This window comes from Deltaproteobacteria bacterium GWC2_55_46, assembly GCA_001595385.3.
Classification (GTDB): Bacteria; Desulfobacterota; GWC2-55-46; order GWC2-55-46; family GWC2-55-46; genus UBA5799.
Genome location: LVEI03000001.1, coordinates 1,241,086 through 1,356,428 on the forward strand (window position 1 = coordinate 1,241,086; position 115,343 = coordinate 1,356,428).

Genomic DNA, 115,343 nt, shown 5'->3' on the forward strand with positions numbered 1-115,343 from the left:
GGCTCGAACTTGCAAAAAAAATCCTCTCCCATAGTGGAGAGGATCTAAGTGGAAATATTATTACTGCGGCGAGTCTGCGGGCGGGAGGAGCCACCAATCGTTTTAATCTGGCCCCGGAAGTCCTCACACAGGCTTCCGGGGCCTGCAGCGGCGGTCAGGAGGTAACCGCGCCGTAAAAACCTGATGAAAGATCGTCCTTTTAATTGTCCTGGGGCTATTCTTCTCTGATCTGTTCGCTCAAATAATTCTGGAGACCTACCTGGTCGATGGTCTGGAGCTGGGTCTCAAGCCAGTGTATCTGCTCCTCTGCCTCTTCGAGCATCTCCTCTAACTTGTGCCTGGTATTGTTATCGCCAACCGATACGCATCTGGCGATTGTCTCGTTGAGCATCGCGACCGCTTCCTGCTCTTTTTTAAGGTTGAGCTTCAATTGCTCAGGGACCGTCTCGCCCACGAGCACGTCCCCGAGCTTCTGCATATTGGGGACGCCCTCCAGGTGCAGGATGTGCTCGATCAATTTTTCGGCATGGACCATCTCACGCATCGATTCGGCCCTCATCTTCTTATAGAGCCTTTCATACCCCCAGTTGTCGCACATCTCGCCGTGGATGAAATACTGGTTTACCTTTGTGAGCTCGCCTGTAAGGATATTATTGAGGATCTCCAGAATACCTTCTTTTGCCTTCACGCCGACCTCCCTTTTATTAAAAAAACAAATTTTGTTCAGGCTGCTGAAAATACACGTATGCGAGGCGATTCTCGCCGCTGGATGAATGAGGCGTACTTCTTTGGTACGCCTCTGCTACGAGCTTCTGAAGCCAACGACGCAGATGGACTTATTTCATGCCTGATGCCCGAAATATAGCAGAGTCCTGCACCCTGTCAAGCCGACCAGGGTACAGGACTTTTTTAAAAGCCAGTCAAATTGAAGCGGAAGCGCCTGAGGCCAACGCGACGAGAGACTCGATATTCCTGAGGCATTTGCCGCAACAGCTTTCCTTGTCGATGCCGAGCCTGCATGCCAGCTCTTCCGGGCCCAGATTCTGCTGCTCAAGGCCCTTGACCGCCTTGTCCGTAACACCCTTACACAGGCAAATATACATGGACACCTCGCTGGAATTAACCAACTCACGTCATTGATGAAAATGATAATCGTTTTCAATTGAGTTGTCAAGCACAATAAAGGCACTGACCGACATCTGGAACAACGATCGGTCGGCTTGCCATTACACGTCCCAAGAATTTCTTAATAAAAACGTGCGGGTAGCCAGGCAGGATGGGCAGAGCCCATTTTTATTTCTATTATGCCCCTACGCCCTGAACGTAGACGGTCTTTGTGCCGACGCCGTCGGGAAGGGTCCAGGCCTTTGTTGTGGAGTAGGATTCCCACGCGGTCCATGTGCTATTGTCATGGCTGAAGCGCATCTCGGTTACAGCGCCGCCGAAGTCAGAGGCCGAGAGCGTGAGAGAGACGGAGGTGGAAACCGTTCCCGAGCCACCGCCGTTGATGATAATGGAGCCGGTCGGCGGGGTCAGATCGCTCGCGATGACAGTAGTCGATGTCAGATTGCCGTTGGCGTCATAGGTGTAATTGATTACAGTGCCGTTGCCGTGGTCGATTGAGATAAGGCGGTTTGCGTTGTCATAGGTATACGTGGCCGAAAAAGCCTGGGGGCAGGCAAGAAGAGTTATAAAAAATATAAGGTAGGCAAATTTTTGAAAATTCATAAAACAGCCTTTAGCATTTTAATATGCAATCTTATTTTATGCACAGCGCAACTTGAAACTACTTTGCTGATTTTAATTCGCGCAACGCCTTTTTTGCAAAATTCTTAATCATAGTACATTCAGAAAATGCTGATTCAGGGCACTGTTCGTTACTGTTAATGATTATGTTTTCAATTGAAGACTCAGCAGCTGTCGAATCAATGTGACTAAGCACAAATTCAAAAAAATCTTTGTCTATATTAGAAAGATCAATTAATTCATTGATTTGATCCCAATTAAACGCGATTTGTCTTACAATTACGTCTGAAAACGCTTCCGCAATAGCACCATCATCACAGTGCTTGTATTTTTTATATGAAGCATGAATATCATTCCAACTATTAAGGTACGGAATGGATTTTTCTGCTTCTATGGCTTCAGCTCTAAGACAGGCTCTTTCTTGAGCTACCCCATTTACACAGGCAATAAATATTGACAAAAATGCAATTAATATTATCTTCATCGCACTGTAATTATTGTAAGTGGGTCGATAGCATGCAAATCGCGAATAGCTCTTGTTGCATCATCAGTTGTTCGAATGCATCCTTGTGTGCGCGATTGGGGACCATTACGCCCTGAATGCACACCCATTCCTGTTCTTCCGGGCACATCGAACACAAAATTACCATAAGATCCAAATGGCCCAGCCTTGTAGGTTGGGTTAGCGAAGCGTAACCCAACAATCATTCATTCCCTACGCACCCTTCAAATTCAAACTTCTCGCCGGCACCCCAATCGTCGTCATAAAAGCCGTTTCTTACATATTCATGAAAGCCTTGTAGGTTGGGTTAGCCCTGTAGGGTGCGCTGTGCGCACCATTTTTTACTCTGCCCCTATGCCCTTGAGCTCGATAACGTCTCCGCCCCAATCTGGCGGATATACGCCGTCAACGACATATTTTCGAAATGATGAATGTTCCCATTCTATGGGCGAACCAACAATCCCGTGTCTCACCGGGTTGTAATGTATATATTCGACATGCGCTCGAAAATCGGCCTCGTCTCTTATCTTGTGCTCCCAAAAACGCCTTTGCCAGATCGTATCTTCCCTTCGCGTCACCCGTGACATGTTCGGCGCCGGGGTATCGATGCGCCCTTTCACCCTTTTTGTGAACCCCTTTTTGACCAAAGCCCATCTGATCGAAAAATCCGTGTCGCCTTCCGGAAGCTCCCATATCGCATGAATATGGTCGGGGAGGATGGCCCATGCCTTGATCGCAAAGGGCCTGCTTTGCTGAACCTCCAAGATCGATTCTTCCAGAGCCTTTATCGAATCACCAAGGCACAGGATGGGTTGCCGCATGTAAGTCACAACAGTAAAGAAATAAGTTCTTCCATCCCGCGGCCTTCTATAATTGGACATTGCTCAATTAAGATGTTTATGTTTTTTAATGGTGCGCACAGCGCACCCTACGAGGCTACCAAGCTACAAGGCTTTTTAAGCCCTTTAGGGTGCATTGCTTAATTTTTACAAAGAATACTCTTTCCATTTCTGTTTTTCAACTTAAAATTTAAAAGACAAGATGGGAGGGAAGCAGACATTATGCCGGGCCTTATGCCCAAAAAAAGCCCTACAGGGCGCTAAAGGCCCTGTGTAAAAAATCTTTTCATCCTCCCCTCATTCCCATACCGTCAAGGGGAGGGGAGGTTGACTGTGGATCCGTTGCTCCGCTCAGAATGACCGCGTTCTGGTACGCACAATAAAAAACGGGGGCTGCATACGCAGCCCCCGTTCCATTTTCATTCCGTACAGCGCGAAGCGGGATTACATCATGTCCATTCCGCCCATGCCGCCCATTCCGCCCATGCCGGCCGGCATGCCGCCGCCCTTTTCTTCCCTGGGCTTCTCGGCCACCATGCACTCGGTGGTGAGCATGAGGGATGAGATGGATGAGGCGTTCTGGAGGGCTATCCTCGACACCTTTGTCGGGTCGATGACGCCTGCCTTCACGAGATCCTCATAGACCTCGGTCGCGGCGTTGAAGCCGAAGGCGCCGTTGCCACACTTTACCTTCTCAACTACTATTGAACCTTCGAGGCCCGCGTTCGCCGATATCTGGCGGATGGGCTCCTCGAGGGCGCGGAGCACGAGCTTCACGCCGAACTGCTGGTCGCCTTCAAGATTGAGCTTGGAGACCGCGTTAAGGGTCCTCAAGTAAGCGACTCCGCCGCCGGGGACTACGCCCTCTTCAACGGCAGCCCTGGTAGCGTGGAGCGCGTCCTCGACCCTGGCCTTCTTCTCCTTCATCTCGGTCTCGGTGGCCGCGCCGACATTGATGACGGCGACGCCTCCGGCGAGCTTCGCGAGCCTCTCCTGGAGCTTTTCCCTGTCATAGTCGGAGGTGGTCTCCTCAACCTGGGCCCTTATCTGCTTGATGCGCCCTTCGATGTCGCCCTTCTTGCCGGCGCCGTCGATGATGGTGGTGTTCTCCTTGTCGATGACCACCCTCTTGGCCCTGCCGAGGTCCTTTACGTCAACGGACTCGAGCTTTACGCCAAGCTCTTCGGCGATGAGCTTTCCGCCGGTCAATACAGCGATGTCGTCGAGCATCGCCTTTCTCCTGTCGCCGAAGCCGGGGGCCTTGACGGCGGTAGCCTGGAGAGTGCCACGGAGCTTGTTGACAACGAGGGTAGCAAGGGCCTCGCCCTCAACGTCCTCGGCGATGATAAGGAGGGGTCTCCCGAGCTTGGCGATCTTCTCGAGTATAGGGAGAAGCTCCCTCATGTTCGATATCTTCTTCTCATGGATGAGTATGAAGGCGTCCTCTATTACGCACTCCATCCTCTCGGGGTCGGTCACGAAGTAGGGGGAGAGATAGCCCCTGTCGAACTGCATGCCCTCGACCACTTCGAGCTGGGTCTCCATGCCCTTGGCTTCCTCGACGGTGATGACGCCTTCCTTGCCGACCTTCTCCATGGCCTCGGCGATTATCTCGCCGATGGTGCTGTCGCCGTTGGCTGAAATGGTGCCGACCTGGGCGATCTCCTTCTTCTCCTTCACGTTCTTCGAGAGCTTCTTGAGCTCGCCGATGGCGACCTCAACGGCCTTCTCGATGCCCCTCTTGAGGTCCATGGGGTTGTGCCCGGCGGCAACGAGCTTGCTGCCTTCCCTGAAGATGGCCTGCGCGAGGACGGTGGCTGTGGTGGTGCCGTCGCCGGCGACGTCAGAGGTCTTGCTGGCGACCTCCTTGACCATCTGGGCGCCCATGTTCTCGAACCTGTTCTCAAGCTCTATTTCCTTGGCGACGGTGACGCCGTCCTTGGTGATGAGAGGAGAGCCGAAGCTCTTCTCGATGACGACGTTCCTGCCCCTGGGCCCGAGGGTGACCTTCACCGCGTCGGCCAGCGTGTTTACGCCCTTAAGTATCGCGCTTCTCGCGTGATGGCTGAAAGCAAGTTCTTTGGGTGCCATTTTTTAAATTCCTCCTTGCGATTAAATGTTGTATTGAGGACCGATAAATTCTGGCCCGGCTTATTTCTCCACTACCCCTAAAATATCCTCCTCCCTCATGATAAGGAGGTCCTCGCCTTCCACCTTAATCTCGGTGCCGGCGTACTTGCTGAATATTATGGTGTCGTTCACCTTTACGCCGAGCGGCTCTATCTTGCCGTCCTCTTTCTTGCCGGGGCCTACGGCCACGACCTTGCCTTCAGCGGGGGTCTCCTTGGCGCTCTCCGGGATGATGATGCCTCCCTTTGTCTTCTCCTGCTCTTCGAGCCTTCTTACAATGACTCGATCATGAAGCGGCCTGATCTTCATTCTTTGCTCCTCCTTCTTAGGTTATATTTTTATTTTGTATATCGGTTGTTGACAGGAAACCAGCCGTTTTGTGTTCTAAATATATGGCCCCATCCTGGCTTTGTCAAGCCGTTTTTTAGCACTCACCTAAAAAGAGTGCTAACCTACCGTGATTCCATCGTTTTTACCATTTTGAGGCCCTGAAAAGCACCCGCTTCAGCGTGGACTCGCGTTCTCAGATGTAAAAAATATGTAAAACTCTATTGACAATCTTGAGCGAATCATATACTATGTGATAGATAAGTTGGTTGCAGGTATTGTTCTGAAGGAAGCTTTGTCTTTTTGCAGTGCAGGACCTCAAAGACTTATGACTCTTAGAAAGGAGGTCTTCTCAAATGGCAAAAGGCAAAGTGAAATGGTTCAACGAATCCAAGGGTTTCGGGTTCATTGAAAGGGAGTCCGGCGAGGACGTTTTCGTCCACTACACTTCCATCCAGGGCGACGGTTTCAAGACCCTGAAGGAAGGTCAGGAAGTCGAATTCGACATAGCCAAGGACGCAAAGGGTTCCAAAGCGGTGAACGTAGTTCCCCAATAAGGACCAAAAAGCAAAAAGCCCCCACGCAAGTGGGGGCTTTTTTTATTTCCGGGCCTGCCAGAATTATCGCCTATCTTAAAACTCCTTGAAAAACAAATTGTTATTCTACAACTGCCCGCCTTCCAGGCAACGAGCGTATCTGCTTGATTTCCCTCCCTTAACGGAAGTGGGTCGACTGGTGGTCTTTTTTTCGCCTGGAATGAGCAGGTCCAACAACTTTCCTCTTGTCAAAGGAACCCTGCCTTAGTATAATTAATGTAACAATTATAACCCTGCTATAATCAAAAAAGGCAGGCTCTCCAAAGTCAGATACGGACGGTCAAGGAGGTGTGGGCTATGGTAACAGCGATAAATCCCATAGAGCACTTCAAAGAGCTGGTCGCCCTCGCCATCAAGCGCCAGAAGGTAAAGACCGATGAGCTGGCCGAGTTCTACCTCTCAAGGCTTCTGGCAAGCTTCATAACCTGCGAAAAACTCCTCAATGAACCGCTTGCCATTACCTACCTGAAGGCGATGGGCGCAACCAGGGACGTCCAGCTCCAGCAGATGAAACAGCTCGGGGACATCTCTCTTTTCACATCCGGTTTTTTCTCAGACAGCCTCAAAAGAAAGATCGTTGACATAGACTACTATATGGCGATGGGCTCCGCCTCATACGGTTTTGTGGCCTCGATGCACAGGGGCGGAAAAAACGAGCACGTCTCAAAGCTCTTTAATGAGCTTGCCCGCAAGTTCGCGGCCTTTGTGGACGTACTTACAGAGGTAAGCGAGCGGAGCAGGCTCACGTCGTCAAAGGACGTGCTGCGCATCTATGAAAGGTGGCTCCGCACACGGAGCAGGCTTGCCGAAAAGGTCTTGCGCGAGATGGGCATTGAGCCGCAGATGGTGAGCACGAAGCCGGCCCATTAAATCAGCCATCTCATTTTATATACAAGGCCGACCCATCGGAATCCTCTCGTGCATAGAATAATAAGATCAATCGACGAGGACGGATCGCCAAATTGCGAGACTTGAAAAGTCGAGCAATTTGTAAGATTTGAACTGATTCACTCAGGCCAAATCGTAGTTGAAAAAGTCCATCCAGGACTTTTTCAACATCCTGCTATTGACACCAGGGTAAACAAATTGACTTAATAAATAGCCTATGCTACTCATCACTAATGCTAACAGGGTACCCTCGCGAGGCGAGAAAGCTTCACATCCCGCTGATCCTCCTCCTGACGTTCCTCCTCTATTCGAACGCGATAAACGCCCCTTTCTATCTGGATGACTATTACAACATAATCAGGAATATGGAGATCAGGGAGCTAAAGAACTTCTGGCCCCCGCTGGGGACGAGATTCCTAAGCTACCTCTCGTTCGCGCTCAACTACCGTGTGAACGGCCTTGATGCCGCCGGATACCATCTGGTTAATATCTCCATACACGCCGCCAACGCCGTTCTCGTATATTTTCTCGTACTCAACTGCTTCAGGACGCCGTTGCTTAAGGCTTCCCAAGGCGTTCAGCCCCCGCTCATCGCGCTCTTCTCAGCTCTTGTTTTTGCCTCTCACCCTGTACAAACCGAGGCCATCACCTACATAACCCAGCGGACCACTTCGCTTGCCGCGCTGTTTTATCTCCTCTCGTTAGTACTGTTCCTGCGCTGGAGGTCGTCAGATAAAGGCATCGTAAGCGCCGGCTATTTTTCGTCGGTCCTTTTCGCCGCCGCGGCCCAGATGACAAAGGAGATAAGTTTCACTCTGCCGTTCCTCATCATCCTCCTTGATACGGTTTTTTTCAGCTCCCGGACAAGGGGCAGGCGGCATCTTCTGCCTTTTATCCTCACGCTTCTCATCATCCCTTTCATGCTCTTCGCGCCAGACCTCAGCGGGGGCTTGAACGAGCGCCTGAGAAGCTCGCAGATAAACGACCTCATGACGCTTTCCAGGCACGATTATCTGGTGACGCAGTTCAAGGTGCTCGTCCATTATCTGAAACTGTTCATCCTTCCCCTGGGGCAGAACCTTGATTACGACTGGCAGCCCTCAAGGTCGTTTTTCGACCCCGGCGTACTCGCCTCTTTCGTTTTCCTGCTGGCTTTTTTCATCTCTGCCCTCTTTATCTTCATCCGTTCCATCAAAAGGGGGAACGGCCCCATGGCCTTCGCCTCTTTCGGTGTCATCTGGTTCTTCGTCACGATATCGATAGAATCGTCCATAATCCCTATCAAGGACGTGATATTCGAGCACAGGCTCTATCTGCCGTCGATAGGCCTTTCCTTCGGCCTTACTACGCTTGTTTTCCATGCCGGAGCCAGGCTCAACGCCGGAAGCTGGCGGACGGCGCTCATCCTGACGCTTGCCGTTGCCGCGCTCGGGGCAGTTACTCTTCTCCGTAACGACCTGTGGGCGGACAATATAAGGCTATGGAAGGACGTAGCCGAAAAGAGCCCGAACAAGGCCAGGGCCCATATAAACCTCGGGCATGCGTACAGGGAAGCCGGGCTGCTTGACGAAGCGCTAAAGGAATACGCGGTCGCCATCAAAATAGAACCGCGAAACCACGTCCTCCTGAACAACATGGGTGTCGCCTATCTCATGCTCGGCCAGCCTGATATGGCGATGCCCCGCATAAAGGGCTCACTTGCGCTTAACCCCGGTTACGAAGACGCCCACAACAGCCTCGGATACGCCTACTTCCTCATGGACAGGAATGACGAGGCGATAGCTGAGTTTAAAAAGGCTTTGAGGCTGAGACCAGGCTTTCCCGAGGCCCAAAGGAACCTCGCGAACGCCTTGAAGAAATCAAAAAATACTTCGGGAAGATGATTTATGGCTAAACAGGTACGCCCCCGCGCTTTGAAGGGTGCGGGCGGAATCGCACTCTTGCGACTCCGCCCAAAGACGGAACTCGCGCTCGGTATTCGACTCCCATGTTTTTCTGTCATTCTGAGGAGCCGTGCGACGAAGAATCTCGCATTTAGACCGGCGTGCCTCCGAAGATTTTTATACCGCCTCTTGAGAGGCGCTTAACCTGCCTGTCCCAGAACTCTATATTCTCGCGGATCACCTGTGCGTCCGCGCGGGTGTAGGTCTTACCGCTTATGGAGAAGGACTGCCCCTTGGCCACGGCCTTGTCGGCATCGAGCCAGGTTGAAAGATGCGTCTCTGCTTCAACGAGCGTTATTCCCGCCATGAAAGCCCCAAAAAAGAAAAAACCCGCAACCGCCGTCCGGACGGTTACGGGCCTTGAAGATACTCCTCCGGTTCATGAGGCCGGGGAAGGTTTAAGTTGTTTTATTTTACCTGAGAATTATGTTACTTCATAGGGACGGATGTCCACAGATGTCCACGAATGTCCAGCAATATTGTCACCCAAATCTTCTGCCACGCCCTTTATCAAAGATTAGAGGGAATATGGATTCAGAATTTCTCGTCTTATCTCAAGAGCAGTCATGACGAATGCGCTGCTCTCTTTTGGAGTCTTCCTTACAGCCATATTTTTGACCTCGTCCACGATTGCTGACACGACCTATCGAGTCTTCGATAACGAGGGAAAGGTTGTTGAGATATGGAAGGAGAAAGATGGGCTGATTGAAATCTATAATCCCAACATGTCCAGAAAGGGCTATATCAGGAAAGAAGGAGACCGACTTGAGCGATACGACCGGAACTGGAATCGTGAGGGGAGCATAAGAGATAAAGAGGTTCCTGTTTTTAAAAAGGAGACTCAACCCTGATTCGGTTTTTACCAAAGCGAGTTTTACAAAGCCATGAATAGTTGCACTGCCTGGAAGTTAAACTTACTGGTAATTATTGCTGCCATTTTGCTATTAGGCTGTGGGGAAGAAAAAACTTGGACTCACGATTGCAGTTTAGTTGCGACTTACGATGAATCAGAGTGGACTTATGAAGAGCGATCTCATAATAAATTTTTTTTTGAAAGTATAAGATGGGTTGAATTTGGTGAAATAAGAAGACCTAATGAAGATTATTGGATAAGCGATAAGTACTATGAATTTAAAAATAAAGGACCAAGAATTAGAACAGGCGTTCTCGGAGGCGCTCACGGCTATAGCATTGATGATATTAATAGAGTACTAAAATTTCTAAATCTTCAACCGGTAACGCATTTGTATATAATATCAAGATCGGGATATGTCACAAAGTATAGTGAGGGTTTTCTTCATATCTCTATTCACGACTGGGATAGACATCCCATGACCGGTGCTCAAATGTCTCAATATGAAAAAGGATGCTCATCTGTCATGCAAATCCATATAGAGCAGTTTGTGAAGAAATGGAGTGAATAGTATGTATGTAAAATTACAATTGTGCATAGAGACTGTTCAGCCGACTGTGTCAACCACTGATGTTGGATATTAAGGATTTGATTTTGCTGAAGTCAATCATAAAGCAGAAAAAGCTCGTCTTAAAAAGATTCCTAGTATTGGGCATTATTATCATATCGTTTGTCCCCTTAAATCTATATGGTGCAGACAAAAAGTCCATAAAAAAGACGTCTCAAACGCCCAAAGCCATTCAGCATATCGAGGGGTCTTTTGATGTCAATACGGAGAAGCTTCCTCCCGATTTTAGAGGTCACAATATAAAAAAGGTGATTGAAAAATGGAGCAAAATTGACAAAGATGAATTTGAAACTACTGCACAATATGAAGAAAAACTTGAAAAAATCGGGATAAATAATGTCCTTGTTTTCAGAGAGGATGCTATCGTTCGTTATGATGCCGATAATCAAAGATTATTGATTAAGGCGCCTTGGGGAAGGATAATAGAGGAGGTCACGAATCTTGGCTCCTATATGGGGCAAAACGCTTTTGGAGTAAAGAAAAAAATCAATCGCATTGATTATGTGTTCTATGCGCTCAAAACAAGGATAGCGTTAGACTTTGATGAGCACTTTGAATGGATAGAAGATAAAAATGATTCCTATCGTTATGAAATTATGAGTATTCTGCCGGAAGAAGGGAAAAGAATAAAAGACGATTTAAAATGGCTGATAATCTGCAAAATAAAACCTGCTGATCTCGAGAGGTATAACTCAACAAATTCTATAACGGGATTATCCAGGAGCCATTATAAAGCCACTATAGATGATCCTCTGGAATCTAAGCGAACTGTCTATTTTTTGAGCGTTGAAGTTAATGAGGTCTGGTTATTCAACTTCAAAACCGGGGAGATTCTCAAAAAGAAAACGATAACGACTAACTGAGAAGTATCCAATAGGTGCATTTCGTTTTATCGTTTATCGTCTATAACAAGCAATCCAAAATTATAAAGTATGCAATTATACACGTGGAATTATAATGGTGAGGAATCCCTGGCGACACTTAAGGTATCACAAATAAGTGCAGCTAAGCTTTATTACTGCTTTACAGGACGAAATGCATGGTGGTCTATATGGGTACAAAAATACTATGAGGGCTGTATGCATTCATCTTTAGAAAGCGCGAAAAAATATGCCGAAAAGAAGCGCGTGCAAGGTACCGTTTTTTACATTGAAGAAATACCAGCCTTGATTTTTGAAGCTGAAAATAATTGTCTTGCTGTCACGCAAATTAATTGCAAAGAACCCATGGCTGAGTATTCCTCGGATGCTATTTCGGAAAAAGTTTCTTTGTCAAAATTTAAAATAAAAAATGCTATGAACAATTATTTGAAGTGTGGAGCATCACTTGAAGGAGTATGTCTGTCCTTTGATTACGATAGCCGCTTCTGGAAACGATTGCAACCATCTGAAAATTCAATAGTTCGTGTCATGTGTAAGAAAGCCAAATCGGATCAATTTGTATCTCTTAAGCCCAAGGAAGCACTTTTTCGTTTCGAGTCGTACTCCGTAGGTAGTAATTATTATCTTGAGTGGCGCAAAAGCGAGAGCCGTTTTTCCCCTGACTCTGTATTATCATTACTGTCTTAGTAGGGTGTCAGCTTCGTATTTTCCTCAATCACCATCAAAACCTCCCTTTCGGGAATCAAATACCCGTCCTTCACCTGGATGACCTCGCGGAATATCCCTTCCTCCCTCCAGCGGTAGATGGTCTTTTTGAAGCGTTTGAAAATCTCGGCCACTTCGGCATAGGACAGGAATAAAAATGGTGGGCAGATAGACTTTTAGAGCAGCCTGCCCTTCCCCCTCTTTTATCTGGTCTTCAACCCCGCCCATAAGTTATAATCTATCGTTAATCTATATACTAAGCACGGCACTATCTATATATGGCCAGAAAAAAGACAAGCAGGGCGGAAGTCCTGCCATTCGAGGTGCCAGCCCCCTCTGACAAAGACGAGCTGGTAATCGAGGGGCTCAGGCAGAACAACCTCAAGAACATCTCGGTCCGCATACCCCACAACGTCATCACCACCATCGTGGGTTTGAGCGGCTCTGGCAAATCCTCGCTCGCCTTCGACACCCTCTTCGCCGAAGGCAGATGGAGGTTCATCGAGTCCCTTTCCACATACACCAGGCTATTCCTCGAACGAATGGACAGGCCCGATGTCGACACCATCAGGAATATCCGCCCGGCCATCGCCGTAGAGCAGAAAAACCCGGTGCGCGGCAGCCGCTCTACCGTCGGCACCACCACCGAACTGAACGACTACCTGCGCCTCCTTTTCAGCCGCGTTGGAAGGCTCCACTGCCCGGAGTGCGGCTCGCCTGTATATAAAAGCGGCCCCGAGCCTGCCGCAGAGAGCATCCTGGCCGGCCGCCCCGGCGAGCCTGTCTATATCGGATTTAACATCAACCTTAACGGAAAACAGCCTGAAGAGGCCGCCGCGGAGCTGCTTGGCAAGGGCTTCATACGGGTAAAGGCCGGCGCCGATATCATAGACATCTCGGAAGGCTTTACAGAACTGCCCCGCTCCTTCGGGGTGGTGACCGACAGGCTCATCGTAAAGGAATCCGAGCGGCAGAGGCTCACCGAGGCGCTTGAAACAGCCTTCAGCGCCGGCAACGGCGCGGCCTGGGCATATACGCCGGGCAAGGGCGAAGAGGCCTTCTCTACAGAGCTTATCTGCCGGGAGTGCGGCACAAGGACAGAGAGGCCCACTTCGATCTCCCTTTCATTCAACCACCCTGTCGGCGCATGCCCGGAATGCAAGGGCTTCGGCAACCTGCTCAAATATGACGAGGCGAAGGTATTGCCAGACAAAACACTCAGCCTCCGCGAAGGTGCGATAGAGCCATGGACAAAGCCCGCCTACAGATGGTGGTATGAAGAGCTTGAAAAACACGCTCACAACTACGGGATAGACCTCAATAAGCCATTCGAGAAGCTATCCGCAAGGGAACGGCGGCTCGTATTCGAGGGCACCTCGGACTTCGAAGGCATAAACGACTTCTTCGACTACCTTGAGAGCAAGAAATACAAGCTCCACATAAAGGTCTTCAGCTCACGCTACAAGGGGCAGGTCGCATGCCCGTCGTGCAAAGGGACGAGGCTTAAAAAGCAGGCGCTCTCCGCGAAGGTCGGCGGCCTCAACATCGCCGAGGCAAGCGCCCTTTCGATAAAAGAGGCCCGCGAGTTCTTCTCAACGATAGAGCTTACAAGCTTTGAAGAGGCCATTTCAGAGGAGGTATTGAAGCAGATACGGGCGAAGCTCGAATTCCTGAGCCACACCGGCCTCGGCTACATAACGCTCGACAGGCTCACCAAGACCCTTTCCGGGGGCGAGGCCCAGAGGGTCACCATAGCGACCCAGCTCGCCTCGTCCCTTTGCGGGGTTCTCTACATACTCGACGAGCCGTCCATCGGCCTCCATCCTGTAGATATAGACATGCTCACCAGCCAGCTTGAGAGGCTTTCATCCATGGGCAACACGGTCGTGACCGTCGAGCACGACCCTGGCATGATAAGGAGGTCGAGCCATGTAATCGAGCTTGGCCCCGGCTCAGGCGAAAAGGGTGGCCACGTGGTATGGGCAGGCCCTACGAAAGAGTTCCTGAAGGGCGCGCGCACCCTTACAGCCGACTACCTTGCCGGGCGGGAAGAGATCCACGTGCCCAGGTGGAGGAGAAAGGGGAGCGGCAGATACATTCAAATCCGGGGCGCCTCCGGGAATAACCTCAAGTCGGCAGACCTCTCGGTCCCCCTTAAGACCATGACCTGCGTAACAGGTGTATCAGGCTCAGGCAAAAGCACCCTCGTTGTCGATACCCTCTACAACGTCCTCGCCTCGCACTTCGGCGAGAAGTCCGAGCCTGCCATGCCCTACTCGTCTGTCCACGGCCTCGACAACTTGAGCGGGGTAAAGCTCATAGACCAGAGCCCAATAGGGAGGACGCCACGTTCAAACCCGCTCACATACATCGGCGGCTTCGACGAGATAAGAAAGCTCTTCTCCGGCCTGTCTTCGGCCAGGGCCATGGGGCTGGCCCCGGGGGACTTCTCATTTAACGTCCCCGGCGGCAGATGCGAATCATGCAAGGGCGAAGGGGTCGAAAAGCTCGAGATGTACTTCCTCCCGGACGTCTACGTGAAATGCGCGGTCTGCGGCGGCAAGAGGTACAAGGGGCACGTCCTCGACGTCAAATACAGGGGCAGGTCGATCTATGACGTCCTTGAGACCACCTTCGAGGACGCCATCCTCCTTTTTCCGAACGAACCCGGCCTCCAGAGGCGTTTCTCGGTCCTTAAATCCGTCGGCCTTGGCTACCTCAAGCTCGGCCAGCCTGCCACGACCCTCTCCGGTGGAGAGGCCCAGAGGCTCAAGATAGCGAGGGAGCTTGTGGAGGAATCATCAGGGGACGTCCTTTACATACTCGATGAGCCCACAACAGGCCTTCACATGGATGACGTCAAAAAGCTCCTCTCGGTGCTTGGCGCCCTGGTCGATTCAGGGAGCACCGTCTTAATGATAGAGCACAACCTCGACTGCATAAAGTCGGCTGACCACGTCATAGACCTGGGCCCCCGGGGCGGCGGCGAAGGCGGAGCCATAGTCGCCAGCGGCACCCCGGAGGAGATATCAAGATCCCCCCGCAGCCTCACCGGAAAATACCTAAAGAAAGTCCTTCACTAAGCCGAAAAAGACCATGGGCCACAGATCCGCCTTTGTCTCCGGCGTGCCATAGCTCACATACACCTTTGCTCATTGCATATACAATGGGACCCGTAACGGAAGGCCCCCGCCAGTCCCAGGCGGCGGAAGAAAAAAGCGGGATTTTCCTTGAAAAATCCTGTATTAGGGTCTTCCAGGGAGGTGAGCCGGGCAGGTATTTTCCTTGACACTGGTATGGCTGGCGGTTAAGATGTACGGCATTCCAGTGTAAAAGGATGATTGATGAAAAAAATCGTTTTTATAGAGCCAAATCCCCCGGATTTTCATATCTTTTCAAAAGTACCGCTGCCCAGGCTCGGCACCGCGATACTCGGATCGAGGCTAAAGCAGGAAGGTTACGAGGTCAAAAGCTATGTGGAGTCCATCTCGGAGCTCGACCTTAAGGATGTCCTGAGCGCTGACGCGGTCGGCATCTCCACCATCACTTCGACCTCATGCCGTTCTTTTGAGATAGCGAAACTTGTAAAGAAGGCCGGCATACCGGTCTTCATGGGCGGCCCCCACGTAACGTTTATGCCTGATGAGGCCCTCCAGTACTGTGATTACGTGGTGCGAGGCGAGGCCGATGACATCATAGTCGACTTTGTAAAGGCCATGGAGACTGGCGAAGGGCTGGATCAGATACCGGGCCTGTCGTACATGAAAGATGGCGTAGCGAAGCACAACTCGACCGCCCCTTTCTGCAAGGACATGGACAAGATCCCGGCCCCGGACTTCAGCATAATAAGCGGTCTCGATACCGCAGGCGCGAAAAAGCTGCCCATAGCGCCGGTCATGACATCAAGAGGATGCCCGTATGACTGCAGCTTCTGCTCCGTTACCGGCATGTTCGGCCAGAAATACAGGTTCAGGAGCAAGGAGCGCGTAATAGAAGAGCTTATGAACCACAGGGAACACGGCGGAAACTGGGTCTTCTTCTACGACGACAACTTCTGCGCCCACAAGAGGAGGACCAAAGAGCTCCTCTCCACCATGATAGAGCAGAAGATCACGCCGGCGTGGACGGCGCAGGTAAGGGTCGAGATCGCGAGGGACCAGGAGCTTCTTGACCTGATGAAACGGTCGAAATGCCATACCGTCTACATAGGGCTTGAATCGATAAACCCCAAGACGCTCGAGATCTACAACAAGAAGCAGTCCCTGGAGGACATAACAAGCTGCATAAGAATACTTAAAAAGAACGGCATCAGGATACACGGCATGTTCGTCTTCGGCTCAGACCATGACACCACCGACACCATAGCCGAGACCGTAAGGTTCGCCAAGAAAAACGACCTGGACTCGGTGCAGTTCCTTATCCTTACGCCCCTTCCGGGGACCAAGTGCTACAGGGACCTCGACAGGGAGGGCAGGATAATCACCAAGGACTGGAGCCTTTATGACGCCCATCACGTGGTCTACGAGCCAAAGCTCATGAGCTACTACGAGCTTCAGTCAGAGACCATGAGGGCCACGAAAGAGTTCTACTCGCCCTGGCAGATAGCCAAGAGGGCGGCCCGCTTCGACCTCTTTAACGTAACTATAAAGGTTTGGGGGCACACCCTCACCAAGCAATGGATAAAGAAGAACCAGTACTTCCTGGACTACACCAGGGCCCTCGGGGAAGCCGGCAAAAAGATCGAGCTTGCCGCCAAGAAGACCGCCGAGGACGTAAAAGAGAAGTTCCAGCAGATAGAGCTCTCCGGCGGTATTCCGCATAAGTACTCCGGGGCCTCGTAGGCATCACAAGCTAAGGAGGAAATGATGAATAGGAAACTCGCGGCTCTGGGTTTATGCGCCTCGCTCCTGGGCACACCCGCGTTCGCTTCCGACGCTGCCACCGGGATACTCATGCCCGAGATGGAGCCGATACAGTCAGCCCTCCTCCAGACAGGAAGCGCGGAGCGCCAGGCTGCGCCCATTAAGGCGAAGGGCGTGGCAGCAGCAAGCGATGGCAGCCCCTTCAGCCCCGTGAAGCTCTCGTCAGCTCCCTCCATATGCGCGGGAGAGGCGAAGGCCCTATTCTATTACTACTCGAATTCGGCGCCGGAGGCCGCCCTGCCTTCATGCTCATCCGACGCCCCGGTTGTCGCCAGCCAGGCGCTGCCCGAGTTCACCATGGCCGACGCCTCGCTTACCGAGGCCGCAGCAGTTGAAGAGCCGGGCATCGCCGACGTGCCGATAGTAGTCAACAAGAGTGTCGAGTCGTTCATAAGGTACTTCCAGACGAGCGGGCGCAAGTACTTTGAGAAGTGGCTCGGCAGGAGCTCGGATTATATGGCCATGCTCCAGACGATACTTCGCGAAAACGGCCTGCCAGAGGACCTCTCATATATCGCCTTTATCGAGAGCGGCCTCAACCCGACCGTCAGGTCGAGGGCCAACGCGGTCGGGATGTGGCAGTTCATAAAGGGCACGGCTCAGAGATACGGCCTCAGGGTCGACTGGTGGATAGACGAGAGGATGGACCCTGAAAAGGCTACATACGCAGCCGCCAAATACTTCAAGAACCTCTACGGCATGTTCGGCTCCTGGTATCTCGCCGCCGCGAGCTACAACGCTGGCGAAGGCAGGGTATCAAGGGCCATAAAGAAGCACGGCACCGAGGACTTCTGGGAGCTTGCCAGCCAACGCAAGCCGCTGCACAGGGAGACCAGGGAATACGTGCCAAAGTACCTTGCCGCCGTGACCATAGCCAGAGACCCTGAGCTCTACGGCTTCACTTCCGTTGAATTAAACGATGGGCTCCGCTATGAGAAGGTAAAGGTCTCGCAAGCGACAGACCTCCGTGTCATAGCCGAAGCGGCTGGCACAAGCGTCGACGAGATAAAGAGGCTCAACCCGGAGCTGCTGCGCTGGTTCACGCCGCCGAACTACCCCGGCTATGAGGTAAAGATACCCGCCGGCAGGGGCGAGATATACAGGTCTAACATGAGCAACGTCCCGCCCGCCAAGAGGATAGCCTTCCTCCAGCACAAGGTGAAGCGCGGAGAGACGCTCAACAAGATAGCGAAACGGTACGGCATCGCGGTAAGCCCGATACTCTATCTCAACAACACCATAGTCTCAAACCCGAAGAAGAAATTGAAACCTGGCATGCTACTCATGATACCCGTGAAGGCCGGAAATTACGCGAGCAGGAAAAAGAGCGTAGCCGTAGCGGAGATAGTCACCAGGATGGAGCTTCAGAGCTGAACATATAACGGGCGCTTCAAAGGGCGGCATCGAAAGATGGCCGCCCTTTTTTATTTCCCCTTTTTTATTTCATCGGCCAGCCAGAGCTTTTCTATTCCCCATTTACAACGGCAGCCCCATAATGATATCTTTAACATTATCAAACTAAAGCAAGGGTGGCTTAATGATATCGGTAGAGTCAGCGCTTGAGACGATCCTCAAGGAAATAAAGCCCCTTGGCCTTGAGAGCGTCAATATAAATTCCGCCCTTGGCCGTGTGCTCGGTGAAGATACTACCGCGGCGCGCGGCAACCCGCCCTGGGACAACTCCGCCATGGACGGATACGCGCTTAAATACGCGGATACAGACGGGGCATCGAATGAAAGCCCTGTGAGCCTCCGGGTGCTCTACGACCTCCCGGCCGGACAGACACCCAAGGGGCCATTGGGCAACGGAGAAGCGGTGCGCATAATGACCGGCGCGCCAGTGCCTCAGGGCGCCGACGCGGTAGTGATGGTCGAGAGGACCGAGGCCGGAGAAGGCTTTGTGCTCGTCAAGGCCGGGGCGAAGCTCGGAGAAAACATCAGGAGAGCTGGCGAGGACTTTAAGGCCGGAGAGGTCGTCATCAGCAAGGGAAGCGTCGTCCGAGCGGCCGAAGTGAGCATGCTCGCCACAGTAGGCGTGCCCTTCGTCTTCGTGCACAAACGGCCCAGGGTGGCGGTCATCTCCACCGGGGACGAGCTCTGCGACATAGACGAGGCGCCTCCTGCCGGGAAGATAACCAACAGCAACGGCTACGCCCTCGCGGCCCTTGTGGCCGCGTGCGGGGCAGAGCCCTTGCAGCTCGGCATAGCCAGGGACAACAAGGAGAGCCTCAAGGAAAAGCTCGCCCTCGCCATGAAAGCGGACTGCATAATATCATCGGGCGGTGTCTCGGTCGGCGATTACGACTTTGTGAAAGACGTCCTGAAGGAGATGGGCTCATCGATGATATTCTGGAAGGTCGCGATGAAGCCAGGCAAGCCCCTGGCCTTCGGCGTAATAGGCGGAAAGCCCGCCTTTGGCCTTCCAGGCAACCCTGTATCCTCGATGGTGGCCTTTGAGCAGTTCGTAAGGCCGGCTCTCCAAAAGATGTCCGGGAGAAAAAATATCTTCCGCCGGGGCTTCAGAGCGAGGCTCACAAAGGATATCCGCATAAAGCCGGGCAGGATGAACTTCATACGCGCCGAGCTGACCGCGGACGATTCGGGCTTCTCCGCGACACCGCTTGACGGACAGGGCTCCGGCATGATCTCTACCATGGTAAGGGCCAACTCGTTCATCATAGTCCCACCGGGGTCCGAGGGCTTCAAGGCGGGAGAGACGGTAAAGGCCCAGCCATTCGATGAGACCGTTTTTCTGAGCCCCACCCCGGCCTATTGACATCCGTCATATCTGATGAGGGCCATTTATCATATTGTTTTGTTCAGGCTGCTCTAAAAACCATATGCGAGGCCCCAATTAAACGGGGAGCGAGGAATGAAGGCGTACCTGGAGTGTACGCCGCTTCTGCCGCTTCTGAAGCCAACGAAGCAGATGGACTTATTTCATGCCTGTTAAGGCTAAAATCCCACATACGGAGATGGAAATGTTCAAGACCGTTGAATGGAAGAACAATTCAGTCGTCATGATAGACCAGCGGCTTCTGCCTGAAAAGGAGGTCTACAGGAGGTACAAGTCCTATCAGGAGGTCGCGAGGGCGATAAAGGATATGGTGGTAAGGGGCGCTCCGGCCATCGGGGTGGCCGCGGCGATGGGAGTAGCCCTCGGGGCCTTGAAGATAAAGGCCCGCGACATGAAGGGTTTCAAAAAAGAATTCGGCCGTATAGCAGCCACGATCGCCTCTACCAGGCCGACCGCCGTGAACCTCTTCTGGGCAATAGAGCGGATGCAGGGTATAGCGGATTCCGGCGAGGCCCTCGGGGTCGCCGGGCTCAAGAAGAAGCTCGTTGACGAGGCGCTTAGGATCCACAAGGAAGACATAGAGATAAACCGCTTTATCGGCAAACACGGCGGCAAGCTCCTTAAAAGCGGCTCTACCGTACTTACACACTGTAACGCCGGGGCTCTTGCGACCGCTGGCTACGGCACGGCCCTCGGCGTCATAAGGGGCGCCATCGAGCAGAAAAAGAAGATACGGGTCTACGCCGATGAGACGAGGCCGTTTCTCCAGGGGGCGCGGCTCACCGCGTGGGAGCTTCAGAAGGACAAGATAGACGTAACGCTCATAACCGACAGTATGGCCGGGTATATGATGAAAAAGGGGCTCATCGACGCCGTAGTCGTGGGGGCGGACAGGATCGCGGCTAACGGCGACGTCGCCAACAAGATCGGGACCTACTCGGTGGCAGTCCTCGCCAGAGAGCACGGCATACCCTTCTATGTGGCAGCGCCGCTTTCTACCATCGACCTCAAGATAAAGCACGGGGACTTCATCCCCATCGAGGAGAGGGATATAACTGAAGTCACCCACATGAAAGGCAGGAGGATAGCCCCCAAGGGGATAAAGGTCAAGAACCCGGCCTTTGACGTGACCCCCTCAAGGCTTGTGGCCGGGATAGTCACCGAGAAAGGCGTGGTGAGGGCCCCTTACGGCAAGGGGCTCAAGGCGCTTTTCAAAAAATAAGAAAAGAGGGCTGATGTCTTTCATAGATTTCGCTATAGTAGTCGGCATAGTCGTCGCCATGATAATCGTCTACAAGTACGCAGACAGGTGGGTTAAAAAGATGGACCCGGCCACGGTCAAGAAATTGAACTGGGCCGGGTTCATAATCGGGGTCGTAGGCGGCATACTCTGGTATTTGTTCGCCATCGGCATCTTCATGATCATAACCCTTGTCGGCGTAGTCGTCTACTTCATCTTCTACGGTTACGACAAGGTGGAAGAGGAGCAAAAAGACGACAGGACATAGCCTCTTCTTGACGCCCCCCAATGCTGGTATATACTTTTCTGTATACGCTTAAAAAAAACAGCAATCTCAAAAGGGGGGCGTAAAATGAGGAACAGCAAGTTTTTCCAGTTGGCTCTCGCCTTTGGTCTAGCTATGGCTGTGGCGGCTCCTTCCGCCTACGCAGCCGGAGAAAAAGCCGCAAAGACATCTGACATAAGCAAGTTCAAGGAACAGATACAGAAGGATACCAACCTCTCCCAGTCCGATATCAATGCCATAGAGCCGCAGCTGAGCGAGTTCGCCCAGCGCAACGCCGACCCTGACAAGGTCTCCGCGCTTGCCAAGACGGCTGTGGACAGCAACTGCACCGGCTCGTGCCTGAGGGACGTCCTCCTAAGCATGAACAACGCCATGTCAAAGGGTCTTTCCGACAACGACGCGCAGGACATGGTATCGCAGGCGCTCCGCGACCAGGTCCAGGCCCGCGGCGGCCAGATATCAGACCCGGCAGAGCTCGGCAGCCAGGTCCGCGCAAGCGTTGAAGCCCAGCTCGCGAGCAGGCCCGGGGCACAGGCTCCCGGAACCACCGGCGGCATGTCAGGGACTGAAAGCGAGAGCACCCGCGGCATGTCACCCGGCGGGACAACAGGCGGCGGATACTAAAGGCAAAGCCCGATTGCTACTTTGCCCCGCTTTTTATGGCGGGGCTTTATTTTTTTGTTCTGAAGGGCTTAAGTTGTCATTGTGAGGAGCGTAATGCGCGACGAAGAATCTCGTAACTTCTGGACACCACTACCCGCGGATTCTTCGCTACGCTCGGAATGACAATAAAAAGTTTTCAGCAGCCTGGAATCAGGCGAGGAGTTTCTCAAGCTCAGGGATGGCCTGGCGCATATTGGGCACGAGCGTGCCGTTGCCGCAAAGCCCCTTTATCTCATCTATCGAATACCAGCCAAACGTCGGGATCTTCTCCGGCTCCATCACCCTCGGCTCGCCGGAGATCATTTCGCAATAATACATCCTTACCAAAAACAAGCCCTCAGGGGAATGGGTCCTGTACTCGCCGAAGAGTCCTGTAACGCGGACCTCTATCCCAAGCTCCTCCCTTATCTCACGCATGACAGATTCCTCCCACCCCTCATCCACGTCTTTCTTGCCCCCGGGAGGCTCGACCCTCAGTCCATGCTTCACGTTATGGACAAGGAGTAGCTTCTTGTCCCTTATGATCATCCCTGCTGACATCTCGCGCATGAAAGCCATTATGCTTTCACCGGCATGACAAAAACAAGATTATTGTTGCCTGCTCAACTTATCCTCCTGTTTTTCCATTGCCTTTATCATGGAGTACTGTTACCATGCCTAATATTTAGGCAGACCATGGGACAAGCAAAAAACCAGCTTTCATTTGAGGATATCCTCGAAAGCCTCGCCGAGGGGGTAATAGCCGTCGATACGGAGATGCGGGTCTGCGTCTTCAACCAGTCGGCGGAGAAGATGGCCGAGGTCTCCCGCTCCCTTGTGCTGGGCAAACCCATCGAGGGATATCTGGGGCGCAATCCGCGGATAATCGAGATGCTCAGGAAGACCCTCACCGAAGGGCGCCTCTTTGCCGAATACGAGGAGAAGCTTTTCAGGAGGATAACCGGAGACACCATACCCATAGGCATAACCACAAGCCAGGTGCTTGACCCGGCGGGCAACCTCGCCGGGGCGGCGGCGCTTATAAAAGACCTCTCCGGCATAAAGTCCCTTGAGGCCGGCTCCCTCCGTAAAGAAAGGCTCGCCTACATAGGGACCTTCGCCGCGAACCTCGCGCACGAGATCAAAAACCCTCTGAGCGGCATGAGAGGCGCGGCCCAGCTCCTCGCAAGGAAGATAAAAGAGCCGGCCCTCTCCGAATACACGGAAGTCATAATGAAGGAGGCCGACCGCCTCAACATCATCCTCAACGACATGCTCGATTTCACGAGGCCCGCCAGGCTCAACAAGAAACCGGTCAACATACACAAGGTGCTCGATTCCGTACTGATGCTCCTTCAGGAAGGGGGCGAACAAGCGCCCTTCGTAAGAGGCTATGATCCGAGCATCCCGCCTGTGTCAGGGGACGAGGGGCAGCTTAAGCAGGTCTTCCTCAACCTGGTCAAGAACGCGAAAGAGGCCATTACAGTGGACGGGACCATACATATCAACACAAGGGCCGCCACCGAGTTCCACCTTGTCGAGGGCGGCTGTCCGGGCAGAATGGTATCGGTAGAGGTAAAGGACAACGGCTGCGGGATAGCCCCGGAGGACCTGGAGAAGATATTCACTCCGTTTTTTACGACCAAGCCCAGGGGCAGCGGCCTCGGCATGGCGATAACCCTTAAGATTATAAAGGAGCATGGGGGCCTTTTGAAGATCGACTCCGAGCCCGGGAAGGGCACTTCCGTGATAGTCTATCTCCCGGTCGCCGACAGGGGGCAATCATGAGCGATACAAGTGTACTTATAGCCGACGATGACGAGAGCATACTCTGGGTCCTTGAGAAACTCCTTAAGGGAAAGGGGCTTGACGTGGTAAAGGCCTCTGACGGAGAAGAGGCCTGGAAGGCCCTCTCCGCTCAACCCGTAAGCCTTGCCATACTCGACATAAACATGCCGGGCAGGGACGGGCTTAAGCTCCTCACCGACGCCAGGGAGGCCGCCAACCCGGCCACGTTCATCATAATGACCGCTGAATCGAGCATGAAGAACACCCTCGAAGCTATGAAGCTCGGGGCCTTCGATTATGTCACAAAGCCCTTCGATGTAAGCGAGCTTGAGATAATAATCGAGCGCGCCATAGAGAACCTCAAGCTCAAGGGCAAGGTCTCGGCCTTGAAGGAGCGCATGAAGGAACGCCTTGAGCACGATACTACCTTCATCGGCAAGAGCAAGGCCGTTGAAGAGGTCTTCAAAAAGGCCGGGAAGGTGGCTGCAAAGGACGTGACCGTCCTTGTGCTCGGAGAGAGCGGCACAGGGAAGGAACTCCTCTCCAGGCTCATCCACATGAACAGCTCAAGGGCCGATGGCCCCTTTGTCGCCGTGAACTCGGCCGCCGTCCCGAAAGACCTGATGGAGAGCGAGCTCTTCGGCTTTGAGAAGGGGGCCTTCACGGGCGCTGTAGAGGGCAAGAAAGGCAAGTTCGAGCTTGCGGACGGCGGGACCCTCTTCCTTGACGAGGTGGGCGACATGAGCCTCGACCTGCAATCGAGGTTGCTCCGCGCCATACAGGAAAAGGAGTTCTACAGGGTTGGCGGAAGGGAGCCCATAAAGGTCGACGTCCGCATAGTCGCCGCGACAAACCAGGACCTCGACAAGGCGGTCGCGGAGAAGAGGTTCAGGGATGACCTCCTCTTCAGGCTGAACGGCATTACCCTCACCCTCCCGCCGTTAAGGGACAGGAAGGGGGACGTCGGGGTCCTTGCCGAATTTTTCCTCGACAGGTTCAGAACAGAGTTCAACTCAGGGCCAAAATCCTTTTCACCCGCTGCAACAGAGGCGCTCGAAGCCTATCAGTGGCCCGGCAACGTAAGGGAGCTTGAGAATACCGTAAGGCGCTCGGTGCTCATGTCGCCGAACGTCACGATAACGCCGCAGGACCTCAACCTGCCGCTCTCAGTGGGCAAGCGCGAGTCCCTTGAGGAGATCATAGCGGCAAGGCTCAAGCCATTCATAGACAAGACAGACCACCGCTCAAGGCAGGAGCTCTACGACTTCATAATGCCTTTCATGGAAAGGCCGCTTATAAAGCTCGTGCTCGAGAAGACCAGGGGCAACCAGGTGCAGGCCGCCGATATGCTCGGGATCAACAGAAATACGCTCAGGAAAAAGATAAGGGATTTGAACATAAACATCGGGAAGCTCAAGGATTGAGGGACAAAACACCCTTTATAAAAGGCCTCTACGCCATAATAGATTCCACGTACGCGCCCCTGGAGCTGGCCGGGGAGTACGCCGGGTCGCTAGCCGAGGGCGGGGCGAAGATAATACAGCTTAGGGCTAAGGGCACGCCAGGCGCCATACTCCTCAAGGCGGCGCAGGAGGCCAGGAAGGCGCTTCCTGAAAACGCTCTGTTCATCGTAAACGACCGGATAGATATAGCCATGCTGTCAGGGGCTCAAGGAGTACACCTCGGGCAGGACGACATCCCGTTGAAAGAAGCGCGCAGGCTCCTGCCGTCCTCAATAATAGGCGTATCGACACACAATATGGAAGAAGCGAAGAGGGCCGCGGCGGAAGGGGCGGATTACATCTCATTCGGCCCTATATTCCCGACCAGGACCAAAGGTGACGCGGACACCCCCAAGGGGCTTGAAGCGCTCCACAAGATCGCCTCAAGCATAGGGGTCCCGGTGGTCGCCATCGGCGGCATTACCGAGGCCACGGCCCTTTCGGTCCTCAGGGCCGGGGCCTCGTCAATAGCCATCATCTCGGATATACTCCTCGCCACGGATATAAGAGAGAAGACCTCAGCCATAGCCGCTATTATTGAGAAGGGCTGACAGGGCCTGAAAGGTACGCCGTAGTAGCCGGCTTCTGAAGCCAACAAGGCAGATGGACTTATTCCATGCCTGCTATACAGCCCCCTGGGCCATTTTTCTGAGGGGCATCCTCCCCTCGCCATTCCACGGGTCCGTGACCGCGCCTGCCGCTTCATCCAGCCTGGCGCAAAGCTCCTTTATTCTCTCCGGGTCGTCGAGGGCCTCTTTCCTTATATTCTCGATGCCCCTGCGGGCTATCCACTTGAAGGTCCTCTCGCCGTAACTGGCGTCTTCCCTGTAATGCTGCAGCAGGGCCGATAGCGCCTCTATCGCCTCTTCTCCTGTCTTATAAGCCCCGAGCTTATCGGCAGCCCTCAGCTCTATGCCTCCGCATCCGCCCGCGTATACCTCCCAGCCGCTGGCCACGCCAACGACGCCGATGTCCTTGACGCCGCTCTCCGCGCAGTTCCTCGGGCAGCCGCTCACGCCGAGCTTCACCTTCGCGGGCATCGGTATGCCTGCTATCCTCTTCTCGATCTCGACTCCAAGGCCCATCGAGTCCTGTGTGCCATACCTGCAAAAACTCTCGCCCACGCATGTCTTGACGGTCCTTACGGCCTTAGCATAGGCGTGTCCTGAAGGCATGTCGAGCTCGCTCCATATTTCCTTCAATTCCTCCCTGGGGACCCCGAAGAGGGCGATCCTCTGCCCTCCGGTGAGCTTGACGAGCGGAACCCTGTGCCTCTCTGCCACCTCCGCGATCTTTTTAAGGTCCGCTGGCGTTGTTACCCCGCCGTACATCCTCGGCACAACGGAGAAGGTGCCGTCCTTCTGGATGTTGGCGTGGGCCCGCTCGTTTATAAGCCTTGAGGTAAGGTCGTCAGCCGCCTTCCCCGGCCACGCTAGCAGGACATAGTAGTTGAGCGCCGGCCTGCACTTCTCGCACCCGACCCCCTCCCATCCGAGCGTTTCCATGACTTCGCTGACCGACCTGAGCCCCTTCTCCCTGATGTTTCGGATGACGTCGTCCCTTGTATATCTCGTGCATGCGCACATGGCTGCGGAGGCCGCTGACTGAAAATCCGCCCCAAGGGTCTCTTCGAGCACCCTGTCCACCAGCGGGGCGCACCCGCCGCACGAAGACGAGGCCCCCGTCTCCCTCTTCACGTCCTCTCTCGTGAAGAGCCCCTTGGACCTTATCGCCGCCACTATCATGCCCTTTGTTATGCCCTTGCATCCGCAAACCGGCGCGTCGTCAGAGAGCACCTCTACCGCCTTGCCCTCTTTGCGCTCCCCTTCCAGAAGCTCACCCCTCCTGTGAGTCACATCAGCGCCCGAGGTGAGAAAACCGAAGAGCGACGGGCCGCGGGAGCTGTCCCCGAAAAGGACGATCCCCTTCACCCTGCCGTCTTCCATGACCACTTTCTTGTAGACCCTGGACTTCCTGTCGAAGTACTCGATGGAATCGTCCCCACCGCAGGCGTCCCCCGCCGAGTAAAGGTCTATGCCATGCACCTTGAGCCTTGCAGAGACGGGGGAGTTCTTGAAGGACCTCCTGCCGTCCCCGGCGAGCTGGTTTGCCGCCACCCTCGCCTGCTCGAATATGGGGGCCGCCAGTCCGAAGGTCAGCCCCCTGTGCTGTACGCATTCGCCTATCGAGTATACGCTCGGGTCGAAAGTCTGCATGGTGTCGCTCACCACTACGCCCCTCTCGCAATAAAGCCCCGAAGCCCTGGCAAGCTCCGTGTTGGGGCGTATGCCTATGGATATGACGACGAGGCCCGCGTCTATCTCGGAGCCGTCCTTGAACCTTATCTTCTCGACCCTCCCGGAGCCCTCAAAGGCGGCAGCCTCTTTTTTAAGGAGCACGCCTATGCCCATCTCTTCGATTGATTCCTTCAAGAGCATGGCGGCCCGCTCGTCAAGCTGCCTCTCCATGAGCCTGTCCATTATATGTACGACCGTGACCTCCATGCCGAGGGTCTTAAGCGCCCATGCCGCCTCAAGCCCCAGGAGACCGCCGCCCACGACCACGGCCCTGCCGCCGGAGGCAGCGAGGGCGGTTATCCTGTCGCAGTCGGCGAGGTCCCTGAACGTGACCACGCCTTCAAGGCCGCTTCCTTCCATATCCGGCCTGATCGGAAGAGAGCCCGCGGCAAGGACGAGCTTGTCGTAGCCTGCCTCAAGGCCGCAGCCTGTCACGACCTTGCGGCTCCCCCTGTTTATCGCGACTACCTCTTTTGAAGCGTGCACCTCTATCCCGCGCTCCTTGTACCATTCAGGGGGGTGCATGACGAGGTCGCCGGGCTTTTTTTCACCGGTAAGCACCTGGGAGAGCAATACCCTGTTGTAGCCCGTATGGGCCTCTTTCCCGAATACCGTAAGGCTGTACTTCTCGGGGCCGGCCTTGATGAGCTCTTCTACAAAGGCGTTCGCGGCCATCCCGTTGCCTACAACGACGATGCGCTGTCTCCCTTTTCTTTCCATTTGCATGCCTCCTGAAAACGCAAAAGGCGCCGCGGTAGCGGCGCCTTTGCCTTGGAACCCGTTTACCGGCTTTTTGTCAGGCCGCTTTTAGAGCGGCCTGACGGTCAAAGAGAATATCCGCTCTCGCTATGCTGTGTGATATCAAGACCCTGCACCTCATCTTCGCTTGAGACCCTCAGACCAACGGTCCAGTCGATGAGCTTTAAGAGCACAAAGGTAGCCACGAACGCGTATCCGACGCTCGCGCCTACGGCTATCAGCTGCTTTACGAGGAGAGTCCCGCCGTAGAAGAGCCCGTCGGCGCCCGCGGAGTTTATAGCGGTGGATGCGAAAAGTCCGGTCGCTATAGCGCCCCAGATGCCGCCTACGCCGTGTATGCCGAAGGCGTCGAGCGAGTCGTCATAGCCAAGGAGCGGCTTTATGTATGTTACCGCTATATAGCAGATAACGCCTGCAGCCGCTCCGAGGAATATGGACGGCATCGGCCCGACAAAACCCGCGGCAGGCGTTATCGCCACCAGCCCGGCTACAATCCCTGAGGCAAGGCCAAGGAGCGTCGGCTTGCCCCTGTGAAGCCACTCAGCCGCCATCCAGGCCAGCGCCGCGGCGGCGGCAGCGGTGTTTGTCACCAGGAATGCCGAGGCCGCAAGGCCGTTCGCCCCGAGGGCGCTCCCGGCGTTGAAGCCGAACCACCCGAACCAGAGAAGCCCTGCACCGATCAAGGTGAGCGGCAGGTTGTGCGGCATCATAAGCTCTGTCTTGTACCCCTTCCTCTTCCCCATCGCAAGCGCGGCAGCCAGGGCCGCGACACCGGAGCTTATGTGGACGACTGTTCCGCCAGCGAAGTCGAGGGCGCCGAGAGCGCGGAGCCATCCGCCAACGCCCCATACCCAGTGGGCGAGCGGGTCGTAGACCAGGGTTGTCCACAGGAGGGTGAATATGATGAAGGCCGAGAACTTCATCCTCTCGGCAAAGGCGCCGGCGATGAGCGCAGGCGTTATTACCGCGAACATCATCTGGAATATCATGAAGGCCTGGTGCGGTATGGTCGCTGCGTAGTCGGTGTTCGGATCAGCGCCTACACCTGCGAGGCCGGCCCAGTCGAGCGAGCCTATGAGCCCGCCGATATCGGGGCCGAAGGCGAGGCTATAGCCCCAGAGCACCCACTGTATGCTTATGATGCAAAGGACCGCGAAGGACTGCATTATGGTACCGAGCACGTTTTTTCTCCTCACCATGCCGGAGTAGAAAAGGGCGAGGCCCGGCGCGGTCATAAGGAGCACGAACGCGGTGGAGATGAGCACCCATGAGGTATCCCCCGTGTCAATTGGCGGCGGCCCGTCGGCCAGGGCCGTAAGCGGCATTAAAAAGAGCATTACAAGAGCCCAGATCATCGTCTTCATTTCCTTCCTCCTCAATCCTGTTTGTGATTACAGGGCGTCGCTTCCGTGCTCGCCAGTCCTTATCCTGATGCCGTCCTCTATATTCGATATGAATATCTTGCCGTCGCCTATCTTGCCGGTCTTCGCGGCGGCCATGATCGCCTCGACCACCTTTGGCGTAAGCTCATCGGCGGTGACTATCTCCACCTTTATCTTGGGGAGGAAGTCGAGGGTGTACTCGGCGCCCCTGTAGAACTCTGAATGCCCCTTCTGCCTCCCGAAGCCCTTGACCTCGGATACCGTCATACCCTGGACGTTGAGATCGCCGAGCGCCTTTTTAACGTCGTCCAGCTTGTGTGGCTTGATTATCGCCTCGACCTTCTTCATAGCTTGACCTCCCGCGTTATTAAAAAACGAAAAGGCGCCCCGCAGACTGCTGCTGCCGTCCGCAAAGGCGCCTTTGCCTTTTCATCCCGGCACAGCCTTGTGCCGGTTTAATTGATTTTAGAAGTTGTAGCCGCTCTCTTCGTGCTGAGTGAGATCAAGCCCCTGTATCTCCTCCTCGTTCGATACCCTGAGGCCCACGACGAGGTCGACCACCTTTAGTATGACCAGCGTCCCCACGACCGAGACAAGGACCGTTACGCCCGCGCCGATAACCTGGCTCATGAGGAGCGCCGGGTTCCCGTGGATAAGCCCTGTTGCGCCGACCGAGGCGAGAAGGCCTGTTGCCAGAGTCCCCCATGTGCCTGCAACGCCGTGGATGCCGAAGACGTCGAGGGTGTCGTCATACTTGAGCCTGATCTTCATGATAGTCACGGCTATGTAGCAGAGGCCCGCCGCGACTACCCCTATCAGAATAGCCGCCTGGGGCGTTACGAAACCGGCTGCCGGAGTTATCGAACCAAGCCCGGCGACCGTACCCGACATGGCCCCAAGCATCGTGGGCTTGCCCCTGTGCGCCCATTCTATGAAAGCCCAGACGAGCGTGCCTACCGCCGCGGCGGTATTCGTGGTGACGAAAGCGTTTACCGCCACTCCGTCTGCCGCGAGGGCGCTCCCGGCGTTGAAGCCGAACCAGCCGAACCAGAGTATGCCCATGCCTATGACAGTAAGCGTCAGGTTATGCGGCGGCATCAGCTCCCTCGGCCAACCCTTACGTCTGCCGACATATATCGCGGCAACGAGGGCGGAGATGCCGGAGCTCATGTGGACTACCATGCCGCCCGCGAAGTCAAGGACGCCGAGCGACTGAAGCCACCCCCCGCCCCAGACCCAGTGGGCGAGCGGGTCGTATACAAGAAACGCCCAGAGGATGCTAAAGAGGACTACCGCCGAGAACTTGATCCTCTCCGCCACGGCCCCTGTTATGAGCGCGACCGTTATGGCCGCGAACATGCCCTGGAAGACCATGAAGAGGAGGTGCGGTATCGTCCCCTTCGGCTCTATGCCTACGCCAGACAGGGCCGTAAAGTCAAGTCCGCCTATGAACCCGCCAGTATCCGGGCCGAAAGAGAGCGTATATCCCAGGAGGACCCATTGGACGGTTATGAGGCAGAGTATGAAGAAGCTCTGCATGATGGTCGAGAGCACGTTCTTCTTTCTCGCCATGCCGGCGTAGAATATCGCGAGCCCCGGTATCATGAACATTACCATAGCCGTTGAGACCATCAGCCAGGCGGTGTCCGCCTTGTCTATCTCAGCGGCATCCGCCGCAAGAGAGCTCCCCTCAAACCCCAGGAACGCCAGAAAAAGCGCCCCCGCGTACAGAAACGTCCTCATAAACATCGTCCTCCTGATCTCCTTTGATCTTTTAAGGCCCCCTCGCGGGCAGCGGGCGTCTTTGCCGGCCTCAGCGTATTTAATTGTATTTACTGCGTCTACTTATTGAAGACGTCGAAGTCTATGTCCACCTGCACGGTGACAGAGTCCTGGAACGCGCTGTCGTTCTGGTCGACGTAGGCGAAGATGACGCTGGTGTTCGGCGCGAACTTCCAGGAGAAGCCGTAGGAGAGAGCGCCAAACGAGCTATCGCCGCTCATGTAGTCGACGCAAAGCCACAGGTTCTCGGATATCTCGCTCATGACCCTTTCCCACGCGAGCATAACGCCCTGTTCATCCGCCTCGCCGTTCCCGTTGAGCAGGACCTCGTCGTTGCCGGTATAGGCCCCGGCAGATACCCTGCCGAAGTTGCCTAAGGTCTTCGCCGCCTTCGCGTAGATTATGTTCTGGTCGGTTACGCCTGATTTCGTGCCGAAGCCGTACCCGCCAACTGCAAGCGCGGGGAAGAACTCGCCGAAGGCCCCCTCCGGTATGCCGGCCTTGGCGTTAAAGAAGAGGGGATTGTTGCCCTCGATGTGGTCGAATCCGACCTCAAGGCCAAGCTTTTCCGTTGGAAGTATCCCTGTAGTGAGCCCCAGGTTCGTGATAGTCGGAGTGTCGTTGCCATTCGTTGCCACATAGATATCGCTTGTCAGGTGGAATACCCCGTAGGCCTGCACATCTGTCGAAGGCGCCCAGATGTGCGTTGAAGGTGTAGCGAGGGCCCCTCCAGCGCTCAGCAGCACAGCTGCCGCTGCCGCGTAAAAACCTTTGATAAGTTGCTTTTTCATAGCTTTTTTTCCCTCCTGCTTTTTATGAAGTTTCTCTGGAACGCTTCTTTTCACCAGGGGGAATAAGGCGCCCCCTTGCGGATAGGCGCCATTGCCTACAGTTTTTTTGGATTTACGGCTACGTCGTTGTAACCACCTGAATAGTTATCTTGAATTAAGCAACTTCGGTGCCAAAGCCGAGGCGCCCTGAATTCCTTGCTTTTTATCGATTTGCGGCCGGTCCTGAACCCGCCCCTGCAAAAACAATAATCACCGCTGCCCTATTTTTCAGCCATTCTCAGGAACCTCGCCACAAACGGGCTTGCCAGCCTGTGGAGCCCCTCGATATTCTCCGGGACCTTCTTGAGTATCTCTTGAGGGTCTATCTTGCCTTTAAGTCCGGAGAGCTCTTCGCCGTTGACGCCTATCCAGTCCCTTATCATCTCTTCTGTGACCTCGAGATGGAACTGGACGCCATAGGCCGCGGGGCCGACCTTTATGACCTGGTTCGGGAAAAACTCTGATGACGCGAGCCTTACCGCCCCAGGGGGCACGTCGAAGGTGTCGCCATGCCACTGGAAGACCGTGAACTCTTCAGGGAAGCCGATAAAGAGCCTGTCGCCTATCCCTTCATCTTCGAGGGCGACCTTGTACCAGCCTATCTCCTTCGCCTTGCCCTTGTAAACATCAGCGCCAGCCGCCTTTGCCAGAAGCTGAGAGCCCAGGCAGATGCCGAGGGTCGGCACCCTCTCCTTCAAGGCAGACTCGATGAGCCGCAGCTCGTCTTTTATGAACGGATATTTGTCTTCCTCGTAGACCCCCATCGGCCCGCCCATCACGATGAGCGCGTCATACCCGTCTATCCTTGAAGGCAGGACCGCCCCTTTGAACATATCGAAGTACTCGACCATGAAGTCCTTCTCAAGGGGCCTTTTTATCGTCCCAAGCCCTTCATGCCTGACATGTCTTATTACAAGCGCTCTCGGCATAGTCTTTTACCTTCCCTTTTCAAGGGCCATTATAAGCACTTCGGCTATCTCAGACATGCTCTTTCTCTTGTCCATGCTTATCTTTCTTATCCTCGCGAAGGCCTCGCTTTCGCTCAAGCCTTCCTTCTCCATGAGAAGACCCTTCGCCTTCTCCACGACCTTTCTGGTCTCAAGCGTCTTTTTGAGGTCTTCGTTCTCCCTGCGAAGGGCCTGAAACTCCCTGAACCTTGATATGGCAAGCTCTACCGCAGGGATGAGCTCCTCGGCCCTCAGAGGCTTCATGAGGTATGCCATGACCCCGGCCTCTGCCGCCCTCCTTACGGTCTCCTCGTCGTCGCTCCCCGTAAGGAGGACGATGGGCTTGGGGAAGCTGTGGCTTATTTCGAAAGCTGCCTCTATGCCGTCCTTAACAGGCATCTTGACGTCCATTATAATGAGGTCCGGGTCCTTAAGCCTGCATATCTCAAGGGCTTCCATGCCGTTTGTGCCCTCCGCGACGATCGCGAAGCCGGCATCCTCTATAAAACCCCTGAGGATAAGTCTCTCTGTGTCGTTATCATCTATGATGGCTATCTTTTTCATGCCTGAGGTAGAAAGCAAATTAGATGCCATCAGGTTTTTTATTGATCTAACAGGTCTTTATGGACAGTCGGTTGGATGAGGCGCGGGAAAAGTGGACGTTTTTGAGGCTAAAGTGATTAAGATTTGTGCAACCTGGCCTTGGCAGCCATGTAGACCTCGATGTACCTGCTGGCGGCGTCATCCCATGAAAAATTCTCTTTCATACCCTTCTCTTGTAGCCCTTTCCACGCCTTCTTGTTGCCGAAGAGCTTTAGCGCCTCGGCTACCTTTTGAACGAGCGCAGGAGCCGAATACTCCTTGAATTTAAAGCCTGTCCCGTTGCCTTCGGAATAATCCGTTACGGTATCGTCAAGTCCGCCTGTTGCGCGCACGACCGGCACGGTGCCGTACTTGAGGCTATATATCTGGTTCAACCCGCATGGCTCGTACCTCGAAGGCATGAGGAAGATATCGGCCCCGGCCTCAACCAGGTGAGAGAGGTGGCCGTTGAAGGCGACCTTCACCGAAAGCTTCTCGGGGTAAGACCTGGCCAGGCCGGCAAGGAGGTCCTGGTATCTCCTGTCGCCTGAGCCGAGGATGACCAGCGCGAGATCCATCTTCATAAGCTCTGGCATCGCCTCGGCGAGTATATCTATGCCCTTCTGGTCGGCAAGCCTGGTTATCATGCCTATAAGAGGCGTCCTGGCCTTGACCTTAAGACCGAAATCCTTCAGGAGCTTTTTTCTGCAGGCCGATTTGCCCTTGAGGTCTTCTGTCGAATAGTTCTCCGGTATGGCGGTGTCTGTCGCCGGGTCCCATTCCGTATAATCGACCCCGTTCAGTATGCCGAAGAGGTCATCCTTGCGTTTGCTCAATACCCCTTCGAGGCCGTAGCCGTACTCAGGGGTCTGTATCTCAAGGCTGTAGCCTTTGCTTACGGTCGTTATAGCCTCAGAGAAGACTATACCGGCCTTAAGGAGGCTAAGGTTGCCCCAGAACTCGAGCCCCTCCGGGTTCAGCATGTAATATCCGAGGCCGGTAATGTCGTAAAGATTGGCGGGGAACTGCCCCTGATAGGCTATATTATGGACGGTAAAGACAGTCGCTGTTTTCGAAAAAGCGGGGTCGCCCCTGTAGATGTCATTGAGATACGCGGGTATGAGGCCTGTCTGCCAGTCGTTGCAGTGGATGATGTCGGGCTTGAGATCAAGCGCCTTTATTACCTCAAGGACGGCCCTTGAGAAGAAGGCGTACCTTTCGAGGTTGTCGAAGTAATCCCCTTCAGGGGTGCCATAGAGGTACGACCTGTCGAAGAACTCATCCCTTTTTATGAAGTGGACGCTCACGCCCTGATGGTCGGCAAGGAGGACCTCGGCGTTTATTATCCTCCTTCCCATGTTGACGGGCACTTCGAGGGTCTTTTCGACCTCAAGGTGTTTGCCTGCAATCTCCCTGTAATATGGCATGAAAAGGTGGACCTCGCAGCCCATCTGCTTCAATGCGGCCGGGAGAGACCCGCTTACGTCCGCAAGGCCGCCGGTCTTGGCAAACGGCGCGGCCTCAGGGGCCGCTATGACAACGTTAAGCGCCATAAGAAGAAAACTTAGCAGAAAAATGAAAGGGTTTCAAGTGGCGGTTGAAATAAAACACATGCGCCGAACTCATTCGCCGACAGAGATCTTCTTCCCATTGCCACTCCCCTGCCCTTTGTGTTAATTTGAATGAGTATAAAAATCGATGCTTCTTTCCCCTCTTTTTAAAAGAGGGGCATGGGGAGATTATTCTGGAATTCGACCATAATCCCCCGTAGCCCCTTATAGAAAAGAGGGCTACAATAACACGATGCCATATCTAAGATCCTTAAACCCTACACAGGCCGAGGCCGTCACCTTCGGCGACGGGCCGCTTTTGATCCTTGCCGGGGCCGGAAGCGGCAAGACCCGCGTCCTTACCTCCAGGATAGCCTATCTTGTCCTCAATAAAGGGATAGTGCCTGAGGGCGTACTGGCCGTGACCTTCACCAACAAGGCCGCCGGTGAGATGAGGGAGCGGCTCTACCGCACGATAGGCGAGAACGCGAAATCGGTCTGGCTCGGCACATTCCATTCGCTGGGCTTGAGGCTCCTCAGGAGGGAATCGAGGGCAAGCGGCCTTAAGGGTGATCTTACCGTCTACAGCGACGACGACCAGCTCGCCCTCATAAAGCAGGTCTTGAGCGAACTCAACCTCAATGAAAAGGTCCTCCCCCCGAAGGCGGTGCTCGCCCGCATAAACCAGGCCAAGAACGACAATATCGGCCCGGCCGAGTATACCGCCCGCGTGAACGATTTCTTCTCGGAGCGCGTATCAAAGGTCTACAACCTCTACCAGAAGAAGCTCCGCGAGATGGGCTGCCTCGACTTCGGCGACCTCATCTGCGAACCCATAAACCTCCTTCGCCAGCACCAGCGCATACTGGACTCCTATAGAGAGCAGTTCCAGTACATACTCGTCGACGAGTACCAGGACACGAACAAGGCCCAGTACATGCTCACCGGCCTCCTGGCAGGCGGCTCCCGGAACCTGCTGGCCGTCGGCGACCCCGACCAGTCGATATACGCATGGCGCGGCGCGGACATCTCCAACATCCTCGATTTCGAGAAGGACTACCCCGACGCCACGGTACTGCGCCTTGAGCAGAACTACCGCTCGACGAGGAACATACTTTCTGCCGCCAACTCGGTGATAGAACGGAACTCGCGTCGCATGGAAAAGACCCTGTGGACCGAGAACATGGAAGGCCACCCGCTCGTCCATGAGCAGGCAAGGGACGAGTACGACGAGGGGCGCAAGGTCCTCTCACGCCTCAAGGCCCGCATGGACGACGACAGGACGCTTGCCTACAGGGACTGCGCCGTATTCTACAGGACCAACGCCCAGTCCAGGGTATTTGAAGAACTTTTCATACGCGAAGGCGTGCCTTATACGATAGTCGGCGGCACCAGGTTCTACGACAGGATGGAGATAAAGGACGCCCTCGCCTACTTAAGGATCATATCGAACCCCAACGACTCGATAAGCCTCCAGAGGATAATCAACAGGCCCGCCAGGGGCATCGGGAAGGCAACGCTCGACAAGGTCCTGTCTATAAGCAAGGAGATGAGCATCCCGCTGCTGGAGGCGTTGAGAGAAGCCCAGGACAGGGGGCGGCTCGCCAAGACAAAGACGCGCCAGTTTCTCGAAGCGTACGACAGTTTCAATGTCGACATGGAAAAACTCACCCTCCACGAACTTTGTCTGAGGCTCCTCGAGGACTCCGGCTACATGATGATGTGGCAGGAGGAGGCTACCGACGAGGCGGCTGAAAGGACCGAGAACCTCTTTGAGCTCGTCTCCGCCATAAAGGACTTCGAGACCGCCAACCCCGGCACGAGCTTATCCGACTTCCTCGACCAGGTAGCGCTCATAAGCGACCTCGACAACTACGAGGATAAGGCCGACAGGCTCACCCTCATGACGCTCCACTCGGCCAAGGGGCTTGAGTTCAGGGTGGTCTTCCTCGCCGGCATGGAAGAGGGCATATTCCCGCACTCAAGGAGCTCTGACGACCCTGAGCAGATGGAAGAGGAGAGGCGCCTCTGTTACGTCGGCATGACAAGGGCAAAGGAAGAGCTCTATCTCTTCTCCGCCGCCGCAAGGTCGCTTTACGGAGAGACGAGGTACCAGGCCCGCTCAAGGTTCATCGACGAAATATCCTCAGGCCATATCAAGTTTTTAAACCAGGAGAGCTCTCCCGCCAGGGGCGTCTTTACCGCCCCCGTGGAGGAGTACTGCTCCCCTGAGGACGACCTCCCCTGCCACACCGGAGAAGAGACCCTCGCGTGGAGGGTCGGCATGAAGGTATCTCACCCGAGCTTCGGGGTCGGCATCATAAAGGAGCGGAGCGGGGCCGGGGCTGATGTAAAGGTCACCGTCAACTTCAAGAACTCCGGCATTAAAAAGCTCGCCGTAAAGTACGCAAACCTAACCCCACAATCCTGACCCCACTTACTTGACTTATTGGGAAAAAGTTATTATCATCCCTCATTGGCTCACTTTAGCTCTGCATTCTTCCACAATGCTACCCGGAAAGGCGTTATAATATTTTTTAAAAACACCCGTATAGTCTTCCACTCTCAGCGTTTTTCAGGTGTGGTCCGGGCGTTTTAAGAAGGTGCGAGATGAAGATCAAAAAAGCGGTTTTCCCTGCCGCGGGCTTCGGGACCAGGTTCCTGCCCGCCACCAAGGCTATCCCGAAGGAGATGCTCCCGCTCGTTGACAAGCCGCTCATCCAGTACGGGGTCGAAGAGGCCAAGTCATCGGGCCTCTCAGAGATAATCATCGTGACCGGAATGGGCAAGACGGCGATCGAAGACCATTTCGACACCTCGTTCGAGCTTGAAAAACTCCTTCAGGAAAGGGGCAAGACAGAGCTCCTTAAGATGATAGAGGCGGTCTCCGGCCTGGTCCATTTCGCCTACACGAGGCAGAAAAAGCCCCTTGGGCTGGGCCATGCCATAGGCATAACCAGGAACCTTATCAATAACGAGCCATTTGCCGTTTTCCTGGGGGACGATATAATTGTCTCAAAGACCCCGGTCATGAAGCAGATGATCGAGGCCTACAAGAGGTTCGGCACCTCTATCCTCGCGGTACAGACGGTACCGAGGAGCCAGGCCCACCTCTACGGCGTGATAAAGGGGAAAAAGATCGGCCCCGGCATATACAGGGTCATGGACCTTGTTGAAAAGCCGCAGGGCAAGCCCCCCTCAAACCTTGCTATAATAGGCAGGTATATCCTTACCCCGGGCATCTTCAGCGCCCTTGAGGAGACGAAGCCTGGCAAAGGCGGGGAGATACAGCTCACTGACGCGCTCAGGATACTTGTGCGCACGCAGGAAATATACGCCATCGAGTTCGAAGGGACAAGGTATGACGCCGGGGACAAGCTGGGCTTCCTCAAGGCAAACGTCTCACTTGCGCTTAAGCGGCCGGAGCTCAAGGCCGATTTCAAGAAGTTTTTAAGAGACCTCAAGTTCTAAGGGGACGCTGAAAATATGGCGAAGATATCCAGGAAGCCACCCAAAACAGCGGTCAGGGTCGAGCACCTGAACGAATTTCTCTTCGAGTGCGCGGATGACGCCACGGGGCTCCTTTCACCAGAGCCCATTACCCATATCCCGACCCTTGACATGTTCTCCACGCCGGACGAGCTGATCGTAGAGGTCGAGCTCCCCGGGGTAAGAAAAGAGGACATCGACATAAGCCTTTCAAAGGACACCCTCACCATAAAGGCGGTAAAGTTCGAGTGCTTTGAAGAGGACAAGATAAACTACGTATGCATGGAACGGTCATTCGGCAGGCTGTTCAGGTCCCTTGACCTGCCATACCCGGTAGACACGGCAAAGGTAAGAGCCAGCTACAGGGAAGGCATCCTTACGATTACGCTCCCGAGGGTTCAGGACAAGCGTAACTCGACCAAAAAGGTGCCGATAGAATCCATTTGAAAGAGGAGAACTGAACCTAAATGGCAGAAGAGAGAAGAGAAGAGGAGCAGCTGGAGATACCGGACGTACTGCCGCTCCTGCCGGTAAGGGATGTAGTCATATTCCCGTTCATGATAGTCCCCCTTTTCGTGGGGCGCGAGCGCTCGATAAACGCCGTGGACGCGGCCCTTACAAAGGACAGGCTTGTCTTCACGGCCACGCAGAAGGACATAACCAAGGAAGACCCGGAGCCGGAAGACCTGTACACGTCAGGCACCGTCTGCATGATAATGAGGATGCTGAAGCTCCCGGACGGCAGGGTGAAGATACTCGTCCAGGGCCTGAGCAGGGGCAATATCGCGAGCTTCGCCCAGACCAGGCCCCACTACTCGGTAGCGATAGACAAGATAAAAGAGCCGCCGGTAATAGAGCTTTCGCTCGAGGTGGAGGCCCTCATGAGGACCGTGAGGGAGCAGCTCGAAAAGCTCTCCTCCCTTGGCAAGGTCGTATTCCAGGAAGTAATGATGGTCCTGGACAATATCGTGGACCCGGGCAGGATGGCCGACCTTGTCGCCGCCAACCTTGGGCTCAAGATAGACGAGGGGCAGTCGGTCCTTGAAACGCTCGACCCGGTAAAGAGGCTCGAGAAGGTGAACGAGTACCTTGTCAAGGAGCTCCAGGTCGCCCAGATGCAGGTGAAGATTCAGTCCCAGGCCAAAGAGGAGATGGACAAGAGCCAGCGGGAGTATTACCTGCGCGAGCAGATGAGGGCTATAAAGAACGAGCTCGGCGACATAGAGGAGCCCTCCGAAGAGCTTGAAGAGCTCAGGGACAAGCTTAAGAAGGCGAAGATGCCGCAGGACGTCGACAAGGAGGCCATCAAGCAGCTCGACAGGCTCGAGATGATGCACCCGGACGCGGCGGAAGCAGCGCTCATCCGCACCTATCTCGAATGGCTCGTCGACCTTCCGTGGGCAAAGCAGACCAAGGACACCCTCGATATAGAAAAGGCCCGGAAGGTGCTCGACACCGACCACTACAACCTTGAGAAGGTGAAGGAACGGATACTCGAATACCTCGCCGTAAGAAAGCTCCAGCCCAAGACCAAGGGGCCGATACTCTGCTTTGTCGGCCCCCCTGGCGTGGGCAAGACCTCGCTCGGCCGCTCCATAGCCAAGGCCATGGGGAGGAACTTCGTCAGGATTTCCCTCGGCGGCATAAAGGACGAGGCCGAGATACGGGGGCACAGGCGCACATACGTCGGGGCGCTCCCCGGGCGTATAATACAGGGCATAAAGCAGGCGGGGACCAATAACCCCGTCTTCATGATGGACGAGATAGACAAGATCGGGATGGACTTCAGGGGGGACCCCTCCTCGGCGCTCCTCGAGGTACTCGACCCGGAGCAGAACTACGCCTTCAGCGACCATTACCTGAACATCCCCTTCGACCTCTCGAAGGTGATGTTCATAACAACGGCCAACATGACCGACCCGATACCGGAGCCTCTGCTGGACAGGATGGAGCTACTCAACCTGCCCGGCTACACCGAGGAGGAGAAGCTCGAGATAGCGCGCAAGTTCATCGTGCCCAGGCAGATAAAGGAGCACGGGCTCGCGAAAAAGCTCATAACCTTCCCAGACGTCGCGATAAAGAAGATCATCTCCCAGTACACAAGAGAGGCCGGGCTCCGGAACCTCGAGCGCGAGATAGCGTCCATCTGCCGCAAGGTCGCCAAGAAGGTAGCCTCAGGCAGGCAGTCGCAGACGGTCATCACCCCGCGTATGGTACAGGAGTTCCTGGGCATCCCCAAGTTTATCCCGGAGAGCGAGCAGGAGTTCGACGAGGTCGGAGTGGCTACAGGGCTTGCCTGGACCCCGGTCGGAGGCGAGATACTCTACATAGAAGCCACCATAATGAACGGCAAGGGGCAGCTTACGCTTACCGGCCACCTGGGCGACGTCATGAAAGAGAGCGCGCATGCCGCCCTCTCCTACGCGAGGTCAAGGGCCGACATGTTCAAGCTCAAACCTGATTTCTATAAAGACCTCGACATCCATATCCATGTCCCGTCCGGCGCCATCCCCAAGGACGGCCCCTCGGCAGGTATAACCATGGCCACCGCGCTCATCTCCGCCCTCACGCAGACCCCGATAGACAAGGACATAGCGATGACGGGCGAGATCACGCTACGCGGCAGGGTGCTCCCGGTCGGCGGCATAAAGGAAAAGTGCCTGGCGGCCCTCCGGGCCAAGATAACAAATATCATCATCCCGGAGCGCAACAAGAAGGATATCGAGGACATACCGAAGGACATAAGGAAGAAACTCAACTTCACCTTCGTCAAGCACATGGACGATGTACTGAAGGTAATATTCAAGAAGCACAAGGTGCCGGGGGGCCGGAAGATAAGCCCAAGAAAGATCAAACCTTCCGGGCGCAAGCACGCGAGGCCCTGAAGATGCATGCCTCTTAAAAAGCTCGGCGAAGACGCGTTCATAAAGGGCCTTGCCGAAAGATTCAAGTCGAGGCACCCCCGCCTGTTAAAGGGTATCGGCGACGATACCAGCGTTACCGCGCAGGCAGGGGGCAGGGCCCTTCTCGCCACGACCGACATCCTCGTCGAGGGCACGCATTTCAGGCGGGACTATACGCCCGCCTACCTTCTCGGGAAGAAATCCCTATCGGTTTCGCTATCGGATATCGCCGCCATGGGCGGCTCTCCCCTTTTCTTTCTCGTCTCCATCGCCCTGCCGCCTGATATCGGGAAAAAATTCCTGGACGAGCTCTACAGGGGGCTCGCGGATGTTTCCAGCAGGTGGGGCTGCCGCCTTGCCGGCGGGAATACCGCAAGGACCCCTGACGGCATCATGGTATCGACGACCGTCTTCGGCGAGGCGGCCGAAGACGAGATCGTCTACAGGAAGGGGGCGCGCTCAGGCGACGTCATCTTTGTGACCGGGACGCTCGGCTCTTCTGCCTTAGGCCTTAAGGTGCTTGGCGATCACGGCCCAGGGTCGTTAAAGCGCGGGCCGTACAAGGGCTCTGTAGCAAGACACCTCGACCCGGAGCCGCGCCTCAAGGCCGGAAGGGCGCTGGCCGAGTCCCGCCTTGCAACCGCCATGATGGACATAAGCGACGGACTGGCCCTCGACTTGAAGAGGCTCTGCCTGGAGAGCAGGAAGGCCGCTGCCGTTTATTTAAGCTCCATCCCTATTTCCGAGGAGTTGAAGAGGTACGGGGAGAAGACGGGCAGATCGCCCAGATTGGACTTCGCCCTTACCGGCGGAGAGGACTATGAGCTCCTTTTCACCTCACCTGAAGAGAATATCCCAAGGCTTTCTGCCCTGTCCAGAAAGCTCTCTCTACCGTTTACGCCCATCGGAAAGATACTCTCGGGGAGAGCCAGGAGGACCGTAACGGTCATCGGCGAGGACGGCAGCCCCTTTGTGCTTAAGAGGCTGGGCTTCGAGCATTTTTAAACCTGTCTCACCCGTCACGCCCCGGCCTGACGACCCTTTGCGAACAGGGGGTCTTTTCAATCTAACAGGATGTTGAAAAAGTCCGTCCAGGACTTTTTCAACATCCTGTCCCTGGATTGCTTAGCAGTCTGTTTTTCAACACACTGCTAAAGTTATTCATCTTGAGCGTCGAAATAACAAAATGCGGTCCATGAACCGGGCCAACTGTCGATTGACATTGGATTTAAAAGAGAATTATAATAACCATCGTTTAAAAACGAAAGGCGCTCAGTGGGCATAAAAGTACCTATCGGCTATAAGTTCATACTCGGCTTTATCGCGGTCGTCGCTGCCGCGGCCTTTGTGCCGGGCCTCGTCGAGAAGCTCGATGTAGCCGAGTGGATGAAACAGCCGCTAAGTTTTCTCATCGCAATACTCATAGGCCTCATCCTTGGCTCTGTCTTCACCCGGAGCTTCACAAGGCACTTCAACCGCATCACCAATATGGCCCGGAAGATAAGCAAGGGCGACCTCACCGGCTCGGGCGACCTGGAAGATGGCCAGCCAAGGCTCGTGAAGGATGAGATGGCAGACCTCGCCGAGGCCGTCTCTCTCATGTCTGCGAGCTTGAGGGCCCTTGTCGAACAGATAAGGTCCACCGCAGGGGAGCTCTCCGAGGCGCAGGAATCCTTCTCGTCGGTCGTGGCCAAAGGGCATGAGACCTCGAAGGAGGTCATCTCCGGGACCTCCGCCATCTTCGACGGCGCGATAGAGCAGGCCAATCACGTCGGTGACGCCTCCTCGACCGTGAAGGCGATGGCAGAGCTCGCTGACGACGTCGCCGGCAAGGTGACGGAGAGCGCCAACGCCTCACAGAAGGTCAACACGATGGTCCAGCGCGGCGCGATGGCAGCCACCTCGGCGATGGAGAAGATGGAGACCATATTTAACGGTATAGAGAACACAGAGTCCGCCGCCATACGGTTGAAGGAGAAGATCGGCGACATACCGAAGATACTCGACGTCATAACACACATATCGCGCCAGACCGACCTGCTGGCCTTGAACGCCACCATAGAGGCCTCCAAGGCGGGAGAGCACGGCAGGGGCTTCGCCCTTGTAGCCGAAGAGGTAAGGCGCTTCGCCGACAACACCAACAATAGCGTTGAAGACGTCTCGCTTATCGTAAAGCAGCTCCGCATGGAGGTCGAGCGCGTCGTCTCATCGGCGAGCGAGGGCACCTCCAACCTGAAGGGCGGCAGGGACGACTTGCGGAAGATCCGCGAGATACTCGTTGACATAACCAACTACACCGCCGATGTGGCGGAGAAGGCCAACTTAATCCTCGGGCTTACCCACAAGCAGAAGGAAAAGGCCGGGAAGACGGTCGATATAATAGAACAGGTGGCCAACATAGCGCGCGAGAACCTCTCTTCTACGGAACGCGTGGAGACGGCGGTTGAGCGCCACGGTGCCGCCATAAGCGAGACCATGGCGGCCTCCGAGAAGCTCTCGGCGCTCTCTAAGGAGCTTAAGGCCGTTGTGGCCAGGTTTACGCTCTGATGCATGAGGGAGACTATCTCGTAATAGCCCTTGAAGCCGGGAGGTTCGCCCTCCCTACCGCCACGGTGGCCGGGGTGGTAGAGGTAGCAGAGCTGCCGTTTCTGCCAGGCAGGTCCGGCTTCGTGACAGGCATGATATCCTTCAGGAACGAGCCGGTCACAGTGATAGAGCTTGCCGGGGCGCTCGGCGACTTTTCAGCCAGGCCCGTAGCGGCGCACAAGGTCATAGTACTAAGGGAAAAAGGGCGCGCCCTCGGGGTGGACATAGGGGATTCAGAGATATCTTTTCACTGGAATACCGAGACAGGCAAGGTCACCGGCGAAAGAGGCCTTTTTACCTCCGGCAGGATATACGACAGCGAGAACGCCATCGACATCATAGACTGGACAGCTCTTTTCAACGAGACGACAAGGATACTTTCGGCGGATGATGGCAAAAAGAGTCCTCATAGCAGATGATACCGCGTTTTTCAGGGCCGCGCTCAAGGAGATACTCGGCAGGGCCGGTTACGAGGTGGTTGGAGAGGCGACGAACGGGGCAGAGGCACTGGAGCTGGCCCGCGGCCTCGCGCCCGACCTCGTCATACTCGACGTGGTCATGCCCGTAAAGAACGGCCTTGAGGCCGCCAAGGAGATATCGGCCCTCAACCTCCCGCTCAAGATCGTCATGTGCACCTCTCTCGGCTATGAGCCGATAGTCGAGGAGGCCGTAAGGTCCGGGGCCTCCGGCTACATAATAAAGCCACTCTCAGAGGCTAAGGTCTTGAATACCCTGAAGAGCATAATTTGACAGGCTGCTAAAAAAAATAGATTTTGTTCAGGCTGCTCAAAAAGCTCCATATGCGAGGCCCAAATTAAATCGGGGAGCGAGGAATGAGGCGTACTTTTTTGAGTACGCCGCAGTGACGAGCTTCTGAAGACAACAAAGCTGATGGACTTATTTCATGCCTGTCAGCGATAAGCCACCCACTACATGGACATCTCCAAATACAAGGGAATATACCTGCAGGAGACAAAGACCCACCTCTCGGAGATAGAGGCCGGCCTTCTCGCGCTCGAAAAAGACCCGGCTGACAAGCCCGTGCTTGACGCCCTTTTCAGGCACTACCATTCCATAAAGGGTATGTCGGCCTCCATGGGATATACTCCCGTCACAAGGCTCGCGCACGCCGAAGAGGACCTCCTCGACAAGCTCCGCTCAAACAAGATTACCCTTAACAGCCGGATGGCATCCGTGCTCCTCAAGTGCCTGGACGCGCTCCGCTCCCTTACCGATAAGGTCGAAAAGGACGAGCCTCTCGACCTTGAGCCTGAGCCCCTTTTAAAGGAGCTTGAGGAGGCCGCATCCGGAGAGGCTCCCACGCTTCCGTCAGCGCCTTCAGGCGCCGCTCCTCAAAAGGCGGCCTTGAGGCTCTCGGACGTCATGAAGGTGGAAGGACGGGTCTTCGACGACCTGCTCGCGACCGTCGGCGGCCTTTTCATGGCGCTCTCGTCCTTCAAGGCCCTTTCCCATTCCTCGCGCTCGATAGAATTCAAAGAAGGGGTCTACGTCCTCGGCAAATCGATAAGCGCCCTCCACGACAGTATCCTCTCGGCACGGATGCTGCCGCTTGAGGACCTTGCCGCCGGCCTTCCGAGACTCATAAGGGACCTTACAAGCGGCTCCGGCAAGGAGGTCACGCTTGCAACAGAGGGCATGGAGATAAGCCTCGACAGGGCCATACTGGAAGGCCTATCCTCGCCGCTCGTCCACATTATAAGGAACGCTGTAGACCATGGCATAGAGACCGCGCAGGAAAGAGCGGCTGCCGGGAAGCCCGCGGTTGCGACCATCAGGATAAGGGCATATACAAGGAAGGACAGGGCGGTAATCGAGATATCCGACGACGGCAGGGGCATAGACAGGGAAAAACTCAAGGAGAAGGCGTTAGCCAGCGGCATCCCGGAAGAGAAGCTCGCCTCAATGCCGGAAAGCGATTTCCTGAAGCTCGTCTGCCTTCCCGGGCTCAGTACCGCTGCCGAGATCACGGCGACATCCGGCAGGGGAGTCGGCATGGACGTTGTAAAGGACTCTGTAGAGGCCCTTGGCGGCGCCCTCGACCTCGAGTCGACCCGCGGCAAAGGTACCAGTATAATAATGGCGATACCGAGGACCACCTCGATAACAAAGGCCCTCATCGTAAATATTGGACCTGAGGCCTTTCTCCTGCCCATCTCAAAGATAGAAAAGGTAATAGAGGTCAGCAACGGAGATATCGAGAGGGGAGTCTTTAGCTTCGATGGGGCAGAGGTGCCTGTCATAAAGCTTGCCGCGCTATTCGGAATAGCTGAAAAAGAGAGTGAGATACATACCCTTGTAGTGGTTGACGGAGGGCTCTCCCTGGGCGGCTCCGGGCATCTCGCGGCCCTCAAGGTGGACGACTTCGGGGACGAGATAGACGCTTACGTAAAACCGCTTCTGCCGCCCATATCAAGGCTTTGGGGGGCATCGGGCTTGACGATCATGGGTGACGGCAGGCCTGTATTCCTCCTCGACGTGCAGCAGATAATCTCAAAGGCGCTCGCAACAGCGTGAAGATATGAACGTAAAGGTACTTAAAAAACTCCTCGAAGGCGTAAAGAAGGGGAATGTCGAAGTCGCGGAGGCCCTCGACGCCTTGCGCAAGCTCCCTTTCGAAGAGCTTCCCTTCGCCACCCTCGATTCCCACAGGGCGCTTCGCCAGGGCTTCCCGGAGGTCATCTTCGGCCAGGGCAAGACCATCGCCCAGATAAAGGCCATTATTAAAAGCATGCTTGGCAGAAAAGAGAACGTGCTCATAACAAGGCTTCAGAGGTCAAAGGGCAGGGCCTTGAAGAAGGCCTTCCCCAAAGGCGAGTACAGGGAGATATCAGGGACCTTTTTCATAAAGTCAAACCCGGTGAAGCCGACAGGCAAGGGGACTGTGCTCGTCATCTGCGCGGGCACCTCAGACATCCCTGTTGCCGAAGAGGCCTCTACGACCGCCGAGTGCATGGGCAACAGGGTAAAGCGCCTCTATGACGTAGGTGTTGCCGGGATACACAGGCTCCTTCACAAAAAAGAAGAGCTATGGGATGCCAACGTGCTGATAGTGGTGGCAGGCATGGAAGGGGCCCTGCCAAGCGTGGTGGCCGGTATGGTCGCCAGGCCTGTCATAGCCGTACCGACGAGCGTAGGCTACGGGGCCAACCTCGGCGGCATCACGACCCTCATGGCGATGCTCAACTCCTGCGCCGCGGGGATATCTGTCGTGAATATCGACAACGGATTCGGCGCGGCCTACGTGGCGAGCCTTATAAACAGGGAATAGGTATTGATCGAGATGAAGACCATCTACTTCGACTGTCCAATGGGCGTAAGCGGGGACATGTTCCTCGCCGCCCTCATAGACCTTGGTGTTGACCACAGGATGATACTCCGCGAGCTAAAGAAGCTTCCCGTGGACAGAATAGATGTCGAGGTAAGGAAAGAGACGCGCCATTCGATAACAGGCACGTCATTCAGGGTAAAGCTCCATGAGGCCCATCACCACAGGAGCTTCAGGGACATCAAGAAGATAATCTCTGGAAGCAAGCTGAAGCCCGCGGTCAAAAAACTCGCCACCGATATATTCAGGTTGATAGCCGAGGCCGAAGGCAGGATACACAATGTAAAAACAGAGGCCGTCCACTTCCACGAGATAGGCGCGATGGATTCCATCATTGACATCGTAGGCGCGGCGATAGCTGTAGATTCACTTAAAGCCGACAGGGTCGTATGCTCACCGCTACCCCTGGGCACCGGCTGGGCAGATACCATGCACGGCCGCATCCCGATACCCGCGCCAGCTACGTTGGAGATATTGAAGGGCGTGCCCATTGCCCAATCCACCGCCCCGTTCGAGCTTACGACCCCGACAGGGGCGGCGATAATGAAGACCATAGCCTCCTCTTTCGGCCCCATGCCATCCATGACAATAGAAAAAGCTGGCTACGGCGCGGGGAAAAAGGACTTTAAAGAACGCGCCAACCTCCTGCGCGCCCTCCTCGGCTCTGCTGAAAATGGCACTGGAGACGAAAAGGTCTACGTCCTCGAGACAAACATAGACGATATGAGCCCGCAGGTGGCCGGGTATCTCCTTGAAAAGCTCATCTCAGCCGGCGCGCTCGACGCCTTCTACACACCCGTCCAGATGAAAAAGGGGCGGCCTGGCGTGCTGCTTACGGCGCTTGCCGCCGCCACCGACAGGGAGAGGCTTCTTGAGACTATCTTCGCGGAGTCCACCTCTATCGGAATACGGAGCTACACTGTCGAGAGGCGCTGCCTTGAGAGGAAGAGCTTTAAAGTAAAGACCCCTTACGGTAACGTCTCCGTCAAGGCCTCTTACCGCGCCGGGATTGCCGTCAATATCCAGCCGGAATATGAGGAATGCCGCGCGATAGCGGAGAAAAAGGGCGTGCCCCTTAAGATCATAATCGATGCCGCCAGGGCCGCCGCCATTAAGACTATCAGATGAAGCAGTCCTTAAAACTTTTACATCTTGGGTTGACTAAAGTCACACATCTCATTATAATACGTTGCTATAATTCTACCTGGAACCAAAAAACCAGGGACACTTGCCTGATGACCCTCCATATATCCGATAACAAGACAGGACATCCATGCTGATACGCTGCTGGGGCTCGCGAGGGTCCATCCCGGTATCGGGCAAGGATTACATAAAGTACGGCGGAGACACCACCTGCGTCGAGGTCATAAGCAACTCGGGTGACCTCATCATAATAGACGCGGGCACCGGCATAAGGCGCCTCGGCAAAAGGCTTGTGGCTGAGGGCCAGCGAAAGATGCACCTCCTTCTCACCCACGGCCATTGGGACCACCTCTCAGGCTTTCCGTTCTTCAAGCCGATCTACAGGAAAGAGAGCGAGATAAAGATATACGGCCCGGAGACCACCCAGGACTCTCTCAAGAAGATCATCTCCAAGACCATGACCGCGCCAAACTTCCCTGTGGAGTTCGAGGACATAAACGCGGACATAAGCTTCCTCGGTATGGGGCCAAAGAGCTACTCCATAGGCTCCGTCAACATCAGCACCATCCCGTTGAGCCATCCCAACCACGGGCTGGGCTACAAGCTCGAAGAGGACGGCAGGTCTTTCGTCTTCCTTACCGATAACGAGCTTGCCTTCCGCCACCCCTTCGGGGTCGGCTACGACGACTACAAGCGCTTCTGCGAGAAGGCGGACCTTCTCTTCCATGACGCGGAGTATAAGAAAGAGGAGTACGAAAGCGAGACAAGGGGCTGGGGCCATTCGACCTACCTCGACACGCTCGATCTCGCGATCGGATCCGGCGTTAAGAGACTTGGCCTTTTCCACCAGAACCAGGACAGGACAGATGCCCAGGTGGACGAGATAGTCAGAGAATGCAAAGAGGTGATAAAAAAGAAGGGCTCAAGCCTTGAGTGCTTCGCGGTGGCTGCGGGGACAGAGGTAAGTCTTTAGCGGGGTTGAGCGAAGGTATGGATTGGCTGCTTGCCAAAGAACTCAAGATCACGTCCAGGCTGATAAAGGGACCCGCATGGGTCCCTTTATTTATTACTACTCCCTTATCTCTCTCGGCACGCCGGCTATCGTCGCCCTTCTCTGCAGCTCCTCATACTCCGACCTGAGTTCGGTGAGCTTTCTCAGGTCCTCCGGCAACTCTTCCCTGTAAAGGTTGTACTGGGCGACGTGCTCTGGCGCGTAGACCTGCCCGAACCTCCTGCCCCCCTCGTAGACCTCCATGAACTGGGTTTTAACGCTTATCGCCGACTGCATCTCGTTTATATCGTTCTTCTTCTTGATGAACGACTGCCGCCACCATTCGAGGGTATTGTCGCCGTAGAGCAGATTCCCAGGCTCCGCGCCGAGCGGCTTCGGGGTAGTCATCTCAAGCCCAGGCGCCCCCTCCTTGGGCTCTTCCTTGATTATCCGTACCTTGGCGCGGTACTCCTGCGGGACCTTCTCCATGCTGTCGGTTATGTGAACGGTCCCCGCCATGTCGGTCCATTGGTACAGGTCGGCGAAGGCCGGGGCGGCGGCAAGGAGCATTGAAACCAGAAAAAATAGGAGCCTCATGATGGGACCTCTTCTGTTTTTATTAATTCCCTCAAAATAATCTCCCTGACCCCTCTTTATGAAAGAAGGGAACCCAAAATATCATCTCTTCAATCAGATATAGCTGTATGTAACATTAATGGTGAACGGCCGCAGGGGCGACCTGTGCCGTCATTAAAAAAGTATAATCTATAGCTCCCCTTCAGTCAAATATGCCCTCGCGTCAAGACGCCTGCCGTCGGTCTCAAAGAAAACGGCCCCGCTTGCGTCTGTCCTGATGATACGCGCGCCAGCCGCGGAATACCTATCGAGCGCCTCCTGGTGGGGCTGCCCGAACGCGTTCCGCCTGCCCGCGGATACGACCACAAACCTTGGGCTTACCATAGAAAGAAACCCCGGGCTCGATGAATATTTCGAGCCATGATGCGGGGCCTTGAGGACGGTAGCGGCCACAGGTTTATTCAACAGAAGCTCCTCCGCCTTCTCCCCGATATCGCCTGTAAAAAGAAAGCTCTTCCATCCGTAGCTGACCCTCATCACGACCGACTTATCGTTCATGTCAAGGGCAACGCCTTCCGCCGGGGGCAGGATATCGATGGACGCCCCGCCTATCTCTTTTCTTCCGGGCAGATCCTTAACGTTCCTTACAGGCACACCAGTCCTGCCGAGGGCCGCCCCAAGCTCTCCGATATCCCCGTCTCCGTTCCACCAGAACTCACCCACATGAAAATTATCCACAATGAACTTGAGGCCGCCCATATGGTCCTGCTGCGCATGGGTCAATACCATGTAATCTATCCGCTTTATGCTTTTTATCCTCAAGAACGGGGCAACGACCCTTTCCCCGGTATCGTAATCCGGGTTGTTGCTCCCGCCCCCATCTATGAGCATGGTCTGGCCGTCTGCGAACTCTATGAATGATGAATCGCCCTGACCCACGCTTAGAAAAGTGACCCGTAGCCCCGCTGGAGGGTCCTCCGTCAGATAGCCCCTTGCCGCGTAGCTCGCCACCAGTAAAAACGCCGCTGCCAGCGCCGCGTATCTCATCGCTGTCCATCTGCCCATAGAGGCGATAGAGAGCGCAAAGGCGTAAAAAAAGGCTATCTCATGGAGCGCTGGCGGGGAGACCCAGGCAGAGGCAAACGGGAAGAAGGAGAAGAACTCGACGACGATGGCTATTATATTGAAGGTAAAGTCAGCTATATGGAGGGGGATGAGGGCTATCGTTGAAGATACCGGTAGAATGACTGCTGACATAAATAGAAGCGGGACGACAATACCGGAGAGCGGCACCACGGCCAGATTGGCCGCAAGGCCTACCATCGAGACCCTGTGGAAGTGGTACGCAAGCACAGCAGATGTGCCGATGCCAGCCGCGACGGTCATGAGCGCTATCGGCAAGAGCTTTCTTTTGAGGAATAACATGGCCCTCTCCCCTCTATTTGCCTGCCCTAACGTATCTTTACCAGCACCGATTTTATTTAATAGCCCTTCCATCCATGGCACAAGGACTATGATAGAGGCGACAGCCGCAAAGGTAAGCTGAAAAGAGACGTCCCAGACCGAATATGGCGCTATGGCCAGGATTATAATGGCGGCCATGGCGAGCGTATTGAGATAGTCCTTTCCCCTGCCGATAACGAAGGAGGCCGTAAAGGCGAGGACCATTATGACCGCCCGCTGGGTCGGCGACGGAAAGCCCGCCAGCATGCCATAGAAGAAGACCGGCGCCGCCGAAATAGCGAGCGCGGCCTTCCTGACGTTCACCGCAAGGAGAAGCCTCTCAGACCTCTTCATGAGAAAGAGGATAAGCCCGTATGAGAAGGCCGCCACCATGCCGACGTGCAGCCCGGAGATCGACAGGATGTGCGCTGTCCCCGTTGCAGCGAACGCGTCCTTTAGCTTTTTGTCTATGCCTCCCTGCCCTGAGATGATGAGCGCCTTGAGCGGCTCGCCGTTGCTGAGCCCGCTTGAGTCTATGAATCTTCCTATGCGGCTTCTCATCTCGTCGATTGGGATAAGGCCGGGGCGCTTAAGAGAGACGGTCTCTATGAGCCTCTCGCTCTTTATGTAGCCGGTAACGAAGACGCCTTTTCTCTCGAGAAACTTCCTGTAATCGAACTCACCGGGGTTGCCGAGGTTCCATGGCTCGTCAAGTATGGCCATCGTCCGTATCCGTTCCCCGGGCATGATGCCTGCCCTGCCGTTCACGCTGAGGAGGGCCTTCCCGGAAGATGCCTCCCAGCCCCCGGGGGCGCGGTACCTTTCGACCTCAAGATAAAATCTCGTCCTCTTGCCGGACGGCTCGACCTGAAGCACGCGCCCTTCGAGCACATGGCCCGCCTTTTCGGTGAATAAACTCTCCCTCTGCACGCGGCTCAAGATATGCTCAGGGTCTATATCAGGGCGCGAATACGGGATTATAAAGAGCGCGCCTGTGAAGAAGAAGGCCGGGACGGCCGCGAGGCGGCTGAACCTTAGCCCCGATTGATAAGAGGCCGCCAATATGATGACGGAAAAAAAGATGGCTGAAAGGACAAGCCCATAGGACCAGCACAGGCTCTCCGAGACGATTATCCCGGAGATGAAGGAAATGGCGACAGGCACAAGTGGGCGCATAGGAGTGTGGCGGGGATGGGACCTTTGTAACACATGAGAGGCTTCTTTTGAACTAAAAACTGGATACCGCGCGGCTTGACGGGCCATCAGCCCGTGAGAGGGGATGATTGGAGGCTACTCCTGGGCCATACGGCCATGGCCGTATGGCCGTATGATATCAGCCTAACCCGGCTATTTTACGATGAGGTTGTTCTTAACCGATTTGACTCCAGAAACACCTGCCGCAACCTCTCCCGCCTTTTTGACGCTTGCCTCCGACTCAACAAAACCGCTTAGCTGGACCGCCCCTTTGTAGGTGTCGACATTTATCTGAAGCGCCTTCAATGAAGGTTCTCTTATGATCTCGGCCTTTACCTTGGCTGTGATAGCCGCGTCATCTATATACTCCCCGGTGCTCTTTGTCTTCTCAGTGGAAGCGCATCCCGTTAAAATAGTTATCAGCACGACACATGCAAAGTATCTCAAGATACGATCAGGCCTTATCATATCGCTCTCCTTAAAGGAATTTTGAACGACTCCTGTTACACCGGCTAATTTAATGTTAGCTCACTTTGCCGGCCAGTCAAGCTTCGCAATAATCATATGCCGGGCAAAAAAAATGGCCTCCCCGTCAGCCCCGCAAAGCATCGTATATAATCAATCTGGGAGGTGAAATGAACATGGATAATTTTTCTACAGAGAGAGAGAGAGAGAACTGAGTATATGGAAAAATCAAGGTATCTGGATATCATCTTCGAGCGAGTTCCGGAAGGGCTCGCCATAATAGATGCCGAAAAACAAAGAGTAGTCCTTGTAAGCAGATACGCGGCCCGGATAGTGGGCCGCTCCAGAGAGGAGCTTGAGGGAGCGACAGAGGATGACCTGATAGAGAGATGGGATATCTTTAAAAGCGACGGAGTATCAAGGCCAAAAAAAGAAGAGTTCCCTATCTTCAGAACGCTGACAAAAGGGGAATGCATCGAAAACGAGGAGTGGATCTTCAGAAAGCCGAACGGGGCGAGGGTCTGCATCCTCATGAACGCATGCCCTGTCTTTGACGAAGGTGAGGTAACCGGCTCCGTCATCTCCTGGGTAGATATAAGCGAGCGAAAGGCAAACGAGGAGAAGCTCAGGGTCCTCAACGTCGACCTCAACGAAGCCCTCAGGAAGGTAAAGGTCTTAAGCGGGATGATGACGGTGTGCGCATCCTGCAAAAGGATCCAGGACGACAGAGGCCACTGGGAGACGATTGAAAAATATATCGCGGAGCGCTCAGAGGCGGAATTCAGCCACAGCATATGCCCGGACTGCGCCCAAAGGCTTTACGGGGATTCCGGAACGGATGACATATCATAACCGGCAATCTTTTCTTGCCCTGCTCAAGGCTTCTCGCCGGCATCCGCCCCTTTAAGCTTCTTTATCTCATTCGCGAGCTTCTCGGTTATCCCGGGCACTGAGAGAAGCTCGGATAAAGGAGCGTTCACCATCGAATCAAGGTCGCCGAACCTTTCAAAAAGCGCCTTTTTCTTCTTCTCCCCGATCCCCGGGACCCGGTCTATGAGCGAGGCCACCTCTTTTGACCTGAGCTTCCTGTGGTAGGAGATGGCGAACCTGTGTACCTCGTCCCTTATCCTTCTTACGAGAAGGTCGGGCCTTGAGCCCTCCTTGAGGAGTATGGGCTCTTTAACGTTCGGGATGAATACTCGCTCGCCCTTCGATTTAAGCCCTTTTCTCTTTAAAGACTCGTCGTCCCTGTCCTTCGCGAGCGCCCTCACCTCTACCCCAGTGACCCCAAGCTCTTTTAAAACCTCAAGGGCTATGTTGAGCTGCCCTTTGCCGCCGTCTACCAGCACAAGGTCTGGCAGCACCAGGTCTGGCGGCACCATGCCTGGCATCGAAAGGGCCCTTTCAGACTCGCCGGCCTCCCCCCTTGAGAACCTCCGCGAGAGCGCCTGGTGCATCATGGCGTAGTCATCCGGCCCCTCCAGCCCCTTTATCTTATAGAGCCTGTACGAGCCCTTCTCCGGAGAGCCGTCCTTGAACGTGACCATCGCGCCCACAGGGTGCTTGCCCCCGATGTTAGAGATGTCGAAGGCCTCTATGTGCCTCGGCGTGCCCCTGAGATGGAGCCTCGCCTTTAGCTCTTCGAGTATACCGGCCTTCGCGGACGAGGCCTCGGCCCTTCTCCTCAATGCCTCGCGGGCGTTTGAGGCGGCCATCTCAAGGAGCTTGACCTTCTCCCCGCGCTCGGGCAGGGTAACAGCCACTTTTTTCCCCTTCTTCTCCGATAGCCACTCCTCTATAACCGCCTTGTCATCGAGCCTCACCGGCACGATGGCCTCGTCCGGTATGAAGCGCTCGCCACGGTAGTACTCAGCCACAAAAGACGATATTATCTCCGTGTCCGGAAGGCCCGCGTCGTGGAAGTAATAGTCGTTCCCGCTGGTGAGCCTCCCCTCCCTGATAAACAGGGCCTGCAGGACGACAGAGTCCTTCTCCCGCACGAAGGCGAAGACGTCCTGGTCGATAGACCTGTGGGTTACGACCTTCTGCTCTTCGAGCATGCCTTCTATTGCGAGCACCCTGTCCCTAAGCCCTGCCGCCTTCTCGTACTCAAGGGCCCTTGAGGCCTCGCTCATCTCCTCCTTCAGTTTTCTTATAAGCTCCCTGTTCTTCCCCTCAAGGAACATGATGGCGTTATCCACCAGCTCCCTGTAGGCCTCTTCCGTTATAAGGCCCACGGCAGGGGCAGGGCAGAGGCCGAGCTGGTAGTCGAGGCAGGGCCTTACCCGGTTCCTGAACTCGCCTTCCGAACAGACGCAGAGCGGGAATATCCTGCGGATGAACTTTATGGTATCGCGCACCTCGCGGGCGGAGATATACGGGCCAAAGTACCTCGAGCCGTCCTTCTTCCTCTGCCTTGTGACGAGTACGCGGGGGAACTTCTCGTTTACGGTTATCCTTATGCTCACATAGGTCTTGCTGTCCTTCAGGCGGATGTTGTACCTGGGCTTGTGCCGCTTGAGAAGGGTGTCCTCGAGAAGGAGCGCCTCCTTCTCGTTGGTGGTAACGATGTAGTCGATATCGCGCACCTTCGAGGAAAGGAACCTGACGGTATAGCGCCCGTCCCCGCCCGTCTCCCTGAAATACGAGCGCACCCGGGACCGAAGCTCCTTTGCCTTCCCGATGTAGAGGACCTCCCCCCCGGCGCCCTTCATGATATAGACGCCAGGAAGCGCGGGCAGCTTCGCGAGCTTCTCTTCGATATCGATAGTCATAATTTATATTATGGCATAGAAGATTTCCGTATTACAAATCTGTATTTATAAACTTCTCGCCATTTTCAGAGTTTATTGCAATAAGACACTCTTGCGCTCTGCCGCGCTTTTTTGGGCATAAGGCTCGCTTTCCGCCACCTTCCTCCTCGCTCGCCCCTTTCCCTACCCTGCACTGAGTGCGTAATGCCAGAGATCTCAAGGCAAATAAAAAACCCTGCCCGATTCCGGCAGGGTTCCTTGAATATTTACTGAAAGATTCTGATCTCCCCCTTTTCTAAAGGGGGACTAAGGGGGATTATTGTGAGACATTAAATCGGGGAGCGAGGAATGAGGCGTACTTTTTTTGAGTACGCCTCGGTGACGAGCTTCTGAAGACAACGAAGCAGATGGACTTATTTCATGCCTGTAACCTTATTGGGCCGCCTTGGCCCTTTCGAGGTACTTCCCTTCAGTCGTATCGACCCTTATTACCTCTCCTGCCACTATAAAGCCGGGGACGTTGACGACAAGGCCGGTCTCAAGGGTGGCCGGCTTCTGCGAGGCGGTTACCGTCGCCCCCTTCATGAAAGGGGCGGTATCGACGACCTTGAGCTCCACCACCTTGGGCGGCTCCACGCCGACAGGGGCGTCGTTATAATACTCGATCATGAACTTTATATTGGGGATCAGGTAATAGACGTTATCCCCGAGCGTCTCCTTTGAGAGGGCGACCTGCTCGTAGGTCTCGCTGTTCATGAAGTGGTAATCGCCGCCGTCGTCGTAAAGGTACTCCATTTCGTGCTGCTCGAGCTGGGCCTTCTCTATCTTGTCCTCCGAGCGGAACCTGTTCTCGGCGCTTGAACCGGTCTTCAAGTGCTTGAGCTTTGTCTGCACCATGCCGCGCCAGTTGCCGGGCGTAATATGCTGGACCGAGGCGACCCTGTACGGCTCGCCGTTAAAAAGGATCGTCATCCCGACCCTCAGCTGTGTTGCCGCGATCATGTAAGTATGCTGCTCCTTTCGGCTTGTATCAACGAATTATAACATACGGGCTTGCCTATTTCACTACTTAATGTGCTTCGCGACCAGCTCCCTGGTACCCTTTGCGCTGAGCCTGTCGAAGTACAGGTCGACCTTCTTCTCGACCTCCGAGCAGATGGCCTTTCTCCGGGCCTCGTCCATGGTCCAGACCCTCTCCTTGAAAGGCCCGAAGCCCTTCTTCCTGGTCTTGTAGATGAACTGCTCTTCGGTATCCGTTGCCTTTCTCTCATCAGAGTGCTTCTCGGCAAGGTGCCTGTATATATCCTTCTTCAGGTCATCGGGGAAGGCCGGGTTGTCATAGACCATGTTCTGGAAGCCGGTTGCAAGGTGCACCTCGGAGGCCCCGTTCCTGGTAAAGAGGTCGAAGGCGTCGTCAGGCAGTGTAGAGGCCCCGTGCTGTACTACTCCGGAGAGATGATAGACCTCCCTTGCGACCTTCGAGAGCCTCGCGATGGTATCGAAGTCGACCTTTACCTTCGCTATGCTGCCGTCAGGAAGGACGACACCGCCGTGGGCCGTGCCTGTCTGGATGCTTATCTTGCTTATGCCCTTCCTGCCGCTGGGGAGCGCTGAAAGGAAGCCGTCCATGAAGGCCCTCAGCTCTTCCTCGGTCGAGTTCTTCCCGCCGACCTCGCCTATCTCGCCGCCTACGGAGACCGTTATACCGGCAGGCTCGTTCTCTCTTATATAAGCGGTAAGGGCCGCCGTGGTCTCGAAGTTAGGCCTCTGCTGCTCTATTACCGAGGGCCTGGCAAGGTCTACTACTGTCGAGGCGTCTATGTCGATATTGTAGAAGCCGCCATCTATCGCCTCTTTTATGAGCTTCTTGAGGTCGGCCACCTCTGCGTCCCTGTCCTGCGCGTACTTCTTCGCGTTGACCTGGAAGTGGTCGCCCTGTATGAAGACCGGCCCCCTGTACCCCTCTTTTATGGCGGCGGCTATGCAGCAGGCAGAATACTCCGCCGGCCTCTGCTCCGTATACCCTATCTCGCTTTTGGCTATCTCGAATATGAACGCGCCGGAGTTATGCTTGATGGCCGACCTGAATATGGCGCGCGCGGTGTCATAGGTAAGACCCCTTATGTTTATGGCCGGGACCGTGAAGCCGCCGCATTCCCCCCTGCCCATGGCCTCGTATAGCCCCTGAATGGAGGCCGACTTTATGCCGAGGCTGCCGCCGATGAACTTTATAAGCTTCCTTGAGACGTCCCTCACTTCAGCGTTGGAGCTGAAGACGGCGTTGTAGATGAGCCTGTCTATCGCTGAGGCGCGCAACAGCTTCTCGTCGAGCACCTCGACGGCGCCTTCCCTGATTTCCTTGACGGCCCCCTTGAGAGCGTCATACAGACCGCCTATGGATTTAAACTCCATAATAACCCCTCCTTTCGCCACCTAAAGGTCAATCCGTTTTTTTATAGTAAACTCTGTAGAGTCTTTCAGTAGAGAACCCGGCGTAATAAAGAAAAAGGAGGATAAGGTTCCCGAAGGCGTTCCTTATAATACCCTTGTTCTCCCAGCGCCTTGGCGAGGTGAGAACGCCGGACCTTAAAAGCACCACACTGCCATGGACCCTTAACCTTCTAACACAATCGACATCTTCCATCAAGCGGAGTTTCCTGAAACCACCGGCCCCTATAAAGGCATTTTTCCTTGAGAAAATGGCCTGGTCCCCGTATATGAGCCCGAAGAGCCCTGCCCTCAGGTTCACCATTGCCTCAAGGAGCCTGAAGCGGAGCCCGGGGGCATCCACCACGAACCTGAACGCCCCGGCAACGGCCCTATCGTCTTTTAGCGCCATGTCAACGTGCTCGCGCCACCCCTCCGGGAGCCTGCTATCGGCGTGCAGGAAAAGGAGTACGTCGCCGCTTGAGACCTCGGAGGCCGCGTCCATCTGCCCCCCCCTGCCTCTTGGCGCTTTTATGACCTTCGCGCCGGCCAGGATCGCGGCTTCGGCCGTCCCGTCAGAGCTGCCGCCGTCGGCCACTATCACTTCTTCGGCAGCGCCCGCCCTGCCTGCCCCCATAGCTGAGCGGATGGCAGCCGCGACATGGCCCGCCTCGTTCAAGGCCGGTATTATAACGGAGATTTTCAAACTGTCCTATTATAGCAGAGAAAAAAATGAGGTGAAAAAGGGACCGCCACTTTTAAGACAGGAGTTTTTGGGCCAGTTCGAGGAGTTTTTTAGGCTCAAAAGGCTTGAGTACGTAAGGGCAACCACTCCTTGCGAGGAAGTCCTTCACGTCCTTGCTGAAGACGTCCCCGGTGAGTATTATGACCTTGTCAGCGAGATAGGCATGCTTCTTGAGGATATTGTCATAGAGGTCGGTCCCGCCGTAGCCGGGCATCCTCACGTCGGTCACTACGATGGCGAACTTCTCCTTCTCCAGGATGTCGAGGGCCTCGCGTCCGTCCCTCGCGGTCTGGACCCGGAAGCCGTTCCTGCCGAAGATATCCTCAAGCGTCTCTCTTATGGACTTCTCATCGTCCACTATCAGTATCTTCTTCCCGTCAGGCGGGCTCGCCTTCGAAGGGCCGGGAACGACCGATAGACCCGTGTCGGCCCACTCGTGCTTTTCAACTATGGGGAGATCGACCGTCACCACGGCGCCGCCCTCCTCCGGGCTCGATATGTCGATAGTCCCGCCGTGCTCGGTCACTATACCGTGCGTTATGGACAGGCCCAGGCCAGTGCCCTTGCCTACCTCTTTGGTCGTAAAGAACGGGTCGAATATCTTGTTGATGACGTCCCTCGACACGCCCGGGCCGTCGTCCTTGAACGTTATCCTGATCCTGCCCCCGTCGAGGCGCGTGGATATATCTATCCGGCCCTTGCCTTTCGAGGCCACCATGGCGTCCTCGGCGTTATTTATGATGTTGATGAAGACCTGCTGCATCTGGAAGAGGTCTACCATGGTCCTCGGCAGCCGCTCCGCGAGGTCGAGGGAGACCAGGATATTGTTAGCCTTGAGCGAATACTCGCGCAGCTCCATCGTATGTCTTATTATCTCGTTTATGTTCTGGAACTCCCTCTCGGTCTTCTTGGCCCTCGCGAACGTCAGCAGGTTCTGGACTATCTTCGCGGTCCGGAGCGACTCGTGGTAGATCTTCCGGAGCTTGTCCTTTATGTCGTCGAGCTTTTTGTCCCCCGGGGTGTCCATCAGTATCTGGCTGAAGCCCATGATGCCCATGAGGGGGTTATTGAGCTCGTGCGCTATTCCGGCGACGAGCTTTCCAAGGCTGGAGAGCTTCTCTGAATGCAGCAGCTGCTCACGCAGGAGCTTCTCCTGGGTTATATCCCTCGCGACGTGCACGCTCGCCCATACCTTGCCCTCGTCGTTGAAGACCGGGAAGGTCGTGAGGCTATAGCTCCCTTCGAAGACCATGTCTTCGAGCTCGACGCAGCCTATCTCGCCGGTGGCCATGGTCTTGGCGTGAGGGCAGATATCCTTGGCGTCCTTCCTGCAGTAGAGCAGGTCATAGCACTTGCGCCCGATAAGCTCCTCAGGGGTGGAGTTGAACTTCCTGGCAAGGGCCTTGTTTATCTTTATTATCCTGTACTCGCTGTCGTGTATGGAGATGAGGTCCTGGATGGCGTCGAACGTAGCGACCCACTCCTCCTTGCTCTTTATGACAAGCGCGAAGAGCTTGGTGTTCTCCTCCGCCCTCTTCTCAAGCGAGTCGAGCATGCTGTTGAAGGCGTTCGCCAGGTAGCCTATCTCGTCCTGAGCGTCGACCCTTATCCTCTCGTTTATCCCGGCCTTGCCGTCAGCTATCCTCTTTATGACCTCGACGTTTCTCCTTATGGGGCCGGTTATCGACTTCTGGATAAGCAGAGAGAGCAGGATGCCGCCTATGGAGATGGCGAAGAAGCCCGATAATATCCACTGGTTCCTGCCCTTGGCGAGCGCGTCGTACATATCCGCAAGAGAGGTCCTGATGACGAGTATGCCCCTTGCGCCCTCGCTCGTGTGGCAGCTCTTGCACTTCGGCTTCCTCTCGATAGGCTGCAGGTAGGTAAGGAGCGGCTGGCTGCCGGTCCTGTCTATATAGTATGTATCGCCGCTTTGCCAGTCCCGGCTGAATTTGGCGAACGCCTCCTTGAACTGGGGCGTGCCGACCCCCCTGGCGACGTTGTACTGCTCGTCCGGGTGGTCTGATAGCCACTCTGTCCTGGTCTCGCCGAACTCCCTTTCCACGGCGGTGATGGTCTTGAAGTCCTTGAACGCCTCCTCGACCCCGTTGCTCCTTACGATGAAAACACTCTCTATGCCGTGGGTCTTTGATATCGACTTTACGAGATGGCGCGCGAGGTCTGCCCTTTCCTCGAGCATGTCTTCGTAGATGGCGGTAAGGATAGGCTGGGACATGAACCTGGAGGCCCGGAGCTTCTCATCGAGAAGCTCCCGCTCCTTGTTCCTGATCTCCCAATATATGGAGATGACAACGCCGACGGTGATGAGCCCGACGATAAGGACGAGGATCCTGGAATGTAAGCTCTTCTTAAGCATACCTGTCAACTGCTACGCGAGATAAGACCGTCAGAGGTGCTAGATGCCCCAAGCCTTAACAATACGGCGGCCCGGTGGGGGTTAATCCGTGTTTTCCCTGGTTTTGCTGCTAATTTATCCTTATCGGATGAAATTTGAAATATTTTAGCTGATTTTGACGAAGGCAGGTAGGAAAAAATGGGCCGGACCGGACTTTTAGTCCAGGGCTGGTTTTCCAGGAGACACATCGAACCGTCCGGTATTTTTCTCAGGTTTTAACAGGTTGCTGAAAAACACAGATTTTATTCAGGCTGCTCTAAAAACCATATGCGAGGCGATTCTCGCCGTTTGATGAATGAGGCGTACTTGGAGTGTACGCCGCAGTGACGAGCTTCTGAAGCCAACGACGCAGATGGACTTATTTCATGCCTGTTAAAGGCCTACTCGCCCTTGAGGTCACGGTTCATAAGCTCCAATACCGCCTCCCTCGGTTGCTTGCCTTCGTAGAGGATAGAGAATACAGCCTCTGTGATGGGCATTTCAACGCCATGCCGGCCTGCCAGCTCTCTTGCGCCCCGGCAGGTCTTCACCCCCTCGGCAACCGACTTCATCCCCCCGATGATCTCTGCCAGCGTCATGCCCTTGCCAAGCGAGACCCCGACCGAGTAGTTACGGCTCAAGGGGCCGGTGCAGGTGAGCACAAGGTCCCCGAGCCCGGAGAGGCCCGCGAAGGTAGCAGGCATGGCGCCCATCCGGCTGCCCAGCCTCGCCATCTCTGCCAGACCCCTCGTTATAAGCGCGGCCCTGGCGTTGTGGCCAAGCCCAAGGCCGTCAGATATGCCAGAGGCTATGGCGATCACGTTCTTGAGCGCCCCTCCAAGCTCTACCCCTGTTACGTCGCTATTGGTATAGACCCTGAAATAACTCGTGGAGAATTCATTTTGCACCTTGATGGCCGGCTCGGCCGAAGATGACGCGGCGCATACCGCTGCCGGGAGCATCGCGCTCACTTCGCTTGCGAAGGACGGTCCTGAGATGACGGAGATGGAGACGTCCAGGCCTGCGCAGACCTCTGAGAGCACCCCGCTCGGGGTCAGCATGCTCCCTTCCTCTATCCCTTTTGTGGCGCTGACGACCTGAGAGCCTTCACTGATAAATTTTTTAGCTGCGCTGAAAACATCCCTAACCCCGTGAGAGGGTATGACGCTCACAATGAAACGCGAATCGGCGAGGGCCTCCTCAAGGCTTCCAAGGGGCATTAGATTATCCGGCAGCCTCACCCCGGGCAGGTAAGTCTCGTTTACGCGGCGGGAGGATATCGACTCGCAGACCTCCGCCGACCTCGCCCAGAGCCTGACGTTTTTGCCCTTACGGGCGAGCAGCAACGCGAGTGTCGTGCCCCAGCTGCCAGCGCCGAGTACGGTCAGATCCTCCATCAGCCCCTTCCCCTTTTTCCGGTCTTCTTCTTCAACGCTGATATCCTCTCATCCAGCCCCGGAAGCTCTTTTTTACCTTTAAGGGCGTAGAGCACCCGAAGAGCCTCCGCGTAAGAACCCTCGTCCTCGTAGATGGCGGCCTTAGCCATCGCGGCCTCTTCCGCCGCCTGGCTCTCCGGGAACCTCCCTATTATCTCGTCATACCTGCGGAGGGCCTCACTGTACATGCCCTCTATATGATAGGTCTCGGCTATGTGCATACGGATGCGCGGGCTCAAACCCGGGTTCGCGACGATATTATTTAGCTCCACCAGCTCGGCCCTGGCCTGCCTCAGGTCCCCCATCCGCATGTATTCCATGGCTATAAGGTACTGGAACCTCTGCCTCGACGCCGGGACCGATTCGTAGAGCCTCTGGTATTCTTCTATGGAAGAGCGATGCTCGCCCTTTCCGGAGTAGAGCTCAGCGAGGGCCTCTCTCCCCTCGACCGTTTCAGCCGAATCGGGGTACATGAAAAAGAGGGCTGAATAGGCGGCTATGGCCTTTTCGTCGTCTTTGAGGTCTTTATCGTAGATCGAGGCGGCCTTGAGCTGGCTTTTGGGGGCAAGCTCGCTTTCGGGGTATCTCGTGACCACATAGGAGTACCGCTCAATGGCCTCCCTGTGCCTGCCGAGGCGCTGGAAAGACCCGGCCTCATCGAAATCGTCCATGGCCTGGTCTATAGAGCAGCCATGGAGAAGGCTTAAGAAGACGCCGAGCAAGAGCGCCCTTACAAGGCTTTTCCGCGCCTCTCTTTTTATGCCGGGAAGGGCGGGTCTATAAGGGGACAGGGCTCACTCCTCTTCAGCTTCCCCATCGTCCTCTTTTTCGGCTATCGGGGCTATTCCGGTTATGTGCTCGTCCTTTTCTATGTCCATGAGCTTAACGCCCTGCGTGTTCCTGCCTATCACATGGACGTCCTTCATGGCTATCCTTATGATCTTGCCAGCGCTCGTGGATATCATCAGCTCGTCGGTATCGACGACCTTGACTATCCCGGCCACAGGCCCGTTCTTGTCGGTTATCTTGATGTTTATGAGGCCGCTGCCGCCCCTGCCCTGCCCCCTGTACTCGGCGAACTCGGTCCTCTTGCCGAAGCCGTGCTCGGTGACGGTCAGTACCGTCGCGTTCTCCTCGATCATCTCCATGGAGACTACCCTGTCGCCTTCGTCGAGCTTGATGCCCTTAACACCCCTGGCCTGGCGCCCCATCTCCCTGACCTCGTCCTCGTGGAACCTTATGGCCTGCCCCATGCGCGTGCCGAGAAAGAGGTCCGTCTTGCCGTCGGTGAGGCGGGCCGATATGAGGCTGTCGCCCTCGTCGAGGCTTACGGCTATGAGGCCGCCGGAGCGGATATGCGAGAAGCTCATGAGGTCGGACTTCTTTATCACACCATGGGCCGTGCACATGGTGATGAAGCTCCCCTCCTTGAACGCGCGCACAGGGAGGAAAGCCGTTATCTTCTCATCCGCTATATTGAGGATATTCACTATGGCCTTGCCCTTTGCCGCCCTTCCGGCCTGCGGCAGGTCGTAGACCTTGAGCGAGTAGGCCTTGCCCTTGTCGGTGAAGAAGAGTATATAGCTGTGGGTGGAGGCGATGAAGAGGTTGGATACGAAGTCCTCCTCCTTGGTGGTCATGCCCATCTTCCCCTTGCCGCCTCTACGCTGGATCTTGAAGAGGCTCGTAGGGTTCCTCTTTATATAGCCGCCGCTGGTGATGGTGACGACCATGTCCTCTTCGGCTATGATGTCCTCGAGCGTTATCTCCCCGGCCTCGTCGACTATCTGGGTCCTCCTGGCGTCGCCGAACCTCTCCTTTATCTCCTTTAGCTCGTCTACGACCACCCCCATGAGGAGCTTTTCGCTCGCGAGTATCTCTTCGAGCGATTTGATGAGCTTCAGCACTTCCTTGTACTCAGCTATTATCTTGTCCCTTTCGAGGGCGGTGAGCCTCTGGAGCCTCATCTCGAGGATCGCCTGGGCCTGTATCTCCGAGAGGTCGAAGCTCTTTACGAGCCCTGCCTTGGCTTCCTGAGGGCCCTTGGAGGCGCGTATCAACTTTATTACAGCGTCCAGGCTGTCGATGGCGATCTTCAAGCCTTCCAAGATATGTGCCCGCTCGCGGGCCTTCCTGAGATCAAAGGCGGTCCTCCTGGCTACGACCTCTTTCCTGAACCTCACGAACTCCTTCAGGAGCTGCGCCAGTGGCAGTACCCTTGGCTGGCCGTTTACGATAGCGAGGTTTATGATGCCGAAGGAGGTCTTCATCTGGGTATGGAGGTAGAGGTTATTCAAGATTACCTCTGCTATCTCGTCCCTCTTTAGCTCCACGACCACCCTCATGCCCTCGCGGTCGGACTCGTCCCTTACGTCAGAGATGCCCTCCACCTTCTTCTCGCGCACAAGCCCGGCTATGCTCTCTATGAGCTTGGCCTTGTTGACCATGTAGGGTATCTCTGTTATGACGATAGACTGCCGCCCTGTCCTGGGGTTCTTCTCGATGGAGGCCTTTGCGCGTAGCTGCAGTACCCCCCTGCCGGTCTCATAGGCGTCCCTTATGCCCTTGCGCCCGTTTATGAAGCCGCCGGTCGGAAAATCCGGGCCAGGCACCAGATTAAGCAGGTCCTTGGCCGAGGCGTCCGGCTTGTTTATTATATAGATGAGCGCGTCTATTATTTCCGAGAGGTTATGGGGGGGCATGTTGGTCGCCATGCCCACGGCTATGCCTGATGAGCCGTTCACAAGGAGGCTGGGGAAGGCTGCGGGCAGGACGACCGGCTCTTTCATGGACTCGTCGTAGTTCGGCTGGAAGTCGACGGTCTCCCTCCCTATGTCTTTCAGGAGCTCGCTCGCCAGCTTCGCCATCCTGACTTCCGTGTACCTCATGGCCGCCGGAGGGTCGCCGTCTATCGAGCCGAAGTTGCCCTGTCCGTCGATGAGCGGATACCTCAAGGAGAAGTCCTGGACCATCCTTGTTATGGCGTCATAGACCGCCATGTCGCCGTGGGGATGGTACTTACCTATGACGTCTCCGACCACGCGGGCAGACTTCTTATGGGGCTTGTTCCACTCTACCCCCATCTCGTGCATGGCGAAGAGTATCCTCCTGTGCACCGGCTTGAGGCCGTCCCTCACGTCCGGCAACGCCCTGCCGACGATTACCGACATGGCGTAGTCCAGGTAGGACTTTTTCATCTCATCTTCTATATAGACCGGTATCTGTTCCTGTGCCATTTCCCCTCGCTTGAAAAGCGGTAATTTTTAATAAAAACATCCGGTTAGGCCGGCCCCGCCCCGGAAAACCGCCCGGTTACCTTCAGGGTGCGCCCCCGGATGCAGACAGCGAAAAAGCGTGTATACTTGTTGGGTGCGATTATTACAATATTTTATCATATCGAAGGTCTCGCGAGCGTGTCAAGGAGTTTAAAAGAGAGCCTTAGGCTTGCCGGCCAGGGTACCCAGCCCCTTTTCAGGACAATTTTTGATGACAACCCCGATCTTTTTTGCTAATCTTTTGTTTTTTGATAGAGGCCTGCTGCGGTCATTTGAAGGGCCGATCCTAAAGACCTAATCCACTATCGATATATAGATATATACCCGGAGGACAGTTTATATGGCCAAAAAGTGTGTCTACTTCTTCGGCGGCGGCAAGGCCGAAGGCAGGGGGGATATGAAGGACCTCCTTGGAGGCAAGGGCGCGGGGCTTGCCGAGATGACGAACATCGGGCTCCCGGTGCCTGCCGGCTTCACCATCACTACCGAGGTCTGCGACTTTTATTATAAGAGCGGCGAGAAGTACCCCCAGGGCTTCCATATAGAGCTGGAAAAGAACCTCAGGAGGCTCGAGAAGCTCGCCGGCAAAAAGCTCGGCGACCCCACAGACCCTCTTCTCGTCTCGGTCCGCTCCGGCGCGGCAAGGTCGATGCCGGGCATGATGGAGACGATACTCAACCTGGGGCTCAACGACGCCTCCGTCGAGGGGCTCGCCAGAAAGACAAGCAACAGGAGGTTCGCCCTCGACGCATACAGGCGCTTCATAACCATGTACGGCTCGACCGCCATGGGCGTGCCGCGCCACAGGTTCGATGACGAGTTCGACGACATAAAGGAGAGAAAGACCAGGCTCCGCCTCCATATACCGAGGTCGCGCAAGGTAACAGATACCGACGTAACAGAGCACGAGCTCGAAGAGCTGATACCGAGGTTCAAGAAGGTATACCAGGAGCATACGAAAAAGCCCTTCCCGCAGGACCCCGTTGAGCAGCTCCAGGGCGCCATCAACGCCGTCATAGGCTCATGGATGGCCGAGAAGGCGGTGACATACAGGAGGGTCGAGAAGATCACAGGCCTCCTCGGGACTGCCGTCAATATCGTCCAGATGGTCTTCGGCAACATGGGCGACGACTCTGGCACAGGGGTCTGCTTCACAAGGGACCCGAATACCGGGGAGGACCTCTTTTACGGCGACCTGCTGATGAACGCGCAGGGAGAGGACGTCGTGGCGGGCATCAGGACCCCCATCCACTTAAATGACCTCCAGCGCCTCCTGCCCGGGGTATATAAAGAGCTCCTCAATGTCCGCAAGAAGCTTGAGAGGCACTACAAGGACATGCAGGACATAGAGTTCACCATAGAAGAAGGCAAGCTCTATATCCTTCAGACAAGGAACGGGAAGCGCTCCCCCATGGCCGCCTTCAGCATAGCCGTGGACATGGTCAAAGAGAAGCTCATAACGAAGAAGGACGCTATCTTAAGGATATCGGACAGGGACATAGAAGGGCTTTTCTACCCCGTAATAGACCCCAAGATACCGATCGAGACGCTCCAGCAGAACCTTTTCGCCACAGGCATAGCCGCTGTCCCCGGGGCCGCGACCGGCTCTATCGTATTTACAGCCAAGGACGCCGAGAACTGGACTGAACAGGGCAAGACCGTAATACTGGTGCGCAAGGAAACGAGCCCCGAGGACGTCGGCGGCATGCACGCCGCCAAGGGCATACTCACCGCCACCGGCGGCAAGACCTCCCACGCCTCGGTCGTTGCCAGGGGCTGGGGCAAGTGCTGCATAGTCGGCTGCGAGGACCTCAATATCGATTACTCCTCCAAGACCGTGACGGTCGGGAAGACCACCTTGAAAGAGGGCGACTCCATCACCCTCAACGGCTCTACTGGAGAGGTCTTCAAGGCCTCGCTCAATCTCATAAAGCCAGCATTCCCGGAGGCCTACCATATGCTCATGAGGTGGGCCGACGAGGCAAGAAAGCTCAAGGTCCGCACAAACGTCGACACCCCCTATGACGCGGAGAACGCTATAAGGCTGGGGGCTGAGGGCATAGGCCTTTGCAGGACCGAGCACATGTTCTTCGATACCGAAGAGCGCCGGATCGCCATACAGAGGATGATCATATCCGAAGACCAGAAGACCAGGAAAAAGTCGCTCTACGACCTCCTGCCCTTCCAGAGAAAGGACTTCGCGGGCATCTTCAGGGCGATGGACGGCAAGCCCGTGACCGTAAGGCTCATAGACCCGCCTCTCCATGAGTTCGTCCCCCATACCGAGAGCGAGCAGAAGCAGCTGGCGCACAAGCTCGGCCTACCCTTCCACCAGGTAAAGAGGAGGATCGAGAGGCTGCACGAGTCGAACCCCATGCTCGGGCACAGGGGCTCAAGACTCCTTATCACCTACCGTGAGATACTCGACATGCAGGTGCGCGCGATAATGGAAGCGGCCTGCGACTGCCAGAGGAAGGGGATAAAGGTATCCCCCGAGATAATGCTTCCCCTTATAATCGACGCCAAGGAGCTTCAGATACTGGCGGACAGGGCGAAGGTAATCGCCTCGGACGTCATGAAAGAGCAGAAGACCACGGTCAAATACCTCATCGGCACGATGATAGAGGTGCCGAGGGCCGCGCTCCTCGCCGACCAGATAGCGCAGGTAGCGGATTTCTTCTCCTTCGGCACAAACGACCTCACGCAGATGACGCTGGGCATGTCGAGGGACGACGCCGGGAGGTTCCTCCCCGACTACATCGACGAGAAGAAGACCGGGATATTAAAGAACGACCCGTTCCAGTCGCTCGACCAGGCCGGGGTCGGCTTCCTCATGAGGCTCGCCATAGCCAAGGGCAGGGCCAAAAAAGAAGATCTCAAGGTGGGCATATGCGGCGAACACGGCGGAGACCCTTCCTCCGTCGAGTTCTGCCATCTCAATTACTTCGATTACGTATCCTGCTCGCCCTTCAGGGTGCCGATCGCCAGGCTGGCGGCGGCCCAGGCCCAGATAAGGTCCCCCAGGGCGGCCGGCCAGAGGAAAATAGTCCTTAAGCTCAACGGGAAATAAAAACCCCGGACAAACAGATCAAAAAGCCCCCCGGAAGAATTCCGGGGGGCTTTTTTTACGTCATCAGGCGCCGTAAAGTATCTGGACGTGCAAGACCTCATTGGTCTCAGGGTTGCCGATGATGAGCACGCGTTTATCAGAGGAAGCAAGCGGCGTGATATCCTCGATGTTCCTGAGAACGTCCCAGCCGGTGTCGCCGGCGAAATGGGACTCGCAGTTCAACGCCGACCTGAAGCATACGCTTATCGTGCTATCGGCGCTCGTCTTGAAAGGCACATCCGCCTGCTGCGGCCCTAAAAGCCCCGGCACCTCTGTCCTGACGACAAACTCGTTATCGATCACGTTTATATCGGAAAGGGTGCCTATATAATAAACACCCTCACCGTTGCCCAGCATGCCTGACTCATAACGCGCTTCTCCCCCAAGGCTCGGGAACGCCTGTGAGGGGATCATGCTCGTCTGCGGGGCCGGCTTCATGGGTTGCATCATGCTGCCGCCCCCCTTGCCGTAATCCCGGGCCGACGCGCCGGTTACGAGCAGCGCCACAAGCAGTATCGGCACGAACCCCATTATTTTGAGGATCCTCATAAAAACACCTCCTTTACTGTTTGGAACTTCCCTTATATGAAACTGCAATAGGCATGCCCGGAAAGCAGGGCTCCTTCCAGTCGTTTTTGCTTTGAAAAAAAGGGCAGTCCCGCCTTGGGGGCTATCCTTAAACCTATTTCGTTATAACAGAAGAGTGTTCCTGCATCAAAAAAAGGCCCCTCAAGCCCCTCGGAAACCCGTAAAAAGGGCATCGTCCAATTTGTGTAGGAATTTTTCCTGACCCCCCATATATTGTGTCTGCCGATTTAAATTAACACTTTGTATTGTATTTTTTCCTTTACAAAGGGCGGCAACTCTGTTAGATTGCCGCCTACAAACCTCTGGTGGAAAGATGAAGATAAAAAAGCTCTCTATTCACGGCTTCAAGTCCTTTGTCGACAAGGTCACCCTCAATTTTCCTGCCGGCACCTCAGGCATAATCGGCCCCAACGGCTGTGGAAAAAGTAATATAGTCGACTCCATCCGGTGGGTCCTCGGCGAGCAAAACGCCAGGCACCTGCGCGGCAAGCATATGGAGGATATCATCTTCACCGGCTCCGATGGGCGCAAGCCCCTTGGCATGGCCGAGGTCGTCCTGACCTTCTCAAACGAGCACGGCCTCGCGCCGGCAAGCTTCGCCAACTTCTCCGAGATAGAGATATCCCGCCGCCTCTACAGGTCCGGCGAGAGCGAATACTACATAAACAAGGTCCAATCGAGGCTCCGCGACATAGTCGACCTCTTCACGGACACCGGCATCGGCACCAGGGCCTACTCCATAATCGAGCAGGGGCAGGTCGGCTGGCTGATCTCCGCCAAGCCTGAGGAGAGGAGGACGGTCTTCGAGGAGGCCGCCGGCATAAACAAGTTCAAACACAAGAAAGAGACGGCCCTCAGGAGGCTTGAGTCCACCAGGGATAACCTTACAAGGGTAAGCGACATCATAAGCGAGGTGAAAAGGCAGCTCAACTCGCTTAACAGGCAGGCGAAGAAGGCCGAACGGTACAAGGTCTTGAGGGACGAGCTTAAATCCCTGGAACTGCTCTTGTCGTCTCTCGAATACACCAGGATGAAGCAGGAGCTATCAACGCTGGCCAAGAGGATCGAGGCGGTAAAAGACGAAGAGATATCCCTTAGCACCATGGCTACCGCAAAGGAAGAGCTCTCGGAAGAGCTAAAGGTCGAGTACCTCGGGGTCGAGGGGGAGTACAAGGCTGTAAGGGAAAGGATATTCGAGCTCGAACGCCGCATACAGGACGAGGAGCGCAAAAGCGCCCTCGCCAACATGCGCATAGATGAGCTTAAAAGGACGGAAGAGCGGCTTCTGGCGGAAATAGACGAGCTCACAAAGACAAGGGAGGCGGCCTCAGCAGGTCTGGAAGGGCTCGTCTCCTCGCTTTCAGCGCTGGGCTCCGAGATAGAGGCATCTTCCGCGCTCCTGAGCGAAAACTCCGCGGCCCTGGACGCTATTTCAAGGGACTTGAGAGGCAAAGAGGAGGCGCAAAGCGGCCTCAAGGCCGACTCCCTCAAGATATCCACAAGGTTCTCCGACATAAGGCACTCTATACAGAACTGCCTGCGCGAAGAAGACGATTCCAGGGGGTGTGAGGCGCGCGCGAGGACAGAGCTGGAGAATATCTCCGCCGCACTCGCCTCAAAAGAAGAGCCTATACAGGCGCTCCAAGAGCGCATCACTGGCGCCCAGGAGCAAAAAGAGGCGCTCGACGCCGAACTGGGCTTTGTAAGGGAGAGACTTGCCTCCCTCGACGCCGAGCGTGGCGCGAAGAACGACGAGCTGCTCGTCGCGAGAAAAGAGTACGCCAGGGCCTCTGCCATGCTCGCCACCCTCGAGGAGATGGAGAGGAACTTCGAGAGCATAAAGGGCGGCGCCAAGGCCATAATGCAGCGCTCGGAGAAGGCCGGGGTATACGGCCTCATAGCCGACTGCATGGAGACCAACCCGGGATACGAAAAAGCGGTCGAGGCTGTCCTTGCCGACAAGCTCCAGTATGTCCTTGTCGAAAGCTCAAAGGAAGGCATCGAGGCGATAGAGTACCTTAAGGCCAAGGGCGCCGGCAGGGGGAGCTTTGTACCGGTCAACGACGCGCGGCCTGTGGCGAGCCCCGTCCTGGCGGATTCCGGCGCGTTCCAGGGCTCAAGGCCGCTTTCGAGCGAGATAAAGATAAAAGAAGGCTATGAGCCGATAGTAAGCTGCCTCCTTGGGGACGTATTCCTGGCGGATAATATCGAGGCCGCCTTCACGGCCTGGAAAGACAGCGGCGGCTTCCGCACCTTCGTAACGCCTGACGGCGAGACAATAGACGCCCAGGGCGTTATCACAGGCGGGTCGGCCCTCTCCGACAGCGGCATCCTCCAGAGAAGGGGCGAGATAAAAAAGGTCCGCTCTGAGGCCTCACGCCTTGAAGGCTCTATCGCCTCCATGGAAGGCGGGCTTAAAACCGTCGAGGAGACGATACAGTCGACAAAGGCGCATCTCGACAGCCTCCGGGAAAAGCTCCACAGAGCCGAGATAGAGAAGGTCAACCTCTCAAGCGAGCTTAAGCGCGGGGAGGACGATCTCGAAAGGCTCCGCAGAAACCGCGAGACCTTCACAGCCGAATGCGCCCAGGCTGCCGCCAGGCTCGCCGGGATAGCTGACAAGAAAGCGGCCCTGTCGGTTGAAAGGGAGGGCCTTGAGAAGGCCCTGGCCGAGAAGGAAGAGGCCATAGCCCTGCTCTCTAACGAGATATCCGCCCTCGCGGGAAGAAAAGATGAGCTATCGAATATCGTTACCGAGGTAAGGGTAAAACTGGCGAGTTCGCGTGAGCGCCTTGAGGCCCTTAAAAGAGAGATAGCCGAAAAGGAGCGCTCCGTCGAGGAGACCGGGCGGAAGATAGAAACCCGCGGGGCCGATATCGAAAAGGGGCGCGCCGAGATAGCTGAGAAGGAGAGCGGCCTCGCAGAATTAAAGGACGCGCTAAACGGCCTCCTTTCAGGGATAGACGGCATAAGGAAAGAAGAGACTCAAAAGGCCGAGACACTTGAATCGATAAACAGCCAGATAAAGGCCGCTGAGCACGAGCTGAAGGAGCTCAAGGGCAGGTACTCCGAGCTTCAGGAATTGAAGGGCGATCTCACTATAGAGACAAAAGAGATGGAGCTTGCCATCTCAAACCTGAACGACAGGCTGACAGAGAAGTACTCAACGTCCGTGGAGGAGTACGCCCCGGCCGAAGGTGAGGCAGCCCCTCAGATAGAGGCGCTCGAGGAGCAAAGGACCGATCTTCGGGAGAAGATAACGTCGCTCGGCGATGTAAGCCTTTCCGCCCTCGAGGAATACAACGAGCTTGAGACAAGGCACCAGTTCCTCCTTGACCAGCAAGCCGACCTGACGAAGTCGGTGGAGAGCCTCCACACGGCCATACAGAGGATAAACAGGACCACCAGGGAGAAGTTCCGGTCCACGTTCGACGAGATAAACGCCAAGTTCCAGGAGACCTTCCCGAGGTTCTTTAACGGCGGCAGGGCTGAGCTGAGACTTACGGAGGAAGGGGACATCCTCGAAGCCGGCGTAGAGATCGCGGCGCAGCCCCCCGGGAAGCGCCTTCAGAACATAACGCTACTTTCAGGCGGCGAGAAGGCGCTCACGGCCACCGCCCTCATCTTCGCCATCTTCCTCATAAAGCCGAGCCCGTTCTGCATCCTCGATGAGGTCGACGCGCCGCTCGACGACGCCAACATCGACAGGTTCAACCTGTTCGTGAAGGACATGTCGAAGATAAGCCAGTTCCTCCTCATAACGCATAACAAAAAGACGATGGAGATGGCAGACACCCTCTACGGGATAACCATGCAGGAGCCAGGTGTCTCCAAGGTCTTGTCACTCAGGCTCTAAGGGGCCGCCTCAAAAACAAATGCCGTTTAAAGACATTTTAAAAGACCTTTCGATGAGCGCCGGGGCTGCCGGCGCCATCATAATAGACCATGACGGCGAGGTGGTGGCCTCATGGGCATCCTCGCCGGAGGTCAATATCGACCTCATAGGCATCCACCACGAGATAATACTCGATATAGCAAGGGATGCCGCCGCCAGCCTCGACCTCTCCGGCGTTAAGCGCCTGGCGATAACGACCGACAAGGCAAGGCTTGCCATATCGACCATCAAGGAAGGCTACTGCCTTGTGATATGCCTCGGAAGGGAAAGGCCGATCGGGAAGGCGCTCTACGAATCAGAAAAGGCGATAGAGCGCATAGAAGAAGAGATGGGCTAAACAGGCTGCTAAAAAACAAAGTTTCGTTCAGGCTGCTCTAAAAACCATATGCGAGGCGATTCTCGCCGTTTGACGAATGAGGCGTACTTCTTTGGTACGCCGTAGTAGCCGGCTTCTGAAGCCAACGAAGCAGATGGACTTATTTCATGCCCTGCGTCAGGGAGCAAAGACGAACTTCAAACCCGCCATATAGTAACTGAAGCCGGAGGCGCTCCCCACCGCGTAGTCGCCCCCTTCTGCGCTAAGCTCGATTGTAGACCTGCCTGTCCTGTAGCCAATGACCCCGGCGCCGCCACCGAAGAAGTCCTCTGTCGAAGCACCGTTCCTGTCGAACGACTGCCACCCGTAATAAGGCTCGAGATAGGCGTAAAAGCCCGCATGCTCGTAAGAAAGGGTAAGAAGCAGCTGGTGAGCGATGAAGTTCTCCGGGTCGAAGTACCCGCCGCCGCTTTGCCTGTCGAAATCGAGGTATCTGAACCTGTACCCGATATCCACCCTCGGGCTGCCGGGCTTGAGCGTATACCTGGGGGTGACGCTTAAGTCGCTGGCGGAGTTATCATCTGAATATCGCCTGTAGTTGTAGCTTCCATAAAGGCTCGTCCTTCCAGAGGCCCTGGAGGCCGAAAGCGAATAGTCCGACACCCGTATCCCGTTCTCCACGATCTGGGCCGTGTCCGTAAGAAGGTCCCTTGACACGCCAGCCGAAGCCGTCCAGCCGCGGAGGTTCGTCTCAGCGCCAAGGAGGCCCGTAAAGAAGCCGCCGTTCCCCTTGAAGGCCGCGCCTGCCCCGGCGCGCGCCTTTATATCGTCGCCAAGCCTGCCAGCCAGATAAAAAGAGAAGCTCTCAGCGTTTTTGTCCCTCGTCCTGTCCTCAGCGTCGGTGTGCCTGTACCTGAGCTCGGCCTTGAGGTCAGATAGCAAAAATCCGTAGGCGAGCGCGAAGCGCCTTACCTGGTTGAAGTCGGAATCGTTGTAATAGGCAGATGAAAGGTCGAAGGTGGGCCTTGTCGCCCTTGAGAGCGCGTCGTGAAGCTCCTTCATCTCCCTTTCCTGGTACGGATATGCCGTTTTAAGCAGGGCCTTGCTATCGGAGGCCGCCTTAAAGCGCCTGCTCTCGATGAGTGCATAGGCAAGCCCCATCCTGGCGTCAAAGTCCTCGCCCCTTGAAAGGACCGAGTTGTAAAGGGGTATAGCCTCGCCCGACCTTCCCTGCCACCTGAGTATGTTGGCCTTGACTACGAGAGATTCGGCCTCTTCAGGGCGCTCCGCGAGGACGTATTCTATCTCTACGGCCGCCTCTTTAAGCCTGCCCGACCAGGAAAGGGCCCTCGCGAGGTTTTTCCTCGCCTCTATATTTGACGGCTCTTCGGCCTTTATTTTTTTGAACTCCTCTATCGCGCCGTCCAACCGCCCGCCCCACGACATGGAAAGCGCCATCCGCGCCCTCTCGGATAAAGTGAAGGCGCCCCTGTCTGCCGACAAGGCCTTGGAGTACTCTTCCGCCGCTGCCCTGTAATCTTCTTTTGCCGCCAGGAGGTCCCCTGCCTTCTTATGCTCAAGGGCAGATGCCTCTTCCGAAAAAGCAGGATGTGGGACAAAGACCAACAGAGATAAAAAGAACAGGAGTACCGTAAAAACGCGCATCTTCAAGGCCTTTCTATTCTTGAAAAAACATATTTGAAGCTCCCCGCTGTTAATACTCGCGGGCATCTTCTAACCGGATGGAAGATATTCCCTAAAGGCCGCCACGAGATGGACGCGTACCCCCGTCGAGCCTGGCGGGAGGGGGGCTGAAGCCTTCCTTCCTCACGTACTCCCACTTCCTGTCCCTCTTGAAAAAGAAACTCAGTACCGCCTGCGTCCTCCAGAACGCCAGGAGCTGCCTGTATCCGAAGTTCTCGAGCACGCCGTAAAAAAGGAGCATGAGCATGTCCCTGAACCTTTTGTACCTTTTGTAGGAGAATTCCTCGAGGAGAACCGCTGCCATGGAGAAGAATATCCCGATAAGGATGGCCATTACAAGGAAAAGGAAGAAAAAATACTTGTCCACAAGGCCAAGAAGGAATGACGCCGTCACCACAAAATAGCCGGTTATCTCTATGACAGGCCCAAGTAGCTCTATAAAAAGCTGGTATGGGAGCGCGAAGAAGCCTATCCTGCCGTAGCGGGGCTTGAAGAGCATCGACCGGTAGATATAGATCGATTCCGCGAGCCCGAGGTGCCACCTCCGCCTCTGCCGCTTGAGCATCTTAAGGTCCCTGGGCGCTTCGGTCCAGCATATGGGGTCTGGCACGAAGTTGATGCGGTATTTTATCCTGTTATCCCTAAGGTACTTGTGAAGGCGCACCACAAGCTCCATGTCCTCTGTGACCGTGTTGCGCATGAAGCCGCCCACGGCCTGCACGGTCTTCTTATGGAACATGGAGAAGGTGCCTGAGATGATAAGGAGCGAGTTAAGCTTGCTGAGGCCCGCCCTCCCGAAAAGGAAGCTCCGGATGTACTCCACTATCTGTAGCTTTGAGAGGGTATCGGGCGGAAGCTTGACGTTCTGGAGCCTGCCTTCCGATATCTCAGAGCCGTTGGCGATCCTCACTATGCCGCCCGTGGCCTTCACCAGGTTGGGCTCCTCAATGATAGGGCGCATGAGCCTCGTTATCGCGCTCTCCTCCAGTATCGAGTCAGCATCGACGGAGCAGAAGTAAGGGGCCCTGGAGACGTTTATCCCTACGTTCAAGGAGTCGGCCTTGCCGCCGTGGACCTTGTCGACCACTATGAGCTTCGGCACTTCCGCGTTTAGATAAAAACCAACCACCCTGCTCGTGCGTATCGACTCGCGGTATATGACGTTCACCCTGGTGAGGCCGAATCCGTCGATGAGCCTCTGGATTGTCGAGTCCCTGGACCCGTCGTTCACGACGATGACCTCGTGGTCCGGGTAGTCGAGGCCCAGAAGCGACCTCACCGACTCCACGATGTTCGCTTCCTCGTTAAAGGCGGCCATGATTATACTGACCGGCGGGGCGACCGATGGGTGTATGGTCTGCTGGTATCTTCCGTATTCGAGCCTTGAGAGGTGGACTACGATCACGCCGGAGGCGAGCACAAGCAAAAGCAGGTATATCCCGTTCGCGGCAAAATAATACGCGAGCACGAAATGGTTAAACCATGATATGAGGAGGTAAATAATTTCCACAGAGATAACAAGGCAGCCATTCTTCACTTAAGATGGCTTTGGCTGGGGTTTACGCCCCTGGACCTCCTTTATTAGTGCGTAGACTCCCGCTATATCCTCTTTCGCCGCTTCATGCCCCATGGTTGAAAGAGAGGCCAGGATACCCTCAAGCCTGTCCTGGGTCAGGGAAGAGAGGATGCGGGCCATTTCCAGAAGAAGGTCTCTACCGATATACTTATCGGCTGTTTTCCCGTTTTCCTTTAGTATTAAGTCGTTACCTTCGAGGAAGGACTTGAGTTTAGTGTAAAAGCCGGCCCTGCTTAACTGATCGAGCGCCTGGTCTCTCGCGTAGCGGTCCGATGAATCTATTAAGACGTTCAGAAGCTCTATAAAACCAGCGCCCCCTGCCAGGGCCATCGCCTCGGAGGCCGCTGCCCTGACCTGCCAGCTCTTGTCGGTAAGCGCGGCCTTTAAGGGCTGTATGGCGCTTTCAGCGCCGATCAAGCCAAGCGCCCTGGCGCTATGCAGGCGCACGACCCAGTCCGGGTCTTTGAGGGCCGCCAGCAGGAGCGGGATAGCCTCCCTGACCTTGAGTTTGCCGAGCCCCTTCGCGGCCTTGGCCCTAACCTCATGCTCAGGGTCGCCGAGCATGCGGGAGAACTCGGCACTCGTAGAGCTGTCGCCTATCTCGCCGAGGATATCAAGCGCTGTAGCGCGCACCATCCAGTCCTGGGACTTAAGCTCGCCCATAAGGTCGCGGAGCACGGCTGTGCCGAAGGAGATGATGGCCGACTTGACGACCCGGACAGAGACGTCCTCGCCGTCCTTGTCTTTCAATGTCTGCTTGAGAGCGTTCATCAGGTGTGGGATGGCGCTCTCATCCCCTATGACGCCAAGGGAGTTTATCGCCATGAGCCTTACATCCTTCCTGTCGCTGCCGAGCGCCTCTATAAGGTACGGGACGGCGGCGGCATATCTGATCCTGCCGAGCCTTTCAGCGGCCAGCGCGCTATCCCACCTGCTCCCCTTCTTAAGCTTCCTTAAATAATGGCGCGTATATCCGAGGGAGTCGAGGAGCCTTGCCGCCTCAACACGTCCGTCCACGGACTCAACGCATTGCAAGAGGCATTCCTCCACAGCCGTCCACCCGGGGGAACCAGGCCTGTGCCTGTAGCTTTCCTCGCCCTCTATCTTCCTGCCGGCCTTCAACGCCTCCAGGAGCGGCAAGGAGCCCTGCCTCGCCATGTCGAGGCGACTGTACTTGCGCCCTGTATAGAACCTCCGGCAGATCACGGCTACGAAGGTAGCTATAATAAGAAAAGTAACCGTCCAGATAATGAGCTTGACCAACAGAAAGACCACGGCAACAATCCCCTCCCAACGGCGATTATATCAATTTTCCTTTTTAAATCAATCGCTTGTTGGTTTACTTTATAAACGTTTCAATTATTAATGGACTGACCGTGCGGCTAAAAAGAGTTTAAGCGGCGTACATTTAACAGATTGGCCTTTTTCAGCAGTCTGTTAAATAAAAAGGGGGCTTCAAATAAGCCCCCTTTTCAACGCCATCTGTTTTTGTCCTTCAGTTCAGCCAGTCTTCGAGCCAGGCCTTCCTGTCCGAGTCCGACCACTTCTTCCAGTCGCCCCTGAGCCTGGCCTTGCGCAGAGCGTCCCTCGCCTCGTCTTTACTGACGTCCTTGACGATTATGAGGATGTTCCCCGGCCTTATAAGGTCCGGGTGCTTGAGCCGGCTCATGTTATACCTGTATAAAAGGGGCCACATCATCGGGTTCCCGTAGGCCTCTTTTTTCGCTATCCTCCAGAGGGTGTCTCCCCTTTTCACGATATAGAAGCCGAGCACATCGTCTACCCGCATGAGCCTTATCACGTCCTCGGCCTTTATCTCCCCTCTCTTGAGCTTCATGGCTATGCTGGCCCTCAAGTTCGCGAACTGGGCCTGAAGGCTCGCTACCCCTGCAGAGTCGACCCCCGATTGCCGGAGGGCCTCGGTCTCTTTACTTAGCCTCGCTATCTCGGATTCAAGCTCTCTTCTCGCCTGAGCCTCTTTGGCGAGCCGTTCCTTTGTCTCTGAAAGCTCCCTTTCAAGCTCATTTACCGCCGCGGCCCTCGCGCCATCAGAGGTCTCTACATCCCTCAGGCGGGCCTCCAGCGCATGCCTTGAACCTATCTCCTCTTTGAGCCTCGCCTCAAGTCCGTCCCTGGCTATCTTAAGCTCCTTAACTGACGCGTCATTTGCGCCAACAGCCGCGGCCGCCTCTTTGAAACGCGCCTCAAGGGCCGCTCTGGCAACCGACTCCTGCGCAAGTTTTTTATCTGACGCCTGGGCCGCGAGCGTAAGCTCCTTGATGGTCGACTCTCCAGCGGCCTTTACCTGCTCGGCCTCCATGAGCCGTGCCTCTATCGTCTGCCTTGCCCGGGCTTCCTGATCGAGCCTTGATTCCATCTCGGCCCTGGCGGACTTAAGCTCTTCAATAGCCCCTGGGTCAGCCACAACGCCGCCCCTGAGCTTTTCCTCAAGCTCGGTCTTCCTGGAGTTAAGCTCTTCTACAGCCGCGGCCGCCTCTTTGAAGCGCGCCTCAAGGGCCGTTCTGGCAACCGACTCCTGCGCAAGTTTTTTATCTGACGCCTGGGCCGCGAGCTTAAGCTCCTTGATGGTCGACTCTCCAGCGGCCTTTGCCTGCTCGGCCTCCCTGAGCCGTGCCTCTATCGTCTGCCTTGTCCGGGCTTCCTGATCGAGCCTCGATTCCATCTCGGCCCTTGCAACCCTCATCTCTTCGATTTCAACCGGGGCCCTGGTATCTACAGCGACAGAGCGGCCGATCCTCAACTCTTCCTCGAGCTCGGTCTTCCTGGAGTTAAGCTCTTCTGCAGCCGCGGCCGCCTCTTTGAAACGCGCCTCAAGGGCCGTTCTGGCAACCGACTCCTGCGCAAGTTTTTTATCTGACGCCTGCGCCGCGAGCGTAAGCTCCTTTATCGCCGCCTCGCCCGCTACCTTTGCCTGCTCGGCCTCCCTGAGCCGTGCCTCTATCGTCTGCCTTGTCCGGGCCTCCTGATCGAGCCTTGATTCCATCTTGGCCCTGGCGGACTTCAACTCTTCGATGGCCCTGGGGTCGGCCACCACGCCGCCCCTGAGCTTTTCCTCAAGCTCGGCATTTCTGGCGTTAAGCTCCTGCACCATGAAGCGGGCCGCGTCGGCCTGAGCGAGAGCCTCTTCCGCCTGCCTGATGCGCGTTTCAAGCTCGGAATTCCTCTTGTTGAGCGTCTCGATCAAGGGCGCCTGCTCCTGGCTCCTTGCAAGAAGTACCTCTGCCTCCCCTTTGAGCTTCGAGGCTATCTCGGTATGTTTGCCCATCAAGGAGACGGCCTGCGTCCTCGCTGCTTCTGACTGGACGAGGGCGAGCTCGGCCTTCTTTATCTTCATCTCCAGCTCGGCGTTGCGCTCGATGAGCTTCTGGGCGACGAAATTCGCCGCCTTGCCCTGAAGGTTCACAAGGCCGGCCTCCTTGAGCTTCTGCTCGAGGTCGGTATTCTTCGCTATAAGCTCTTTAGCCATTTCGCTTGCGGCCTCGGCCATGGCAAGGGCTATCTGGGTCTCCTTTAACCTGCCGGCAAGCTCATCGTTCTCAGACTTAATCCTCTCGGAACGCTCTGTCAAGGCCAGTAGCTCCGCCCTTGAGCTATCCTCTGAGCTCTTCCTCGCCTCTTCCGCAGCAACGAGCTTTGCCTCGAGGCTGGCCGCCTTCCAAGAGAGCTCCTGAGCGTCCTTCTCCTTCCGGGCGATATCAACACTTACAAGCCTTGATTCCTCAAGCTCCTTTTTAAGCCCGGCCTCTACCTTCCTTAAGGCTTCGATCTCATTATTAAGCGCGGCGACAGCCTGACCTTTTTCCGAGGCGTCCCTTGCGGACAGTTCTTTCTCTCCGTTGAGCCTTGCTACCTCTTTTTCAAGGGAGGATACAGACTCAAGGCCGGCCCTGGAGGAAACCTCCGACCTCGTTGCGGCTTCCTCGGAAGAGGCGAGCTTCGCCTCAAGAGCAGCCACCTTTTCAGAAAGCTCTTTCTCCTTTTCCTTCCGGGCCAGGGCATCGTTGGCCGCAAGTGTTGCGATCTCGGCCTTCAGAGCCGCCTCGGCCTTTTTAGTCCGCTCGACCTCATCTTTCAAAAGGGCGACCGCGCTGGCCTTCTCGGCGTCGCTCTTCCTTATGAGGTCAGCTTCGCCATTGAGCCTGGCCATCTCCATCTCAAGGGCCGAGGAGGACCTTCTGCTCTCCTCCAGAGAGGCCCTGGCCTCATCCCTTGACCTTTCAAGTTCGGCGATTATAAGGTTCGACGACTCGACCCCTTTTTTAGCGGTCTCCGCCTCCTGCTTCGCGGCCAGAGCCTCTTTCCTTGCCCTCTCCAGCTCTTCGGCCGCCACCGCGGCCTGGGGCCCGGCAACCGTAACCTTCTTTGAGCTCTCTATGGAGGCAGCCGCGGCTACGAGCGACTCTTCGGCCTCCTTGAGCCTCGCTTCCATCTCGCCCCTGCTCTTGCTCTCCTGCAAGAGCCTCTGCTCCGCCTCTTGTCTCGCGGACTCATGCTCCCTCAAAGAGGCCTCCATGGCAAGCCTTACCGTCTCAAGCTCTTTGAACCTCGATTCCAGCGCCTTGCTGCCGGCTGTAGCCTCTTCTGCCGTCTTCTTCGCGAGCTCTGCCTCATGCAAAGCGGCCTGAGCCTTCCGGGACTCCTCTTCCCTGAGTTTCGCCTCTGCCTCGAACCTCTGCCTCGAATCCTCAAAAAGGGCGAGCTTTGAATCGAGTTCGCCTTTAAGTCCGGCTACGGTCTTCCGGGACTCTGTCAGTTCCTGCCTGAGCTGTGCTATCGTCCTGGCATGGTCAGCGGAGTCCTTCTGGAGAAGGTCCCTCTCGCCCCTGAGCCTGGAAAGGTCCTGCTCAAGTGAAGCAAGTGTGGCACGGCTTTCTTCAAGGTTCTTCCCGGCCTCATCCCTTGACTTTTCAAGCTCGGCAACCTTGATGGCGGCAGCTTCGGCCCCTTTACTCGCGGCTTCGGCGGCCTTCCTGGCGCTCTCAAGCTCTTCCGGGCTTACCTCAGAAGGGGCGAGAGCGGCTTCCTTGACGCTTTCAGTCGAGGCCTTTGCAACGATCAAGGCCTCTTCGGCCTCATTGAGCCTGCTCTCTAAAGAGTTCTTCTCCTCTATCGCCTGCGCGAGCTTGAGCCCCGAGGCCTTCAACGCCGACTCGTACTCCTTGAGCGACGCCTCCCTGCTCTGGCCGGCCTTCTCAAGTTCCCTCAGCCTGGTCTCCAGCCCGATGGCCCTCGCTCCGGATTCCTGGGCCCTGGCGGTAGCAAGCTCTGCCTGGCTCAGGGCCTCGGCAGCCTTTTTGCCTTCCTCCTCGAGCCTGGCCTTCATCTCGGCGGCAGCCTTGATACCGGCATCCTGAGCCGCGGCAAGTTTTGTGGCAAGCTCGGTTTTCAAGGCGGCCTCAGACTGCCTTGATGCGTTAAGCTCTTCCCTGAGCGCCAGTATGAGTTGGGCCTTTTGATCTGAATCAATTTTAAGCTGATTTTTTTCGGTATTCAGGTTCGCGGCTTGCAGCTCAAGGGCAGACAATGCATTGAGGCTTTCTTCGAGCTTCTTTCTCGCCTCGTCCCTTGAGCTGTCGAGAAGGGCCACGGCACTTACTGCCTCATCGGCCTTCAACTGAGCTGCCTCAGCCGCCTTCACAGCGGCCGCAAGCCCCTCCGGACTCGCAGCAGGAGCGCTTACGGGTGCCTCTTGGACTACCTCGGAAGAGGCCTTCGCGGTTATGAAGGCCTCTTCAGCATCCTTGAGCCTTGCCTCAAGGATGGTGCTGCCCTCCTTTTCCCTGGCAAGCTTGAGCTCAAGCTCCTTCCTGGCGGCCTCGTGCCCCTTTACACGCTCCTCCATCTCACGGCTTGAGATCTCGATTTCCTTTAGCTTTTTTTCGAGCCTTTCCGATTTTGCCGCCGCCTCCTGGGCGTTTGCCCTGGCAAGCTCTGCCTGCGTCCAGGCGGATTCAGCCTTCTTCCTGGCCTCCTCCTCTATCTTAAGCTTCATCTCGGCCTCGAACCTGGCCTTTGCCTCTTCAACGGAATTGAGCTTGGCCTCGAGCCCTGCGATCTCGTCTTTGACCTTGGACTCTACCTCGGCCCTTATCTTTTCACGCTCCTTATCAAGGTCGACGCTTCCAATAAGGCTCTCCTTTTCCCTCTCAAGGATCCTCCTCTGCCGCTCCTCGAGCGCGAGCGCCCTCTCGACCTTCTTCTTCTCAGTCTGCTCAGCCTTGACCTTGATCTCCAGCTCCTTCAAGGAATCAGCGTCCTGAGCAACCTTGCCCTTGAGGGCGTTTATATCGGCCTCGAGCTTGCGCTCAGTGGAGGTCCTCTCCTCAAGCCTGCCTTCAAGCCTGTTCTTCTCCTTGTCACCAGAGACCCAGGAGATGGCAAGGGAAAAGGCGAGGAAAAGTCCAAGGACAACGCCTACCATGGCAGGCTCCGGTGCGATATGTTCAGTGTATTATCAAGCATATTGGGAATTTTTTTTAATAATGAAAAGCGGGTACTTGCAAACGGGATTATAACCCGGCAGCACCCGGCAATTCAAGATTTCGTTCTTAAAAAATTTGAATGACCGACGGATAGGACATTTTATCCCGATAGCATTATTCAATACAATCATTAAAATTCATTGATAGCTTTCATTAATTTTTTTTGGAGACGCTTGTTCAGCCTACCCTGGCCTTTTTCCTTGACTTTTAACCCGTATTTGAGTATTGGTAATATCCAAATCTCAACTTTTTGGAGAGCCCGCCCTTAAATACCGGATTTAATCAGGGGCGGCCCCGAAGGCCGGAATGTCGCGTATTAAAAAAAGCAGAGGGCCGAAAGCCGCCGCGGTGATCGTGGGCATGATAAGCCCATCGATTGTAAAAAGGGCTATCTCCAATGGCGCCGACCTGCTTGAGGTGAGGATAGACACATTCCGCGACAAGAAGCCTGAAGTCTTGGCGGCCTCCCTTAAAGATCTCAAAAAATCATGCAAGTTGCCGATAATCCTGACTATCAGGAGCAGGGCTGAAGGCGGACAGGCCCATCTCGACGACGACACAAGGATATCCCTCTTCAACACGCTTATCCCCTTTGCCGAATATGTTGACATAGAGATAAGCTCAAGCGGGATCTTGAAAAATGTGGTAAAATCTGCAAAAAAAGATGGGAAGAAGGTAATAGCCTCCCACCACGATTTCAAGTCCACGCCAGATGATAAAAAACTCAATAAAATCATCGACTCAGGTCTGTCATCAGGCGCAGATATCGTGAAGATTGCCACCTATGTCAACACACCTGACGACCTTAGGAGGCTCGTAAGGCTGCCTTCCTCCCGCGACAACCTCATCGTAATAGGCATGGGGGCGTTCGGGGCCGCTTCCCGGGTCTTTTTTCCGATGATCGGCTCCCTTTTTTCATACGGCTCGATTACGGGAAAGACAGCCCCGGGGCAGTTATCCTTGAGGGATTTAAAAAGAGAATTCAAGCGTTACGGCTTCTGAGGCGAAAGCCTTCCCCACAGGTTGACATTAGAGGCCTGTTGAATTAAGATACCTTTTCATTTCGAATTTCACCCCGCAAAGGGTAAATTATTCTGGCTACGGAGGGATAACATGGTAAGGGTAGCGATAAACGGGTTCGGACGCATCGGAAGGAATATACTCAGGACATCCCTGGGTGACCTTGACAAGATAGAGTTCGTCTGCATAAACGACGTGACCGATGCCCCCACCCTTGCCCACCTCCTCAAGTACGATTCTGTCTTTGGAAAGATCCCGGCTGAGGTCTCTGTCAAGGATAACTCCATAATCCTGAACGGAAAAGAGATAAAGGTCACCGCCGAGAAGGACCCGGCGAAACTCCCATGGAAGGAGCTCAAGGTTGACATAGCGCTTGAATGCACCGGCCTTTTCACGAACAGGGAGAAGGCAGAAGGGCACATAACAGCGGGCGCAAAAAAGGTCGTCATCTCTGCCCCTGCCAAGAACGAGGACATAACCATATGCCTTGGCGTCAACCAGGACAACTATGACCCCAAGAAACATTCAATAATTTCAAATGCTTCCTGCACGACCAACTGCCTTGCCCCGGTCGCCAAGGTCTTAAACGACAAGTTCGGCATCATAAAGGGCCTCATGACTACCGTCCACGCCTATACCAACGACCAGAGGATACTCGACCTTCCGCATAAAGACCTGAGAAGGGCAAGAGCGGCAGCGCTCTCCATGATACCTACATCGACCGGCGCGGCTAAGGCGGTTTCCCTTGTTTTACCGGAACTTAAGGGCAGGCTCGACGGCATGTCCATAAGGGTTCCGGTCCCGACCGTATCGGTTGTCGACCTTACCGCGGAGCTTTCAAAGGCCGTGACCGTAGAGGAGATAAACTCGGCCTTCCGGGAAGCCGCGAAGACTAACCTTTTGGGGATACTCGAATATACCGAAGAGCCTCTTGTCTCAATGGATTTCAGGGGCAACCCCCATTCCTCGATATTCGACGCGGGCGGGACGAAGGTCATCGGCGGGAACATGGCCAAGGTATTGGCATGGTATGATAATGAATGGGGCTTCTCCTCAAGGATGAGGGACCTGGTCCTTTTCATGGCACAGAAAGGCATCTGAGGGGTCTAAAGGTCGCGGGTTGGCCGCCACCGCGTTATAAGCAGATAACTATCTGATAAATTTAAAAAATCCAACACGGGCCTATTTGATGCTCCGTGGTTTTTGGAGGTGAGATCTTGAATAAGGGCCTTAAATACATTGACGAAATAAACCTTAAAGGCAAAAGGGTCTTTATCAGGGTGGACTTTAACGTCCCTCTTGATGAGAACCATAACATAACGGACGACACCAGGATAAGGAGCGTTCTCCCTACTATAAATTACGCGCTTGACGAGAACGCGAAGGTGATCCTCGCCTCTCACCTGGGACGCCCGAAGGGCAAAAGGGCCCCTGAGATGAGCCTCGCACCGGTCGCAAAGAGGCTGGGCAGACTTCTTGAAAAGGATGTCCTGCTTGCCCCTGACTGCGTGGGCAATGACGCCAAAAAGGTGGTCGACGGCATGAAGCCCGGGGACGTGGTACTCCTGGAGAACCTGCGCTTCCACCCGGAAGAGGAGAAAAACGATCCTGCTTTCGGTATTAAACTCGCTGAACTTGCTGATGTTTATATAGATGACGCCTTCGCCATGGCGCACAGGGCCCATGCCTCGAACGTCGCCATAACCGATTCGGTGAAAGAGGCCGGGGCCGGGTTCCTCATGAAAAAGGAGCTAAGCTATTTTTCAATGGCCCTGGAAAAACCGACAAGGCCGCTTGTCGCGATAATCGGGGGCAAGAAGGTATCAGACAAGGTCCGGGTCCTTCTTTCGCTTTGCGACAGGGTCGACAAGCTCATAATAGGCGGCGGGATGGCCCTAACCTTTTTTAAATCGCTTGGTTACGAGGTAGGCAACTCCTTTGCCGAAGACGAGGCCCTCGATACCGCCAAAGAGGTTATCGAGAAGGCCCGGCAGAAGCATATAAAGCTTTATATGCCTGTTGACTTCGTTGTCGCCGACAAGTACGCGGCTGACGCGGAGACAAAGGTCGTGACTTATCAGGAGATCCCCAAGGACTGGATGGCCCTCGACATAGGTCCCGCGACCGTTCAGCTCTTTACCGAGGCGATCCAGAACGCGAAAACCATCGTATGGAACGGCCCTATGGGTGTATTCGAGATAGACGCCTTCAGCCGCGGCACCTTTGCCATGGTCTCCAGTGTGGCCAGCACCTATGCCATGACCATAGTGGGCGGAGGGGATACCGACGTGGCCGTCCACAGGGCAGGCGAATACGCCAAGATGAGTTATATCTCAACAGGCGGCGGGGCGTTCCTTGAGCTTCTCAAAGGGGCGGAGCTTCCGGGCATAGCCGCGCTCAGGCGTAAGAAGGAAAAGCCAAGGGCCGCCAACTGACTGTTTCCGAAAGACTTTTTAGAGGTAAGCCTTAAGTCATTATTGATATCATACGGGACCCGCTGATGCTGCCGCTCATTGCCGGAAATTGGAAGATGAATACGGATCTGCGCCAGGGAGCGAACCTGGTTTTAAAGCTCCGGGACCTTTTAAAAGGCGTTGAAGACGTTGAAGTCGCCGTCGCCCCTCCCTATGTCTCAATCCATCACCTAAGCCATCTGCTCGCCGACAGCCCCATAAAGCTCGCCGGACAGGACCTTTTCTGGGAGAAGGACGGGGCCTATACCGGAGAGGTCTCTGGCGAGATGCTCTCTTCCGTTGGATGCAAGTACGTGATAATAGGCCATTCCGAGCGCCGTCAATACTTCATGGAAACTGACGAGACGGTCAATAAGAAGACCTTCGCGGCATTAAGGGTCGGCCTCAAACCCATCGTATGCATCGGAGAGTCCCTTGACGAGAGGGAGCGGGGCAAGACCCTGTCACGGGTAAAAACGCAGCTATCTCACGCGCTTTCCGGCCTTGCAGGGGCGGCCATGAAGGAGATCGTGATAGCCTATGAGCCGGTCTGGGCCATAGGTACCGGAAGAACCGCCACCCCCCAGCAGGCTGAAGAGGTCCATAACGCGCTTCGTGAACTGCTCTACGAGCTTTTCGAGTCAGAGTCGGTGCGGGACGTCCGGATAATATATGGCGGGTCGGTAAAGCCGGACAGTATAGACGAGCTCATGGCGCAACCGAACATCGACGGCGCCCTCGTCGGGGGCGCGTCCCTCAAGGCGGAGGACTTCGCCAGGATAGTCAGGTTCCAGCGCCCCCACTGAGCCTGCCGGCCTTAACACAGTAACGCCCGAATATCCTTGATCAGCCCTGCCTGAACGCTTCCGCTTTGACCGCATCTTTATTTCTTGCTTTTTCTGTTGAAATAAGTAGAATATATTGTTTGCGAAGCCATCTTACGGCCATAAAGGCCGTTTTTTGATCTTCAAGATAGTCTCGAAGGAGAATAGATTGTTTACGCTCGTACTAATAATCCACATACTCGTCAGCGTAGTGATGATAGGGTCTGTGCTTCTTCAAGTCGGCAAGGGGGCATCCATAGGCTCGACATTCGGCAGCACCTCTTCGCAGACGATATTCGGCAGCGCCGGACCGGCCACACTCCTTGCCAAGGTGACCTATGCCTGCGCCGGGATCTTCATGGTCACCTCCCTTACACTGACGTATATGTCGGGCAGGGAAAAGACAAAGTCGTTGATGAGCGATGTGCCGGCAGTTACAGCCCCGGCGGCCCCCGCAGCCCAGCCTGCCGCTCCAGCAACGCTACCGGGCGCGCCTGGCGGCGCTCAGCCTTAAAAAGTCGGCTCTCTGGGGGCTCAATCCCCTTGACTGGCGCAAGGGTTCATGTTAGTTTTTATCAGACAGGCCTGTAGATCAACCGGCCTGTTTTCTTTATGTAATCGCCCTCACGCCGAAGTGGTGGAATTGGCAGACACGCTATCTTGAGGGGGTAGTGGGGAAACCCGTGGGGGTTCGAGTCCCCCCTTCGGCACCAAAAATATAAAGGGGTCTGGTGAAAACCAGGCCCCTTTTATTTTTCTGTGTTGACTGGACTCGAACACGATTTTGCTCCGAGCGACGAGCAGAGATCTTCGAGTCACCTTCCTTCAGACAGGCCTCAGCCACTCGGCACCTTCGGAGGGGCTCAGAAGTACTACGCTCTTATTCAAAAGAAGGCTAGGGTTCGTAGGGTTCGATTGACCATGCGGTCTTTAAATGTTACCATTATTCAAAGGACTTTTCCATGCATGATCGCTGCAGATTCATGAAGATAATAAAGAACGCCAACGGCACGGAGACATGGCTCTGCCACCACCAGTACGCGAAGCGGGGGCTCATACAGGCCTGCTTTCTTAAGACCGGCCCATGCCGCTACTCCAACGGCCCGTTCCCTCCGGAGCCTGAAAAGGGGCGCGCACAGATGCGCGAAGATACCGGCAAAGCCTGACCCTCCCCGCCAAAAGACCATCAACAACCCCTCTTTTTGACACCTCCGCCAGATGGGCTAAGATTAGATCATGGACAGAAGAACGCGTGAATTATATGAACTGCTGGTCGATTACAGGGACAGAAGGGGGTTTGTAGAAACGCCTGCGGAGGTCGAGATCGCGCTCGATGAGACGCTTTACGCCCTGTCAAACGGCATGGGCGCATGGCCCGAAGACCTTGACACTATAGCGCGGTTCATTGAAAAAGAGGATTACCTTACGCCCGACTACATCCTTATATTGGACGCCATACGCGATTTTGAGGAGAAGGCCGCCTGAACCTTCTAACTTGTTGCCGAAAAACTCAGGATCAGATCCAGGCTGCCGCTAAGACCTCACGAGCTTTACCTTTTCCTGCTCTTCTGCCTTTGGCATGACTACCTGGTTCTTCCCGTTCCTCTTTGCCTTATAGAGGTTCTCATCTGCTATCCTCATGATGTCGTCAACGTCCCTGACATTGTCAAAGGGGAAGAAGCCGACCCCCAGGCTTATCGTTACCTGCCTGCCTGTAAGCCCGGTGAACTGGTGGGCCTCGACAGCCTTTCTGAGCTTCTCGGCGAGGATGGAGACCCCTTCCATGTTTGAGTGAGTGACAAGCCCGACGAACTCCTCGCCGCCATACCTGGCCCACACATCCGTAGTCCTGGTATGGTCCTTGAGTACCTTGCTGATCTCCGAGAGCACTATGTCGCCCTGCTTATGGCCGTAGGTGTCGTTTATGGACTTGAAGTCGTCAACGTCTATCATTACGACGCCTATATCGTACTTATACCTGAAAGAGGCCTTGAACTCATTGGAGAGGACCTCTGAGAAGCGCCTCCTGTTAAAGACACCCGTAAGGTGGTCTGTTACGGAAAGCTTCTCTATCTCTTTGCGTATTATGGCGTTGTCGAGGGCTATGGCTATCTGATTTACAAGCTGCTCCATGTGCTCGATCTTCTCTTCCGCATAGGGCCCCACAGAGCCCATGAGGAGGACGCCCCTTGGCTTTTCGTTGAATGACAGGCAGAACCAGGCCAGTCCGCCTGGCGTTACCTTCACTACCCCGGTATCTATGAACAGCCCCTCGCCTCCGTCACCTGCCATGGTCATGGTCTTCTGCTCGGCAAGGCATCTGCCGGCAAGCCCCTCGCCCTTCTTGAGCTTTCCAAGGGCCGCGTCGGATATCCCGCAGCAGGTCTCGGGCTTCAAGACCCCTGTATCCTCGTCATAAAGGTATATAGCCCCGATCTGCGAACCGGTAAGCTCGGCCATATTTGAAAGCGCGTTGCTTAAAAGCAGGTCCGGGTCGCTGAACTCAAGCAGGACCTTTGATATCCGGTTGAAGCCCGCCAGCCGCTCTTCCCTTACCTTTATAGACCTCACCATGCTGTTGAAGCCCTGCCCTATGGTCTCAAACTCGTCCTTGGTCCTTATCTCGAGACCCACATCGAGGTTTCCCGAGGCTGTCTCTTTCATCGCCCCCCTTATGGCCTGAACGGGCTTATGGGTGTCCCTGTATGTGAGGGCGGCGAGGAAGATGCTGAAGACGAGGCCAATGGCGGCGACCGTGAGGACCTGGGATTTCACCTCCAAAATGGGCTCTTCAACGTTTGCATGGCTGTCCGCCACCGCAAGAGCCCCTATGGGGGTCCCCGTAAAATCCACTATGGGCTCTATCGCCAGGATAACCCTCTTCGAGCCGAGCTCGGTTGTGCCGAAAAACCCCCTCGTTTTCGGGAGGAGGCTTGAGATCTCCTGGTCAAGCTCGGTCAGGGGGCTGAAGATGCCGTCAGGTATGGAAGTCGAGTTGACGACCCGCAAGCCATCTTTGGAAGGCATGCTCAAGACCGCGGCATTTACGCTGAAATATCTATAGATAGTGTCCGGAAGCCAGTTCCGTCCGTTCAGGAGTATGCCCGTTACAAACGCCCCTGTAGTGGCGCCCTTGTCGACCACCGGGACGACCACGAGCTGCATAAGGCCGGACGACTCGATATCAGCGGCCAGCCGCCCTCCTTCTCCCAGGAGCACGTTCCTTGCCACAAGCTCGGTAGACATGACAGGCTGACCGCTTGCGAGCGCCTTGCCTACGATACCGTTTATCTCCAGGAAGTCCCCCGTGCTGCCATTCCTCCTCGCGATAACGGTCCTGTCGGGGCCAACGACCGCCCATAGGTCCACGTAAGACCTCGCCCCTGAAAAGTCATTCAAGATCCTCCTGAGGTACGCGCTGTCACCCCTTTTTACAGCCGCCTTTATCGAATCGGCGCTCGCGGCCTGGAGCATGCCGTACTTCATCTGCTCTACCCTGGTCTGGTAGAGGCTCCACGCGCCCTGCAGGTTTGACTTAAGCTCCTTGAGGGCGTCCCGATGGACATGGGCTGAGAATTTTACAGAGACGAAATAATAGAAACCGCCTGTAAGCACGGCGGTTATGAGGAGAAAGGCTATGAGCGTCTTTGCTCCGATGGAAAGGTTCAGCCTCCAGTCAGACCATACTACCCTAAAGAGCTTTTTCGACATCTTGTACTCCTACTTCCGGGGATAAGCAGGAAAACGGCAAAGAAACGCCGCTTGCCGGACTCATCCACTTATCGGCGGAGAAGCTGCCGGACTAAAATTTTTTTGTTTTATGATTTGAGGTTCAGGAGAGATGAAAAAGCGGTTAGGTTTTGAATCTGGGCTACCTCTAAAAATCAGGAATTTTTTCTAAGGTCAAGGAAGGGCGGAAATAAAAAGCGCAGCATATATGTGAATATGTGAGCATTTTTGTTTTCGACCGACGCAGAGATCAGGAAAAAGAACAATTAAAAATCAGGAATTTTTTCTAAGGTCAAGGAAGGGCGGAAATAAAAAGCGCAGCATATATGTGAATATGTGAGCATTTTTGTTTTCGACCTGACGCAGAGATCAGGAAAAAGAACAATTTTTAAATGACGTTTACGCGCCCTTGTGCCCGGCTATCTGATGCAGGACGCGCTTTGCCACGACCTCGCCGTAGCGTATGCTGTCGCTTATGCCGATGCCGTGATATGCGCTACCGGCAAGATAGAGCCCCGGGTGGCCAAGAAGCCGCTCGTCTATCCAGGCTATCCTTTCCTCGTGGCCGATGGTGTACTGGGGCATTGACTCCCTCCACTTGAATACCCTTGCGAGGACCGGCTCCGCGTCGATGCCCATTATATCGCGAAGCTCTTCCCTCACCATCTTGAGGATCTCGCCGTCGCTTAAAGAGACGAGCTCCGCGTTCTTTGAGCCGCCGACAAAGCACCTTAAAAGGACCGAGTCCTCAGGGGCCCTTTGAGCGAACTTGACCGAGGTCCAGGTCGCGGCCATGATCCGCCTTTTTTCTATCCTGGGCACTACAAAGCCGAAACCGTCAAGCGGGTGCGAAACGTCCTTTCTCTTGAAGGCTATCGAGACGGTAGCGGTCGATACGTATGGTATGGTGAGGAGCTTTTTGGCAAGCTCGGGGTCTTCAGCGCTTATCATGGAAGAGGCTGCCCACGCCGGGGCCGCTATGACTACGGCATCGGCCTCTATCGAGCCGCCCCCGACGAGATTTACCCTGTAGCCTGCCCCGGCTGCCTTCTCAACGGACGAGGCCGCCGTGCCTGTCTTCAATACCGTATCCTTCATCCCCTTGAGACGCGTTGAGAGGGTATCTATAAGCTCCGTCAGTCCGTCCCTCAAGGTCATGAACATCGTTACTTTTCTTTTGGGGGCGCCACCGGCCGGAGCTGGCTTCCTGTGAGCGGCCGCGCTCGCCATCCTCCTGACCATGCCGCGTATGAGGCTGCCGCTTTCCTCCTCGAGCTGGACGAACTTCGGGAAGGACGCCCGGACGGACATGGTCTCCGGGTCTCCGGCGTGGACCCCGGCCACGAGAGGCTCTGCTATCTTGTCAAGGGCCTCTTTGCCGAGCCTCCTCCTTACGAAGTCCCCGAGGCTCTCATCCCCCTTCTCCTTCCTTTTGGGGACGAAGAGGTCAAAAGCCATCCTTATCTTTCCGGGCCATGATATGAGGCTCGATGTCGCAAGCGGGAGGATCTTGGTGGGTATCATGAGGATAACGCCCTCGGGCAGCACATGGAGCTTGCCGCCTGAGAGGACGAAGGTCTTCCTGTTCTTGTCGTTGGTGTTGAGGAGCTTGTCTTCCAGGCCGACCCTCTTGCAGAGCTCCATGGCCCAGGGCTTCTCGGAAAGGAAGCAGTCCGGCCCGCCCTCGACGAGGAAGCCGTCCACGCGTTCGGTCTGGATATTCCCGCCGAACCTGGGGTTGCGCTCGACGAGGACTATCTCGAAAGGAGGGCAATCTCCCTGGTGCTCTCGCAGGCTCCACGCTGTGGCGAGCCCCGCGATGCCGCCGCCTATTATTACGACCCTTTTCATCTCTTCTCTTCCGCCGCCATCCCGATCTTCGCCGCGAGCATGCGTATGAAGGCGGGGGCCGTATTAAGCGATGGGGTGCGCCTGAACTCCACGCCGTTCGTCATGGCCGCCTCCTTGAAGAGGACGTCTATGTCGTAGAGCGTTTCCACATGGTCGGCAGCGAAGCCGAGCGGTACGACTATCACGGCCTTCTTGCCGGCCTTTGCGGCCTCTGCTATCACTTCATCGGTCTGCGGCCCGAGCCACTGCCTCGGCCCGGAGCCCTTGCTCTGGTAGGCCACCCTGTAATCGGCCTTGCCGACCCTCTCCATTATGAAACCTGCCGCCTGGTTGACCTGCATCTCGTAGGCGTCCCCCTGGAGGGCCACTACCGGCAGGCTGTGCGAGCTGAATATCACGAGCGCGTCTTTGGGCTCGGGCAGGCTTGAAAGCTCTTTAAGGATATTGCCTGCCACGAGGTCGAGGAAGTCCTTCTCAACGTGCCATGTCTTTACAAACTCTATGACAGGCGTGCCGCCAAGAGTTGCTACCGCGCTCTCGACGTCCGTTTCATAGGCGCCTGTGGCGACCATGGAGACGAAAGGGGACATTATGGCCGCCACCGCCTCCTCTATGCCGTCCTCTTTCATCTTCTTGAGGGTGTCGGCTATAAAGGGGTGCCAGTAGCGCATGCCCACATAGGCCCTGTACCTCAAGCCTGTAGACCCGGAGTTGAGCTCATCCTCTATGGCCTTCGCCTGCGCGAGAGTTATCTCCAGCAAAGGGGATTCCCCGCCCATGAGCTTGTATTTTTCGACGGTCTTTGCGACAAGCTCTGACGTAACGGGCCTGCCCTTGAGCACGTTCTTAACGAAAGGCTCGACGCTCTCAAGAGAATCGGCCCCGCCGAAGGCGAGGAGCAGGATCCCTTTTAAAGGCTTTTCACTCATCTGTCATTCCCTGTCTTTATCGGCTGTCTCTTTTATTTGCCGCTGAATTCGTGCACGCTGTCCACTACGGCCCTGACGTTATCGACAGGGGTGCCGAGGATTATGCCGTGACCGAGATTGAAGATATGGCCAGGCCTTCCGCCAGCCATGTCGATTATCTCCTTCACCCTCTTCCTTATCTCACTTGCCGGGCCGAAGAGCACGACCGGGTCGAGGTTCCCCTGTATGCCCTTGTCATGGCCTATGGTCTGCCAGGCCTCGTCGAGCCTCACCTTCCAGTCGACCCCTATGACATCGCCGCCGCCCTGGGCTACAAGGTCGAGGTAAGCGCCCGTGCCGGTCCCGAAGTTTATTATAGGGACCCCTTTTTTACTGACCCTGTCGATTATCTTTTTTGTATACGGGAGGGCGTAGTTTTTGAAATCATCGGGACCGAGGCAGCCGACCCAGCTGTCGAAGAGCTGCACTACCTGGGCGCCCGCGTCTATCTGGGCCTCCAGGTAGACTATTATGACCTCGGTTATCTTGTCCATGAGGACCTTCCAGCCCTCCAGGTCCGAGTATATGAGCTTTTTGGTGTTTATGTAGTTCTTCGAGCCTTCGCCTTCTATTATATAGCTCGCCAGCGTAAAGGGCGCGCCGGAAAAGCCTATGAGCGGGACCTTGCCGGCAAGCTCGGCCCTGACCATCTTGATGGCCTTCAGGAGATATGGCACATGCTCTTCGGGGTTTATTATCCTTACGGCGTCTATGTCCTTCCTGGTGCGCACCGGGTTCGATATGACCGGCCCTTCGTTCTTCGCGAACTCGAGCCCTATGCCCATGCCCTCCAGCGGAAGAAGTATGTCGGCGAATATGATGGCGGCGTCCAGGTCAAAGGCCCTTATGGGCTGCAATGTGACCTCGCAGGCAAGCTCCGGGGTCCTGCACATCTCGAGAAAGGAGTGCTTCTCCCGTATAACCATGTATTCCTTCATGTAGCGGCCTGCCTGGCGCATGAGCCAGACCGGGGTGAAGCCGGCCTTCTCCCTGCGGCATGCCTTTAAGAACGCGTCGTTTGCCATAGTATTCTCCTTCTCGTCATAATCGGGCGGTCGCCTTGAAAAGTGAAGCCCGTAGAGCGTCAAATAGATGCGTACATACCGTCTTTTCCAATAGCCTTAAAGGCAAGACCGGGACCAAGCGTTCCATTATATTTATAACGGATGGTTTTTTCAATAATTTTCACAGGGGCCCAATAAACCAAGTTCCTCTTCACAATAATTCCGGCTTGGGATATAATGTCGATAATTTCTGCCGCTTTTGATTTTGGCATCTCAGGCGACCCCGCATCTATTGCTCCCCACGAACGCTCACGGCAAGAACTCGGAAGGGTTATCAGGTCTAACGCTTTGAAAAACGTTACCGACACCAGACTCCTTCAAAGGGCCTTCAACCTCCGTTTCGGGCTCAAGCTCTGCCTCTTTACTCTCCTTGGCGGTGGCGCTCTTGTGACGCTCCTTTGGCTTTCTCTTGCCAGGAGCGTGGGCGATTCCTACGGGGAGGCCATATACAGCATCTATGATCTGAAGCTCAAGGTCCTTCCCCTCATCTTCGCCTCTTCCTACTCGATACTCATACTCGCCCTTGTGACAGCGGCCGTGGCCGTCATATCGGTATTGTATTCACACAGGATCGCGGGGCCGATCTTCAGGCTGGAGCGCAATATCGAGATCATAGCCTCAGGCGACCTTGCGATAGTAACCCGCTTCAGAAGCAACGACCAGCTCTCGGTGCTGGCAGACGACCTCAATTCGATGGTGCGGTCGATAAACCACACCACCAGGAGCGTGAAGGATGCCCTTGACCGCCTCGGAGCGGCCGAGGACACTTTGAGGGAGCTTGGCAAGGGTGAGCCTGACGAAAAAGAGCTGAGGGCCGCGATAGAGGGGGCCAGGGAGGGGATCAGCGAACTTAAGAAGGCCCTTTCCCACATTAAAATGAAAGAGGAAAGTGCTTAAACCCGGTCTCATCGTCATATTTATCGCCATATTGGCGGGGGCAGCGGCCCTGTACTCGTCCCAGTGGACAAGCTACCACGACTTTACAGGCAGATGCCTTGAATGCCATATAAAGGAACCCAAGCCTGGGGAGACCCCTCGCGCCTTCTCCAAGGACCTGACACAGATGTGCACCGGCTGCCACGCCTCCGAACTCGAACTTTCCCATCCAGTAGACTTAAACCCGTCGATGCAGGTCCCGGCAAACCTGCCGCTCGACTGGAAAGGCGCGGTAACCTGCGTGACCTGCCACCCGGTACATAACGAAGGGCACGGGCCTTTCCGCCTGAGGTCGAGGCTCTCCGGGCAGGGGTTCTGCATGCTCTGCCATAGCGACATCGAAAGCGAGCTGCACAAGGTCTCCCTCGGAGCAGCGCACGCGGCAGGCTCAAGCTCGATGAAGTACGTCGAGCTTGAGCTTGGCGGAACGCTTGACGAGCTTTCGCTGAAGTGCCTGGCCTGCCATGACGCCCTGACAGGCAGGGACGCCTTCGTGGAAAGAAGGTTTTCGGACGGGGCGTTTTTCCATAATCGCGGCGTAATAGGCCTCAGCCATCCCATCGGTGTTTCCTATATCGAGGCAAGGCGCAAGTACCATGGCGCGTACAAACCTGTAAACGAGCTGCCGCGCGAGATAAAGCTCTTTGGCGGCAATGTCGGGTGCGGGAGCTGCCATAACCCTTACTCGAAACGCCATTTCTCGCTTGTGATGAGCAACGAGGGCAGCGCCCTTTGCCTGGCCTGCCACGTGAAATAGGAAAGACAGGAATTTAACTCGGGCTTAATCGTGATTTAACATAGAAAGCTTATTATCTACAAGGACTTGTCAGCCATGGACGCTGAAAAGAGGTGCGAAGGATGAGGCCCAGGAGGAACTACTTCATAAACAAGGGACTGCAGTCCAGGTTTGTGGCCGGTTTTTCCTTAGCCGTGCTCGCCGGGTTGCTCGCGAACCTCTTCATCGCCTATTTTTTAATTGACAGGGAACTTGCACAAGAGTTATATAAAATTCACATAAAGATAAGGACCACCTCAGAGATCGCGGTCCCTATCCTCATCAAGCTCAGCGCGATCACCGTATCCGCTATCCTTGTCTTTTCGGCGGTCATTGGCTTTTTTCTCACGCGCCGGATCGAGTTGCCGCTCCTTGAGCTCAGGGAGGCCGTAAGGAGGATATCCAGAGGGGACTTCACCCAGAGTATTTCACTAAAGATACCCGGCGAGCTTCCGTCAGTTTTCAATGCCATGTCCCGCTCCCTTGAGGCTGCCTTCAGTCCCATGATCAAATCAGGTAAAGCGCTCGAGAAGGAGTTCGACAAGCTCGGAAGCGGCAGCGCCCTTTCCGCAATGGAGCTCTCTGGCGCGCTCGACGCCCTGGCAGAGGCGCGCAGGACGATCTCACACGAAATCTCAAAGCTAAAGGTCTGAGAGGAGTTTTATGCAGCAATCGATCTCCACGTTAAAAAAGACGTTTTCAGCGCTGGCCCTTTCACTGGCCGTCCTTCCCCTTTCATTTTCAGCAGCCTCGGCCGACTGGCCGATGTTCCTTAAAAACCAGGCCCATCTGCCATATGTCGAGAAGGCGCCCCAGCCGCCACTGTCGCTTAAGTGGCAGTTCAAGACCGAAGGGCGCGTCTATTCTTCTCCCGTCGTTTACAAAGGCAAGGTCTTCGCCGGCTCATATGACGGTCACCTTTACGCCATAGACGCCACCACAGGCGAGCTCCAGTGGAAGTTCAAGACATCGGGGGAGATATACTCGACACCGGCGGTCGACCAGGACATCGTCTTTTTCGGCTCCGTGGACAGCTCCGTATACGCCCTTGACGCCAACACCGGGAAGCTCTTATGGAAATACGAGACCGGAGGCCCGGTGCTCACATCTCCGGTAGTCGCGGAGGGCAACGTCTACATAGGCTCCAAGGACCTCTACATTTACGCCCTGAGCGTGAAAGACGGAAAGAGGCAGTGGCGGATGCAGATGCAGGATTACGCGAAGTACAGCGGGGTCTACTCCTCTCCAGCCTACTCTGACGGCAACATCTACTACGCCGGGAAAAACGGCATCCTCTATTCCGCGTCAGCCAAAAGCGGCGGGAGGAACTGGTCGTTCAGGACCGATTCGGCCATCTACTCTTCTCCGGCGATAAAAGACGGCATCATATATTTTCCCGCATACAACAGGACCCTTTACGCCCTCAAGTTGAAGGACGGTACGTTCGCATGGAGAAAAAACCTGGGGAATAACCTCGTTTACGCCTCCCCTGTGGTGACGGACGACAAGATATACATAGCCTTCAAAAACGGGGAGATAAAGGCTTACAACAGGGCTGACGGCAACGAGACGGCGGCCTACAAGTTCCCTGACGAAGTGAACTCGACACCGGCTGTCTCAGCCAACGGGTTTCTCTACGTCGGCTGTGACGACGGCGGCGTTTACGGGGTAGACCTGAAGACCGGGACAATCGCCTGGAAGCACATGACCGAAGGCAGCGTGCAGTCCTCCCCCGCGGTTACCGATGACGCGGTATATATAGGCTCTGAAGACGGCTCTATCTACGCCTTCAGCGCCCAATAGCGATTTTCACGCATTTTTACAAACAGCCCAGACCGGCATCTAAAAAGAAGGTATCTTCCATGTCAAGGAAATCGGCGTTTTTGAAGGTATTATGCATCTCCGCTGTCATGGCCTTTGGCGCCTCATCCGCGCTTAAGGCGGCAGAGCCGCAAAAGGAAGCTCCCCCGCCGCCCTACGAAAGAAGCGACGCGCTCCTGACGGCCATCAACCCTCATAACCAGATAGGCGAGACGGGAGAGGTACTCTGGGGCACTTGCCTTATATGCCACAAGGAAGTGCCGGACGTAAAGAAGGCGAAATCGATAGAAGACGTAAAACTCTATTTCGAAGACCCGGTCCAGCTCTGCAGGAGCTGCCACACCGTCGCGAAGCATCCAGCCAGCGAGGGCGTGACCGTCGCGCTTGGTTTCAAGGCCCCTGACCACCTGAGGGTGCCCCCGAAGCGTGTCGTTGACAACATAAGGCTTATGAAGAAGGAAATACCGTTGATCATGCCGCTTGACCCGAAGACAGGAAAGATAATATGTTCCACCTGTCATAACCCGCACGAAAGAGGGCTGCTGCCCGGCAGGGGCGACTGGGGAGCCGATTACAGCCGCAGGCTCAGATCGGCCGGCCTCGATGTCTGTCAGTATTGCCACAGGAAATAGGGCTACTTCCTGATGCGTGAAATCCCATATGAAAAAAAGACGCCCAAAAGGGGCCTGCTCGCCGGACTGAAAGGTCTCGGGGCCGCGTTCGCGCTTGCCGCGCTTTCCATAGCGGCTGGCTGCGCCTCCGGCCCTGCCGTTCAAGAGGCGCTTGTACCTCAGACACCCCTTATCTGGCCTTCGCCGCCAGAGCCGGCAAGGGTCCAGTATATCAAGACCATCAGCAGGCCTGAGGACATAGGCGCGAGCAAGGGCTTTTTCCGGCGCGTTGCCGATCTCCTGCTCGGGTCTAAAAACGACAGGCTCATAAAGCCCTACGGCTTGACCATGGACTCAAGGGGCAGGCTCATCATAGCGGATACGGCGTTTAAAAAGGTCCATATATTCGACTTGACGGAAAAGGGCTACGAATCTATCGATGAGCCGGGGAGCGAGGTATTCGAATCCCCCATAGCAGCTGCCACAGACTCGCAGGACAATATATATATTACCGACTCAGTAGCCCGTAAGGTCTTTGTGTTAAGCCCCAGGGGGAAACTCCTCCGTTCCTTCAACGCCGGGGAACGGCCCACCGGCATCGCCATAAACAGGCAGGCAGGGCGGGTCTATGTGACCGATACCTCTTCCCACACCGTAGGCATCTATGACCTTGAGGGCAGGGAGCTCGGCTCCTTTGGTAAAAGAGGACGGGCAAACGGCGAGTTCAACTACCCGGTCGACCTGACGCTCGACCATGACGGAAATGTCTTCGTTATAGACTCTCTCAACTTCAGGATACAGATATTCGACGGCAAAGGCGTATTCCAGAGCTCGTTCGGCCAGCAGGGCGACGGCACAGGGGATTTCGGCAGGCCGAAGGGCATAGCCCTGGACAGGGACGGGCATATATACGTAGCGGACGCCCTCTTCGATACCATACAGATATTCGACTGGGACGGGAAGTTCCTGCTGAACTTCGGCTCTCTGGGGAGGTCTGCGGGGACGTTCTGGCTCCCGAGCGGGATATTCATAGACCAGGGCAACAGGATATACGTTTCAGACTCCTACAACAGCAGGGTGCAGGTCTTCGAGTATCTGGGGCAAAACTAAAGACAGCCCGGTTTCAGGCGATAATTGTTCTGAGGACGTTGTGATGGCTAAAAAAGAGCTGAACAGGGGAAACGGCAGGCGCGGCGCGCACCTGCTCAAGGCCTGCGCGCTGGTCATAGGGGGCTCGCTCGTGGCGGCCGGATACTCGCTCGCCACGGTAGCCGGTACCAAGCACAACTTCGGCTCTCTTTCCACCGCTGAGGTGAAATCCGGGTCTACGACCGAGATCTGCGTCTTCTGCCACACGCCGCACAACGCCTCGCCGTCAAACCCCTTATGGAACCAGCAGGACCCCGGGTCTACCTACAACGTCTACGAGAGCCAGACCCTTGCGGCAACTATCAGCCCGAACTCTCCGACGCTCGGACAGCCTACAGGCTCATCCAAGCTCTGCCTTTCCTGCCATGACGGAACGATAGCCATCGGATCGCTCCTCAACCTGCCGGGGGCGGCCGGGGATGGGCAGCTTACGGTTACCGGGTCAGGCATCACGGCCGGGAAGATAAGCTCCACCTCGACCTCTTACATAGGTACGGACTTGAGGGACGACCATCCCATCTCTTTCAATTATTCGCGCTCATATCCTTCGAACACCGAGATAACCGACAGCCTTTCGTTCCCTCCGGCCGTGCGCCTGGACAGCTCCGGCATGATGCAGTGCACAAGCTGCCACGACCCGCACGGCACAGCATTCTCAAAGTTCCTCGTGGCGAGCCTCGCAAACGGCGGGCTCTGCCAAACATGCCATGACAAAAGGTACTGGAGCACGAACCCCGCCATACACAGCACTTCGACCACCACATGGGACGGCAACGGTATTAACCCATGGAACGAAGACCTTGGGGACCCAGGGTTTACCGACGATACACCCGAGATGCAAAGCTGCCTGGCCTGCCATCGCTCCCACGGCGGCGCGTCAGGCCAAAGGCTCCTTAAGGGGACCGACCCGGGCACATCCGAGATAGAGGGCGAAGAGTGGACCTGCCTCAACTGCCATAACGGGAACGCGGCCTCCAAGGACGTTGAGGGGCAATTCAGCTACAGCTACAAGCACGACGTCAAGGGCTACTCCGGCCTCCACCTGCCTTCGAGGGACCTCGCAGGCGACCCCGCGAGGGAGTCGGCCTCGAACCTCGGGACCAACAGGCACGCCGAGTGCGCCGACTGCCACAACGGGCACGGCGCCAAGTCCGGCAGCCACACGATAGGCGGCACGAACGGGAATATAATCGGGGCGAACATACTCGGAAGCTGGGGGGTCAAGCCGTCTTTCTGGCCTTCGGCAGGCAACCCGGCGCAATCATATACGGTCGTCGATCTCACATCGCTTACGCCCGGGTCCGACAACCTCGAAGGGTATCTGTGCATCAAATGCCATTCCTATTACGCTTACGGCGCCATAGAGCCGTTCGTGCCTTCCGGCAACGCGGACGACTCGCAGGTGGAGCAGTCCGACCCGACCGCGGACTTCAATGTAAACAACATGGCCTATCACCCGGTCTTCGCGCAGGGGCAGAACAGACCATCTTCGAGCGCCAACTCCAACTGGCCCGCCAACGGCCTTGGCCTCTCCAATACCTTCAGGTATGTCGACTTCCCCGATGTCGGCGAACGCACAGGCTATTACAACATGAAGCACGACAGCAAGACGGCCTGCTCGGACTGCCATGGCTCCAGCGTAAGCTCCGACCCCTCTGGCGTACATGGGTCGAACGAGAAGTGGATACTCAAACAGAACATAACCGGCGTAGGCTCGATCAGGAACTTCTGCTATAACTGCCACAGGCGCGACGTTTACGGGGACGAGGGCTATGAGGGCCCGGAGGCCAACTTCTCAAGGGTGACACACCCGGTGGACGGCCTCGGCACAAGCTCGCCGTTTTACCAGAACGGCGCTGATACCGGCAACGCCGGGAACAAGTTCGGCATACTCTGCCTCTCCTGCCACGGCGGGGCCTATGACTCCACAACGAATCAGATGAAGGGCATACACGGCTCGAACGCGGCCGCCGGCCCTCTTTCCGGCTCGGACCCGCTCGGCTACAGGCTCATGAACGGGGCCTGCGTGGAATCCTATACCAGGCCTTCTACCACGGTGGACGGAAGGCTCGAGTTCAGGAGCGTGACCCCCGCGACTGACAAGGTCTGCAATAAGAATTTTACAAACTTTAATATACCAGCGGCCAGGGCCAACTATAACTGCAGCGCTATAGGCGACTGCTCGAACTGAAAAATAGCGCGCGCCAAGATCCTGAAATGCTGAAACTTTTAACATTCATAGCGGTCTTGACGCTCTTTACCGCGGTCACTTCGGGCCTCCTGGTAAGGGAATGCCGCTCTGCCGAGGAGGAAGAGGAGTGGCAGGCCAGAGTAAACCCTCACAGCTTCAGAGGCGAGCTCTGCTCCATGTGCCATAGCGAGCAGCCGCCGCTCCTTCTCAAGGACCAGGTGACCACATGCGTAAGATGCCACCCCGGGAATATCGGCAACCACCCGGTCACCAGGCATCCCATGGGGCTTATGCCGAGGATGAAGATACCGGCAAGCCTGCCTTTGACCGAAGAGGGCGAGATGGTATGCTCAACCTGCCATGAGCCCCACGGCAGGACCCCACACCCGAGGCTTTTGAGGATCGAGTACTTGAAACTCTGCGCCTCATGCCATAAAGGATATTGAGAATGCAGGCAATACAAAGGAGGTCGAAAGTGCGTAGCATCAGGTTTATGGGATTATTGGCGATACTGGCCCTGTCCATCGGGACCGGGTTTTTCTTCTATCAATGGGCTCAGGCCGGCACCGGCATGACCTGGGAAACGGACCTGCGCAAACCCAAGAACCCGGACACCTACGGGAACGTGGTCATATCCAGGAACACGCGCGAATCAGGGGTGATGAAGCCGGTGGTATTCCCGCACTGGGTGCACAGGGCAAAGTTCGCGTGCAAGGTCTGCCATACGGACATCGGCTTCGCGCTCAAATCCGGCGGCACCGACATAACGATGGCTCAGATACAGGAAGGCAAGCTCTGCGGAACATGCCATAACGGGCAGATAGCTTTCGAGCCGATCGACTGCGACAAGTGCCACTCCTATGGGCTGCCTCAGGAGAGGAAGATCTCCGAGAGGATAAAGGACCTCCCGCCGGACTTCTTCGGCAACAAGGTCGACTGGGTGAAGGCGATCGAAAAGGGCGCGATAAAGCCCGCCGCCTCCCCTGACGGCAAAGACGAGATGACAGGGTTCGACATGGACGTAATAATCCCGACGACAAAGTTCAAGCCGAGCCCGCCGGATGTTAAGTTCCCGCACAAGGCGCATACAGAGCTACTTGACTGCAGCTCATGCCATGATTCCATATTCAATCAGCAGGCGGGCGGCAACCCGGAGATGAACATGATGAAGATAATCTCGGGGCAGTACTGCGGCGTATGCCATTTGAAGGTCGCCTTCCCCATAGACGACTGCTTCAGGTGCCACTCTCAGCCGGCGCCTGTGGCAAAGGACCCCGACGAGAAGAAAGACGACAAGGCTACCGACAAAAAGTAGCTTTAGGTATTAATGATCGGAACGAAAAGGGCAGGCAGCTACCTGCCCTTTTCGTTTTTGACTGCCCCTTTCCACCTCCCCTCAAGTATGCTAATATCGGCCTATGGAAGTCATAACCTCCCATATAAACGCCGATTTCGACACCTTCGCCTCGATGGTAGCGGCAAAAAGGCTCTACCCTGACGCGGTGCTCGTCTTCGCCGGCTCCCTGGAAAAAACGCTCAGGGACGCCCTTCCCACCCTCCCCATTCCATCGCCTGTAAGCCGCATAAAGGACATCGACCTCTCGAAGATAACCCGTCTTATATTGGTAGACGTGAGCTCGCCCGCAAGGATCGGCCCCTTCGCTCAAGTAGTCTGCAGAAAAGGCGTGGAAGTGCACATATACGACCACCACCCTCGCGCGCCAGAGGACGTCCTGGGCAGCTTTGAGGTCAGGGAACCTTACGGCTCTAATACCACGGTGCTAACGCACCTTCTGAGAGAGCGCGGCATAAGGCCCACGCCGGAAGAGGCCACCGTCCTCATGACCGGCATATACGAGGACACCGGTTTTTTGAGCTATCCTTCGACCACGCAGAAGGATTTCGAGGCCGCCTCATATCTGCTTTCGTGCGGGGCGGACCTCAGTACCGTGTCAGACCTCTTGCGAAAGGAGCTCTCCCCTGAGGAGATATCCCTTTTAAACGAGTTCCTCCAGTCCGAGACGCGCTATGATGTCGGCGGGGTCGAGATAGTCATAGCCGAGGCCTATCTTGAAAAGTACAAGGGGGACATAGCGATACTCGCCCATAAGATGCGCGACATCGAGGGCATGGAATGCCTCTTCCTCCTTGTAGACTCAGAGGACAGGGTGCATATAATCGCCAGGTCGAGGAGCCCCAAGGCCGACGTGGGCAGGATATTGAAGGCGATCGGAGGGGGCGGCCACCCGAACGCGGCCTCGGGTACGATCAAGGGAGCGACCCTCGTCCAGGCAAGGGAGACGCTCCTTGCCGCCATACGGGAGAACATGCCTCCCGGCAGGAAGGCCGAGGACATAATGTCCTTTCCCCCCATTACCCTCGCGCCAAGGACGCAGCTTAACGAGGCTATCGAGGTAATGCGGCGCTACGGCATCAACGCGGCTCCTGTCGTCAAGAACGGCGACATCCACGGGGTGATAACAAGGCAGGTGGTCGACAAGGCCGTCTACCACGGCCTTGGCGAGGCTCCGGTAAAAGACTACATGACCACCGAGGTCGAATGGGTCACGCACGACACCTCTATCGAGAAGATCAGGGAGAAGGTCGTCGGCCACGGGCAGCGCCTGCTGCCCGTGCTGAAGGAAAAGAAGGTCGTCGGGGTCATAACCCGGACAGACCTCATAAAGCTACTCCAGGAGGAGCTGCGCGGTGCGCGGGAAGAGCCGAAAAAGATACGGGTCGTCTCCGGCCTCCTGAAAGAGAGGCTCCCTGCCTGGGCGACCGATATCCTGAAGGACGCGGGCGTGGTGGCCGCCTCGCACGGCTTCAAGGCCTATGCCGTCGGCGGGTTCGTAAGAGACCTCCTCATGAGGCGCGAGAACCTCGACATCGACATAGTCATAGAGGGCGGCAACGGGATAGTCTTTGCCGAGGACTTCGCCAAAAGACGCGGGGCCAAGGTACGGTCTCACCACAGGTTCAAGACCGCCGTAATCGTATTCCCCGACGGGTTCAAGCTCGACATAGCGACCGCACGGCTCGAGTATTATGAAAAGCCCGGGGCGCTACCCACCGTGGAGCAGTCGTCCCTTAAGCTCGACCTCTACAGGCGGGACTTCATCATAAACACCCTCGCTATAGCCCTCAACCCTGAGGACTTCGGCGAGCTTATCGATTTTTTCGGGGCGCAAAAGGACCTCAAGGAAAAAACTATCAGGGTGCTCCACAACCTGAGCTTTATCGAGGACCCCACGAGGATGCTAAGGGCCGTGAGGTTCTCCGAGAAGTTCGACTTTAGAATTGGCAAGCATACCCTCAACCTCCTTAAGAACTCGGTCAGGCTCGACGTCTTCAGGACCATCTCAGGGGCAAGGATATTCGAGGAGCTCAAGAGCATCCTGGAGGAGGAGACCTCCGGGAAGGCCTTGAAGAAGCTCTCTGAGCTGGGCCTCCTCAAGCTCATACACCCCTCGATCGAATGGGATAAGGGGGCCGAACGCCTCTACGAGAAGACAAAAGAGGCTCTCGCGTGGTATGAGCTGCTCTATACAAAAGAGAAGGCCGAGGGCTGGCTCGCGTTATTCCTCGCCCTTACTGCGCCATTGAGCGAAGTAGAGCTTGAAAAACTCGTCAGGCGGTTCGCCGTCTACGGCAAAAAAAGGCTTGAGGTATTGGCAAAACGGGGCGAGGGGCTAAAGGCCCTCGGTAGGATACACACCGGGATGATAAAGAAAAACAGCTCTATATACGAGCTGCTTGCCCCGCTCCCGATAGAGGTCGTCCTTTTCCTCCTGGCAAAGGCTGAGAAAGAAGGGGTAAGAAAGACCCTTTCCAATTACATAACGAAGCTCAGGTACACCACGCCGGCCCTCAGGGGGGCGGACCTTAAAAGGCTTGGCATCGAGCCTGGGCCCGCTATGGGGGATATTTTGAGGGTGCTATTGAGGAGGCGTCTCGATAACGAGCTTTCCACAAAAGAGGAGGAAGAGGAGGCCGTAAGGGGGCTGGTTCCCAAGAAGAGCAGGCACCGGAAGGCTGGGAATTAAATGCGACAGCCTGCTAAAGAGTGGCGCAAGCCCCGCTTTTTTATTTTTGCCAAATAAACGGGCATAAAGCTGGAGGCGGGGCGTGCGAGGAGGTAGGGGCAGCGAGCGAGCGTAGCCTTATGCCCAAAAAAAGCGCGGCAGCGAATAGACAAATCTTCGCCTCCTTTTGGATGTTGACTCTCCCCTTTCCTCACAATATTTGCATTGACCCGCCTTGCGCTCATCTGATAAACTTTTAGGTTACTGGTAAAAGCAAAGGATTTTTAAATGGTTCAGGATTTTCTCCAAAGGACGCTTCTTCTGGTGCCGCCTGTCTTGATGGCGCTCACTATACACGAGTGCGCCCACGCGTGGGTGGCCTACCGCATGGGGGACCCCACGGCAAAGATGCTCGGCAGGGTGACCCTTAACCCCTTAAGGCACCTCGACCCGATAGGCACCATGATGCTCTTTTTTTCAGGGCTTTTCGGCTGGGCAAAGCCGGTGCCTATAAACCCGAGGAACTTCAGGAACATATCGCGTTCGATAACGCTCGTCTCTATCGCTGGGCCGCTTTCGAACCTTTTTCTCGCGGCCATCTCCGCCCTTGTCTACAAGCTTTTCCTGATGGCAGGGCCGGAGTTCCTCGACACCATGCCTAATGTCTTGAGGCCGGTCTTCGCGATGACGGAGCTGAGCGTCATAATCAACGTCTCTCTTGCCGTATTCAACATGGTGCCCATACCGCCGCTCGACGGCAGCAAGGTGCTGGAGAACCTCCTGCCCCCGGCAAAGGCCTTCGCGTGGGCCAGGTTCGAGCAGTACGGCTTCCTGATACTTCTCGTCCTTATTGCCACGGGCATGCTCAACAAGTTCGTCTCGCCCGTAGTCTTCCTGATGGTAGGTCTGCTCACTGGAGGTATATACTGAAGATGGCGCGCGCTCGGGTATTAAGCGGGATGAGGCCGACCGGAAAGCTGCATTTCGGCCACTATCACGGGGTGCTTGCCAACTGGCTTCGCCTGCAGGAAGAGTACGATTGCTTCTTCTTCGTCGCCGACTGGCACGCCCTCACTACCGACTACGCCAACCCGGCCGGGATAAAGGAGAACATACGGGAGATGGTCCTCGACTGGTTCTCTGTCGGCATAGACCCGGCAAAGGCGACCATCTTCAGGCAGTCTTCCGTAAAGGAGCACGCCGAGCTTCACGTGCTCCTTTCGATGATAACCCCCCTGCCCTGGCTGGAGCGCAATCCGACCTACAAGGAGCAGCTACAGGAGATAAAGGACAAGGACCTGCATACATACGGCTTTCTGGGCTACCCGGTCCTTCAGACCTCCGATATAATCATATACAAGGCGAACAAGGTGCCCGTCGGCATAGACCAGGCCCCGCACGTAGAGCTCTCAAGGGAGATAACCAGGCGCTTCAACTTCTTCTACGGCGAGGTCTTCCCGGAGCCTGAAACGCTCCTTACGGCGATACCGAAGGTGCTCGGCACAGACGGCAGGAAGATGAGCAAGTCCTACAACAACGCCATATTCCTCTCTGACCCGCCTGAAGAGGTCGAAAAGAAGATACTCACCATGATGACCGACACGGCCCGCAAGAAGCGCACCGACGTTGGCTCGCCCGACCTCTGCCCCTTTTTCCTGACCTTCCACAACCTCTATTCTGATGAGTTGACCATCAGCTGGGTACGGGAAGGCTGCACAAAGGCCCTCATAGGCTGCATAGAGTGCAAAAAGTCGGTGATACCCAAGGTGCTCGCCACCCTTGAGCCGATACAGAAAAGGCGCAAAGAACTGGAAGCCGCCCCGGACAGGGTCGAAGAGATCATAAGCGAAGGCGCCAAAAAGGCCGCGCCCGTGGCCGCCGATACCATGCGGGATGTCAGGGCAAAGATGGGGCTTGGATAAAAGAACGGATGAAGTCTTTATATAATATAAAGCTCGACATATTCGAAGGGCCGCTCGACCTCCTTTTGCACCTCATAAAGAGGAACGAGGTGGACATCTACGACATCCCCATCGCCTCCATTACCGAGCAGTATCTCGAATACATCGAGATGATGAAGGAGATGAACCTCGATTTCGCCGGCGAGTTCCTCGTCATGGCCGCTACCCTCGTCCATATCAAGAGCAAGACGCTCCTGCCGGTCGACGAGGAGGCCACGCCGGAGGAAGAGGACGGGATAGACCCGAGGGAAGAGCTCATAAGGAAGCTCCTCGAGTACCAGCAGTACAAAGAGGCGGCAAAAGAGCTTGGCGAACGGGACCTCCTCGGCAGGGACGTGTTCGCGAGGGGCGCGGAAGTACCGCTCGATGAGCTTGAGGAAGGGGCCGCGTTCGTGAACGTCTCGGTCTTCGACCTCATGGAGGCGATAAGGGGCATACTTGATCGCGCTCCCAAGGAACGGACGCTGGAGATCACCTCTGAGCGCTTCAAGATCGCCGACAAGATCAACTACATAATGGAGCTGCTGGGCAGGGAAAAAAGCGCCCCCTTCACCTCGCTTTTCACGGACGGCGCTACAAGGGGCGAGGTGGTCGTTATATTCCTCGCGATACTTGAGCTGGCGAAGCTCCTCATGATAAGGGTCCACCAGACAGAGGACGGCGTCATAAGGGTATACATGCCTGAGGAGAAGAAAGAGGAAGCAGCAGGGCCTCAAGACCATACTCAGGAAGATAGCGCTCAGCAGACAACAGAGCAACAGCCAGAAGACCAAAAGGAAGAGTAGAGACCATGCTGGACAAGGAGAGCCTTAAGCCTGTAATCGAATCCCTCATCTTCGCTGCGGATAGCGCCATCAGCTTCGAGAAGATCCTGGGCGTGCTCGAAGGCGAGGAAAAAGCCGCTGTACGGGAGGCCCTCAACGAGCTCATGGAGGACTATCGCGCAAAAGCGGGCGGCTTTCTCATAGAAGAGGTCGCCAGCGGCTACCAGTTCAGGACCAACCCCGAGTTCGCTCCCTGGCTGAGGCGGTTTTTCAAGATAGGCATGCAGAAGATAAGCAAGGCCGCGATGGAAACCCTCGCGGTAGTGGCCTACAAGCAGCCCGTTACAAGGGGCGAGATAGAGGGCATACGTGGGGTCGATTCAGGCGGGGTGCTCGCCACCCTCATGGAGAAGAGGTTCATAAAGATAGTCGGGCGCAAAGAGGTGCCCGGAAGGCCCGTGGTCTATGGGACCACAAAGGAGTTCCTTGAGACCTTTGACTTAAGGGACCTCTCCTGCCTGCCGAGCCTCAAGGACCTCAAGAAAATGGAGGAAGAATATGCCCAGGAAGAAGGGCAAGGAGCTGCCGAGGACGCAGTCGAAGACGCAGTTCAAGGGGCCGAGAAAGCCGAACGCGGAGACCAGGAACAGGCCGACGTCAACCAGGACGAAGCCGGAGACCAGGGGCAGGACGAAATCCGGGAGTCAATACAGGACGGAGACACCGGGGAAGCCGGAGACCAGGGGCAAGACGAAATCCGGGAGTCAATACAGGACGGAGACACCGGGAAAGCCGGAGACCAGGGGCAGGACGAAATCCGGGAGTCAATACAGGACGGAGACACCGGGGAAGACGGAGAGGCCATCCAGGCCTCGGCCGAAGACTGCCATGAGAGCGGCTGGGACGAGGACGAGGCCGAAGAAGACTCAGGCACCGGCAGAGTCCCGCCTGGAGAGGCTTCAGAAGATAATAGCGACGGCGGGGATAACCTCCCGGAGGAAGGCGGAGGAGCTCATAACCCAGGGCCGGGTGACGGTAAACGGGAAGGAAATAACTGAGCTCGGCGCCAAGGCAGACCCGCTTCAGGACAGGATAGAGGTAGACGGCAAGAGGATATCGGTCAAGGGGCCGAAGGTATATATACTCCTTTACAAGCCCAAGGGCTACATAAGCTCGGTCTCCGACGAGCATGGCAGGCCTGTGGTCACCAACCTCGTCTCAAGGTTGCGCTTAAGGGTCTATCCGGTGGGCAGGCTCGACTATGACGCCGAGGGTGTGCTTCTGCTGACCAACGACGGCGACCTCTCGAACAGGCTCATACACCCCACATTCCAGGTCCCCAAGAAATACCTCGTCAAGGTAAAGGACGCCCCGGCAAGGGAGAAGCTCGACAAGCTCGAAAAGGGGATACGCCTCGAGGACGGCAAGACCCTTCCGGCAAAGGCCAAGTTCGTAAGGGCGACTCAGGAGAACTCGTGGATCGAGCTTACGGTCTTCGAGGGCAGGAACCACCTGGTGAAAAGGATGTGCATGGCCATAGGCCATCCGGTGCAGAAGCTCAAGAGGGTCGAGTTCGCAGGCTTAAGACTCGGCACGCTCAAGCCGGGCGAGTTCCGATTGCTCACCGAAGATGAAGTGGCTGAGCTTAAGGGGATGAAAGGGGAATAATTACTTTCCCCCTCACCCCGTGCTTCACCCCCTCTCACCATCGGGGAGAGGGGGTTTTAACCACGATGATGTGCTTATATGCGCCGCAAAGACCTACCCACGATCCTCACCAGATATTATGACTCTCTCTTCACCGCCTTCGGCCCTCAGGGCTGGTGGCCGGGGCAGACCCGCTTCGAGGTCATAATCGGGGCCATACTCACTCAGAACACCAACTGGACAAACGTAGAGAAGGCCATAAGGAACCTCCGCGACAAAAAATGTCTTACGCCTGAAAAGCTGATGGGCATGAAGCACGACGAGCTTGCCAGCCTCATAAGGCCCGCGGGGTACTTTAACATCAAGGCAAAAAGGTTAAGGAGCTTTCTCGACCACCTCTTCACCCGACACAAGGGAAGTCTCGACAGGCTCCTTAAGCAGGAGACTCAAAAGCTTCGTTCAGAGCTTCTTTCAATAAACGGCATCGGGCCTGAGACCGCCGATTCGATCCTCCTTTACGCCGGAGGCCACCCGGAGTTCGTTGTAGACGCCTACACCAAAAGGATGCTCTCAAGGCACGGGCTTATCAAGAGCGACGCCGGATACGATGAGGTAAAGGCCCTCTTTATGGAAAGCCTGCCCAGGGACATAAGGCTTTTTAATGAGTACCACGCGCTAATCGTAAAGACCGGTAAGGATTTTTGCAGGCCGAAGGAGCCGAGGTGCAAGGAATGCCCGCTTGGCATGCACCTGCCATGACGCCCCCTCACCCTCCTCTTGGCTTTTAAGCCCGCAAGTAGTAAAATCCCTCCCATGTCCAGGATAAAGATATTAGACAAATCCCTTGCCTCGAAGATAGCCGCCGGAGAGGTAGTCGAACGACCGGAATCAGTCCTTAAAGAGCTTCTCGAAAACTCCATCGATGCCGGCGCGACGAGCATATCCGTCACTGTGGCAGAAGGGGGAAAGCGCCTTATACGCGTTGTCGATAACGGCTCGGGCATCGCAAGGGAAGATGCCGGGCTTGCCTTCTTCCGCCACGCCACATCGAAGATATCTACCGAAGAAGACCTTGAAAAGATCATGACCATGGGCTTTCGCGGGGAGGCGCTGGCGAGCATCTCCGCCGTATCGCGCGTGACCATAAGGACAAGGCGCCCTGGCGAGGTCGAAGGGACCAGCGTCATCGTCGAGGGGGGAGGAGAGCCGGCAACAACCGGCGACGGCTGCCCGGAAGGCACGTCAGTTGAAGTAAAAGACCTTTTCTACAATACTCCCGCGAGGCTCAAGTTCCTGCGCGGGGCCGAGACCGAGTACGGAAGGATCCTCGAGACCTTCAAAAAAATAGCCCTTGTAAACCCGGATAAGCGCTTCAGGATAGTCCACGGCTCCGGCAAGGCCCTTGACGCGGCCCCCGGCACATCAAGGCAGAGGATAGCGGACCTCTTCGGCTCTGACATCGGTAAAAAACTTATAGAGATCGAGACCCCTGACCTTAAAGGTCTTACAGGCACGCATGAGCTAAGCTACCCTACAGCCAAATATCTCAATACATACGTCAACGGCCGGTGGGTCCGTGATAGGGCGATAAACCGTGCTATACTTGAAGGATATGGGCAGCTGCTCGCTGGAGGCAGATACCCCTTCGCGGTTATCGACTTGAGGGTCGCGCCGGATGATGTGGATGTCAATATCCATCCCGCCAAAAGCGAAGTCCGGTTCAGAAACCCAAATTACATCTTCGACCTGGTCAGGTACGCCGTCCGGGGCGCGCTTTCAAGGACGACCGCCCCCCCACAGGCGGCCTACCCCAAAGCGCCGGCAGGTCCAAATCATCTGCAGCCTTACATGGCCCTCAATGAGCCGGCCAGCGCCTACGGGGTCTGCGGGCGGCAGGAGGAGAAGGCAGGGCTTCTTTTCAAGGAAGAGGATATAATAGACGTTAAGAACCCGGAGTTCCTCGGCCTTGTGATAGTAGGCCAGCTCTGGGGCGAATTCATAGTGGCGCATACCCCCGGAGGCGGGGGCGAGGCATATCTGATAGACCAGCACGGCGCGGCAGAAAGATGCGCCTTCGAGAAGTTGAAAAAGATGTACGCCTCAGGAACGGTCCCGAGCCAGGCGCTTCTTCTGCCGGAGCGATTCGAGACGACGCCTGAGGAGAAGGAAGCGGTGCTTGGGGCCTCCCAATACCTCTCGGCTTTTGGCTTTGAGATAATGCCCTTCGGCCATTCGACAGGCTCAGGGGGCGAAACCTTTCTTATAAGAACAGCGCCCTGCCTCCTTTCCGGAAGGGCTTCCGCCGGGCTTATTAAAGACCTTGCGCAGGAGCTCTCAAGCTTCGGAGGAAGCTCACGGGTGGAAGAGAGGATCGACGGGGCGCTCATGAGGATAGCATGCCACAGCGTTATAAGGGGGCCGAGGCCTCTCGCGAAAGAAGAGGCGGCAGCCCTTTTAACAGATATGGCGAGGATAGACTTCTCCGGCCATTGCCCTCACGGCAGGCCCGTAGTAAAAAGGATACCGAGGGGCGAGATAGAGGCGATATTCGGAAGGTAACGTGGAGGGTGACGCCATGATCTCCCGCCGGAGCTTCCTAGGGGGCGGGCTCATCTTGAGCGGCGCTTTCGCGCTCGAAGGCTTTGTCCTCGAACCCAAGGATATCGAGGTACAGGAGGTCCTCGTAAAGATAAAAGACCTCCCCCCTGCCTTCCGCGGCTTCACCATCTGCCAGCTCACAGACATACACCACGGCCCCCTGGTAGGGCTCGACTTCCTGGAAAGGGTCGTGGCAAAGGCGAATAGCCTTAAAGCGGACCTCGCGGTCTTAACCGGCGACTTTATAGACCGCGAAAAAAGCTATATGCGCCCGGCCATGGAGGCTCTCTCCAGGCTCAAAGCGCGCCTCGGCACGCTTGCGGCGCTGGGCAACCATGACAACTTCATAGGCCGGGACTTTAGCGCACGCGTCATCTCGTCCCACTCTATCCAACTCCTCCAGAACAGCCACGTGATGATAGAATCAGGCGGAGACTCCCTCTGTATAGCCGGGGTCAGGGACTATCTCGAGGACAGGCCTGAGGCCGCCAGGGCCCTAAACGGCGTTGCGCCCTCGGTGCCGCGGATACTCCTTTCCCATCACCCGGACTATGCGGAGTTTTTGCCTCAGGATGTTCGGGTAGACCTGGTCCTTTCCGGGCATACCCACGGCGGGCAGGTCCGCCTCCCCTTCTCCTTCGCCCCTATAGTCCCGTCGGATTTCGGGCAAAAGTACTCCGGCGGCCTGGTCCGTAACGGCGATACCCAGGTCTACGTCTCAAGGGGGGTAGGCGTGGTCCTTATACCCGTAAGG

95 protein-coding genes and 1 tRNA gene (1 of these 96 running past the window's edge) are annotated in these 115,343 nt (G+C 55.7%); 57 read left to right on the forward strand and 39 right to left on the reverse strand.

The genetic code is table 11. The features are described from left to right. Window positions 1-214: 214 nt before the first annotated feature. The 8 genes from A2V21_305885 to A2V21_305920 all read right to left on the reverse strand — a co-directional run bounded on the left by A2V21_305885 (window position 215) and on the right by A2V21_305920 (window position 5,526). Window positions 215-688: a bacterioferritin gene (locus tag A2V21_305885; protein OIJ73835.1), complete on the reverse strand. Its 474-nt coding sequence runs from the start codon at window positions 686-688 to the stop codon at window positions 215-217. A gap of 232 nt (window positions 689-920) precedes the next feature. Beyond that, entirely contained in the window at window positions 921-1,103 is a 183-nt protein-coding gene (locus A2V21_305890) for a hypothetical protein (protein OIJ73836.1), read from the reverse strand. Window positions 1,104-1,302: 199 nt separating this feature from the next. Continuing rightward, complete coding sequence (locus A2V21_305895) at window positions 1,303-1,728, reverse strand: hypothetical protein (GenBank protein ID OIJ73837.1); 426 nt, start codon at window positions 1,726-1,728, stop codon at window positions 1,303-1,305. 58 nt (window positions 1,729-1,786) lie between these two features. Beyond that, complete coding sequence (locus A2V21_305900; protein OIJ73838.1) at window positions 1,787-2,230, reverse strand: hypothetical protein; 444 nt, start codon at window positions 2,228-2,230, stop codon at window positions 1,787-1,789. Between the two features lie 10 nt (window positions 2,231-2,240). Next, a complete protein-coding gene (locus A2V21_305905; GenBank protein OIJ73839.1) occupies window positions 2,241-2,450 on the reverse strand; it encodes a hypothetical protein in 210 nt (69 codons plus the stop codon). A 139-nt stretch (window positions 2,451-2,589) separates the two neighbouring features. Next, the gene (locus tag A2V21_305910) at window positions 2,590-3,129 is read right to left on the reverse strand and encodes a transposase (protein ID OIJ73840.1); all 540 of its coding nucleotides are present in this window, start codon (window positions 3,127-3,129) and stop codon (window positions 2,590-2,592) included. Window positions 3,130-3,531: 402 nt separating this feature from the next. Then, window positions 3,532-5,178: a chaperonin GroL gene (locus A2V21_305915; protein ID OIJ73841.1), complete on the reverse strand. Its 1,647-nt coding sequence runs from the start codon at window positions 5,176-5,178 to the stop codon at window positions 3,532-3,534. Between the two features lie 60 nt (window positions 5,179-5,238). Next, window positions 5,239-5,526: a co-chaperone GroES gene (locus A2V21_305920; GenBank protein OIJ73842.1), complete on the reverse strand. Its 288-nt coding sequence runs from the start codon at window positions 5,524-5,526 to the stop codon at window positions 5,239-5,241. Window positions 5,527-5,900: 374 nt separating this feature from the next. On the opposite strand from A2V21_305920, the gene A2V21_305925 reads away from it, so the two are divergent. The 3 genes from A2V21_305925 to A2V21_305935 all read left to right on the forward strand — a co-directional run bounded on the left by A2V21_305925 (window position 5,901) and on the right by A2V21_305935 (window position 8,911). Continuing rightward, entirely contained in the window at window positions 5,901-6,101 is a 201-nt protein-coding gene (locus tag A2V21_305925; GenBank protein OIJ73843.1) for a cold-shock protein, read from the forward strand. A gap of 336 nt (window positions 6,102-6,437) precedes the next feature. Next, window positions 6,438-7,010, forward strand: a complete 573-nt coding sequence (locus A2V21_305930; GenBank protein ID OIJ73844.1) for a hypothetical protein — start codon at window positions 6,438-6,440, stop codon at window positions 7,008-7,010. A 251-nt stretch (window positions 7,011-7,261) separates the two neighbouring features. Next, entirely contained in the window at window positions 7,262-8,911 is a 1,650-nt protein-coding gene (locus tag A2V21_305935) for a hypothetical protein (GenBank protein ID OIJ73845.1), read from the forward strand. A 151-nt stretch (window positions 8,912-9,062) separates the two neighbouring features. On the opposite strand, the gene A2V21_305940 is transcribed toward A2V21_305935, so the two are convergent. Further along, a complete protein-coding gene (locus A2V21_305940; protein ID OIJ73846.1) occupies window positions 9,063-9,278 on the reverse strand; it encodes a hypothetical protein in 216 nt (71 codons plus the stop codon). A 259-nt stretch (window positions 9,279-9,537) separates the two neighbouring features. Here A2V21_305940 and A2V21_305945 point away from each other — a divergent pair, with 259 nt between their 5' ends. The 10 genes from A2V21_305945 to A2V21_305990 all read left to right on the forward strand — a co-directional run bounded on the left by A2V21_305945 (window position 9,538) and on the right by A2V21_305990 (window position 21,907). Then, on the forward strand, window positions 9,538-9,822 hold the full coding sequence (locus tag A2V21_305945) for a hypothetical protein (GenBank protein OIJ73847.1): 285 nt from the start codon (window positions 9,538-9,540) through the stop codon (window positions 9,820-9,822). Window positions 9,823-10,454: 632 nt separating this feature from the next. Next, entirely contained in the window at window positions 10,455-11,315 is an 861-nt protein-coding gene (locus A2V21_305950; protein ID OIJ73848.1) for a hypothetical protein, read from the forward strand. Window positions 11,316-11,531: 216 nt separating this feature from the next. Then, window positions 11,532-12,020 carry a hypothetical protein gene (locus A2V21_305955; protein OIJ73849.1) on the forward strand — a complete coding sequence of 163 codons (489 nt, stop codon included), beginning with the start codon at window positions 11,532-11,534 and terminating at the stop codon, window positions 12,018-12,020. 341 nt (window positions 12,021-12,361) lie between these two features. Then, window positions 12,362-15,121: an excinuclease ABC subunit A gene (locus A2V21_305960; GenBank protein ID OIJ75072.1), complete on the forward strand. Its 2,760-nt coding sequence runs from the start codon at window positions 12,362-12,364 to the stop codon at window positions 15,119-15,121. A 261-nt stretch (window positions 15,122-15,382) separates the two neighbouring features. Then, window positions 15,383-16,879 carry a hypothetical protein gene (locus A2V21_305965; GenBank protein ID OIJ73850.1) on the forward strand — a complete coding sequence of 499 codons (1,497 nt, stop codon included), beginning with the start codon at window positions 15,383-15,385 and terminating at the stop codon, window positions 16,877-16,879. Window positions 16,880-16,903: 24 nt separating this feature from the next. After that, window positions 16,904-18,334, forward strand: coding sequence for a hypothetical protein (locus A2V21_305970; protein OIJ73851.1), 1,431 nt, complete (start codon window positions 16,904-16,906; stop codon window positions 18,332-18,334). A 163-nt stretch (window positions 18,335-18,497) separates the two neighbouring features. Next, entirely contained in the window at window positions 18,498-19,736 is a 1,239-nt protein-coding gene (locus A2V21_305975) for a hypothetical protein (GenBank protein OIJ73852.1), read from the forward strand. A gap of 205 nt (window positions 19,737-19,941) precedes the next feature. Beyond that, window positions 19,942-20,979: an S-methyl-5-thioribose-1-phosphate isomerase gene (locus A2V21_305980; GenBank protein ID OIJ73853.1), complete on the forward strand. Its 1,038-nt coding sequence runs from the start codon at window positions 19,942-19,944 to the stop codon at window positions 20,977-20,979. A 13-nt stretch (window positions 20,980-20,992) separates the two neighbouring features. Next, window positions 20,993-21,265, forward strand: coding sequence for a hypothetical protein (locus A2V21_305985; protein ID OIJ73854.1), 273 nt, complete (start codon window positions 20,993-20,995; stop codon window positions 21,263-21,265). 84 nt (window positions 21,266-21,349) lie between these two features. Continuing rightward, window positions 21,350-21,907, forward strand: coding sequence for a hypothetical protein (locus A2V21_305990; GenBank protein ID OIJ73855.1), 558 nt, complete (start codon window positions 21,350-21,352; stop codon window positions 21,905-21,907). Between the two features lie 189 nt (window positions 21,908-22,096). Here A2V21_305990 and A2V21_305995 read toward each other — a convergent pair whose 3' ends face one another. Continuing rightward, window positions 22,097-22,504, reverse strand: coding sequence for a hypothetical protein (locus tag A2V21_305995; GenBank protein OIJ73856.1), 408 nt, complete (start codon window positions 22,502-22,504; stop codon window positions 22,097-22,099). A gap of 117 nt (window positions 22,505-22,621) precedes the next feature. Between A2V21_305995 and A2V21_306000 the strand changes: the two genes are divergently transcribed. The 3 genes from A2V21_306000 to A2V21_306010 are packed head-to-tail and all read left to right on the forward strand — an operon-like array spanning window position 22,622 to window position 25,766. Further along, a complete protein-coding gene (locus tag A2V21_306000) occupies window positions 22,622-23,713 on the forward strand; it encodes a hypothetical protein (protein ID OIJ73857.1) in 1,092 nt (363 codons plus the stop codon). After that, window positions 23,710-25,137: a two-component system response regulator gene (locus A2V21_306005; GenBank protein ID OIJ73858.1), complete on the forward strand. Its 1,428-nt coding sequence runs from the start codon at window positions 23,710-23,712 to the stop codon at window positions 25,135-25,137. Before A2V21_306000 ends, A2V21_306005 begins: the two co-directional genes overlap by 4 nt. Then, entirely contained in the window at window positions 25,134-25,766 is a 633-nt protein-coding gene (locus A2V21_306010; protein ID OIJ73859.1) for a thiamine-phosphate diphosphorylase, read from the forward strand. Before A2V21_306005 ends, A2V21_306010 begins: the two co-directional genes overlap by 4 nt. 72 nt (window positions 25,767-25,838) lie before the next feature. Here the strand turns inward: A2V21_306010 and A2V21_306015 are convergent, their stop codons facing one another. From A2V21_306015 to A2V21_306050, 8 genes are all read right to left on the reverse strand, one after another. Beyond that, window positions 25,839-28,232: a nitrite reductase large subunit gene (locus A2V21_306015; protein OIJ73860.1), complete on the reverse strand. Its 2,394-nt coding sequence runs from the start codon at window positions 28,230-28,232 to the stop codon at window positions 25,839-25,841. A gap of 104 nt (window positions 28,233-28,336) precedes the next feature. Beyond that, complete coding sequence (locus tag A2V21_306020) at window positions 28,337-29,635, reverse strand: ammonia channel protein (GenBank protein OIJ73861.1); 1,299 nt, start codon at window positions 29,633-29,635, stop codon at window positions 28,337-28,339. 27 nt (window positions 29,636-29,662) lie between these two features. Beyond that, window positions 29,663-30,001 (reverse strand): transcriptional regulator, encoded by a 339-nt coding sequence (locus A2V21_306025; GenBank protein OIJ73862.1) that lies wholly within the window; start codon window positions 29,999-30,001, stop codon window positions 29,663-29,665. 117 nt (window positions 30,002-30,118) lie between these two features. Beyond that, window positions 30,119-31,312: an ammonia channel protein gene (locus A2V21_306030; GenBank protein ID OIJ75073.1), complete on the reverse strand. Its 1,194-nt coding sequence runs from the start codon at window positions 31,310-31,312 to the stop codon at window positions 30,119-30,121. Between the two features lie 182 nt (window positions 31,313-31,494). Beyond that, complete coding sequence (locus A2V21_306035; GenBank protein ID OIJ73863.1) at window positions 31,495-32,226, reverse strand: hypothetical protein; 732 nt, start codon at window positions 32,224-32,226, stop codon at window positions 31,495-31,497. A gap of 260 nt (window positions 32,227-32,486) precedes the next feature. Beyond that, window positions 32,487-33,194, reverse strand: a complete 708-nt coding sequence (locus tag A2V21_306040; GenBank protein OIJ73864.1) for a hypothetical protein — start codon at window positions 33,192-33,194, stop codon at window positions 32,487-32,489. A gap of 6 nt (window positions 33,195-33,200) precedes the next feature. Continuing rightward, entirely contained in the window at window positions 33,201-33,776 is a 576-nt protein-coding gene (locus A2V21_306045) for a hypothetical protein (GenBank protein OIJ75074.1), read from the reverse strand. Between the two features lie 116 nt (window positions 33,777-33,892). Further along, window positions 33,893-35,347 carry a starch synthase gene (locus A2V21_306050; GenBank protein OIJ73865.1) on the reverse strand — a complete coding sequence of 485 codons (1,455 nt, stop codon included), beginning with the start codon at window positions 35,345-35,347 and terminating at the stop codon, window positions 33,893-33,895. A gap of 250 nt (window positions 35,348-35,597) precedes the next feature. Between A2V21_306050 and A2V21_306055 the strand changes: the two genes are divergently transcribed. The 12 genes from A2V21_306055 to A2V21_306110 all read left to right on the forward strand — a co-directional run bounded on the left by A2V21_306055 (window position 35,598) and on the right by A2V21_306110 (window position 49,784). Then, window positions 35,598-37,775: a hypothetical protein gene (locus tag A2V21_306055; protein ID OIJ73866.1), complete on the forward strand. Its 2,178-nt coding sequence runs from the start codon at window positions 35,598-35,600 to the stop codon at window positions 37,773-37,775. Window positions 37,776-37,954: 179 nt separating this feature from the next. Then, entirely contained in the window at window positions 37,955-38,815 is an 861-nt protein-coding gene (locus tag A2V21_306060) for a UTP--glucose-1-phosphate uridylyltransferase (GenBank protein ID OIJ73867.1), read from the forward strand. A gap of 15 nt (window positions 38,816-38,830) precedes the next feature. After that, on the forward strand, window positions 38,831-39,280 hold the full coding sequence (locus tag A2V21_306065; GenBank protein ID OIJ73868.1) for a hypothetical protein: 450 nt from the start codon (window positions 38,831-38,833) through the stop codon (window positions 39,278-39,280). 20 nt (window positions 39,281-39,300) lie between these two features. Then, entirely contained in the window at window positions 39,301-41,718 is a 2,418-nt protein-coding gene (locus A2V21_306070) for an endopeptidase La (GenBank protein OIJ73869.1), read from the forward strand. Window positions 41,719-41,724: 6 nt separating this feature from the next. Beyond that, window positions 41,725-42,741 carry a thiamine-phosphate kinase gene (locus tag A2V21_306075; protein OIJ73870.1) on the forward strand — a complete coding sequence of 339 codons (1,017 nt, stop codon included), beginning with the start codon at window positions 41,725-41,727 and terminating at the stop codon, window positions 42,739-42,741. 270 nt (window positions 42,742-43,011) lie between these two features. After that, the gene (locus A2V21_306080; protein OIJ73871.1) at window positions 43,012-44,283 is read left to right on the forward strand and encodes a hypothetical protein; all 1,272 of its coding nucleotides are present in this window, start codon (window positions 43,012-43,014) and stop codon (window positions 44,281-44,283) included. Beyond that, window positions 44,283-44,741: a hypothetical protein gene (locus tag A2V21_306085; GenBank protein ID OIJ73872.1), complete on the forward strand. Its 459-nt coding sequence runs from the start codon at window positions 44,283-44,285 to the stop codon at window positions 44,739-44,741. The genes A2V21_306080 and A2V21_306085 overlap by 1 nt, the downstream gene beginning before the upstream one ends. Next, entirely contained in the window at window positions 44,713-45,072 is a 360-nt protein-coding gene (locus A2V21_306090) for a hypothetical protein (protein ID OIJ75075.1), read from the forward strand. Before A2V21_306085 ends, A2V21_306090 begins: the two co-directional genes overlap by 29 nt. Window positions 45,073-45,255: 183 nt before the next feature. Next, the gene (locus tag A2V21_306095; protein OIJ73873.1) at window positions 45,256-46,857 is read left to right on the forward strand and encodes a hypothetical protein; all 1,602 of its coding nucleotides are present in this window, start codon (window positions 45,256-45,258) and stop codon (window positions 46,855-46,857) included. Between the two features lie 4 nt (window positions 46,858-46,861). Continuing rightward, entirely contained in the window at window positions 46,862-47,611 is a 750-nt protein-coding gene (locus tag A2V21_306100; GenBank protein ID OIJ73874.1) for a 1-(5-phosphoribosyl)-5-amino-4-imidazole-carboxylate carboxylase, read from the forward strand. Between the two features lie 12 nt (window positions 47,612-47,623). Next, window positions 47,624-48,796, forward strand: coding sequence for a TIGR00299 family protein (locus A2V21_306105; protein ID OIJ75076.1), 1,173 nt, complete (start codon window positions 47,624-47,626; stop codon window positions 48,794-48,796). 145 nt (window positions 48,797-48,941) lie between these two features. After that, window positions 48,942-49,784, forward strand: coding sequence for a metal-dependent hydrolase (locus A2V21_306110; protein OIJ73875.1), 843 nt, complete (start codon window positions 48,942-48,944; stop codon window positions 49,782-49,784). Between the two features lie 96 nt (window positions 49,785-49,880). Here A2V21_306110 and A2V21_306115 read toward each other — a convergent pair whose 3' ends face one another. The 3 genes from A2V21_306115 to A2V21_306125 all read right to left on the reverse strand — a co-directional run bounded on the left by A2V21_306115 (window position 49,881) and on the right by A2V21_306125 (window position 53,483). Then, window positions 49,881-50,399 (reverse strand): hypothetical protein, encoded by a 519-nt coding sequence (locus tag A2V21_306115; protein OIJ73876.1) that lies wholly within the window; start codon window positions 50,397-50,399, stop codon window positions 49,881-49,883. A gap of 168 nt (window positions 50,400-50,567) precedes the next feature. Further along, a complete protein-coding gene (locus A2V21_306120) occupies window positions 50,568-52,997 on the reverse strand; it encodes a DNA internalization-related competence protein ComEC/Rec2 (protein ID OIJ73877.1) in 2,430 nt (809 codons plus the stop codon). 171 nt (window positions 52,998-53,168) lie between these two features. Continuing rightward, the gene (locus A2V21_306125) at window positions 53,169-53,483 is read right to left on the reverse strand and encodes a transporter (protein OIJ73878.1); all 315 of its coding nucleotides are present in this window, start codon (window positions 53,481-53,483) and stop codon (window positions 53,169-53,171) included. Between the two features lie 216 nt (window positions 53,484-53,699). Between A2V21_306125 and A2V21_306130 the strand changes: the two genes are divergently transcribed. Then, window positions 53,700-54,332: a hypothetical protein gene (locus A2V21_306130; GenBank protein ID OIJ73879.1), complete on the forward strand. Its 633-nt coding sequence runs from the start codon at window positions 53,700-53,702 to the stop codon at window positions 54,330-54,332. A gap of 23 nt (window positions 54,333-54,355) precedes the next feature. Here A2V21_306130 and A2V21_306135 read toward each other — a convergent pair whose 3' ends face one another. The 8 genes from A2V21_306135 to A2V21_306170 all read right to left on the reverse strand — a co-directional run bounded on the left by A2V21_306135 (window position 54,356) and on the right by A2V21_306170 (window position 66,472). Further along, entirely contained in the window at window positions 54,356-56,254 is a 1,899-nt protein-coding gene (locus A2V21_306135) for an excinuclease ABC subunit C (protein OIJ73880.1), read from the reverse strand. A gap of 411 nt (window positions 56,255-56,665) precedes the next feature. Next, window positions 56,666-57,235 carry an elongation factor P gene (locus tag A2V21_306140; GenBank protein ID OIJ73881.1) on the reverse strand — a complete coding sequence of 190 codons (570 nt, stop codon included), beginning with the start codon at window positions 57,233-57,235 and terminating at the stop codon, window positions 56,666-56,668. A 63-nt stretch (window positions 57,236-57,298) separates the two neighbouring features. Next, window positions 57,299-58,645, reverse strand: a complete 1,347-nt coding sequence (locus A2V21_306145) for an aldolase (GenBank protein OIJ73882.1) — start codon at window positions 58,643-58,645, stop codon at window positions 57,299-57,301. Between the two features lie 28 nt (window positions 58,646-58,673). Further along, complete coding sequence (locus tag A2V21_306150) at window positions 58,674-59,366, reverse strand: hypothetical protein (protein OIJ73883.1); 693 nt, start codon at window positions 59,364-59,366, stop codon at window positions 58,674-58,676. A 52-nt stretch (window positions 59,367-59,418) separates the two neighbouring features. Then, the gene (locus A2V21_306155) at window positions 59,419-61,782 is read right to left on the reverse strand and encodes a hypothetical protein (GenBank protein OIJ73884.1); all 2,364 of its coding nucleotides are present in this window, start codon (window positions 61,780-61,782) and stop codon (window positions 59,419-59,421) included. Window positions 61,783-62,201: 419 nt separating this feature from the next. Continuing rightward, window positions 62,202-63,200, reverse strand: coding sequence for a glycerol-3-phosphate dehydrogenase (locus tag A2V21_306160; protein OIJ73885.1), 999 nt, complete (start codon window positions 63,198-63,200; stop codon window positions 62,202-62,204). Continuing rightward, window positions 63,197-63,958, reverse strand: a complete 762-nt coding sequence (locus A2V21_306165) for a hypothetical protein (GenBank protein ID OIJ73886.1) — start codon at window positions 63,956-63,958, stop codon at window positions 63,197-63,199. The genes A2V21_306160 and A2V21_306165 overlap by 4 nt, the downstream gene beginning before the upstream one ends. Before the next feature lie 72 nt (window positions 63,959-64,030). Beyond that, window positions 64,031-66,472, reverse strand: a complete 2,442-nt coding sequence (locus tag A2V21_306170; GenBank protein OIJ73887.1) for a DNA gyrase subunit A — start codon at window positions 66,470-66,472, stop codon at window positions 64,031-64,033. A gap of 379 nt (window positions 66,473-66,851) precedes the next feature. Between A2V21_306170 and A2V21_306175 the strand changes: the two genes are divergently transcribed. Beyond that, window positions 66,852-69,581: a pyruvate, phosphate dikinase gene (locus A2V21_306175; GenBank protein OIJ73888.1), complete on the forward strand. Its 2,730-nt coding sequence runs from the start codon at window positions 66,852-66,854 to the stop codon at window positions 69,579-69,581. A 63-nt stretch (window positions 69,582-69,644) separates the two neighbouring features. On the opposite strand, the gene A2V21_306180 is transcribed toward A2V21_306175, so the two are convergent. Then, window positions 69,645-70,169, reverse strand: a complete 525-nt coding sequence (locus A2V21_306180; GenBank protein OIJ73889.1) for a hypothetical protein — start codon at window positions 70,167-70,169, stop codon at window positions 69,645-69,647. Window positions 70,170-70,521: 352 nt separating this feature from the next. Between A2V21_306180 and A2V21_306185 the strand changes: the two genes are divergently transcribed. Together A2V21_306185 and A2V21_306190 are read left to right on the forward strand one after the other, a co-directional pair. Continuing rightward, window positions 70,522-74,064: a chromosome segregation protein SMC gene (locus A2V21_306185; GenBank protein OIJ73890.1), complete on the forward strand. Its 3,543-nt coding sequence runs from the start codon at window positions 70,522-70,524 to the stop codon at window positions 74,062-74,064. Window positions 74,065-74,083: 19 nt separating this feature from the next. Next, entirely contained in the window at window positions 74,084-74,440 is a 357-nt protein-coding gene (locus A2V21_306190; GenBank protein ID OIJ73891.1) for a hypothetical protein, read from the forward strand. Window positions 74,441-74,596: 156 nt separating this feature from the next. On the opposite strand, the gene A2V21_306195 is transcribed toward A2V21_306190, so the two are convergent. The 4 genes from A2V21_306195 to A2V21_306210 all read right to left on the reverse strand — a co-directional run bounded on the left by A2V21_306195 (window position 74,597) and on the right by A2V21_306210 (window position 84,141). Then, window positions 74,597-76,084 (reverse strand): hypothetical protein, encoded by a 1,488-nt coding sequence (locus tag A2V21_306195; protein OIJ73892.1) that lies wholly within the window; start codon window positions 76,082-76,084, stop codon window positions 74,597-74,599. A 91-nt stretch (window positions 76,085-76,175) separates the two neighbouring features. Continuing rightward, window positions 76,176-77,639: a hypothetical protein gene (locus A2V21_306200; GenBank protein OIJ75077.1), complete on the reverse strand. Its 1,464-nt coding sequence runs from the start codon at window positions 77,637-77,639 to the stop codon at window positions 76,176-76,178. 21 nt (window positions 77,640-77,660) lie between these two features. Further along, window positions 77,661-78,962, reverse strand: a complete 1,302-nt coding sequence (locus tag A2V21_306205; GenBank protein OIJ73893.1) for a hypothetical protein — start codon at window positions 78,960-78,962, stop codon at window positions 77,661-77,663. A 232-nt stretch (window positions 78,963-79,194) separates the two neighbouring features. Continuing rightward, entirely contained in the window at window positions 79,195-84,141 is a 4,947-nt protein-coding gene (locus A2V21_306210) for a hypothetical protein (GenBank protein OIJ73894.1), read from the reverse strand. 367 nt (window positions 84,142-84,508) lie between these two features. On the opposite strand from A2V21_306210, the gene A2V21_306215 reads away from it, so the two are divergent. From A2V21_306215 to A2V21_306250, 8 genes are all read left to right on the forward strand, one after another. Then, a complete protein-coding gene (locus tag A2V21_306215; protein ID OIJ73895.1) occupies window positions 84,509-85,204 on the forward strand; it encodes a type I 3-dehydroquinate dehydratase in 696 nt (231 codons plus the stop codon). Window positions 85,205-85,315: 111 nt separating this feature from the next. Further along, a complete protein-coding gene (locus A2V21_306220) occupies window positions 85,316-86,323 on the forward strand; it encodes a type I glyceraldehyde-3-phosphate dehydrogenase (protein ID OIJ73896.1) in 1,008 nt (335 codons plus the stop codon). 116 nt (window positions 86,324-86,439) lie between these two features. Continuing rightward, window positions 86,440-87,657: a phosphoglycerate kinase gene (locus A2V21_306225; protein OIJ73897.1), complete on the forward strand. Its 1,218-nt coding sequence runs from the start codon at window positions 86,440-86,442 to the stop codon at window positions 87,655-87,657. 65 nt (window positions 87,658-87,722) lie between these two features. After that, window positions 87,723-88,481 (forward strand): triose-phosphate isomerase, encoded by a 759-nt coding sequence (locus tag A2V21_306230; GenBank protein OIJ73898.1) that lies wholly within the window; start codon window positions 87,723-87,725, stop codon window positions 88,479-88,481. 187 nt (window positions 88,482-88,668) lie between these two features. Next, window positions 88,669-89,013 carry a preprotein translocase subunit SecG gene (locus A2V21_306235; protein ID OIJ75078.1) on the forward strand — a complete coding sequence of 115 codons (345 nt, stop codon included), beginning with the start codon at window positions 88,669-88,671 and terminating at the stop codon, window positions 89,011-89,013. 114 nt (window positions 89,014-89,127) lie between these two features. Continuing rightward, window positions 89,128-89,212 (forward strand) — tRNA-Leu (locus A2V21_306240). Window positions 89,213-89,482: 270 nt separating this feature from the next. Continuing rightward, window positions 89,483-89,665, forward strand: a complete 183-nt coding sequence (locus tag A2V21_306245; GenBank protein ID OIJ73899.1) for a hypothetical protein — start codon at window positions 89,483-89,485, stop codon at window positions 89,663-89,665. A gap of 70 nt (window positions 89,666-89,735) precedes the next feature. After that, entirely contained in the window at window positions 89,736-89,984 is a 249-nt protein-coding gene (locus A2V21_306250) for a hypothetical protein (GenBank protein ID OIJ73900.1), read from the forward strand. A 48-nt stretch (window positions 89,985-90,032) separates the two neighbouring features. Here the strand turns inward: A2V21_306250 and A2V21_306255 are convergent, their stop codons facing one another. The 5 genes from A2V21_306255 to A2V21_306275 form a co-directional block, all read right to left on the reverse strand. Next, complete coding sequence (locus A2V21_306255; GenBank protein ID OIJ73901.1) at window positions 90,033-92,210, reverse strand: hypothetical protein; 2,178 nt, start codon at window positions 92,208-92,210, stop codon at window positions 90,033-90,035. Between the two features lie 417 nt (window positions 92,211-92,627). Next, the gene (locus A2V21_306260) at window positions 92,628-94,079 is read right to left on the reverse strand and encodes a protoporphyrinogen oxidase (GenBank protein OIJ73902.1); all 1,452 of its coding nucleotides are present in this window, start codon (window positions 94,077-94,079) and stop codon (window positions 92,628-92,630) included. Then, the gene (locus A2V21_306265) at window positions 94,076-95,008 is read right to left on the reverse strand and encodes a ferrochelatase (protein ID OIJ73903.1); all 933 of its coding nucleotides are present in this window, start codon (window positions 95,006-95,008) and stop codon (window positions 94,076-94,078) included. Before A2V21_306265 ends, A2V21_306260 begins: the two co-directional genes overlap by 4 nt. A gap of 32 nt (window positions 95,009-95,040) precedes the next feature. Next, a complete protein-coding gene (locus A2V21_306270; protein OIJ73904.1) occupies window positions 95,041-96,072 on the reverse strand; it encodes a uroporphyrinogen decarboxylase in 1,032 nt (343 codons plus the stop codon). Between the two features lie 59 nt (window positions 96,073-96,131). Continuing rightward, window positions 96,132-96,323, reverse strand: coding sequence for a hypothetical protein (locus A2V21_306275; protein OIJ73905.1), 192 nt, complete (start codon window positions 96,321-96,323; stop codon window positions 96,132-96,134). 76 nt (window positions 96,324-96,399) lie between these two features. On the opposite strand from A2V21_306275, the gene A2V21_306280 reads away from it, so the two are divergent. The 17 genes from A2V21_306280 to A2V21_306360 all read left to right on the forward strand — a co-directional run. After that, window positions 96,400-97,008, forward strand: coding sequence for a hypothetical protein (locus A2V21_306280; protein ID OIJ73906.1), 609 nt, complete (start codon window positions 96,400-96,402; stop codon window positions 97,006-97,008). Next, window positions 97,001-97,804, forward strand: coding sequence for a hypothetical protein (locus A2V21_306285; GenBank protein ID OIJ73907.1), 804 nt, complete (start codon window positions 97,001-97,003; stop codon window positions 97,802-97,804). The genes A2V21_306280 and A2V21_306285 overlap by 8 nt, the downstream gene beginning before the upstream one ends. Before the next feature lie 101 nt (window positions 97,805-97,905). After that, the gene (locus tag A2V21_306290) at window positions 97,906-98,475 is read left to right on the forward strand and encodes a hypothetical protein (GenBank protein ID OIJ73908.1); all 570 of its coding nucleotides are present in this window, start codon (window positions 97,906-97,908) and stop codon (window positions 98,473-98,475) included. A 10-nt stretch (window positions 98,476-98,485) separates the two neighbouring features. Beyond that, the gene (locus A2V21_306295; GenBank protein ID OIJ73909.1) at window positions 98,486-99,625 is read left to right on the forward strand and encodes a hypothetical protein; all 1,140 of its coding nucleotides are present in this window, start codon (window positions 98,486-98,488) and stop codon (window positions 99,623-99,625) included. A 59-nt stretch (window positions 99,626-99,684) separates the two neighbouring features. Next, a complete protein-coding gene (locus tag A2V21_306300; protein OIJ73910.1) occupies window positions 99,685-100,275 on the forward strand; it encodes a hypothetical protein in 591 nt (196 codons plus the stop codon). A 54-nt stretch (window positions 100,276-100,329) separates the two neighbouring features. Next, window positions 100,330-101,364 (forward strand): hypothetical protein, encoded by a 1,035-nt coding sequence (locus A2V21_306305; protein OIJ75079.1) that lies wholly within the window; start codon window positions 100,330-100,332, stop codon window positions 101,362-101,364. Between the two features lie 43 nt (window positions 101,365-101,407). Further along, window positions 101,408-103,594 (forward strand): hypothetical protein, encoded by a 2,187-nt coding sequence (locus A2V21_306310; GenBank protein ID OIJ73911.1) that lies wholly within the window; start codon window positions 101,408-101,410, stop codon window positions 103,592-103,594. A gap of 26 nt (window positions 103,595-103,620) precedes the next feature. After that, complete coding sequence (locus A2V21_306315) at window positions 103,621-104,040, forward strand: hypothetical protein (GenBank protein OIJ73912.1); 420 nt, start codon at window positions 103,621-103,623, stop codon at window positions 104,038-104,040. A 56-nt stretch (window positions 104,041-104,096) separates the two neighbouring features. Further along, entirely contained in the window at window positions 104,097-104,909 is an 813-nt protein-coding gene (locus A2V21_306320) for a hypothetical protein (protein OIJ73913.1), read from the forward strand. A gap of 103 nt (window positions 104,910-105,012) precedes the next feature. Next, the gene (locus tag A2V21_306325) at window positions 105,013-107,640 is read left to right on the forward strand and encodes a hypothetical protein (GenBank protein ID OIJ73914.1); all 2,628 of its coding nucleotides are present in this window, start codon (window positions 105,013-105,015) and stop codon (window positions 107,638-107,640) included. A gap of 267 nt (window positions 107,641-107,907) precedes the next feature. Then, window positions 107,908-108,549, forward strand: coding sequence for a hypothetical protein (locus tag A2V21_306330; GenBank protein ID OIJ73915.1), 642 nt, complete (start codon window positions 107,908-107,910; stop codon window positions 108,547-108,549). A gap of 2 nt (window positions 108,550-108,551) precedes the next feature. Next, window positions 108,552-109,541 carry a tryptophan--tRNA ligase gene (locus A2V21_306335; GenBank protein OIJ73916.1) on the forward strand — a complete coding sequence of 330 codons (990 nt, stop codon included), beginning with the start codon at window positions 108,552-108,554 and terminating at the stop codon, window positions 109,539-109,541. An 8-nt stretch (window positions 109,542-109,549) separates the two neighbouring features. Beyond that, window positions 109,550-110,365, forward strand: coding sequence for a hypothetical protein (locus A2V21_306340; GenBank protein OIJ73917.1), 816 nt, complete (start codon window positions 109,550-109,552; stop codon window positions 110,363-110,365). 867 nt (window positions 110,366-111,232) lie between these two features. Beyond that, window positions 111,233-112,012, forward strand: coding sequence for a pseudouridine synthase (locus A2V21_306345; GenBank protein ID OIJ73918.1), 780 nt, complete (start codon window positions 111,233-111,235; stop codon window positions 112,010-112,012). Between the two features lie 78 nt (window positions 112,013-112,090). Then, window positions 112,091-112,750 carry an endonuclease gene (locus tag A2V21_306350; protein OIJ73919.1) on the forward strand — a complete coding sequence of 220 codons (660 nt, stop codon included), beginning with the start codon at window positions 112,091-112,093 and terminating at the stop codon, window positions 112,748-112,750. Window positions 112,751-112,804: 54 nt separating this feature from the next. Next, window positions 112,805-114,550 (forward strand): hypothetical protein, encoded by a 1,746-nt coding sequence (locus tag A2V21_306355; GenBank protein OIJ73920.1) that lies wholly within the window; start codon window positions 112,805-112,807, stop codon window positions 114,548-114,550. Window positions 114,551-114,566: 16 nt separating this feature from the next. Continuing rightward, window positions 114,567-115,343 carry the 5' portion of a hypothetical protein gene (locus tag A2V21_306360; protein OIJ75080.1) on the forward strand. It continues 45 nt past the right edge of the window, so only the first 777 of its 822 coding nucleotides appear in the window; its start codon is at window positions 114,567-114,569; its stop codon lies beyond the right edge, outside the window.

What these genes read in the sequence shown, in the direction of transcription:
- A2V21_305890 (OIJ73836.1), bottom strand. Translation starts at nt 1,103, where the DNA reads ATGTATATTTGCCTGTGTAAGGGTGTTACGGACAAGGCGGTCAAGGGC.
- A2V21_305895 (OIJ73837.1), bottom strand. Translation starts at nt 1,728, where the DNA reads ATGAATTTTCAAAAATTTGCCTACCTTATATTTTTTATAACTCTTCTT.
- A2V21_305900 (OIJ73838.1), bottom strand. Translation starts at nt 2,230, where the DNA reads ATGAAGATAATATTAATTGCATTTTTGTCAATATTTATTGCCTGTGTA.
- A2V21_305910 (OIJ73840.1), bottom strand. Translation starts at nt 3,129, where the DNA reads ATGTCCAATTATAGAAGGCCGCGGGATGGAAGAACTTATTTCTTTACT.
- A2V21_305915 (OIJ73841.1), bottom strand. Translation starts at nt 5,178, where the DNA reads ATGGCACCCAAAGAACTTGCTTTCAGCCATCACGCGAGAAGCGCGATA.
- A2V21_305920 (OIJ73842.1), bottom strand. Translation starts at nt 5,526, where the DNA reads ATGAAGATCAGGCCGCTTCATGATCGAGTCATTGTAAGAAGGCTCGAA.
- A2V21_305925 (OIJ73843.1), top strand. Translation starts at nt 5,901, where the DNA reads ATGGCAAAAGGCAAAGTGAAATGGTTCAACGAATCCAAGGGTTTCGGG.
- A2V21_305930 (OIJ73844.1), top strand. Translation starts at nt 6,438, where the DNA reads ATGGTAACAGCGATAAATCCCATAGAGCACTTCAAAGAGCTGGTCGCC.
- A2V21_305935 (OIJ73845.1), top strand. Translation starts at nt 7,262, where the DNA reads ATGCTAACAGGGTACCCTCGCGAGGCGAGAAAGCTTCACATCCCGCTG.
- A2V21_305940 (OIJ73846.1), bottom strand. Translation starts at nt 9,278, where the DNA reads ATGGCGGGAATAACGCTCGTTGAAGCAGAGACGCATCTTTCAACCTGG.
- A2V21_305945 (OIJ73847.1), top strand. Translation starts at nt 9,538, where the DNA reads ATGACGAATGCGCTGCTCTCTTTTGGAGTCTTCCTTACAGCCATATTT.
- A2V21_305950 (OIJ73848.1), top strand. Translation starts at nt 10,455, where the DNA reads ATGTTGGATATTAAGGATTTGATTTTGCTGAAGTCAATCATAAAGCAG.
- A2V21_305955 (OIJ73849.1), top strand. Translation starts at nt 11,532, where the DNA reads ATGCATTCATCTTTAGAAAGCGCGAAAAAATATGCCGAAAAGAAGCGC.
- A2V21_305965 (OIJ73850.1), top strand. Translation starts at nt 15,383, where the DNA reads ATGAAAAAAATCGTTTTTATAGAGCCAAATCCCCCGGATTTTCATATC.
- A2V21_305970 (OIJ73851.1), top strand. Translation starts at nt 16,904, where the DNA reads ATGAATAGGAAACTCGCGGCTCTGGGTTTATGCGCCTCGCTCCTGGGC.
- A2V21_305975 (OIJ73852.1), top strand. Translation starts at nt 18,498, where the DNA reads ATGATATCGGTAGAGTCAGCGCTTGAGACGATCCTCAAGGAAATAAAG.
- A2V21_305980 (OIJ73853.1), top strand. Translation starts at nt 19,942, where the DNA reads ATGTTCAAGACCGTTGAATGGAAGAACAATTCAGTCGTCATGATAGAC.
- A2V21_305985 (OIJ73854.1), top strand. Translation starts at nt 20,993, where the DNA reads ATGTCTTTCATAGATTTCGCTATAGTAGTCGGCATAGTCGTCGCCATG.
- A2V21_305990 (OIJ73855.1), top strand. Translation starts at nt 21,350, where the DNA reads ATGAGGAACAGCAAGTTTTTCCAGTTGGCTCTCGCCTTTGGTCTAGCT.
- A2V21_305995 (OIJ73856.1), bottom strand. Translation starts at nt 22,504, where the DNA reads ATGGCTTTCATGCGCGAGATGTCAGCAGGGATGATCATAAGGGACAAG.
- A2V21_306000 (OIJ73857.1), top strand. Translation starts at nt 22,622, where the DNA reads ATGGGACAAGCAAAAAACCAGCTTTCATTTGAGGATATCCTCGAAAGC.
- A2V21_306005 (OIJ73858.1), top strand. Translation starts at nt 23,710, where the DNA reads ATGAGCGATACAAGTGTACTTATAGCCGACGATGACGAGAGCATACTC.
- A2V21_306015 (OIJ73860.1), bottom strand. Translation starts at nt 28,232, where the DNA reads ATGGAAAGAAAAGGGAGACAGCGCATCGTCGTTGTAGGCAACGGGATG.
- A2V21_306020 (OIJ73861.1), bottom strand. Translation starts at nt 29,635, where the DNA reads ATGAAGACGATGATCTGGGCTCTTGTAATGCTCTTTTTAATGCCGCTT.
- A2V21_306025 (OIJ73862.1), bottom strand. Translation starts at nt 30,001, where the DNA reads ATGAAGAAGGTCGAGGCGATAATCAAGCCACACAAGCTGGACGACGTT.
- A2V21_306035 (OIJ73863.1), bottom strand. Translation starts at nt 32,226, where the DNA reads ATGAAAAAGCAACTTATCAAAGGTTTTTACGCGGCAGCGGCAGCTGTG.
- A2V21_306040 (OIJ73864.1), bottom strand. Translation starts at nt 33,194, where the DNA reads ATGCCGAGAGCGCTTGTAATAAGACATGTCAGGCATGAAGGGCTTGGG.
- A2V21_306045 (OIJ75074.1), bottom strand. Translation starts at nt 33,776, where the DNA reads ATGAAAAAGATAGCCATCATAGATGATAACGACACAGAGAGACTTATC.
- A2V21_306050 (OIJ73865.1), bottom strand. Translation starts at nt 35,347, where the DNA reads ATGGCGCTTAACGTTGTCATAGCGGCCCCTGAGGCCGCGCCGTTTGCC.
- A2V21_306055 (OIJ73866.1), top strand. Translation starts at nt 35,598, where the DNA reads ATGCCATATCTAAGATCCTTAAACCCTACACAGGCCGAGGCCGTCACC.
- A2V21_306060 (OIJ73867.1), top strand. Translation starts at nt 37,955, where the DNA reads ATGAAGATCAAAAAAGCGGTTTTCCCTGCCGCGGGCTTCGGGACCAGG.
- A2V21_306065 (OIJ73868.1), top strand. Translation starts at nt 38,831, where the DNA reads ATGGCGAAGATATCCAGGAAGCCACCCAAAACAGCGGTCAGGGTCGAG.
- A2V21_306070 (OIJ73869.1), top strand. Translation starts at nt 39,301, where the DNA reads ATGGCAGAAGAGAGAAGAGAAGAGGAGCAGCTGGAGATACCGGACGTA.
- A2V21_306075 (OIJ73870.1), top strand. Translation starts at nt 41,725, where the DNA reads ATGCCTCTTAAAAAGCTCGGCGAAGACGCGTTCATAAAGGGCCTTGCC.
- A2V21_306085 (OIJ73872.1), top strand. Translation starts at nt 44,283, where the DNA reads ATGCATGAGGGAGACTATCTCGTAATAGCCCTTGAAGCCGGGAGGTTC.
- A2V21_306090 (OIJ75075.1), top strand. Translation starts at nt 44,713, where the DNA reads ATGGCAAAAAGAGTCCTCATAGCAGATGATACCGCGTTTTTCAGGGCC.
- A2V21_306095 (OIJ73873.1), top strand. Translation starts at nt 45,256, where the DNA reads ATGGACATCTCCAAATACAAGGGAATATACCTGCAGGAGACAAAGACC.
- A2V21_306100 (OIJ73874.1), top strand. Translation starts at nt 46,862, where the DNA reads ATGAACGTAAAGGTACTTAAAAAACTCCTCGAAGGCGTAAAGAAGGGG.
- A2V21_306105 (OIJ75076.1), top strand. Translation starts at nt 47,624, where the DNA reads ATGAAGACCATCTACTTCGACTGTCCAATGGGCGTAAGCGGGGACATG.
- A2V21_306110 (OIJ73875.1), top strand. Translation starts at nt 48,942, where the DNA reads ATGCTGATACGCTGCTGGGGCTCGCGAGGGTCCATCCCGGTATCGGGC.
- A2V21_306115 (OIJ73876.1), bottom strand. Translation starts at nt 50,399, where the DNA reads ATGAGGCTCCTATTTTTTCTGGTTTCAATGCTCCTTGCCGCCGCCCCG.
- A2V21_306120 (OIJ73877.1), bottom strand. Translation starts at nt 52,997, where the DNA reads ATGCGCCCACTTGTGCCTGTCGCCATTTCCTTCATCTCCGGGATAATC.
- A2V21_306125 (OIJ73878.1), bottom strand. Translation starts at nt 53,483, where the DNA reads ATGATAAGGCCTGATCGTATCTTGAGATACTTTGCATGTGTCGTGCTG.
- A2V21_306130 (OIJ73879.1), top strand. Translation starts at nt 53,700, where the DNA reads ATGGAAAAATCAAGGTATCTGGATATCATCTTCGAGCGAGTTCCGGAA.
- A2V21_306135 (OIJ73880.1), bottom strand. Translation starts at nt 56,254, where the DNA reads ATGACTATCGATATCGAAGAGAAGCTCGCGAAGCTGCCCGCGCTTCCT.
- A2V21_306140 (OIJ73881.1), bottom strand. Translation starts at nt 57,235, where the DNA reads ATGATCGCGGCAACACAGCTGAGGGTCGGGATGACGATCCTTTTTAAC.
- A2V21_306145 (OIJ73882.1), bottom strand. Translation starts at nt 58,645, where the DNA reads ATGGAGTTTAAATCCATAGGCGGTCTGTATGACGCTCTCAAGGGGGCC.
- A2V21_306155 (OIJ73884.1), bottom strand. Translation starts at nt 61,782, where the DNA reads ATGCTTAAGAAGAGCTTACATTCCAGGATCCTCGTCCTTATCGTCGGG.
- A2V21_306170 (OIJ73887.1), bottom strand. Translation starts at nt 66,472, where the DNA reads ATGGCACAGGAACAGATACCGGTCTATATAGAAGATGAGATGAAAAAG.
- A2V21_306175 (OIJ73888.1), top strand. Translation starts at nt 66,852, where the DNA reads ATGGCCAAAAAGTGTGTCTACTTCTTCGGCGGCGGCAAGGCCGAAGGC.
- A2V21_306180 (OIJ73889.1), bottom strand. Translation starts at nt 70,169, where the DNA reads ATGAGGATCCTCAAAATAATGGGGTTCGTGCCGATACTGCTTGTGGCG.
- A2V21_306185 (OIJ73890.1), top strand. Translation starts at nt 70,522, where the DNA reads ATGAAGATAAAAAAGCTCTCTATTCACGGCTTCAAGTCCTTTGTCGAC.
- A2V21_306190 (OIJ73891.1), top strand. Translation starts at nt 74,084, where the DNA reads ATGCCGTTTAAAGACATTTTAAAAGACCTTTCGATGAGCGCCGGGGCT.
- A2V21_306195 (OIJ73892.1), bottom strand. Translation starts at nt 76,084, where the DNA reads ATGCGCGTTTTTACGGTACTCCTGTTCTTTTTATCTCTGTTGGTCTTT.
- A2V21_306210 (OIJ73894.1), bottom strand. Translation starts at nt 84,141, where the DNA reads ATGGTAGGCGTTGTCCTTGGACTTTTCCTCGCCTTTTCCCTTGCCATC.
- A2V21_306215 (OIJ73895.1), top strand. Translation starts at nt 84,509, where the DNA reads ATGTCGCGTATTAAAAAAAGCAGAGGGCCGAAAGCCGCCGCGGTGATC.
- A2V21_306220 (OIJ73896.1), top strand. Translation starts at nt 85,316, where the DNA reads ATGGTAAGGGTAGCGATAAACGGGTTCGGACGCATCGGAAGGAATATA.
- A2V21_306230 (OIJ73898.1), top strand. Translation starts at nt 87,723, where the DNA reads ATGCTGCCGCTCATTGCCGGAAATTGGAAGATGAATACGGATCTGCGC.
- A2V21_306245 (OIJ73899.1), top strand. Translation starts at nt 89,483, where the DNA reads ATGAAGATAATAAAGAACGCCAACGGCACGGAGACATGGCTCTGCCAC.
- A2V21_306250 (OIJ73900.1), top strand. Translation starts at nt 89,736, where the DNA reads ATGGACAGAAGAACGCGTGAATTATATGAACTGCTGGTCGATTACAGG.
- A2V21_306255 (OIJ73901.1), bottom strand. Translation starts at nt 92,210, where the DNA reads ATGTCGAAAAAGCTCTTTAGGGTAGTATGGTCTGACTGGAGGCTGAAC.
- A2V21_306260 (OIJ73902.1), bottom strand. Translation starts at nt 94,079, where the DNA reads ATGAAAAGGGTCGTAATAATAGGCGGCGGCATCGCGGGGCTCGCCACA.
- A2V21_306265 (OIJ73903.1), bottom strand. Translation starts at nt 95,008, where the DNA reads ATGAGTGAAAAGCCTTTAAAAGGGATCCTGCTCCTCGCCTTCGGCGGG.
- A2V21_306270 (OIJ73904.1), bottom strand. Translation starts at nt 96,072, where the DNA reads ATGGCAAACGACGCGTTCTTAAAGGCATGCCGCAGGGAGAAGGCCGGC.
- A2V21_306275 (OIJ73905.1), bottom strand. Translation starts at nt 96,323, where the DNA reads ATGCCAAAATCAAAAGCGGCAGAAATTATCGACATTATATCCCAAGCC.
- A2V21_306290 (OIJ73908.1), top strand. Translation starts at nt 97,906, where the DNA reads ATGAGGCCCAGGAGGAACTACTTCATAAACAAGGGACTGCAGTCCAGG.
- A2V21_306295 (OIJ73909.1), top strand. Translation starts at nt 98,486, where the DNA reads ATGCAGCAATCGATCTCCACGTTAAAAAAGACGTTTTCAGCGCTGGCC.
- A2V21_306300 (OIJ73910.1), top strand. Translation starts at nt 99,685, where the DNA reads ATGTCAAGGAAATCGGCGTTTTTGAAGGTATTATGCATCTCCGCTGTC.
- A2V21_306310 (OIJ73911.1), top strand. Translation starts at nt 101,408, where the DNA reads ATGGCTAAAAAAGAGCTGAACAGGGGAAACGGCAGGCGCGGCGCGCAC.
- A2V21_306315 (OIJ73912.1), top strand. Translation starts at nt 103,621, where the DNA reads ATGCTGAAACTTTTAACATTCATAGCGGTCTTGACGCTCTTTACCGCG.
- A2V21_306325 (OIJ73914.1), top strand. Translation starts at nt 105,013, where the DNA reads ATGGAAGTCATAACCTCCCATATAAACGCCGATTTCGACACCTTCGCC.
- A2V21_306330 (OIJ73915.1), top strand. Translation starts at nt 107,908, where the DNA reads ATGGTTCAGGATTTTCTCCAAAGGACGCTTCTTCTGGTGCCGCCTGTC.
- A2V21_306335 (OIJ73916.1), top strand. Translation starts at nt 108,552, where the DNA reads ATGGCGCGCGCTCGGGTATTAAGCGGGATGAGGCCGACCGGAAAGCTG.
- A2V21_306340 (OIJ73917.1), top strand. Translation starts at nt 109,550, where the DNA reads ATGAAGTCTTTATATAATATAAAGCTCGACATATTCGAAGGGCCGCTC.
- A2V21_306345 (OIJ73918.1), top strand. Translation starts at nt 111,233, where the DNA reads ATGAGAGCGGCTGGGACGAGGACGAGGCCGAAGAAGACTCAGGCACCG.
- A2V21_306350 (OIJ73919.1), top strand. Translation starts at nt 112,091, where the DNA reads ATGCGCCGCAAAGACCTACCCACGATCCTCACCAGATATTATGACTCT.
- A2V21_306355 (OIJ73920.1), top strand. Translation starts at nt 112,805, where the DNA reads ATGTCCAGGATAAAGATATTAGACAAATCCCTTGCCTCGAAGATAGCC.